Genomic DNA, 111,473 nt, shown 5'->3' with positions numbered 1-111,473 from the left:
GACTGTAAACGCCGACGTAAACCACAAAGCCCATGACCGCCAGCCACATGGCCAGCGGATTGGCACCAAAGTAGAGCAACGCAAAGCCAGCAATACCTAGCGCGGTAGCATAAATCAGGCTTACTTTCGCGGAGATGAGGCCTTTAACCAGCACTCGATTCCGGGTTCTCTCCATCTTTACGTCGATATCGCGGTCGATCACGTTGTTGAAAACACAACCTGAGGCGACAACCAGCGACACGCCGATCAGCGAGGCGAGAAACAGGGCGTAATCAATGCTGCCTTTTGAAGCCAGCAAAAATCCGCCGATCACAGAAATTAAATTCCCGAAAATAATTCCTGGTTTTGTTACTTGCAGGTATTGCTTAATCATTACGCGACTCTTTAGTGAACCATCATGTTGTAGTTGAGGTTCCACATAATCCACAGCGAGCCAACTACGACGATCAGAATAATGATCGCCGAGAAGACGATGGCTACCATGTTCCAGCCGCCTTCGGACTTGGTGTCCAGATGCAGGAAGTAGATCAGGTGAACAACGACCTGGATGACTGCGCAGGCAACTACGACGCCCAGGGTCATACCTTGAGATGACCCACCGCTCATCACCATCCAGAACGGAATACCGGTCAGGATGACGGAGAGGATGAGGCCGATCATGTAGGACTTCACGCTGCTGTGCGGAACGACGTTTCCGTTAGCTGAATGACTCATTACATGACTCCCATCAGATAGACAATGGTAAATACGCAGATCCAGACCACATCCAGGAAGTGCCAGAACAGGCTCAGGCACAGGATACGGGTATGGTTAGTCGACGTCAGCCCACGTTTGGCAATCTGGAACATCAGCACCAGCATCCAGATCAGGCCGCAGGTAACGTGCAGACCGTGGGTGCCTACCAGGGTAAAGAAGCCTGACAGGAAGCCGCTGCGATTCGGGCCGAAGCCTTCTTCGATCAGATGATGGAACTCATAGATCTCCATGCAGATAAAGCCAAGACCAAACAGGAAAGTCAGCGCCAGCCAGCTAAGGACTGAGCTCTTCTTGTCGTGGTTCATGGCGATAACCGCCATGCCGTAGGTGATGGAGCTCAGCAGCAGCAGCGCTGTTTCGCCCAGAACGAACGGCAGTTCGAAGATGTCTTTGCCTGCCGGGCCACCGGCAGTGCTGTTGACCATAACTGCATAGGTCGCAAACAGGGTTGCGAAGATAATGCAGTCACTCATCAGGTAGATCCAGAAGCCAAAGACTTTATTGGCTCCCGCATCGTGATGCCCATGCTCCGCATGGGCGTCGTGGTGGTGTTTTGTCAGAGTTTCAGTCGACATTATTTCAGACCCGCTTTGCTGATATCGTCAAAGTGCTGCTTTTCGATCTTCTCAATCTCGGCAACCGGAACGTAGTAGTCCACGTCTTCGTCGAAGCTCTTCACAATCCAGGTCACGATCATGCCCAGGAAGGAGAGGCCAGCCAGCCACCAGATATGCCAGATTGCGGCAAAACCGAATACCGTGGCGAAGGCAGCGATGACGATAGCCGCGCCGCTGTTCTTCGGCATATGAATCTCTTCATATTTCGCCGGCTGCTTGTACGCTTCGCCTTTCTCTTTCATTTCCCAGAACGCGTCGCGCTCGTGGATATGCGGGATAGTGGCAAAGTTGTAGAACGGCGGCGGTGAAGAGGTTGCCCACTCCAGCGTACGACCGCCCCACGGGTCACCGGTCAGATCGCGGTTCTGATGACGGTCACGCACAGAGACGTAGAACATGGTCAGCTGGCAGATGATACCGCAAGCGATCAGGCCTGCACCGACGGCCGCAATAACCAGCAGAGAGTGGAACTGCGGGTCGATATCCTGGCTCAGACGACGCGTCATACCCATGAAGCCCAGAACGTAGAGCGGCATAAAGGCAACGAAGAAGCCGATGATCCAGAACCAGAAGGCGCGTTTGCCCCAGGTTTCGTTCAGGGTAAAGCCGAAGGCTTTCGGGAACCAGTAGGTCACGCCAGCCATACAGCCGAATACCACGCCGCCGATGATGACGTTATGGAAGTGCGCAATCAGGAACAGGCTGTTGTGCAGCACGAAGTCCGCACCCGGCACCGCCAGCAGAACGCCGGTCATACCACCTACAGAGAAGGTGACCAGGAAGCCTACGGTCCACAGCATGGCAGAGTGCATCACGATGCGGCCCTGGTACATGGTGAACAGCCAGTTGAAGATTTTCACGCCGGTCGGAATCGCGATGATCATCGTCATGATGCCGAAGAAGGCGTTAACGTTCGCGCCCGCACCCATAGTGAAGAAGTGGTGCAGCCAGACGATGAACGACAGCACGGTAATGGCGATGGTCGCCCACACCAGCGAGGTGTAGCCAAACAGACGCTTTTTCGAGAAGGTCGCAGTGACTTCAGAGAAGACGCCAAACACCGGCAGAACCAGGATGTACACTTCCGGATGGCCCCAAACCCAGATCAGGTTGACGTACATCATCATGTTACCGCCCATATCATTGGTAAAGAAATGGAAGCCAAGGTAACGATCAAGCGTCAACAGCGCCAGGGTCACGGTCAGAACCGGGAACGCGGCGATAATCAGGACGTTGGTGCAAAGAGAAGCCCAGGTAAATACCGGCATTTTGAACAGGTCCATGCCCGGCGCACGCATCTTCAGAATGGTCACGAAGAAGTTGATGCCGGTCAGCGTGGTCCCGATACCGGAAAGCTGGAGACTCCAGATCCAGTAATCGACCCCGACGCCAGGACTGTACTCCGCGCCTGACAGCGGCGGATAGGCCAGCCAGCCGGTCTGTGCAAACTCGCCCACGCCCAGCGACAGGTTAACCAGGATCACACCGACCGCGGTAAACCAGAAGCTCAGGTTGTTCAGGAACGGGAAGGCAACGTCACGCGCGCCGATTTGCAGCGGCACCGCGATGTTCATCAGACCCACGACGAAAGGCATCGCCACGAAGAAGATCATAATCACGCCGTGCGCGGTAAAGATCTGGTCGTAGTGATGCGGCGGGAGTATGCCGGCTTCCCCGGCGGAAGCCATTACCTGCTGGGTACGCATCATGATGGCATCGGCAAAGCCGCGCAGCAGCATGACGAACGCCATGATGATGTACATGATACCCAGTTTTTTATGGTCGACGGAGGTGAGCCATTCCGACCACAGGTACTGCCATTTACCAAAGTAGGTTAGGGCAGCGATGATTGCCAGACCACCAATGATGATCCCGGCAACCGTAACCATGATAATCGGCTCATGGTACGGCACTGCATCCAGTGTTAATTTTCCGAACATCGTATTATTCCTCGGCTCCCGCGGAAGCGGTGTGACTCATGTCCATGCCTTCGTGCTGAGACATGTCCATCTTCCCGTGGCTGGTCATGAACTTAGCGATGACTTGCTTGAACAGTTCAGGATTCGCTGAAGAGAAATATTCCACCGGATGATTTTCGCTTGGCACTGCGACTTTCTCGAAATCTTCCATAGTGGTCAGCGTGTTAGGCGCCGCTTTAACTTTGGCGACCCACTGCTGGAACTCCGCATCGTCCTTGGTTGCAATGGCTTTGAACTTCATACCAGAGAAACCTCGACCACTGAAGTTCGAGGAAATACCGTCGAACGTTCCTGGCTCATTGGCGATCAGGTGCAGTTTGGTCTGCATGCCCGCCATGGCGTAGATCTGGCTGCCGAGCGTCGGAATAAAGAAGGAGTTCATAACGGAGTTAGAGGTAATTTTGAAGCTCACCGGCGTGTTAGCCGGGAAAGCGATCTGGTTAACGGTGGCAATACCCTGTTCCGGGTAGATGAACAACCATTTCCAGTCCAGCGCCACCACTTGGATCTCAACCGGCTTCACGTCAGAGGCCAGCGGTTTGCTCGGCTCCAGCGCGTGGGTTGATTTCCAGGTCAGCACGCCGAGGAAGAGAATGATCAGGATCGGAATGGTCCAGACCACGGCTTCGACTTTGTTAGAGTGCGACCAGTTGGGGCTGTACTTCGCTTCAGTGTTGGATGCACGATATTTCCATGCAAACACCACCGCCATCAAGATTGCCGGAATAACGACGATCATCATTAAGCCGAAGGCTGTCAGAATCAACGAACGTTGCTCAAGTGCAATCTGTCCCTTGGGATTTAACAACGCATTATCGCAGCCACTCATTAACAAAGTGCTTGCGATTAATGACAAAATCCCCAAACTTTTATTGTATTTCCTGAGTCTCATTTAACGACCTCAATGACAAAGGGCTTATTGTCGTTTAAGTGTGCGCGCATTTTACGGGAAGGTTTATGCAGTGTAAACCAGCATAAGGATGTGTCAGCAGCGTGTTGACACCTTTTGCTAAGGGTGTCACAGATGTTGCCTGGGGTGATAAATTATTAACTGCGACAAGCAGTTGGCACTAATATAACAAAAACCGATGAAAGTATCCTTAAAGAAATCAGGGAAAGAATAAACCTTACTTTTGATACTCAATTCTTTAACAAATCTGCATCATTTGAGTGATGAAATTTATACAATATAATTGCGCACCGGTTTTTAATATATTCGCTGAAGGCAGAAGCAGGATCTTAATATTTCCAGGAAAATAACACTGGATGACAAAGTTTAACTTTTACCGCCCGTCAGGGCGGCCTGATCCATTTTCGGAGTGAAATAATACCTGTTGTTAATTAATGCAGCTGCGCCGCGCTTTTCCGCTGCGCGATGTAGTCAAGCGTTACGCCGCCGCATACCGCCAGCGCCAGCAGCGCCATACCGGCTTCGAACAGCGCGCCCGGCACGTTTTCCAGCCGCCACAGCCCCAGCGCCTGACACGCCAGCGTCGTCAGCCAGAGCGCGATAACAGCGCAGCCGATGCAGAACAGACGCGTGGTCCAGCGGTAGCCGGCGGCAAAACGCGTGCGCATTAAGAAGCGCTCGCTGTTTTGCGCGTCGTTCAGGGTGTCGCGACAGAGCAGCAGCAGCAGCAGACCGGGCAGCGCCGCCAGCACAGTGAAAGCGTAAAAGGTAGGCCAGCCCCAGAGCTCTACCAGCCAGCCGGCCGCCGGGCCGACATAGACGCGGCCAACCGCCGAGAGCGCCGAGAGCAGAGCGAACTGCGTGGCGGAGAATGACTTGTTGCACAGGGTCATCAGCAGCGCGACAAATGCCGCCGTGCCCATGCCGCCGCACAGATTCTCCACGAAGACGGCGCTGGCCATGCTCCATAAATGCGGCGGCGTCACCGCCAGCAGCCAGTAGGCGAAATTCGAAACCGCCTGCAGCACGCCGAAAATCATCAGGGCGCGGAACAGGCTCAGGCGCTGCATCAGTACGCCGCCGTAGAGGGCACCGATAATGGTCGCTAGCAGGCCGAGCGTTTTGTTCACCAGCCCGACGTCGCCGGCGTTAAAACCGACGCCGCGGATCAGAAAAGTGGTGGTCAGCGAGGCGGCGAAGGCGTCGCCCAGCTTATAAAGAACGATAAGGGTGATCAGCAGCCAGGCGTTGTTGCGCTGAAAAAAGTCCTTCAGCGGCAGCGACACCGCCTCGCGCAGCGAATGCGGCGTGATGGCGCGCGTATCGGGCTCTTTCGCCATCAGGGTGGCGATAAGCGCTGGCACCATCAGCAGCGCCATCAGCCAGTAGGTCGCCTGCCAGCCGAGATAGCGATCCGCCAGCCAGAGCGCGAGCCCGCCGGAGACCAGCATCGCCAGTCGGTAGCCGAGCACGGTGATGGCGGCGCCGCTGCCGCGCTCTTCCGGCGGCAGCACGTCAGTTTTCCACGCGTCGAAGACGATATCCTGCGAAGCGGAGCAGAAGGCGACCAGCACCGCCAGCGCGGCGAGCAGCGTCAGGTCGCGCCCGGGCTGCATAAAGCCCATGGCGATAATCCCGGCGATCAGCGCCAGCTGCGTCAGCAGCAGCCAGCCGCGGCGACGGCCGAGAAACGGCGGCGTAAAGCGGTCCATCACCGGCGACCAGAGAAATTTAAAAACGTACGCCTGGCCGACCAGCGAAAAAAAACCGATGGTCTTGAGATCGACATTTTCCACCGTCATCCACGCCTGCAGCGTGCCGGCGGTCAGCGCCAGCGGCAGGCCTGAAGCAAAGCCAAGCAACAGTAAAACGGCGGCGTTTCGTTGAGTGAAGATGCGAAGATAGTGATTCATGCTGACCCTGAAGCGATGCCCGGCGGCGCGCCGGGCATGCATATAGTGCGGCGGATTAGTGCGCGTTCTGCTTGATGAAGTTGTTGATGCCGGTGTCCTGCGCCATATCGGCGATCACGTCGCCCAGCGTCGAGTTCACTGCTTTGGTGATTTTGTCATTGGTCGCGCTGAAGGCGCCTTCTACGCTATAGGTCTGGCGATAGTTCTTCACCTGCTTGTTGCCGTTCTTCGCGGTGGCGATAATCGAGATATCCGCTTTGGTGGTGATGCTGTAGCGTACGTTGCCCTGGGTCACGTCCGCATAGAGGTTGTTTACCACGATCTGCAGATCGACGGCGCCTTCCGGCCCGATCATATAGCCGCGCGCGGTCATCTGTTTCTCCAGCACTTCCTGCAGCAGGAAGCGCAGATCGCGGGATGGCGTCAGGGTAACCAGCTGGCCGTCGCGGTTGACTTTCGCCAGTGCCTGATCGCTGCGCTGATCGGCGCCGTTGATGCTGACGGTCACGCCCATCAGACTCGGATCCTGCTGCGGCAGCTCGATTTTCGGCTGAATGGTCAACGTATTGCTGTTGGTGGCGCAGCCGGCCAAAATGAAGGCGGCCAGCAGGGGAAATAACAGTTTTTTCAACATACTTATTCTCGTTAATGTTGTGGGTTGGTTTGCAAAAACTGCGGCCATCATAGCATTGCGCGGCAGTGAAAAAAGCCCTTGCGAAGGGGAAATTCGCGCTAACCGCCTTTTTTATACGCTAAGAAAAATCCAGGCATTGACCCGCAGTCGCGCTGCGCTATCATGCCGGTCGGCTTAGACGGCGGCGGAAATATTTTCACACATTTGTGCGGATGCGTCTGAAAACCTACTAATATTTAACCAGATGGGGCACAGCGCTCGCCATTGAGGAAAGAGACAATGATTCGCGAACAGATCGAAGAGAAGCTGCGCCTGGCTTTTGAGCCGGCTCATCTGGAAGTGCATGACGAAAGCTATCGTCATAATGTCCCGGCGGGTTCCGAAAGCCACTTCAAGGTGGTTATCGTCAGCGACGTATTCGCAGGTCAGCGCTTTCTGGCGCGCCACCGGGCGATTTACGGCGAGCTCGCCGCCGAGCTGGCAGGCAGCGTTCACGCGCTGGCGCTGCATACCTATACCCTGAAAGAGTGGGAGGGATTGCAGGATACCGTGCTCGCCTCGCCAAACTGCCGCGGCGCCGGCACCCTCGCCTGATCTCCTCCCGCTTTTGAAAAACGGCCTGCGGGCCGTTTTTTTTCATTATTTAGCGATAAACGCGATCTCCGGCGCAAAAAAGCAGCAAAGCCGCTAAAAAGTGGTGAGTTTCCAGCCTCGACTCACCAGGGCGATGCCGCTATAATGCTGCGTCTATTTTTCCGGAATGTCTTCGGGACGCTTCTGGTGACAGGGATCAGGTTCTCTTAATGGAAGCCGTCCCGGTTGTTGGATACGGCGCATTGCATAATGTGTGGTGTCTGAAGTTGACCGAGCACGCGATTTTTTGAGGTAACAAGATGACAGTTTCAGTAGAAACCACGCAGGGTCTGGGCCGTCGCATTACGATTACTGTCCCCGCTGACAGCATCGAAAGCGCAGTGAAGAAAGAACTGGTGGAAGTGGCGAAAAAAGTCCGTATCGATGGTTTCCGTAAAGGCAAAGTGCCGGCCAATATCATCGCACAGCGCTATGGCGCTTCTGTTCGCCAGGACGTGCTGGGCGAGCTGATGACGCGCAACTTCGTTGACGCCATCATCAAAGAAAAAATCAATCCGGCTGGCGCGCCGAACTACGTGCCGGGCGAGTATAAAGAAGGCGAAGATTTCACCTACGCGGTCGAGTTCGAAGTCTATCCGGAAGTTGAACTGCAGGGTCTGGACAGCATCGAAGTTGAAAAACCGCTGGTGGAAGTGACCGACGCAGACGTCGACGCCATGCTGGACACCCTGCGCAAGCAGCAGGCTAACTGGAAAGAGAGCGATGCGGCGGCAACGGCTGAAGATCGCGCGACCATCGACTTCAGCGGTTCAGTTGACGGCGAAGAGTTCGAAGGCGGCAAAGCCTCTGACTTCGTGCTGGCGATGGGCCAGGGCCGTATGATCCCGGGCTTCGAAGAGGGCATCGTGGGTCATAAAGCGGGCGAAACCTTCACTATCGACGTGAAATTCCCGGAAGACTACCACGCGGAAAACCTGAAAGGGAAAGACGCGAAGTTCGACATCGTGCTGAAGAAAGTTGAAACGCGCGAACTGCCGGAGCTGACTGAAGAGTTCATCAAGCGTTTCGGCGTGGAAGATGGTTCTATCGACGGCCTGCGCGCTGAAGTACGTAAAAACATGGACCGCGAGCTGAAAGGCGCTATCCGCAACCGCGTGAAAACGCAGGCGATCGACGGCCTGGTGAAAGCCAACGACATCGACGTGCCGGCTGCGCTGATCGACAGCGAAATCGACGTACTGCGTCGCCAGGCTGCGCAGCGCTTCGGCGGCAACGAGAAGCAAGCGCTGGAACTGCCGCGCGAGCTGTTTGAAGAGCAGGCGAAACGTCGCGTTGTTGTGGGTCTGCTGCTGGGCGAAGTAATTCGCACCCATGAGCTGAAGGCTGACGAAGCACGCGTTAACGCTCTGATCGAAGAGATGGCGTCCGCTTACGAAGATCCGCAGGAAGTAATCGAGTTCTACAGCAAAAACAACGAGCTGATGAACAACATGCGTAACGTCGCGCTCGAAGAGCAGGCGGTTGAAGCTGTTCTGGAAAAAGCGAAAGTGACTGAGAAAGCGACCAGCTTCCAGGAACTGATGAATCAGACCACCGCTGCCTGATCGCTGATTTAACCAGAAGTGCTAAGCCCGCGGCTGCAAAGTCGCGGGCTTTTTTGTTTTTCCGGCGCCATCGGCGCTCTTCCGCTGCTATTCGCTTAATAAACCGGCAAATTATTCACGTTGCGCTTTTTCCAGGTTAGCGAATAGAGAAAAGGTTGTTATGCTTGAAACAGCAGGGCAGTATCCCCAGATTGAGGGAGTATGCAGAAGAGAGTTAGACTGGCTGATTAACCGTCCTTGAAGGTGTCGGAAACGAAGCGGAGCTGCGCAGAACGCGCTCGCTTCAGAGAAAATCGGTACAGAATGTAGCCAATGAACTATATCCAGGAGACGGTAATGTCATACAGTGGCGATCGTGAATTTACTGCGCCGCGCAATGCGCTGGTGCCCATGGTGGTTGAACAGACTTCGCGCGGCGAGCGTTCCTACGACATCTATTCCCGCCTGCTGAAAGAGCGCGTCATCTTCCTGACCGGCCAGGTTGAAGATCACATGGCCAATCTGATCGTGGCGCAGATGCTGTTTCTGGAAGCGGAAAACCCTGAGAAAGATATCTATCTTTATATCAACTCCCCAGGCGGCGTGATCACCGCAGGCATGTCGATCTACGACACCATGAAGTTTATCAAGCCCGACGTCAGCACCATCTGTATGGGCCAGGCCTGTTCAATGGGCGCTTTCCTGCTGACTGCCGGCACTAAAGGCAAGCGCTTCTGCCTGCCGAACTCGCGCGTGATGATTCACCAGCCGCTGGGCGGCTATCAGGGCCAGGCGACCGACATTGAGATTCATGCGAAAGAGATTCTGAAAGTGAAACAGCGCATGAATGAGCTGATGGCGGAGCATACCGGCAAGTCGCTGGAAGAAATTGAGCGCGATACCGAGCGCGATCGTTTCCTCTCGGCGAGTGAAGCGGTAGAGTATGGTTTAGTCGACTCCGTCCTGACACATCGCGAATAAGACTCATCTGCCCGTCTCCTTACGCTATAGTTACTGGGAAACGGGTTTGAGTTGAATGAATATTGGCCGTGTTCGCACGGCCTGCGCCGTACGCCAGTATGGCCTGAGAACAAGAAGAGGTTAACTGATGACAGATAAGCGCAAAGACGGTTCAGGGAAGTTGCTGTACTGCTCTTTTTGCGGCAAAAGCCAGCATGAAGTGCGTAAGCTGATTGCCGGGCCGTCAGTGTATATCTGCGACGAATGTGTCGATCTGTGCAATGACATCATTCGCGAAGAGATTAAAGAAGTTGCCCCGCATCGCGAACGTAGCGCGCTGCCTACGCCGCACGAAATCCGCCATCACCTCGATGATTATGTTATCGGCCAGGAAAAGGCGAAAAAAGTGCTGGCGGTTGCGGTGTACAACCACTACAAACGCCTGCGCAACGGCGATACCAGCAATGGCATCGAGCTGGGCAAAAGCAACATTCTGCTGATTGGTCCGACCGGTAGCGGTAAAACCCTGCTGGCGGAGACGCTGGCGCGCCTGCTGGATGTGCCGTTCACCATGGCCGACGCCACCACGCTGACCGAAGCGGGCTACGTGGGCGAGGATGTGGAGAATATCATCCAGAAGCTGCTGCAGAAGTGCGACTACGACGTGCAGAAAGCGCAGCGCGGCATCGTCTATATCGATGAGATCGATAAAATCTCGCGTAAGTCGGATAACCCGTCTATTACGCGCGACGTCTCCGGCGAAGGCGTGCAGCAGGCGCTGCTGAAGCTGATTGAAGGCACCGTGGCGGCCGTTCCGCCGCAGGGCGGTCGCAAGCATCCGCAGCAGGAGTTTTTGCAGGTTGATACCTCTAAGATTCTGTTTATCTGCGGCGGCGCGTTCGCGGGCCTGGATAAAGTGATCTCCCAGCGCGTGGAAACCGGCTCCGGTATCGGTTTTGGCGCAACGGTAAAAGGCAAGTCGGAAAAAGCGAGCGAAGGCGAGCTGCTCTCTCAGGTTGAACCTGAAGATCTGATCAAATTCGGCCTGATTCCAGAGTTCATTGGTCGTCTGCCGGTGGTCGCGACGCTCAACGAGCTGAGCGAAGAAGCGCTGATCCAGATCCTGCGCGAGCCGAAAAACGCCCTGACCAAACAGTACCAGGCGTTGTTCAACCTGGAAGGGGTCGAGCTGGAGTTCCGCGACGAAGCCCTGACCGCCATCGCCAAAAAAGCGATGTCGCGTAAGACCGGCGCCCGCGGCCTGCGTTCTATCGTTGAAGGCGCGCTGCTGGAAACCATGTATGACCTGCCTTCTATGGAAGACGTAGAAAAAGTGGTGATCGACGAGTCGGTTATCGAAGGCCAGTCAGAGCCGATGCTTATCTACGGCAAGCATGAAGCCCAGGCGTCTGGCGAATAATTCGCCAGCGTAAGGGCGTTGATATTATTAAAAAAGGGGAAAATTCTTTCCCCTTTTGTTTTTCTCGCTCTCATGACGTTGAATGTCGAACGATCATCCCCATATACTCATAATCCTGTGGGTTTAACTGCACATTCCCTGCATTATGCGGTGCCCATCACCTGGCGGACACTAACTAAGAGAGAGCTCTATGAATCCTGAGCGTTCTGAACGCATTGAAATCCCCGTGTTGCCTCTGCGCGACGTGGTGGTTTATCCGCACATGGTAATTCCGTTGTTTGTTGGTCGGGAAAAATCGATTCGTTGCCTCGAAGCGGCGATGGATCATGACAAGAAGATCATGCTGGTTGCCCAGAAAGAGGCTTCAACGGATGAACCTGGCATTAACGATCTCTTCTCTGTAGGGACCGTAGCCTCAGTGCTGCAGATGCTGAAACTGCCTGACGGCACCGTCAAAGTTTTAGTCGAAGGGCTGCAGCGCGCGCATATCACTACCCTGGCGGATAATGGCGACCATTTTACCGCGCAGGCGGAATACCTGATCTCGCCGGAAATCGAAGAGCGCGAACAGGAAGTGCTGGTACGGACGGCGATCAATCAGTTTGAAGGCTATATCAAGCTGAACAAAAAGATCCCGCCGGAAGTGCTGACCTCGCTGAACAATATCGACGATGCGGCGCGCCTCGCCGACACCGTTGCGGCCCATATGCCGCTGAAATTAGCCGATAAACAGTCGGTGCTGGAGATGTCGGACGTGAACGAGCGTCTGGAATATCTCATGGCGATGATGGAGTCGGAAATCGATCTGCTGCAGGTTGAGAAGCGCATTCGCAACCGCGTGAAAAAGCAGATGGAGAAGAGCCAGCGCGAGTACTATCTGAATGAGCAGATGAAGGCGATTCAGAAAGAGCTGGGCGAAATGGACGACGTACCGGATGAGTACGAAGCCCTGAAGCGCAAAATCGACGCGGCGAAAATGCCGACCGAAGCGCGTGAAAAAGCCGAAGCCGAGCTGCAGAAATTAAAAATGATGTCGCCGATGTCCGCCGAAGCGACGGTGGTACGCGGCTATATCGACTGGATGGTCCAGGTGCCGTGGAACGCGCGTAGCAAGGTGAAAAAAGACCTGCGCAAGGCCCAGGAGACGCTGGACACCGACCACTACGGCCTGGAGCGCGTCAAAGACCGCATTCTGGAATACCTCGCCGTGCAGAGCCGCGTCAGCAAAATTAAAGGCCCGATCCTCTGCCTGGTTGGACCGCCGGGCGTGGGTAAAACCTCGCTGGGTCAGTCGATCGCCAAGGCGACCGGCCGTAAGTATGTGCGTATGGCGCTGGGCGGCGTGCGTGACGAAGCGGAAATTCGCGGTCACCGCCGCACCTACATCGGCTCTATGCCAGGCAAGCTGATCCAGAAAATGGCGAAGGTCGGGGTGAAAAACCCGCTGTTCCTGCTGGACGAGATCGACAAAATGTCATCCGACATGCGCGGCGATCCTGCTTCCGCGCTGCTGGAAGTGCTCGATCCCGAGCAGAACATCGCCTTTAACGATCACTACCTCGAAGTCGATTACGATCTCTCCGACGTGATGTTCGTTGCCACCTCCAACTCCATGAACATTCCGGCGCCGCTGCTGGACCGTATGGAAGTCATTCGCCTCTCTGGTTACACCGAGGATGAGAAGCTCAATATCGCCAAACAGCATCTGCTGCCGAAGCAGATTGAGCGTAACGCCCTGAAAGAGAGCGAAATCACGGTGGAAGACAGCGCCATCGTCGGCATCATCCGCTACTACACGCGCGAAGCGGGCGTGCGTAGCCTGGAGCGCGAACTGTCGAAGCTGTGCCGTAAAGCGGTGAAAACGCTGCTGCTGAATAAAGAGCAGAAGCACATCACCATCAACGGTGACAACCTTAAGGATTACCTGGGCGTACAGCGCTTCGACTATGGCCGCGCCGAAAGCGAAAACCGCGTTGGCCAGGTGACCGGCCTCGCATGGACCGAAGTGGGCGGCGATCTGCTGACCATCGAAACCGCCTGCGTGCCGGGCAAAGGCAAGCTGACCTACACCGGTTCGCTCGGCGAGGTGATGCAGGAGTCGATCCAGGCGGCGCTGACCGTGGTGCGTGCGCGCGCCGAGAAGCTGGGCATCAACGGCGATTTCTACGAGAAGCGCGACATCCACGTTCACGTGCCGGAAGGCGCGACGCCGAAGGATGGCCCGAGCGCCGGTATCGCGATGTGCACCGCGCTGGTCTCCTGTCTGACCGGCAACCCGGTGCGTTCCGACGTGGCGATGACCGGCGAGATCACTTTGCGCGGCCAGGTGCTGCCGATCGGCGGCCTGAAAGAGAAGCTGCTGGCGGCCCATCGCGGCGGCATTAAAGTGGTGCTGATCCCGGACGATAATAAACGCGACCTGGAAGAGATTCCGGCCAACGTTATCGCCGATCTGGAGATCCATCCGGTGAAACGCATCGAAGAAGTTTTAGGCCTTGCGCTGGAAAACGCCCCTTACGGCATGCAGGTTGCTACCGCAAAATAGTGATTAGCGACATAAAGCATTAAAAAGCGAAGCTGGCAGGCCAATGAGCGCTTGCCAGCTTTTTTTAGTGCCGTTAATTTAGGGGGCTGCGGATTCAGCGATTAAGATGAATTCCGTTGTTTCGCCTCAACAGGCTTGATATAACGTGCTGCGCATTCGTATCCGCCAGGACGCGCGGATGTGAAGTGAAATAATAAAAGAGGGGATGAAGAGAGTGAATAAGTCACAGTTGATCGACAAAATTGCTGCAGACGCTGACATTTCTAAAGCAGCAGCGGGACGTGTTTTGGACGCATTCACCAGTTCTGTTTCCGACGCGCTGAAAGGCGGCGACGAAGTGGCTCTGGTGGGCTTTGGCACTTTCTCCGTACGCGAACGTGCCGCACGTACCGGCCGCAACCCGCAGACCGGCAAAGAGATCACCATTGCCGCTGGCAAAGTGCCGGGCTTCCGCGCCGGTAAAGCGCTGAAAGACGCTGTCAACGCATGACATCGCACCCGTCCGCAGAAGCATTTTCTTCCGTGGACTAGAGGACGGTTCATGCGTTCTCATGTAACATACGGGCACATCAAATTTGATGTGCCTTTTTTATTCGGATCCGGGGATAAATCGCGCTAAGACTTGTCTCAACAGGAGTGAAGCTGCCAGGCTAAACGGCAGTTGCGTAACGACCTTTATCCGACAGGCGTTGCGCCCGAGGTTTATATCCACACTACAGCGGAGCGTTGTCATACCATGATGGACAATTTACGCGCGGCGTCGAATCATGTCGTGCTCAAGGTTATTTTGGGGTTGATTATTCTCTCCTTCGTGCTGACCGGCGTTGGCAACTACCTTATCGGCGGCGGCAGCGATTACGCCGCTAAAGTCAACGGACAGGAAATCAGCCGCGCGCAGCTCGACCAGGCGTTCAACAACGAGCGCAGCCGCCAGCAGCAGATGCTGGGCGATCAGTTCTCGCAGCTTGCCGGCAACGACGGCTTCATGCAGCAGATGCGTCAGCAGGCGCTGTCGCAGCTGGTGGATCAGGCGCTGCTCGATCAGTACATCAACGACCTCCACATTACTATCAGCGACGATCAGGTCAAGCAGGCGATCTTCGCCCAGCAGGCGTTCCAGACCAACGGCAAGTTCGACAACGCGAAATATAACGCTCTGCTGAGCAGCATGGGCTTTACCGCCGATCGCTATGCGGAAGCGCTGCGCAAGCAGCTGGCGACCCAGCAGCTGATCAACGCCGTCGCTAATACCGACTTTATGCTGAAAGGCGAAACCAGCAAGCTGGTGGATCTGGTGTCGCAGAAGCGCGACATTCGTCAGGCGACTATCGACGTCAACGCGCTGGCGGCGAAACAAACCGCGACGGCCGACGAGATCGCGCAATACTATCAGCAGCATAAAAACAACTTTATGGCGCCGGAGCAGTTCCGCGTCAGCTACATCAAAATGGATGCCGCCAGCATGCAGGCCAGCGTTAGCGACGCCGACATTCAGAGCTGGTACGACCAACATAAAGCGGACTACACCCAGCCGCAGCGTAACCGCTACAGCGTCATCCAGACCAAAACCGAGGCGGATGCCAGCGCCGTGCTGGCGCAGCTGAAGGGCGGGGCGGACTTCGCCGCGCTGGCGAAAAGCAAATCGATCGATCCCATCTCTGCGCGCAAGGGCGGCGATATGGGCTGGCTTGAGCCGGCCACCACGCCGGACGAGCTGAAAAACGCCGGACTGACGCAGAAGGGCCAGCTTTCGGGCGTGATTAAATCGTCGGTCGGCTTCCTTGTGGTGCGTCTGGACGATATCCAGCCGGAACAGATCAAACCGCTGGCCGAAGTGCGCGACGCGGTGGCCGACAAAGCGAAGCAGGAGAAAGCGGTCGACGCTTTCTACCAGCAGCAGCAGAAAGTGAGCGAAGCGGCGAGCAACGACAATGAGTCGCTGGCTGGCGCTGCGCAGGCTTCCGGCCTGAAAGTGGTTGAAACCGGCTGGTTCAGCCGTGACAGCGTGCCGCAGGAGCTCAACTTCGACGCGGTGAAAAACGCCATTTTTAACGGCGGCCTGACCGGCCAGAACGGTGCGCCAGGCAACAACTCCGACGTGATTACCGTGGATGGCGACCGCGCGTTCGTGCTGCGCATCAGCGAGCACAAACCTGAAGCGATTAAACCGCTGGATGAGGTGAAAGCGCAGATTGCCGACACGCTGAAGCACGATAAAGCGGAACAGCAGGCGAAGGCGCAGGCGGACAAACTGCTGGCCGATCTCAAAGCGGGCAAACAGGATGCGCTGAACGCAGCCGGTCTGACGCTGAGCGCCAGCAAAACCGTCGACCGCAACAGCCAGGATCCGGTCGCGCAAACCGCCTTCAATCTGCCGCAGCCCGTTGACGGTAAAGCGTCGTGGGGCATGAGCGAAGATATGCAGGGCAATGTGGTGCTGGTGGCGCTGGACAAGGTCAGCAGCGGTACGCTGCCGCAGGAGCAGGTAGACGAAATGATTAAGGGCGTGACGCAGAACAACGCGCAGCTGGCGTTCGAAGCGCTGCTCGCAAATCTGCGCAAAGAAGCCAAAATTAAATACGGCGCGGCAGCGCAAATGCAGTAACGCTCGCAAAAAAGTGTTTTGCAGTGAAAACCGAAAAGGCCGCTTGCGCGGCCTTTTCCATTTCTGGATGTTGCCTTTTGAGGCCTTCTCTCTTCTCTGTCACGCTCTCCTTGCTGTTAAACATAAGGAGAAACAGAGCATGTCTAAATCACTATTGTCCGTTCTTTGCTTTACCCTCGCGCTTGGCGGCGCACTCGGCTATTCCAGCGTGACGGCGGCGGAAACCGCAGGCGAAACGCCGACTGCCCAGGCCGCGCAGGCGGCAGGCGAAAAAATCAGCATTAACGAGGCGACCGCCGAGCAGCTGTCGGCGGCGATGAACGGCGTCGGGCTGAAAAAGGCGCAGGCGATTGTCAGCTACCGCGAGCAGTACGGGCCGTTTACCGCCGTCGAACAGCTAAAGGAGGTGCCGGGCATCGGCAATTCGCTTATCGAACGTAACGCAGGGCGGCTGAAACTGTGAGCTAAGGCGCAACCCTGACGCTTTTGCCGCGCGGCAAAAAGGCTTTTGCTACGCTAAAGAGGTCATACCAGTTAGGTCCTCTTTAACGACAGGAGATGTCAGGCATGCAGACCACGATTAAAGTTCGCGGCTATCACCTCGACGTGTATCAGCACGTCAACAATGCGCGCTATCTGGAGTTTCTGGAAGAGGCGCGCTGGCAGTGGCTCGAAGAGGCGGACGCGTTCAACTGGCTGCAGCAGCAGCAGCTGGCGTTCGTGGTGGTGAATATCAATATCAACTATCGTCGCCCGGCTGTGCTGGGCGACGTTCTGGCAATACACAGTGAAATGACGCAGCTGAACGGAAAAAGCGGCGTGATTACCCAGCGCGTAACGCTGGCGGGGAGCGAAACTTTGGTGGCGGATGCGGCGCTGACCTTTGTCTGCATCGATCTGCGCACGCAGAAAGCGGTCGCGCTGGAGAGCGAGCTGCGCGCGCGGCTTGAGGCTTTCTCCGTCTGAGTCAACAGCGCGGCGCATCTGTGCGGCGCCGCGCCGATATCAGATCAGGCCGCTTTTGCTTTTCATCGCCGCCATCACGGCGTCGCGATCGGCGAGATAGTCGTTCAGGCCGCGTGCGCGCAGATGACAGGCGGCGCATTCGCCGCAGCCGTCGCCCTTGACGCCGTTATAGCAGGTCAGCGTTTCTTCGCGTACCAGCGTCAGGCTTTGCCAGTAGTCGGCCAGCGCCCAGGTCTCTGCTTTATTGAGCCACATCAGCGGGGTTTCAAAACGCACCTCGCGCGCCATGCCGAGGCTGACCGCGTGGTTCAGCGCTTTAACGAACTCGTCGCGGCAGTCGGGATAGCCGGAAAAATCGGTTTCGCAGACGCCGGTGATGACAGCCTCCGCCTCGACCTGATACGCGTAAACCGAGGCGAGGGTCAGAAACAGAATATTGCGTCCCGGCACAAAGGTGCTCGGCAGGCCGCTGGCGGCGGGATCATAAGAGGGAACCGGAATGTTGTCGCGGGTCAGGCTGCTTACCGCCAGCTCGTTCAGCAGAGTGACGTCGAGCACCTTATGGGCGCGAGCGCCCAGCTTCAGCGCCAGCGCGCGGGCGACCTCGATCTCTTCGCGATGGCGCTGGCCGTAGTCGAAGGTGACGCAGTGCACTTCGTCATACTGCTGCAACGCCTGGATCAGGCAGGTGGTGGAATCTTGTCCACCGCTAAAGACTACAACGGCTCGTTTCATCATTTTGTCCTGGTCGAAAATTTTGCGTCTATGGTAATCACTCTCCCGCCCGCTGAACAGCGGGAAGCGCGCCTTCACGCCGTCAGCGGCGGCGGAACCCAGGCGCGGCTGAAGTCGAACCAGCCAAGGGTATTAAGCTGGATGCCCTCTACGCCTGGGGGCGCGAAGATTTGATAGCGATAGTTGAACAGCGGCAGCAGCAGCCCGTCGCGCATCAGATTGTGGTAGAGCTGGTGCAGTGCGGCACGGCGCGCCCCGCCGTCGGCCAGCCGCTGTATCCTCGACAGCTGCTGACGAAGATGCTGGCTGGTTTCCGCAGGCCACAACCGATCGATCTCCAGCCAGCTTGCCAGCGTAAAAAGCGGCGCGTCGCCGATCAGCCGGTCGCCCATCACCAGATCGGCCTGCGCCAGATCCTCGCTGTTCTGCCAGCTTTTTACGTCGTGAAAGATCAGGGTGAGCTCACAGCCCTCCGCCCGCAATAGCTCGCGCAGCGCCTGCGCCATCTCATGCAGTTCGACCGGCAGCTGGTAGTGCAGCGTCAGGCGCGGCGGCAGATGCGGCGCCTCATCCTCCACCTGCGGCACCGGCCAGCCCGGCAGCAGCTCTTTGCTCGGCGTAATCAGCCCTTCTTCCAGCGGCAGCTGCGCAACGATGCCGCTTTGCTGTAGCAGGCGGAGCAGACGACGCGCCTGCGCCGGGCTAAAACCGGCGCGCGGACGACAGGCGAGGTAGCAAAAGCCGAGGCTGATGCTGCGACTGACCGGACGCAGCGACGCCAGATCCGCCGCATCGCCAATGGCGATCTGCACCGGATGACGGCAGCTGGTGCCGAGTGCACGATCGAACAGCGTCGGCGTAATCCAGTACTCAACGGCCTGCATCAGCGGCAGCTGCAGGTGACAGCGCGTATGGCTCTCGATACGCACCAGTTCGGGCGTAAAGTGCGCCAGCTTCCAGGGGCCGCTGCCGAGGCGCGGCTGCTGCGGATGGGGCAGCAAACAGAGCTGATGCGCCAGTCGCCAGGGCAGCCAGTAGTCGCTGCGGCTCAGCCGAAAGCGCAGCGCCAGCGGATGCGGCGCGTCTACGCTTGCGACGTCCGCCAGCAGGCGCTGCGCGCGCGCGTCCTGCAAAATGCGCTGAAACTGCTCGACCAGCTGCGCGGCCTGAAGCGGCTCGTCGTTATGCCAGAACAGCTGCGGACGCAGCCAGAACAGCCAGACGCGCCCCTCGTCGGCGTGCTGCCAGTGATGCGCCAGATCGCCGACCGGCTCATCCGCTTCGAATCGCGTCAGGCCGGAAAAGAGCTGACGCGCCAGGTGCTGTTCGGCGCGCCCGACAATCTGCAGCGGCGCGACGGAATCGAGCGGACGATAGTAGGGAATGCGCAGCACAGGGGCGTCGTTTTGCCACTGGCCGCCCATCAGCGGACGCAGCAGATCCACCAGCCGCTCCGGCGCCATATCCAGCACCTGCAGCGCTTCGGCGGCATTTCCCGCCTGCAGCTGCGTCTGCAGCAGCTGTTGCCGCAGCTGTTCGGGCGATCGAAGAAAGGTCAACGTGCCCAGCCTGCCGCGCCCCGATTCGCCCTGCCAGCGCAGCCAGCCTGCATGCTGCCACTGCGACAGCAGGGTGCGCAGGTGACGATCGCTGCAAAAGCAGCGGCTGGCCATCTCGGCCACGCAGGTCTGTTGGGGGGCGCCCTGGCTCAGCTGCCACAGACGCTGAAACTGATTAAGGCGATTAAGCTGGCGCATAGAAAACCCGGAACAGTTTTCGAAAAGTATTCACTATTAGTTCCGGGATTGCCAGGCGATAGTGAATGCTGATTTATCAACGGGAGAGAGCAATGGCGCGACTTGCCGCATTTGATATGGACGGCACGCTGCTGCTGCCCAGCCATCAGCTGGGCCAGCAGACGTTAAACAGTTTGCTGGCGCTGCATCAGCGCGACGTACAGCTGGCCTTCGCCACCGGTCGTCACCTGCTGGAGATGCAGATCCTGCGGCAGCGCATCACGCTGCCCGCGTGGCTGATCACCGGCAACGGCACGCGCGTGCACGATCTGGACGGCAATCTGCTATTCGCCAGCGATCTCTCGCCATCGGTGGCGGAAGAGGTGCTGCACAGCCGCTGGGATAGCGCCGCCACGGTGCACGTTTTCAACGACGACGGCTGGTTTACCGACGTGCCGGTGCCGCAGATGCTGCAGGCGCACGCGCTGAGCGGCTTTCGCTATCAGCTGCGCGACCTGAAAAGCATTCCCGCGCACCAGGTCACCAAAATCTGCTTCGTCGAGAGTCACGACCGGCTTTGCCAGCTGAAGACGCAGCTGGAGGCGGCGCTCGGCGACCGCGCCCATATCTGTTTCTCGGCGCTCGACTGTCTGGAGGTGTTGCCGCTCAACTGCAACAAAGGCAGCGCGCTCGCCATGCTGTGTCAGCATCTTTCGCTGCCGCTGGCGGAGTGCATGGCCTTCGGCGACGCCATGAACGACCGCGAAATGCTGGGACTGGTGGGGAAAGGGTTTGTGATGGGCAACGCCATGAGCCAGCTCAAGTCCGCGCTGCCCCATTTGCCGGTTATCGGCCATTGCGAGACACAGGCGGTGTCTCACTATTTAGATCACTGGATGGCGACGCCGCACCTCGCGTATTCCCCCGAATGCTGAGGATTACAGTGAAGCGGACAGGGAGTCCGCGATTTTATTCCAGCTCGCGCTGCCAGCGGCTGATATCGCCAAACTGCCGCGTGACCCAGCCTTCATCGTAATAGCTGTCGGGATAGCGCTCGCCGCTGTCGCACATCAGCGTCACCAGCGCGCCCCGTTCGCCGTTCGCCCGCATCCGCTTCGCCACCTGCATCATGCCCCAGAAATTGGTGCCGGTTGAGGCGCCTGGCTTACGGCCGATAATGTGCGCCAGCTTCAGCATCGCCGCCAGCGTGGCGCCGTCCGGCACTTTCATCATTTCGTCAATCACGTCGGGCATAAAAGAGGGCTCGACGCGCGGACGACCGATGCCTTCGATCTGGCTGCCGCGCGGGCTGCGCAGCGTCGCGTCGCGGCTGTGCCAGTAATCGTAAAACACCGAGTGCTCGGGATCGACCACCAGCAGCCGCGTGGCAAAGCCCTGATAGCGAATATAGCGGCCCAGCGTCGCCGAGGTGCCGCCGGTGCCGGCGCCCATAATAAGCGTATGCGGCACGGGACAAGGCTCGAGCGCCATCTGGCGGAAAATACTCTCGGCGATGTTATTATTGCCGCGCCAGTCGGTGGCGCGCTCGGCGTAGGTAAACTGATCCATAAAATGGCCGTCCAGCTCCCGCGCCAGCTCCATTGAGGCGCTGTAAAGCTCGCACGGGTCGGCGACGAAGTGGCACTGGCCGCCATAGAACTCAATCTGCTCGATTTTGCGCTTCGCGGTGCTCGCCGGCATGACGGCGATAAAGGGCAGGCCGAGCAGCTGAGCGAAATAGGCCTCCGAGACCGCGGTGCTGCCGGAAGAGGCCTCGATCACCGGCCTGTTCTCGTTGATCCAGCCGTTCGCCAGCCCGTAAAGAAACAGCGAGCGCGCCAGCCGATGCTTCAGGCTGCCGCTGGGATGGGTGCTCTCATCTTTCAGATAGAAATCGATGCCGGGATAATCCGCCAGGCGAAAGCGAATCAGGTGGGTTTCGGCGGAGCGCTGAAAGTCCGCGTTGATTTCATTAATGGCGTGGCGAGTCCAGTTACTCATGATGCGATTCCGGCTGAAAAGATGGGCTGATTGTAAGGCACGCGTAGGAAAAAGAGTTGGCTTTATTCTCGCTATAATGGCGTATCTGGAGAAAAATATTCTCCCGAGGAGAGAAATGTTAGATAAAACTGACCGTCATTTACTTGATTTGCTGCAGCGGGACTGCACGCTATCGCTGCAGGCGCTGGCGGACGCCGTTAACCTCACTACCACGCCGTGCTGGAAGCGACTGAAAAAGCTGGAGGATGACGGTATCATCCGTGCACGCGTCGCGCTGCTGGATGCGGAAAAGCTCGGCCTCGCGCTGACCGCCTTTATGTTCGTTAAAACGCAGCAGCACAGCCGCGAATGGTATCAGCGCTTCGTCACGGCGGTGCAGGAGATGCCTGAGGTGCTAGCGTTCTACCGCACGGCGGGCGAGTTCGACTATCTGCTGCGCATTCAGGTTGCGGATATGAAACGCTACGATGACTTTTACAAGCGTCTGGTCAACAGCGTGCCGGGCCTGATCGACGTCACCTCCAGCTTCGCCATGGAGGAGATCAAATACACCACGGCGTTACCCGTTGCCCCCTGAGGCAAAAGAAAGAGAAGAGCGTAGTGCGACTATTTAGCCAGTTAAGTTGGTATTTTATCCGCGAGTGGCGACGCTATCTGGGCGCGATCACTCTCCTGATCGTTATCGCTATCCTGCAGCTGCTGCCGCCGCATCTGGTGGGTGTAATCGTTGATGGCGTCACGCATCACACCATGAGCGGGCGCACTATTATGATGTGGATCGGCGTGATGCTGGTCACCGCCGTGGCGACCTATCTGCTGCGCTACGTCTGGCGCGTGCTGCTGTTCGGCGCCTCCTATCAGCTTGCTGTCGAACTGCGCGAAGATTTCTATCGCCAGCTCAGCCGTCAGCATCCCGCTTTTTACCTGCGTCATCGCACCGGCGATCTTATCGCACGCGCCACTAACGACGTGGATCGCGTGGTGTTCGCCGCCGGCGAAGGGGTGCTGACGCTGGTGGATTCGCTGGTGATGGGCTGCGTGGTGCTGCTGGTGATGAGCCTGCAGATCAGCTGGCAGCTGACGCTGCTGTCGCTGGTGCCGATGCCGATCATGGCGCTGTTTATCCACCGCTACGGCAACCAGCTGCATGACCGTTTTAAGCTGGCGCAGGCGGCTTTCTCCAGCCTGAACGACCAGACGCAGGAGAGCCTGACCAGCATCCGCATGATTAAGGCGTTTGGCCTGGAGTCGCACCAGTCGGATCAGTTCTCCGCTTTTGCGCGCGATACCGGCGCGAAAAACCTGCGCGTGGCGCGCGTCGACGCCCGTTTCGACCCGACCATCTATATCGCTATCGGCTTCTCGAACCTGCTGGCGATCGGCGGCGGCAGCTGGATGGTGTGGCACGACCAGCTGACGCTCGGTCAGCTCACCAGCTTTGTGATGTATCTCGGCCTGATGATCTGGCCGATGCTGGCGCTGGCATGGATGTTCAACATCGTCGAGCGCGGCAGCGCCGCCTGGAGCCGCATCGGCGCGCTGCTGGCGGAAGCGCCTGCGGTCAAGGATGGCGAAAGGGAGCCACCGGCGGAAGCGGGCGTGCTGCAGGCTTCGATCCGCGAGTTTCGCTATCCGGCCAGCGCCGCGCCGGTGCTGCGCAACCTCAACTTTGCGCTGAAGCCCGGACAGATGCTGGGCTTGTGCGGCCCAACCGGCAGCGGAAAAAGCACGCTGCTCAGCCTGCTGCAGCGCCATTTCGATATCGACCAGGGGGATATTCGCTACCACGACATTCCCCTGACGCAGCTGCGCATCGACAGCTGGCGCAGCCGGCTGGCGGTCGTCAGTCAGACGCCATTCCTCTTCTCCGACAGCGTGGCGAGCAATATCGCGCTGGGCAAGCCCGACGTCACTCAGGAGGAGATTGAGCGCGCGGCGAAGCTGGCCTGCGTGCATGAGGATATCCTGCGGCTGCCGCAGGGTTACGCCACCGAAGTGGGCGAACGCGGCGTGATGCTTTCCGGCGGCCAGAAGCAGCGGCTATCAATTGCGCGCGCGCTGCTGCTCGACGCGGAGATCCTGATCCTCGACGACGCCCTGTCGGCGGTCGACGGCCGCACCGAGCACGATATTCTGCATAACCTGCGCCTCTGGGGCCGGGGCCGCACCCTGATTATCAGCGCACATCGCCTGTCGGCGCTGGCGGAAGCGAACGAAATTCTGGTGCTGCAGCAGGGCGAGATCGCCCAGCGCGGCAATCATGACGCGCTGGCGGCGCAGCCGGGCTGGTATCGCGATATGTATCGCTATCAACAGCTTGAGGCGGCGCTGGACGAAGACGAATCGGCAAAAGGAGCGCTCGATGGCGACCTCTAAACGCTTATGGCCAACGCTGAAGCGGCTGCTCGCCTACGGCAGGCCGTGGCGCAAATCGCTGGGCCTGGCGGTCGGTCTGCTCTGGATCGCCGCCGCGGCCGAGGTGACCGGACCGGTACTGGTCAGCTACTTTATCGATAACCTGGTGGCGAAGCACCAGATGCCCTGGGGCATCGTCGCCGGGCTGGTGACGGGCTTTATTCTGCTGCAGCTGCTGGCGGCAGGGCTGCACTATTTTCAGGCGCTACTGTTTAACCGCGCGGCGATCGGCGTAGTGCAGCAGCTGCGCAGCGACGTTATGGACGCGGCGCTGCGTCAGCCGCTCAGCGCCTTCGACACCCAGCCGGTTGGACAGATTATCTCGCGCGTCACCAACGATACCGAAGTGATCAGGGATCTTTACGTGACGGTGGTGGCCACGGTGCTGCGCAGCGCGGCGCTGATCGGCGCGATGATGGTGGCGATGTTCAGCCTCGACTGGCGCATGGCGCTGGTGGCGATGGCGATCTTTCCGCTGGTACTGACGGTGATGCTGATTTATCAGCGCTACAGCACGCCCATCGCGCGCCGCGTGCGCAGCTATCTGGCGGATATCAACAACGGCTTTAACGAAGTGATCAACGGTATGAGCGTGATCCAGCAGTTTCGCCAGCAGGCGCGCTTCGGCGAGCGCATGAGCCAGGCCAGCCGCTCGCACTATCAGGCGCGCATGCAGACGCTGCGGCTCGACGGTTTTCTGCTGCGTCCGCTGCTCAGCCTGTTTTCGGCGATGATCCTCTGCGGGCTGCTGATGCTGTTCAGCTTCTCCTCGCCGGGCATTTTCGAAGTCGGCGTGCTCTATGCCTTTATCACCTATCTTGGCCGTCTCAACGAACCGCTGATCGAACTCACGACACAGCAGTCGATGCTGCAGCAGGCGGTGGTGTCGGGCGAACGCATTTTCGAGCTGATGGATGCCACGCAGCAGCGCTACGGCAGCGACGATCGTCCACTGACTTCGGGACGCATCTCGCTGCGTCAGCTGAGTTTCGCCTATCGCGCCGATCGCGAGGTGCTGAGCGATATCAACCTTGAGGTGCCGGCGCGCAGTTTCGTGGCGCTGGTCGGCCATACCGGCAGCGGTAAAAGCACCCTCGCGAATTTGCTGATGGGCTACTATCCGGCGACGCGCGGCGAAATCTGGCTGGACGATCGTCCCATTGGTCAGCTCAGCCATCAGACGCTGCGTCGCGGCATCGCCATGGTGCAGCAGGATCCGGTGGTGCTGGCGGACAGCCTGCTGGCTAACGTGCGCCTCGGTCGCGATATCAGCGAAGAGGCAGTCTGGCAGGCGCTGGAGCAGGTGCAGCTCGCATCGCTGGCGCATGCGTTGCCAGACGGCATTCATACACGACTCGGCGAACAGGGCAATAACCTGTCGGTCGGGCAGAAGCAGCTGCTGGCGCTGGCGCGCGTGCTGGTGGAGATGCCGCAGATTCTTATCCTCGACGAGGCGACCGCCAATATCGACTCCGGCACCGAGCAGGCGATTCAGCAGACGCTGAGCAGACTGCGCCAGCACACGACGCTGGTGGTGATCGCCCATCGTCTGTCGACCATTACCGAGGCCGACACTATTCTGGTGCTGCATCGTGGTCAGGTGGTAGAGCAGGGCGATCACGCCGCGCTGCTGGCGCGACAGGGGCGCTACTGGCAGATGTATCAGCTGCAGCAGGCGGGCGATGAACTCGCGTCGGGCAAGGCGGTCGCTACCGTAGAGTAAATTGCACCTTTTTTGCGCGCATTTATCAGAATGTTCTCACTCTTTGCACTTCTTTGAGGCCACAAGCACCAAAGAAGTGCAGTTTATTTAGCTTCTGGTTTCGCTTTTCTTTTTCCACTCTCTTCTTTTGCCAATTCAGGCCGGGCCGGACTGCATTTATGCCGCGCCGCCTGCGCGTTTTCATTCCTGGCACAGCCTTTGCTTCTGTCTCTGCGTGTCTGAGGCGACTCACTTGTCTATTACCCGGAGGGGATGCAATGAAGCTGGTTACCGTGGTCATCAAACCGTTCAAACTGGAGGATGTGCGCGAAGCTCTCTCCTCTATCGGCATTCAGGGGCTGACCGTCTCTGAAGTTAAAGGGTTCGGTCGCCAGAAAGGCCATGCAGAGCTCTATCGCGGCGCCGAGTACAGCGTGAACTTTCTGCCCAAGGTCAAGATCGACGTCGCGATCGCCGACGACCAGCTCGACGAAGTGGTGGATGTGATCAGCAAAGCGGCCTATACCGGCAAGATCGGTGACGGCAAAATTTTTGTCGCCGAGCTGCAGCGCGTTATTCGTATTCGTACCGGTGAAACCGACGAAGCAGCGCTCTAATTTCGGCTACGTTATCTGATGGGATGGAAAAAAATGAATAAAGCACTCACCTTGTTGGGCCTCATCAGCCTGTCGCTGTTACCGTCGCTGGCGATGGCTGCGCCTGCCGTAGCGGATAAGGCCGACAACGCATTTATGATGATTTGCACCGCGCTGGTGCTGTTTATGACGATTCCAGGGATCGCGCTGTTTTACGGCGGTCTGATTCGCGGCAAAAACGTGCTCTCTATGCTGACGCAGGTGGCGGTGACTTTTGCACTGGTCTGCGTGCTGTGGATCGTGTACGGCTATTCGCTGGCCTTTAGCGAAGGCAACGCCTTCTTCGGCAGCTTCCAGTGGGCGATGCTGAAAAACATCGAGCTGAAAGCGGTAATGGGCAGTTTCTATCAGTATATCCACGTGGCGTTCCAGGCGTCGTTCGCCTGTATCACCGTGGGTCTGATCGTCGGCGCCATCGCCGAGCGTATTCGCTTCTCCGCCGTGCTGATTTTTGTCGGCGTGTGGGTAACGCTGGCCTATCTGCCGATTGCGCACATGGTCTGGGCGGGCGGTTTTCTTGCGCAGGATGGCGCGCTGGACTTCGCCGGCGGCACCGTGGTGCATATTAACGCCGCTATCGCGGGTCTGGTCGGCGCCTATCTGGTGGGCAAACGCGCCGGCTTCGGCAAAGAGGCGTTCAAACCGCATAATCTGCCGATGGTCTTCACCGGCACGGCGATCCTCTATGTGGGCTGGTTCGGCTTCAACGCCGGCTCCGCCTCCGCCGCTAACGAAATTGCCGCGCTGGCCTTCCTGAACACTGTGGTAGCGACCGCAGGCGCGGTGCTGTCATGGACCTTCGGCGAATGGGCGGTGCGCGGTAAACCGTCACTGTTGGGCGCCTGTTCGGGCTTTATCGCCGGCCTGGTGGCCATTACTCCGGCCTGCGGCTATGTGGGCGTCGGCGGCGCGCTGATTATCGGCCTGGTGGGCGGTCTGGCCGGGCTGTGGGGCGTGACCTCGCTGAAGAAAATGCTGCGCGTGGACGACCCGTGCGACGTCTTCGGCGTGCACGGCGTGTGCGGCATCGTCGGCTGTATCCTGACCGGCGTATTCGCCTCTTCTTCGCTGGGCGGCGTCGGCTATGCGGAAGGCGTCACCATGGGCCATCAGGTATGGGTGCAGCTGTTCAGCGTCGGCGTAACGATCGTCTGGTCTGCGGTGGTCGCCTTTATCGGCTTTAAGCTGGCGGATATGATTGTCGGCCTGCGCGTGCCGGAAGAGCAGGAGCGCGAAGGTCTGGACGTCAACAGCCACGGCGAGAACGCTTACAACCAGTAAGCTGCTGGGCAAGAAAAGCAGTGCGCTAAAAACAGAAAAACAAAAAGGGGCGACGATTCGCCCCTTATTTTTTGCTTTTGCGCGGCCTGATAGCTTATACGCTGCGCTGACGCATCACACCTTCCTGCACGGTCGAGGCGACCAGCACGCCCTGCTGGTTATAGAACTCGCCGCGCACAAAACCGCGCGCTCCGGAGGCCGAGGTGCTCACCACGCTGTAGAGCAGCCAGTCGCTGAAGTTGAACGGGCGGTGAAACCACATCGAATGGTCGATGGTAGCGACCTGCATATCCGCCTCAAGAAATCCTTTGCCGTGCGGCTGCAGCGCCACCGGCAGAAAGTTGAGATCGGAGGCGTAGCCCAGCAGGTACTGGTGAATGCGCAAATCGGCAGGCAGCCCGCCGTTGGCGCGGATCCAGACCTGACGTACCGGCTCGTCGACGCGGCCTTTCAGCGGATTGTGGATCTGAACCGGGCGTATCTCCAGCGGCCGCTCGGCGATAAACTTCTCCCGCACCTTTTCCGGCAGCAGATGCGCCATCTTTTGCGCCAGATCCTGCTCCGACGCCAGCGTCTCCGGGCCGGGCACTTCAGGCATCGCGTTTTGATGCTCGAAGCCGCTCTCGGGCGCCTGGAAAGAGGCGGTCATATAGAAAATAGGCTGCCCGTTCTGTACCGCGCTGACGCGGCGCGCGCTAAAGCTTTTGCCGTCGCGCAGGGTTTCCACATCGTAAATAATGCCTTTCTTGCTGTAGCCCGGCCGTAAAAAGTAGCTGTGGAAAGAGTGGATAATACGCTCTTCCGGCACGGTTTGTTTCGCCGCGTAGAGCGCCTGGCCGACCACCTGACCGCCAAACACCTGACGCAGTCCTAAATCCTCGCTCTGGCCGCGAAAGAGACCCTCTTCCAGCTTTTCCAGATTTAATAAATTCAGCAGATTTTGCAGCGCCTGGCTCATAGTGCAATCCTCACAAAGTTAACCCGCTCAGTGTGAAAGATCCGACCAGTTGCCGTCAATCAAAGAGTGCAGCGGACGCCATGCGGGGAGAGAGAGGAAATATCTGGATTTTATGCCAGGATTAACCACATAAGGCGAATGAAACCCCAGGCGATAAATTCGCAGCCGATAATCATAGTGATCAGATGGAGACGACATCAATGAAACTCTGGCAAGTGGTAAGTGGTATTACCTTGATTGCAGCTGCTGCAGGCTGTGCCGATCACAGCAAGCCGGTACCGGTACCGACGCTGGGCGCCAGCGCGGCAGGGCAACAGGCGGCGATTGCGCAGCCTAACGTGAGCGGTTCGGTCTATATTCGTCAGCGGATCGCATTGCCGCCTGACGCGGTGCTGACGGTCACGCTCTCCGACGCGACAGTATCCAACGCGCCGTCGAAAGTGCTGTCGCAGCGCGCTGTACACACGCAGGGCAAGCAGGCGCCGTTCCAGTTCGTGCTGCCGTTTAACCCGGCGGATATCCAGCCCAATGCGCGTATTCTGCTGAGCGCGGCTATTACCATCGACGGCAAGCTGGCCTTTATCACCGATTCGGTGAAACCGGTCATCAACCAGGGCGGCACCAAAGCGGAACTGCTGCTGGTGCCAGTACCGCAAACCGCGCTGCCTACGCAGCCCGGCGCGGTCAGCACTGTGCCCTCGACCTCGCCGACTCACGTCACGCCATCTTCCGCCGTGCCTGCACCAACCAGTCTGTAATCATCTCAGAGCGGGGCGGTTTCGCCCCGCTGTCAGGGCTGCCAGCGATAAACATCCAGCGCGACGCGCCCGTCGTCACTTATTTCAATGCCTTCCGCCGCCAGCGCGTCGCGTTGTCTTAACAAATCGTCGCCCTGTAGCGAAATGGTGCCGTGACGGTTAATGACGCGATGCCACGGCAGCCGACTGCCGACGGGCAAACGACGCAGTACGCCGCCCACCTGACGCGCCGCACGCGGCGAACCCGCCAGCCGGGCGATATCGCCATAGGTAGCGACTTTGCCTGGCGGAATAGCGGCCACGATGTGCCATATGCGCTGCTGAAAACTCTCTTGCGGATCCATAACGACCTTGCGCAGAAGCAAAAACGCTACTGTAGCACAGCCCTGCGGCCCTCTGGCGAGACGCATTGTTCAAGAAAACAACGGTCATCCGGTCGGCGCTTGCAATTGCCGGGGGCTTCCCTGATAATGCCCCCGCCTTCGAAAGAGGGCTTGTCAATGGAGGCTCTGTTGGTCCTCCCGCAATGCTAACTTGTGAACTCGGTCAGGTCCGGAAGGAAGCAGCCGCAGCAGGCGACGCGTGTGCCGGGATGTGGCTGGCAGGGCCTCCACCACTTTCTCCTCTCGGAAAATCCCCAGACGTCTCTCATAACCGCCACTCCATGGCCAGTTAAAGATTTATTCAGAATAAAGCGGGTGTGTTGTAGCTAAGAGGAAGGAAAAACAGTGTGTTAACGCACAAACTTCCATACCGAGCCAGGAACTTTATCGTAAAGCTTATTCATCGTCAGTTCAGCCAGACGATGATCGGCAGCGGAGTAAAATACCGCCAGTTCGTCATCGGATAATTCGTACTTATTCTTTTCAATCACGCGTTCGAGCGTATCGATCGAGCGGCAGCGTCTCAGCCGCATCAAATAATCAGTTTTAGTCAGATTTTTATCGTTCATAAATAAACCGGTCTCGTGTTTACCTAAATGGAGTGACTGGGTTGCTGAAGGAAAGCGCACTCTTCGCTAAAAAGATTAAATAAGCGTCGGGCGGAACGCTGCCACCGATTCAGATCCTGGGCATTGATACCGTAATTAGTGAATAGCATAAAGGTATCGTCAAGATAGTCGTCGATTTGCGTTATCAGATCTTCATCTTCAGCATGCTTAATTTTGTAATTCATCGTGAAAGAAGCAATGTGCTCAATCAAATCATTAAGCTGTAAATTGTTCTCAGAAGTCGGGTCGTTAACCCAGCCGTGATGGCTGTCGGTCAGCGTCGCCATGCTTTCGTCAAACAGGCTCTCACACAGGAATTTAAGCTGGGCAATATCATGCCGTTTCGGTGAGTACTCGTCCATCTTTTTCCCCTCCATAGCTTGCACGGATACCGCAACGCGGCGAGTTAAGGTTAAGCGGCCAGGAAGTGATTACGAATAGCGGTCAGAGCTTGGGATACATTAAATATAAAACACAATCATTAGATTTGCTCACCTCAATTACCAAATATTACAATTCGTCAGCGGGTGAAGGTTGCTGGCTCTCTATGAGCTCAAACTCAAGTCTGCCGGGAAGAACCTGAAACAGAACCTGTTCTTCGCGAGTAAAAACTTCATTTAAATCCAGGCAAGGACTAAATATATGTCCATCGAATTGATAAAGCATTTTAAAACGATTGCTGGCTAACTTTTCTACAGACTTTATTTTAAAACTCTCTGGAACTAACTGCGCGTGCGGTGAATACCATTGCAAGTCACCTGCCAGAGGTTGCGCTATTTTGGGAATATTCCGTTGGATAAACGCCGTTAATTCTGGGACGGACGGGTTATCCGGGTTGATATTGCTTTCAAGCTGCAGAGACATTTCATTTACCGCTCAATAGATTGTTAAACCGATCATTAGACTTGTGCAACCACTTTGCAACTCCTCTCTTAACGACAAAACCTATTGTTATTATTCGTAAAGCTTTTTTTCTCGCTGAATCAGATAAATGGCTTCTGCTTTTAAGAAGACGTACAGATCTGCTGATACCTTTTGAAACATATTGCCTGCACACCTCGCGCTAAAACCAGGATAGATTATTGTTATGTTATAACATAATGAGTGAGTTATGAATCAGAGCGGAATGCTGCTTTCACTGGGCGGACGAGTCGCTGTCGCCTTGTTCATCATCGTCCTGCTGGCGCTGGCGATAAAGTGGGGAGTCGCATCATGATGCGCTTCGCCCAGCTGCAGGCTGGCTATCAGAACAGGGCAGTAACGCCGGTCATTAATGCCGAATTAACCTTTGGCAGCATGACGGCGCTGGTCGGCGCCAACGGCAGCGGCAAATCGACGCTGCTAAAAACCATCGCCGGACTGATAAAACCGGTTGCCGGAAAGTGCGAGCTGCAACTTCCCCGCAAGGCTATCGGCTGGATGCCGCAGCGCAGCGAGCTGGAGACGCGCTTTCCGCTAACCGTTTTTGAACTGGTGTCGATCGGCTGCTGGCCGCGCTGCGGCTGGTTTGGCGGCATCAGCCGCAGCATGCGCCGGGAGATCGAGCAAGCGCTGGATGCGGTGCAGATGCGCGATTTCGCCAGCGCGCAGCCCGCCACGCTGTCGGGCGGTCAGCTGCAGCGCGTGCTGTTCGCCCGGCTGCTGCTGCAGCGCAGCGCGCTGTGGCTGCTGGATGAGCCTTTTAACGGCATCGACAGCAAAACCGTGACGCTGCTGATGTCGATCCTGCAACAGCAGCGTCAGGCGGGCACTACGCTGCTGGTGGTGCTGCACGACCGCCCGCTGGTAGAGCGCTATTTCAGCGAGGTGCTGTCGCTGGACGATGCTGGCGAACACTCTGCCAGAGAGGCATCGGTCGCATTGCGGAGCCCGGCTTTATGACGCTGATTCAGCCTTTTATCGAATTCGGCTTTATGCGGCGCGCGCTGATTGCCTGCGTGGCGCTGGCGGTCAGCGCCACGCCGCTCGGCGTCTTTTTGTCGCTGCGTCGCATGAGCCTGATTGGCGACGCGCTGTCGCACGCGGTTTTGCCGGGCGCGGCCATCGGCTATCTGATATCGGGCCTGTCGCTGGTGGCGATGGGCGTCGGCGGGCTTATCGCCGGGCTGGCGGTGGCGCTGCTCTCCGGCGCGGTAAGCCGCTACACGCCGCTGAAAGAGGACGCCAGCTTCGCCGGTTTCTACCTGGGCTCGCTGGCGCTCGGCGTGACGCTGGTATCGCTGCGCGGCTCGAGCGTCGATCTGCTGCATGTGCTGTTCGGCTCGCTGCTGGCGGTGGATAAGCCGGCGCTGTTGCTGGTCGGCGCTATTGCCGCCTTTACCCTGCTGATGCTGGCGGCGATCTACCGGCCGCTGGTGATTGACGCTTTCGATCCCGATTTTCTGCGCGCGCAGGGCAAATGGAGCGCACCGCTAGTGCACGGCCTGTTTCTGCTATTGGTGGTGCTGAATCTGGTGGCGGGCTTTCAGGTACTCGGCACGCTGATGTCGGTCGGGCTGATGATGCTGCCCGCCGCCAGCGCCCGATTCTGGAGCCGGCATCTGGCATGGATGCTCGCCGCTGCGATGGGGTTGGCGATCGCCGCGGCCGTTATCGGACTGATGCTCTCCTGGCGCTTCTCGCTGCCGGCGGGCCCGGCGGTGGTGCTAAGCGCCGCGCTGCTCTTTTTTCTTTCTATTCTGGCAGGTCCATGCGGCGGCCTTCTGCGCCGCCATTAAACAGGGGTATTTATGAAGAAGTTACCGTTAAGCCTGGCGATCGGCGCGCTGCTGATCAGCCCGCTATCCATGGCGAAAACCGTGAATGTCGTCGCCAGTTTTACCGTACTGGCGGATATCGTAAAGCAGGTAGGGGGCGAACACGTGAACGTAAAATCGCTGGTCGGACCGAATGGCGATCCCCATACCTTCGAGCCGACGCCGCAGGATAGTCAGGCGCTGGCCAGCGCGGATCTGGTCATCGTCAGCGGTCTGGGGCTGGAGGGATGGATGGATCGTCTGGTGAGCGCTTCGGGCTATAAAGGCGACGCCGTGGTGGCCTCGCGCGGGATAGCGACGCGCACGATGGAAGAGGAGGGGAAAACCGTGACCGATCCCCACGCGTGGAATAGCATGCACAACGGCGTCATCTACGCCGCCAACGTGATGAACGCGCTAATTAAGGCGGATCCGCAAGACGCCGATGCGATTCGCCGCAGCGGCGAAAAGTATATTCAGCAGCTGCAGACGCTGGACGGCTGGGCAAAAACCGCCTTTGCGGCGATACCGGCAGCGAAGCGCAAGGTGCTGACCAGCCACGACGCGTTTGGCTATTTCGGGCAGCGCTACGGCGTGACCTTTCTGGCGCCGGTCGGCTTCTCTACCGAAGCGGAAGCGAGCGCCAGCCAGGTCGGTGGGCTGATCCAGCAGCTCAAGGCTGAGCATATCCATAGCTATTTTATTGAAAATCAAACCGACCCACGCCTGGTGAAGCAGATCGCCAGCGCAACCGGCGCGCAGCCGGGCGGCGAGCTCTATCCAGAAGCGCTGTCGCAGCCTTCCGGTCCTGCGCCCACCTATGTCGCGGCGTTCCGTCACAATGTCGAAGCGATGATCCGCAGCATGAAATAAAAAAGGCCGGGGATTTCCCCGGCCAGCTGTCACGACACTCACTAACGTTTCTTCTTTCTTCCCTGCACCGCTTTAAAGCGCGGATTCGATTTGCAAATCACAAAAACGCGTCCGTGACGGCGCACGATCTTGCAATCCTTGTGGCGCTTTTTGGCCGACGCCAGTGAACTCAATACCTGCATCTGTAGCGTCCTTATTTATTAAGAAAACGGCCGAAGCGCTGGTTGAAGCGCGCGGCGCTGCCCTCTTTGGCGAACTCTTTCTGCTTGCCGGTGTAGTAGGGGTGGGAAGCAGACGAGACGTCCAGCGTCATATAGGGCAGGGTTTCGCCTTCAAAATCGATGGTACGCTCGGTTTTAATGGTGGAGCCGATTTTGAAATATTTATCGACGGTTGTGTCGTGGAACACCACAGGACGATAGTCAGGATGAATAGTCGGTTTCATAACGCCTCGCAAATGTTATGTTATAAAGTAACAGTATTATGGCGCGCGTTGGCAATAAATGCAACCTGTGTCGGCTACGATGGCGAAAAGATCCCTGAGCGATCTTTTGAGGGATTACCCGCGGGTAAGCGAGTGAAGAGGGGCGAACAGGCGCGCCAGCAATAAAAAAGGCCGCTTGCGCGGCCTTTTGTCATTCAGCAAAGATTAATGCTGATGGCTCTGTTCGGTTGGGTGACCTTTTTCCAGCTCCGCTTTGTTCTTGCCGAAGCGGCGGCGCACCACCACGAAGAAGACCGGAACGAAGAAGATCGCTAGCGCGGTCGCCGTCACCATCCCGCCCATTACGCCGGTACCGACGGCGTTCTGCGCGCCGGAACCTGCGCCGGTGCTGATCGCCAGCGGCAACACGCCGAGAATAAAGGCGAGCGAGGTCATCAGAATCGGACGCAGACGCATACGACAGGCTTCCAGCGTCGCCTCTACCAGACCTTTGCCCTCTTTCTCCATCAAATCCTTGGCGAATTCGACGATCAGAATGGCGTTCTTCGCCGATAGCCCGACGGTGGTCAACAGACCCACCACGAAGTAAACGTCGTTGCTTAGTCCGCGCAGCGTGGTAAAGATCAGCGCGCCGATAACCCCGAGCGGCACCACCAGCATGACCGAGAACGGAATCGACCAGCTCTCATAGAGCGCCGCCAGACAGAGGAAGACCACAATCAGCGAGATCGCATAGAGCGCAGGCGCCTGGTTGCCGGAGAGGCGTTCCTGATAGGACATGCCGGTCCAGTCATAGCCGATGCCCGCAGGCAGTTTCGAGGCCAGCTCTTCCATCAGGTTCATGGCGTCGCCAGAACTCTTGCCTGGCGCAGCCTGGCCCAGAATCTCCATTGACGGCAGACCGTTATAGCGCTCCAGACGCGGCGAACCGTACTGCCACTTCGCCGACGAGAAGGCGGAGAAGGGCACCATGTTGCCGCTGCTGTTGCGCACGTACCATTTGCTGATATCGTCAGGCAGCATACGATCTTTGGCTTCGCCCATCACGTAGACCTTCTTCACGCGGCCGCGATCGATAAAGTCATTGACGTAAGAGCCGCCCCAGGCGGAACCGAGCGTGGTGTTGATATCGGAAAGCGATACTCCCAGCGCCTGCGCTTTTTCCTGATCGATAGTCAGCTTGTACTGCGGCGTATCTTCCAGGCCGTTGGGACGCACGCCCACCAGCGTATCGGAGTGTTGCGCCACCATACCCAGCAGCTGGTTACGCGCTTCGGTCAGTTTTTCATGACCAAGGTTGTTCTGGTCGATCAGCTCAAAGTCGAAGCCGGTGGCGTTACCCAGTTCGATAATCGCCGGCAGGTTGAACGGGAACACCATCGCATCTTTGATCTGGCCCAGCGCGCCCATAGCGCGACCGGCGATAGCCGGCACCTTCAGATCGCTGCTGCTGCGTTCATCCCAGGGTTTCAGACTGACGAAGGCGATACCGGTGTTCTGACCGCGGCCGGAGAAGCCGAAGCCGTTAACGGTAAACACCGACTTCACGCTGTCCTTCTCTTTATTCAGGAAGTAGTCCGTGATCTGATCCATAACCTTCTGCGTACGCTCCTGCGTCGCGCCCGCAGGCAGCTGCGCCTGAGCGAGCAGCAGGCCCTGATCCTCTTCCGGCAGGAAGGAGGAGGGGAGACGCAGGAACAGATACGCCATGCCCACCACGATCACCAGATAGATCAACAGATAGCGACCGGTGCTGCGCACGATATGGCCGACGCTGTCGACGTAATGGTTGGTGCTCTTGTCGAACAGGCGGTTAAACCAGCCGAAGAAACCGGTGGTTTTGCCATGATCGCCTTTCTTGATCGGCTTCAGCATTGTGGCGCAGAGCGCCGGCGTCAGGATCAACGCCACCAGCACCGACAGCGCCATCGCAGAAACGATGGTAATAGAGAACTGACGGTAGATAACGCCGGTTGAGCCGCCGAAGAAGGCCATCGGGATAAACACCGCCGCGAGCACCAGCGCGATACCGACCAGCGCGCCCTGAATCTGCTCCATTGAGACCTTGGTCGCCTCTTTCGGCGGCAGGCCATCTTCGGCCATCACGCGCTCAACGTTCTCCACGACCACGATGGCGTCATCCACCAGCAGGCCGATGGCGAGCACCATACCGAACATCGTCAGCGTGTTTATCGAGTAGCCGAAGGCGCTGATGATAGCGAAGGTGCCGAGCAGCACCACCGGCACCGCGATAGTCGGGATCAGCGTGGCGCGGAAGTTCTGCAGGAAGAGATACATCACCAGGAACACCAGCACGATCGCTTCAAACAGGGTTTTCACCACTTCGAAGATCGAGATCTTAACGAACGGCGTGGTGTCATAGGGATAAACTACCTTCAGGCCGGCCGGGAAGGTCGACTGCAGTTTGCCCAGCTCCGCCTTCACCGCATTGGCGGTATCCAGCGCGTTTGCGCCGGTTGCCAGTTTGATACCGATACCGGAAGCCGGTTTGCCGTTATAGCGCGCGATAACCTCGTAGTTCTCGCCGCCCAGCTCGATTTTCGCTACGTCGCGCAGGCGAACCTGCGAGCCGTCGGTATTCACCTTCAGCAGGATCTTGCCGAATTCGTCGGTCGAGGTGAGACGCGTCTGGGCGATAATCGAGGCGTTGAGCTGCTGGTTCGGTGCGGCAGGCGCGCCGCCAAGCTGACCCGCCGCGACCTGGGCGTTCTGGGTGTTGATGGCGCTAATGACGTCGACCGGCGTCAGCTGGTAGTTATTCAGCTTGGCCGGGTCCATCCAGATACGCATCGCATACTGCGCACCGAAGATCTGGGTATCGCCCACGCCTGGCGTACGGCTGATAGGGTCCTTGATATTCGATGCGACAAAGTCGGAGATATCGTTCTGGGTCATTGAGCCGTCATCGCTGACGAAACCCGCCACCATCAGGAAGCTGCTGGAGGATTTCTGCACCTGAATACCCTGCTGCTGCACTTCCTGCGGCAGCAGCGGCATCGCCAGCTGCAGTTTGTTCTGCACCTGGACCTGCGCGATATCGGGATCGGTGCCGGATTCAAAGCTCAGGGTCAGCTGCAGGTTACCGGAAGAATCACTGTTTGATGAGAAGTACATCAGCCCATCAATACCGTTCATATTCTGTTCGATAACCTGCGTCACGGAGTCCTGCAGCGTTTTCGCATCGGCGCCCGGATAGGCGGCACGAATCTGCACGGCCGGCGGAGCAACGTTGGGATATTGCTCGATCGGCAGCTTAAGAATCGATAGCGCACCCGCCAGCATCACGATGATGGCGATTACCCACGCAAAGATGGGGCGATCGATAAAGAACTTAGCCATGTATCAACGGCTCCTGTTAAGACGAAGTTTTTTCAGACTGGGTCTGAGATTGCGCATTCGCGTCAGATTTCTGCTCGGCAGAGACTTCCTGCGGCGTCACCTGAGCGCCTGGCTTCGCGCGCTGCGTGCCGACGCTGATCACGCGTTCACCCTCTTTCAGACCAGAGGTTACCAGCCATTTGTCGCCGATCGCCTGCGCGGCGTTGACGCTGCGCACTTCAACCTTGTTGTCCGCGCCCACCACCATGACGGTCGCCTGACCGGTAGGCGTACGGGCGACGGCCTGCTGCGGAACCAGCAGCGCATTCGGGTTGGTGCCTTCCTCCAGACGCGCGCGGACGAACATGCCCGGCAGCAGTTTGTGATCTGGATTCGGCACGATAGCGCGCAGGGTGATAGAGCCGGTGGTCTCGTCAACCGTCACGTCCGAGAACTCCAGCGTGCCCTTCTGCGGCGATTCGCTGCCGTCCTGCATCAGCAGGGTAACGGTCGCTTTGCCGTCGACCTGTTTCAGCTGACCAGATTCCAGCTCCGCGCGCAGGCGCATAAACTCGTCGCTGGACTGGGTGACGTCGACATACATCGGATCGAGCTGCTGCACAGTGGCCAGCGCGGTGGTCTGCGCACTCTGCACCAGCGCCCCTTCGGTCACGGACGATTTGCCGATACGACCGCTGATAGGCGAGGTCACTTTGGTGTAGGCCAGATTAATACGGGCGGTTTCGACGTTCGCTTTCGCAACCTGCACCGCGGCGGCGTTCTGCGCGGCGGTAGCGACGGCGTTATCGTAATCCTGCTGGCTGATATATTTGGTGCCGAGCAGCGGCTTGTAGCGGTTAACCGTCAGCTGCGCGATGCGGGCGTTGGCTTCCGCCTGCGCCAGATCGCCTTTGGCGCTGTCGTAGCTTGCCTGGTAGGTGGCAGGATCGATCTGATAAAGCGATTCGCCCGCTTTAATATCGCTGCCTTCCACAAAATTACGCTTCAGAATGATACCGGAAACCTGAGGGCGCACTTCAGCCACGCGATAGGCGGAGGTACGGCCCGGCAGCTCCGTGGTGATCTTCAGGGGTTCGCTTTTAAGGGTGACAACGCCCACTTCCGGCGGGTGCTGCTGGGCGGCTTGCTGGGATTTATTATCATCACATCCTGTTAACACAAAGCTGCCTGAAAGCATCAGGACGGCCGCCAGAGGCGCTAATCCTCTGTTTTTATTCATAAATAAACCTCTAGTGTCCGATATCAATTGATCAATGGATCACAAACCGATAAACCCATTGCTGCGCTAAAACCCGGGTCGTGCTATGGTACATACATTCACAAATGTATGTAAACTTGCCAGTTTGTAAAAAAAGCTCCCTATGGCACGAAAAACCAAAGCCCAAGCACTTGAAACGCGTCATCAAATTCTTGATGCCGCCCTTGCGTTATTTTCCTGCCAGGGCGTTTCCGCCACCTCGCTTGCGGATATTGCCGCAGCGGCTGGCGTAACGCGGGGCGCAATTTACTGGCACTTTAAAAATAAAGCCGATGTGTTACACGAAATCTGGCTGCGCACCGACGCTGGGCTTGATGATGTGGAACTTGAGTATCAGACAAAATACCCTGGCGATCCACTTTCTGTATTGCGCGCGATGCTGATCTATATCTTTGAAGCAACAGCAAAGGATCCGCAGCGCCGCGCGCTAATGGAGATCATCTTCCATAAGTGCGAGTTCGTCGGCGAAATGGCCGCGCTGCAAATCATGCAGCAGAGCCTGCTGTCAGAATGTTATGACAAAATAGAAGATGTTTTGAAAGAGTGCATTGAGGCTGGGCAATTACCCGTCACGCTCAATACCCGCCAGGCGGCGCTGCTGATGCGGGGCTACGTCAACGGCATGATGGAGAGCTGGCTGTTTACGCCGGAGAGCTTCGACCTGGCCGCGAGCGCGCCGCAAATCGTCGAAGCCTTTATTGATATGCTGCGTCTGAGCCCGACGTTAACTGCGTCGCATCAGGCCTGACGCTTCGCGTCGCGCTTTTTCTCGAAGTCGCGCTGCACGATCGCCAGCGCCGCCAGCACGGTGTCGGCTGGCAAGCGGTTCTCTTCCAGCAGCTGAATCAAATCTACCGCCAGTTTTATCTCGTCAGGCGCGTTTTCCAGTGACATTCTCGTTCCTTATATACGCAGTTTCGCTGCGACCAGCAGCATAAGTAGCGCGCCGGCCAGCGCGATGCCGAGCGCGGCGGGGTGGAGCGTCGCCAGCGAGCCAAGATCGAAATAGCTGGCGATATAGCCGCCAACCAGCGCGCCGATTACCGCCAGCACCAGCGTGGCGACAAGGCCCCCGGGGCGTCCGGGGAAAAAGCGTCGCTTCAGCCAGCCCGCGACCGCTCCCGTGATAATCCAGGCGATGATTCCCATTTCAGGCTCCTGAACAGATGGCGCTAAGTATAGGCGTCAGAGAGCGTCGCCGCGCAGCGAAAGCGCCCAGTTCACCGCATGAATCGCCTGACGACAGCGCGCCATGCGGCCCTCCAGCACCTCGAGATCCTGCTTCAACTGCTGCTGCGCCGCCAGGCTCTCCGCCAGCGCCAGCCGCTGTTCGCGCTGGTCGATCATCGCCTGCAGCCGCCGCTCATACTCGCGATATTCCGCCAGCTTCTGCTGGCGCGGCGTCGCCGCGGGCCGTTCGCGGCGCGGGCGCAGCTGCTGCGTGTTCGCTTCGCGCTGCAGGGCGGCAATCTGATTCACCAGCTTCTCCGCCAGCCAGACGCGCTCTTGCGCATTCGACGAGGCGCAGAGCAGCTGCAGATTGCGTTCAATCTCCTGCAGATAGTCCGCCAGCCGCGTGCCGCTGGCGGTAAACAGCTGGCGGTCGAAGCGCGGCGTGCGGCAGTGGCCGTCGGGATGGCGCGCGATCTGCGCTTTAAGCGCCGCCAGGCAGGCGGCCAGGCGCTGTTGTGTGGTGGCGTCCGCCATTATCTTTTCCTTATCTGTGCTAACGTAGCGCGCATGCAAAGGATTCAGGCAAGGCTATGCAACGTATTTTACTGCTGACTCTCGGCTGGCTGGCTATCATACTCGGCGCGCTGGGCATTGTATTACCATTATTACCGACCACGCCATTCGTGCTGCTGGCGGCCTGGTGCTTCGCCCGATCGTCGCCGCGCTTTCACCACTGGCTGCTATGGCGCTCGCCGTTTGGCCGCTATCTGCGCCACTGGCAGCGCCACCGCGCGATGCCGCCGGGCGCGAAAGGGCGCGCCATGGCGCTGACGCTGGTGACCTTTTGCGTTTCGATCTGGCTGGTGAAAATTCTGTGGGTGCGCCTTTTTCTTGGCGTAATGCTCTGCTTTTTGCTGTTGATGATGTGGCGTATTCCTGTGGTGGCCGAATCGCCCGACGATCGCGCGCCGCCGCGATAAGGTTGCATTTAGCCGGCCATTTGCTTAGATTTGGGCATCTTCGTGCGTGGCTTCCCTTTTTTTACTCTCTGCGTCTGATTCATTTTGGAATCTGACGCTATGGAAGCTGCGCGATATAAAGTTTTTACCAGGCGTAACATTATGACCGCAACTGCGCAGCAGCTTGAATTCATTAAAGAGAGCATTAAAGGCATTCCGGATTACCCGAAACCCGGGATCCTCTTCCGCGACGTCACCAGCCTGCTGGAAGATCCGCAAGCCTACGCCGCGACCATCGCGCTGCTCGTTGAGCGCTACCGCGATCGTGGCATTACCAAAGTCGTCGGCACCGAAGCGCGCGGTTTCCTGTTCGGCGCGCCGGTCGCGCTGGGATTAGGCGTCGGCTTCGTGCCGGTGCGCAAACCTGGCAAACTGCCACGCGAGACCTTCAGCGAATCCTACGAGCTGGAATATGGCACCGATGCGCTCGAGCTGCACAAAGACGCCATTAAGCCTGGCGACGTGGTGCTGGTGGTAGACGATCTGCTGGCGACCGGCGGCACCATCGAAGCCACGGTCAAGCTGATCCGCCGCGCAGGCGGCGAGGTCAAAGACGCCGCGTTCGTGATTAACCTCTTCGATCTGACCGGCGAATCTCGCCTGAAAGCGCTGGGCGTCAACTGCTACAGCCTGGTCAACTTCCCGGGTCACTAAGTGACGATGGCCTCGCCGCGCGCGAGGCCAGCAAGTGATAGGCAATGCCCGCCGTCGCTGTTAAACTACTGCAACGATATACAGGGGTTGCAGCGCGTCTGCGCTCATCTTTCCAACCACATCCAGTGATCGAATCCACATGAGCTATCAGGTACTTGCGCGAAAATGGCGTCCTCAGGCATTTGCTGACGTTGTCGGTCAGGAACATGTCCTGACCGCGCTGGCGAATGGACTGTCACTGGGACGTCTCCATCATGCTTATCTCTTCTCCGGCACGCGCGGCGTGGGCAAAACCACCATCGCGCGCCTGCTGGCGAAGGGACTCAACTGCGAAACCGGCATCACCGCCACGCCGTGCGGCCAGTGCGACAACTGTCGCGAGATCGAACAGGGCCGCTTCGTCGATCTGATCGAGATCGACGCCGCCTCGCGCACCAAGGTGGAAGACACGCGCGATCTGCTGGACAACGTGCAGTATGCCCCCGCGCGCGGCCGCTTTAAGGTCTATCTGATCGACGAAGTGCATATGCTGTCGCGCCACAGCTTCAACGCGCTGCTGAAAACGCTCGAAGAGCCGCCGTCGCACGTTAAATTCCTGCTGGCTACCACCGATCCGCAAAAGCTGCCGGTGACGATCCTCTCCCGCTGCCTGCAGTTTCATCTCAAGGCGCTGGACGTTGAACTGATCCGCAAGCAGCTTGACTATGTGCTGCAGCAGGAGCAGATCGAAAACGAACCGCGCGCGCTGCAGCTGCTGGCGCGCGCCGCCGACGGCAGCATGCGCGACGCGCTTAGCCTGGCCGATCAGGCGATCGCGATGGGGCAGGGCGTAGTCAGCAGCCTCGTGGTCAGCCAGATGCTCGGCACGCTGGACGATGAGCAGCCGCTGGGCCTGATCGAGGCGCTGGTAGACGGCAGCGGCGAACAGGTGATGACGCTGCTCAACCAGGCCGCGTCGCGCGGCGTGGAGTGGGAAGCGCTGCTGGTGGAGATGCTGCGTCTGCTGCACCGCATCGCCATGGTGCAGCTGCTGCCCGGCTCGATCAGCGATGAAGAAGAGAGCCACGCGCCGCGCCTGCGCGAACTGGCGCGCGTGGTGCCGCCCGCCGACGTTCAGCTCTACTATCAGACGCTGCTGATGGGGCGCAAAGATCTGCCGCTGGCACCCGACCGCCGCATGGGCGTCGAAATGACCCTGCTGCGCGCGCTGGCGTTCCATCCGCAAACGGCGATTGCCGAACCGGCAGCGCGCCCAACCATGACGCCGCAGGCGGAGCCGTCCGCCGCAGTCGCGCCGCCGCAGACGCACGCCGTCGCGCCGCAGCAGCATGTCGCCGCCGCGCAGCCGCAGATGGCGCCGCCCGCGCCGCCGCAGGAACGGGTCGCGCCGCCGGTCGCCGCACCGCCGGCCGCCGCGCCTGACGGCTCGTTTTCCGATACCACCAGCCAGCTCCTGCAGGCGCGCACCCAGCTGCTGCGCCAGGGGGCCAGCAAACCAAAAAAGAGTGAGCCGGCAGCGTCCCTGACGCGGCCGGCTACCTCCGCGCTGGAGCGCCTGGCCTCCGTCACCGAACGCGCGCAGGCGGCGCGTCCGCGCGAGACGGCGCCGGCGAAAAAAGAGGCGTATCGCTGGAAAGCGCAGTCGCCGGTCGAGGCGGCGCCCGAACCGGTGGCGACGCCAAAAGCCTTGCGTTCGGCGCTTGAGCATGAGAAAACCCCTGAGCTGGCGGCGCGCCTGATGGAAGAAGCGCAGCAGCGCGATCCCTGGGCGGCGGAAATCGCCGCGCTGCCGCTGCCGAAGCTGGTGCAGCAGCTGGCGCTGAACGCCTGGAAAGAGCGCACGGAGCAGGGCGTCTGCCTGCATTTGCGCTCCACGCAGCGTCACCTGAACTCCGCGTCGGCGCAGCAGGTGCTGGCGGCCGCGCTGAGCGACGCCGCCGGTCAGTCCGTTGAATTGACTATCATTGAAGATGATAATCCTGCGGTATTGACGCCACTCGAGTGGCGACAGGCCATTTATGAAGAGAAGCTGGCGCAGGCGCGCCAGTCTATCATTAGTGATACCCACATCCAGACGCTGCGCCGGTTCTTCGACGCCGATCTGGATGAAGAGAGTATCCGACCCGTTTGACCACGCTGCCGCTGTCTTATGGATAGCGATGCGGCCTTAGCTGAGAGAGAAAACTATGTTTGGTAAAGGCGGACTGGGCAACCTGATGAAGCAGGCCCAGCAGATGCAAGACAAAATGGCCAAAGTGCAGGAAGAGATCGCCGCGCTGGAAGTGACTGGCGAATCGGGCGCGGGCCTGGTGAAAGTCACCATCAACGGCGCGCACAACTGCCGCCGCGTGGAGATCGATCCCAGCCTGCTGGAAGATGACAAAGATATGCTGGAAGATCTGGTCGCCGCCGCATTCAACGATGCCGCTCGCCGTATCGACGAAACGCAGAAAGAGAAAATGGCCTCTGTTTCCTCGGGCATGCAGCTGCCGCCCGGCTTCAAGATGCCGTTCTGATGCAAACCAGTCCACTGCTTGAATCTCTGATGGAGGCGCTGCGCTGCCTGCCCGGCGTTGGGCCGAAGTCGGCGCAGCGCATGGCGTTTCAGCTGCTGCAGCGCGATCGCAGCGGTGGCATGCGGCTGGCGCAGGCGTTAACGCGCGCCATGTCCGAAATCGGCCACTGCGCCGACTGCCGCACCTTCACCGAGCAGGAAATTTGCACCATTTGCGCCAATCCCCGGCGTCAGCAGAATGGGCTAATCTGCGTGGTGGAAAGCCCGGCGGATATTCACGCCATCGAGCAGACCGGCCAGTTCGCCGGTCGCTACTTTGTGCTGATGGGCCATCTTTCCCCGCTGGACGGCATCGGCCCGCAGGATATCGGGCTGGATCGACTTGAGCAGCGGCTGGAGAAAGAGCCCCTGAAAGAGGTGATCCTCGCCACCAACCCTACGGTTGAGGGCGAAGCGACCGCCAACTATATCGCCGAGCTCTGCGGCCAGTACGGCGTCGAAGCCAGCCGCATCGCTCACGGCGTGCCGGTTGGCGGCGAGCTGGAGATGGTAGACGGCACCACGCTCTCCCACTCGCTGGCGGGACGCCACAAGATTACTTTCTGAACGCTTGCCGACGTCGTTAACGACGTCGGCTTGAAATTTTCCGCACCATCCCCACATCAACTTCAACGTTCGTTCAACCTGATTCCGTTGAGGTAACAATGACCATGAAAGGACAAGAGACGCGTGGCTTTCAGTCAGAGGTAAAACAGCTTCTGCACCTGATGATCCATTCCCTCTATTCAAACAAAGAGATTTTCCTGCGCGAGCTGATTTCCAACGCCTCGGACGCCGCCGACAAGCTGCGCTTCCGCGCGCTGTCGGACGCCAGCCTCTATGAAGGCGACGGCGAGCTGCGCGTGCGTCTCTCTGTGGATAAGGACAAACGCACCCTGACGCTGTCGGACAACGGTATCGGCATGCGTCGCGACGAGGTGATTGAGAACCTGGGCACCATCGCCAAATCCGGCACCAAATCTTTCCTTGAATCGCTGGGCTCAGACCAGGCGAAAGACAGCCAGCTGATCGGCCAGTTCGGCGTCGGTTTCTACTCGGCGTTCATCGTGGCGGACAAAGTGTCGGTGCGCACCCGTGCGGCCGGCGCGGCGGCTGATGAAGGCGTATTCTGGGAGTCGGCGGGCGAAGGCGAATATACCATCGCCGATATCACCAAAGCCGATCGCGGCACCGAGATTACGCTGCATCTGCGCGAAGGCGAAGATGAGTTCCTCGACGCCTGGCGCGTGCGCAGCATTATCGGCAAATATTCCGATCACATCGCGCTGCCGGTAGAGATTGAAAGCAAAGACGAAGAGAACGACACCACCACCTGGGAGAAGATTAACAAAGCCCAGGCGCTGTGGACGCGCAACAAGTCTGACATCAGCGACGAAGAGTACAACGAGTTCTATAAGCATATCGCGCACGACTTTAGCGATCCCGCCATCTGGAGCCACAACCGCGTCGAGGGCAAGCAGGAGTACACCAGCCTGCTCTATATCCCGTCGCGCGCGCCGTTCGATATGTGGAATCGCGATCACAAGCACGGCCTGAAGCTCTATGTGCAGCGCGTCTTTATTATGGATGACGCCGAGCAGTTTATGCCGAACTACCTGCGCTTCGTGCGCGGCCTGATCGATTCCAGCGATCTGCCGCTGAACGTGTCGCGCGAGATCCTGCAGGACAGCCGCGTCACCCAGACCCTGCGCGGCGCGCTGACGAAGCGCACGCTGCAGATGCTGGAGAAGTTGGCCAAAGACGACGCCGAGAAATACCAGACCTTCTGGAAAGAGTTTGGTCTGGTGCTGAAAGAGGGCCCGGCGGAAGACAGCGCCAATCAGGAAGCGATCGCGAAGCTGCTGCGCTTTGCCTCGACGCACAACGACAGCGCCGAGCAGAATGTGTCGCTGGAGGCGTACGTGAGCCGCATGGTGGAAGGTCAGGAGAAGATCTACTACATCACCGCCGACAGCTACGCCGCCGCGAAGAGCAGCCCGCATCTGGAGCTGTTCCGCAAGAAAGGCATCGAGGTGCTGCTGCTCTCCGATCGCATCGACGAGTGGATGATGAGCTATCTTACCGAGTTCGACGGCAAGGCGTTCCAGTCGGTCAGCAAGGCAGACGAGTCGCTGAGCAAGCTGGCGGATGAAGAGAGCGAAGAGCAGAAAGAGGCGGAGAAGGCGCTGGAGCCGTTCGTGGATCGTGTGAAAACGCTGCTGGGTGACCGCGTGAAAGAGGTGCGTCTGACGCATCGTCTGACCGATACGCCCGCTATCGTTACCACCGACGCCAACGAGATGAGTACCCAGATGGCGAAACTGTTCGCCGCGGCGGGCCAGGCGGTGCCGGAAGTGAAGTATATCTTCGAGATCAACCCGGACCACCAGCTGGTGAAACGCGTGGCGGATACCCAGGACGACGCGCGCTTCGGCGAATGGGTCGAGCTGCTGCTGGATCAGGCGCTGCTGGCTGAACGCGGCACGCTGGACGATCCTAACCAGTTTATCCGTCGAATGAATCAGCTGCTGACGGCTTAAGTAACGCTCAATGTCTGATTATTCCAGACGACGCGTCTGCTAAAACGCAGGTAGCGCTGACCGAAGAGCAAAGCGTCCCGCGACAAGGATGTCGCGGGCCGAGCGGCAGGGATGCGAATAGCGACTTTGCGATCGGTCAGCGCTATCTGCGTAAGCTCGCAGCTACAGACATGAAGGCCGGTGCGTATGCATCGGCCTTTTTTTACAGCGATGCGGTCGCGGGTGGCCTGTATGATCTTACTGCTGCGCCGCCTCGCGCAGCCAGTCGCGAAACAGCGTAATCTCCCCGTCGTTGCGCCGCGACTCCTTGGTCATCATCCAGGTCGCGCGATCGGCGCGCACAAAGCCGAGCGGGGCGATCAGCGTTCCCTCTTCAAGCTCTTTGCGCACCAGAAGCCGCGGCGCCACAATCACGCCCAGTCCGTTTTTCGCCGCCTGAATGCCGAGCGTCAAATTGTCGAAATGCTTACCTGACCAGAAATTGCCGCGCACCTCGGCGTTTTTCGCCCACTCCGCCCAGGCGTGCAGGCGCGTATCGACGTGCAGCAGGGGAAGCGCGGCGAGATCCTGCGCGCCGCGAAAGCGCGAGGCGAACAGCGGCGCGCAGAGCGGCCCAAGATAGTCGTCGCCGATCAGCGTCGCATCGATATCCCCTTCGGGCGGCTGCTCATAGCTGAGGATCAGCACGTCGATATGCTCGCTGCGCAGCTGGCTTAGCTCCATCTGCCCCTGAAAGTGGATCTCGATATCGGGATAGCGCTGATAAAAGGTGCTGATGCGCGGGATCAGCCACTGCGACAAAAAGCTCGGCGCGCAGGAGAGGCTGAGATGATGGCGCATGCCGGTGCGAATGCTGGCGCAGGTGGTGGATAGTTCGCTAAAGGCTTTTTGACAGCTGAGCAGCAGACGCTCGCCGTGCGAGGTTAACTTCACGCGTCCGTTGGTGCGCACGAAAAGCGGCTTGCCCATCCAGCTCTCCAGCTGACGAATCTGATGGCTTACGGCGCTGTGCGTAACGTGCAGGTGCTCGGCCGCCACGCTAAAGCTGCTATGCAGCGCCGCCTGGTGAAAATGGTGCAGCGCCCTTAGCGGAGGTAGCCGGGTCATACTCATCCCCTGTGTAAAAACCTAACAGGGATTGTCAGTTTATATCATTTTAAAGTCCAGCCGCATTCCGCTAACCTGGCCCGCTGATTATAGCGGGTTGACTGCCAGGCAAAGCTATGCCTGGTCTGCTGTTGCCGCCATCACCTGACCGATAAAAGAGAACCACGACGCGATGGCATTTCATCCCTGGGCCGATCGACCTTCCGAGGCGCGAGACCGGTTACGCACCCTGTTGTCACGGCATTACCGGCTGGAGCAGTATGATCTGTTCTTCGCCCCTTCGCTGCACGTGGCGCGCATCCTGCTTTCCCAGCTGTTTCTGCGTCAGGAGCAGGCGCGCAACCAGACGCGCTACGCTACCCACTATCCTGTGACGGAGCTGAACGTCTTGCCTGCCGTGCCGCTGATGGCCGGGAATATCAATTTCGTCGCCCACGTCGCGCTGCCGCAAGGTCGCGTGCGGCCGCTGCAAGCGGCCATGCAGCAGGGCGTGGTCGACGCCAGCGAAAGCTTCGCCAGCGTGCTGCATGAAGTGGTGATCGCTCACGCCGGCCTCTTCGTGGCGCGTCTCGACCGCCATGCCGATCTGCCGGGCGGCCTGGTGCTGGTGGCGCTGCGCACCGCCGACTTCAGCACCCTGGTACGCAGCGAGCTGCGCCTGTTCGAACAGGGCCTGCCGCTGGCGGCGCCGGTGCTGGCCGCGCTGGGCCGTCTGCGCGAGCAGGGCTGGCGTCCTTACAATCACGCCAGCGTCGAGGCGATCAGTCTTAATGCGCCGCAGCCGCTCATCTCCAGCCATACGCCGGGCATGCCGTTCGCCAGCTTTTCGCTGCCGCCGAGGCTGCTGGCCGCGCTAAGTCCCGCCAGCGATCTGGAGCTGTGGCCGCAGCAGGGCTATCTGCTGGTGCGCGCCACCCAGCGCGGCGGCGCGCGCAAGCAAACCAACCTGACGCCGCACATCCTCAGGCGCGTTCAGGCGCTGTTCAATCCTGGCGGCGAATCTGAAAAAAGCGAGTAGCCGTGCCTGCCCGTCGCCGTTTATGGAGAAACGGGCTGCCGTTGCCGGCAAGGAAGCCGCGCCTTTCTTGTGGTGAGCGGGTCATAATGGTATGGTCTTCGCCTTCTAGATTGATCAATGCGATTCGCAAGGGGATTTACGCAATGCGTATTATTCTGCTCGGTGCTCCGGGCGCAGGTAAGGGCACTCAGGCTCAGTTCATCATGGAGAAATACGGCATTCCGCAAATCTCCACGGGCGATATGTTGCGTGCGGCGGTTAAAGCCGGCACCGAGCTCGGCAACCAGGCGAAAGCCATCATGGACGCCGGTAAACTGGTCACTGACGAGCTGGTTATCGCGCTGGTAAAAGAGCGTATCGCGCAGGAAGACTGCAAAAACGGTTTTCTGCTGGACGGTTTCCCACGCACCATCCCGCAGGCGGACGCGATGAAAGAAGCGGGCATCAAAATTGACAGCGTGCTGGAGTTCGCGGTGCCTGACGAGCTGATCGTCGATCGCATCGTCGGCCGCCGCGTGCATGCGCCGTCGGGCCGCGTTTATCACGTAAAATACAATCCGCCGAAGGTGGAAGGTCAGGACGACGTCACCGGCGAAGAGCTGACCACGCGTAAAGACGATCAGGAAGAGACCGTGCGCAAGCGTCTGGTGGAATACCATCAGCTGACCGCGCCGCTGATCGCCTACTACAGCAAAGAAGCGGAAGCGGGCAACACCGCTTACCACAAAATCGACGGCACCCAGCCGGTCGCCGAGGTCAGCAAGCAGCTGGCGCGCATTCTCGGCTAACGCCGTTGGGGCTGGCAGTGCCAGCCCCTTTTGCAGTAATTGCTTTTCCCTCTCCCGCTTTCCGCTACAATTCCTCCTGTTTTCACGCATCTCCGCTATCAAGGAATAACAATGAGGCAAGACAAGCCCGGCGTGTTACTGGTTAATCTCGGTACGCCAGACGCCCCCACAACTCCCGCTGTAAAGCGCTATCTGAAACAGTTTCTCAGCGATCCTCGCGTCGTCGATACGCCGCGCTGGCTCTGGTGGCCGATCCTCAATGGCGTCATTCTGCCGTTTCGCTCGCCGCGCGTGTCGAAGCTCTACGCCTCTGTCTGGATGGAGGGCGGCTCGCCGCTGATGGTCTATAGCAAGCAGCAGCGCGAGGCGCTGGCGGCGCGCGTCGATATGCCGGTGGCGCTGGGCATGAGCTACGGCAACCCCAGCCTGCAGAGCGCGGTGGACAGCCTGATGGCGCAGGGCGTCACGCGCCTGATCGTGCTGCCGCTCTACCCGCAGTTCTCCTGCTCCACGGTAGCGGCGGTCTGGGATGGTCTCTACAGCGCCTTCAAAACCGCGCGTACCCTGCCGGATATCAACTTTATTCGCGACTACGCCGAACATCCGGCCTATATCGCCGCGCTGAAAGAGTCTGTCGAGCGCTCTTTCGCGGCCCACGGCCAGCCGGACCTGCTGGTGCTCTCCTATCACGGCATTCCGCAGCGCTTCGCCAGAGAGGGCGACGACTACCCGCTGCGCTGCGGCGATACCACGGCGCTGCTGCAGCAGGCGCTGGGCCTGCGCGACGACCAAATTATGATGACCTTCCAGTCGCGCTTTGGCCGCGAACCCTGGCTGCAGCCCTACACTGACGAAACCATGCAGGGTCTGGCGAAAAAGGGCATTAAGCATGTGCAGGTGATGAGTCCGGGCTTCGCCTCTGACTGCCTGGAAACGCTGGAGGAGATCAACGAGCAGAACCGCGAGTTCTTCCTGCACGGCGGCGGCGAAAAGTTCGAATATATCCCGGCGCTCAACGCCGACGCGGCCCACATCGAGATGATGGTGCAGTTGGTCAACGCGCGTCGTTAAAGCCGCGGCGGAGAATGTGCTATCATCCTCCGCCTGTTTTTCTGACGGCGCCCATCATGAAATTTCCCGGCAAACGCAAATCCAAACACTATTTTCCCGTTAGCGCTCGCGATCCCTTGCTGCACGCCGCCTCGCAGGAGGTGGAAGAGGGCAGCTGGGTCGTGGGAATCGATCAGACGCTGGTGGATATTGAAGCCAAAGTCGATGACGCCTTTCTGGTTCGCTACGGCCTGAGCGCCGGGCACTCCTTAGTGATCGCCGACGACGTTGCCGAAGCGCTCTACCACGAGCTGCTGCGCGATAACCTGATTAGCCATCAGTTCGCCGGCGGCACCATCGGCAATACGCTGCACAACTACTCGGTGCTGGCCGATGACCGGTCGGTGCTGCTCGGCGTGATGTGCAGCAATATTCAGATCGGCGGTTACGCCTATCGCTACCTCTGCAACACCTCCAGCCGGGTCGATCTCAACTATCTGCAGGGCGTCGACGGCGCCATTGGCCGCTGCTTTACGCTGATCGGCGAGCAGGGCGAACGTACCTTCGCTATCAGTCCCGGGCAGATGAACCAGCTGCGCGCCGAAAGCATTCCCGAAGCGGTCATCGCCGGCGCGTCGGCGCTGGTGCTCACCTCTTACCTGGTGCGCTGCGGCGAAGGCGAGCCGATGCCGCAGGCCACCCTGCAGGCGATTGAGTACGCGAAACGCCACAACGTGCCGGTGGTGCTGACGCTGGGCACGAAGTATGTCATCGGCGACAACCCGCAGTTCTGGCGCGACTTTCTGCGCGACCACGTCACCATTGTGGCGATGAACGAAGAGGAGGCGCTGGCGCTGACCGGGGAATCGGATCCGCTGCGCGCGGCCGATATGGCGCTGGAGTGGGTCGATCTGGTGCTCTGCACCGCCGGTCCGACCGGCCTCTATATGGCGGGCTACACCGAGGAAGCGTTCAAGCGCAAAACCAATCATCCGCTGCTGCCTGGCGCGATCGCGGAGTTCAACCAGTATGAGTTCAGCCGCGCCATGCGTCAGCAGGAGTGCGAGCAGCCGCTGCGCATCTTCTCCCATATTGCGCCCTATATGGGCGGACCGGAGAAAATCATGAACACCAACGGCGCGGGCGACGGCGCGCTGGCGGCGCTGCTGCACGACATCACGGCGAATAACTACCATCGGCAAAAAGTGCCGAATTCCAGCAAGCATGCGCGCGAATACCTGACCTATTCGTCGCTGGCGCAGGTGTGCAAGTACGCCAACCGCGTCAGCTATCAGGTGCTTAACCAGCATTCGCCGCGTCTGACGCGCGGCCTGCCGGAGCGCGAAGACAGCCTGGAAGAGTCCTACTGGGATCGTTAAGCCTTGCAGGAAGAGGGCAGGCACCTGCCGGGGCCTGCTTTCTTTCCGCGCGGGCGCCGTGGTAAAACGGCGCTCTGCCTCTGCAGCTTAAATCGGGCACTCGCGTACGATAGGGCGCTCGGCGATCTCCGCCTCCAGCATATGCAGCATGCTGCTGGCGATCTCACGCTCGCCCATCACGACGCGCGTGGCGCCGCGCGCCATAATGTATTCCACTTCATCGTCGTAGTGCGCGCGCGCGATAATCTCGATGTCGTTAAACTTCTCGCGCGCGGTGGTGACGATCTCGCCCGACTCGAAGCCGTTGGGAATGGTCAGCAGCAGCCAGCGCGCGCAGTCGAGCCGCGCCAGCTCCATGGTCTCGGCGCGCACCGCATTGCCGAGCACCGCCCGAATGCCCTGTTCGCGCAGCGCCTCGACGCGCGCGCGCGAGTTCTCCACGACGACGAAAGGCACGTCCGCCTCCAGCAGCTTCTGGCCCAGCAGGCTGCCGACCCGGCCATAGCCGACGATGACCGCGTGATGGCAGATATCCACCGGAATCTGCTTCTCCTCCTCAACCGCCTCTTCCTGCGCCTGCGCCTGACGACTTTCGCTCATCGCCAGGAATCGCTCCAGCAGGCTGAACAAGATAGGGTTGAGCATAATCGAGAGGATCGCCGCCGCCAGCACCAGGTTACGCCCCTCGCTGCTGAGCAGGTTGAGGGAGATGCCGAGTCCGGCCAGAATAAAGGCGAATTCGCCGATCTGCGCCAGGCTGACGGAGATAGTCAGCGCGGTGCGGCGCGAATGGCCCAGCAGCGTCACCAGCAGCCAGGCGGCGACAGATTTGCCCAGCACCACAATCACCAGCGCGCCCAGCACCGCCAGCGGCTGCTCCACCAGGATCATCGGATCAAACAGCATGCCTACCGAGACGAAAAAGAGCACCGCGAAGGCGTCGCGCAGCGGCAGCGTATCGTGGGCGGCACGATGGCTCAGCTCTGACTCATTCAGCACCATGCCGGCGAAGAAAGCGCCGAGGGCAAAAGAGACGTCGAAAAACTCCACTGCGCCGAAGGCGATGCCGAGCGCCAGCGCCAGCACTGCCAGGGTGAAGAGCTCGCGCGAGCCGGTGGCGGCGCTTTTCGCCAGGATCCATGGCACTACGCGGCGGCCCACCACCATCATCAGCACCATAAAGGCGGCGACCTTGCCGATGGTGAGCAGCAGATCCCACGCCAGCAGCTGCGGGCTGGCGTTGCCCTGTTCCAGCATGCCGGCAATGGCGGGCAGCAGCACCAGCGTCAGCACCATCACCAGATCCTCGACAATCAGCCAGCCGATAGCGATCTGGCCGCGCTGGCTGTCAATCAGCTGCCGCTCTTCCAGCGCGCGCAGCAGCACCACGGTGCTGGCGGTGGAGAGACAGAGACCGAACACCAGCCCGGTCATCAGCGACCAGCCCAGCCAGGCGGAGAGGCCCATTCCCAGCAGCGTGGCGACGGCGATCTGCGCCACCGCGCCGGGAATGGCGATACTCTTTACCGCCATTAAGTCCTTCAGCGAAAAGTGCAGCCCGACGCCGAACATCAGTAGAATAACGCCCAGCTCCGCCAGCTCCGGCGCAAGATTGGTATCGGCGACAAAGCCCGGCGTAAAAGGTCCAGCCAGCACGCCCGCCAGCAAATAGCCGACCAGCGGCGAAATGCGTAGCCGCTGTGCGAGCATGCCAAGGAGAAACGCCAGGACCAGCCCCCCGACGATGGTGGTGATCAGCGGTGTGGTGTGATGCATGCCTGTCTCCTTGTGTGCAAATGTATCTGCCTGTAACAATTAAGTTTAAGGCAATGTGCTAATTTTCGCTGTGCTATTTGCGGGATAATAAGAAAAAAGTTTGAAAATAAGAGGAAAGCGGAGTCGAATCGCTGTTTTTCTCTGTTTTCGTCAATCTGAGCCGTAAAGAAGCAAGATTGCGCGGCGCGTAATAACAATATCCTCCTGAAAAATGGCGTTCTGATGACCACTATCGCGCTGGAATGCGTGCCGAAGGGCGCCAGCCGACCTCAGGCAGAGCTTTGCGCCAGCTTTAGCGCTTCGGTTCTTCTTTGGCGATGAGTGTTAAAAGTAATTCAGTGCCAGCGATAGCGGTGTTTCATCTTGAGTTAAACAGTGGAATATGCGACACAGTGGGTCAGCATGCTGACACCACCCGGAACGGGACTGCTTAAAATAAGGAGACAGGCTTTGCTGTTATCACGATGGGCTACCACCGGCCTTGCGCTGCTGGCGCTGACCCCCTTGCTTTCTCAGGCTGCCGAGCCGGATCGCACTTACCGCTTTAGCGTTCTCCACACCAACGACCAGCACGGTCATTTCTGGTACAGCGCGCAGGGCGAATATGGTCTGGCGGCGCAAAAGACCTTAATGGATACGCTGCGCTACGACGTGCAGGCCAAAGGCGGCGGCGCGCTGATCCTCTCGGCGGGCGACGTCAACACCGGCGTGCCAGAGTCGGACGCGCTGGAGGCGGAGCCCGATATTCGCGGCATGAACCTGATCGGCTATGACGCTATGGCGCTCGGCAATCACGAGTTCGACCATCCGCTCGAGGTGCTGCGCAAGCAGGAGAGCTGGGCGCGTTTTCCTTTTCTCGCCGCTAACCTCTACCAGAAAAGCACCGGCCAGCGGCTCTTCAAACCCTGGGCGATTTTCAATCGTATGGGGCTGAAGATCGCCGTGCTGGGCCTGGCGACGCCCGATACCGCTAAGCTGGCGAATCCGGCGCATCTGCGCGATATCGAGTTCCGCGATCCGGTGAGCGAAACGGAAAAAGCGGTGGCGGAGCTACGCGCAGGCGAGAAGCCTGACGTTATTGTGGTGCTGAGCCATCTCGGCTATGACGACAACGGCGAGCATGGCAGCAACGCCCCTGGCGACGTGACGCTGGCGCGCAGCCTGCCGCCCGGCACCGTCGCGATGATCGTTGGCGGCCATTCGCACGATACGCTTTGCATGGCGAAAGAGAACGAACGGGTAAAGGCCTGGCAGCCAGGCGCAGCCTGCCAGCCAGACAAGCAGAACGGCGTCTGGATCATGCAGGCGGGGCAGTGGGGCGAATATGTAGGACGCGGCGATTTTACCTGGCGCAACGGCGAGGTGGCGCTGGAGTCCTACGCGCTGGTGCCGGTCAACCTCAAGCATCAGATCAAAAACGCCGACGGCAGCGAGACCTGGCTGACGTATCAGCAGGAGATCCCGAAAAATACCGCCATGATGAAGCTGCTGATGCCTTATCAGAAACGGGCCGAAGCGCGTCTGAACGTCGCCGTCGGCAGCGCGGCGGGGCCGTTTGACGGCGAGCGCGAGCAGGTGCGTTTTACCCAGACCAATCTCGGGCAGCTGATTCTGCGCGCGCAGATGGCGAAAACCCAGGCGGACTTCGCGGTGATGAGCGGCGGCGGCATTCGCGCCTCGCTGCCGGCAGGCAAGCTGAGCTGGCGCGATCTGCTGCAGGTGCAGCCGTTCGGCAATCAGGTGGTGTCGGTGACGCTAACCGGCGCCGAGGTGAAGAAATATCTCGACGTGGTGGCGAACATCAAGCCTGATACGGGCGGCTTTGCGCAGTTTGCGCACGTCAGCCTGGTGGCGGACGGCAGTACGGTAAGCGATGTGCGGATAAACGGCCAGCCGCTACAGGAGAATAAAACCTACCGCATGGCGACCAACAGCTTTAACGCCGCAGGCGGCGACGGCTATCCGCGCCTCGATACCCATTCGGGCTATCAGAATCCGGGAGATATCGACGCCGAGGTGCTGCGCGACTATGTCAAAGCCCATTCGCCGCTAAAAGCCCCCGACTATGCGCCAACGGATGCGATCCACAGGCTCACGGAAGCGGAGAAAAAGGCGCGTGAAAAGTCGCATAAGCGCAGCTATCCGCAGATGATTCTGGCGTGGCTCTGGCCATGGGGACGGGAAACGGCGCATAACGCGCCGTAACCCCTGGCGATATCCCTGTCGCGGGACGCTTTGCTCCTCGGTCCATACTACCCGCTGTTTGATATCGTAGCCGTCTGAGAGGTCATGCCTCGCAGGCGCTACGCCCAAACCAGCGCGGACGCAGCCTGTCCCACACCCAGTTGTACGCCATGGTGTAGGGCAGGAAAAACAGGAAAAAGGCCACCTCCAGCAGAAACGCCTGCCACAGCGAAATGCCGAGCATCCACGCGGCAATCGGCAAACCGATCAAAATAAAGCCGCCTTCAAAAAGCAGCGCGTGCAGGACGCGGATCAGCACGCCGCGATGAACCCTGCCTGGCGGACAGATACGGTCGAAAATGGCGTTGTAAATCATATTCCACAGCATCGCGACGGTTGAGAGCATCAGCGCCAGCGCGCCCATCTCAAACAGCGGCTTATCCATCGCCCAGGCAGCCAGCGGCGAAACGGTGAGGATCGCCAGAGTTTCAAACCCCAGCGCATGTAAAAAGCGTTCTTTCAGCGAACGGGTACGCATTATCAACCTCCAACAGTAAGGCGCGCATTCTGGCATCTCCGGGTGATAAGATAAAATGATGACCTATCGATAAAAGCGATGGATGAAATGCGTTACTCACCGGAATCCTTAGAGGCTTTTGTGCAGACCGTCAGCAGCGGCTCCTTTTCCGCCGCGGCGCGCGCGCTGGGCAAAAGCCAGTCAACGATCAGCACGGCGGTTGCCGGACTGGAGGACGATCTCGGCTTTAAGCTGTTCGATCGCAGCGGACGTCAGCCGATCCTGACCGATCAGGGCAAGGGCGCGCTGGCGCAGGTGCAGCAGATCCTGGCTGCCAGCGAGCGGCTCGACGCGCTGGCTATCCGTCTGGCGCAGGGGATCGAGCCGCGCCTCAGCTTCGCCGTATCGGACTTCTGGCAGACCCAACACCATGAGCAGCTATTGAAACAGTTCGACGCGCGTTTCCCGGAGATCGAACTGGAGTGCATGATCGCCGAAGATGCAGACGTGCTGGATCTGCTACAGGCGGGGCGGGTACATCTGGGCGTGGTGCGCGCCCAGCCCGCGCTGCCGCCCGATATCGCCGTGGCACGGCTGCAGGTCAATGCGGAAATGGCCATCTATATTCATCGCGATCATCCGCTGGCGCAGCACGCCGGCCTGACGGAAAGCGCGCTGGAGCAGGTGCGCCAGCTGCGGCTCAACACCTGGGTCGAGCCGCACGCGATTGCGCCGCCGGGACGCGTCTGGTCGGCGCCGACCTATTTGCTGCTGCTGGAAATGGCGGAGCAGGGATTTGGCTGGAGCGTTCTGCCGCGCTGGCTGGTCACGCAGTTTGGTCATGGGCTACTGCAGGAACTGGCGCTGCCGGGCTGGCCGCAGCAAATCGCGGTAGAGGCGATCTGGTCGCGCCGCAATCCGCCGGGACCGGCGGGACGCTGGATGATCGACCAGCTCTGCGCCCAGCCGCGCAGCTAGTCGCGTCGCGCGATATCCGCCAGCGGCGCGTCGAGCAGGCGCGCCAGATCCTGCGCTGCCAGCTCCAGATCCAGGCCGCGCTTGCCGCCGGAAACGAAAATCGTAGCGAAGTCGGCGGCGGAGCGGTCGATCACCGTCGGCAGCCGCTTTTTCTGGCCCAGCGGGCTGATGCCGCCGACCAGATAGCCGGTCACGCGCTGCGCCAGCTGTGGATCGGCCATATCCGCTTTTTTCGCGCCTAACGCTTTCGCCACCTTTTTCAAATCGAGCTGGCTGGCGACCGGCGTAACCGCCACCGCCAGATGTTTCGCGTCGCCGTTAAGCGCCACCAGCAGCGTTTTATAGACCTGCCGCGCGTCCAGATTAAGTTTGCGCACTGCTTCGTCGCCAAAACTGGTTTCCTGGCTATCATGCTCATAAGGATGAAGGGTAAAGGGGACCTTTTGTTTTTCCAGCAGTTTTACGGCAGGCGTCATAAACTTCTCCTTATAGGAAAAATCCCATTCCTAAATTAAATAAATTAATGGTGGCGAAAGTTTGTGCTTTGCGTGAGAATGGTCCCCGCGCCAGCCGAAAGGCTGTGCGATAACCAAAATCATAAACAAATTCCTCTTTGACGGGCCGATAGCAATACCGGCCTGCTTTTTTTTCTAGCGCCGTAAAAGCTCAGGCAGATTCTCGTCGCCATAGAGATGCAGCGCGCCCACCGCCACCACGTAATGCCCCGCCGGCAAGGCTCGCAGCCGATCGCACCACTGCGCGTTGCGCTGCGCGATCAGCGTATCGTTGAGCGCCGTGCTGAAGGTCGAGGGCAAAACGATGCGCGGCTCACGCGGCGGCGTATCCAGCCACCAGCTCACCATCATCTGTAGCAGCCGCGCGTTGGTATGCCAGTGCGTCAGCGTATCTTTCAGCAGCGCCATGCCGTCATCCGGCAGGGACTTCAGCAGCGCGATTTGCGTCTCCGCGCCTTCCAGCTCAATGACCGGCTTATTCAACGTTTTCGCCGCCTGCAGCAGCTGGAAGTCGATGCCGTAATCGGGACGCAGACCCAGCCGCTGCGCCTGCTGCGCCTGCAGCATCAGCGCGATTTGCCAGGCGGGGAGGGCGTCGAACATCGTCAGCGACAGGTGCAGTTCGCCGCACAGCGCCGCCAGTCGCGCCTGCTCGTCCGGCGCCAGGCGCGTCTCCAGCGGATCGCGCGGGTCGATATCGTCGAACGGCGAGCCGCCCTGCGTAATATCCGCCTCGACAATCAAGGCATCCGCTTTATCCAGCTGCCGCAGCAGACGCGCGGGCAGCGGCTGCATATCGCGCGTGCCCATATGAATGCTGCCGACCAGATGCAGCAGGCGATCGTCCAGCCGAATATCCTGGGCTGGCCAGCGATAGCTGGCGGGAAAAAGTCTGCCTGCCAGCCCCTGCACACTGCGCCATATGCTGCCTGTCATGCCCCGTCCTTACTGAGTCAAAACGCCATGCTAGCGATTCCCGCCGCTGAAAAACAGGGCATTAGCGGCTATTGTCGCGTCGTCGGGCGAAAGCGCAGCAGTCGGTTGGCGTTGCCGACCACGGTAATCGACGACAGCGCCATCGCCGCGCCCGCCACTACCGGACTGAGCAGCGCGCCGGTCAGCGGATAGAGCACGCCTGCCGCCAGCGGAATGCCCAGGCTGTTGTAGATAAAGGCGCCCAGCAAATTCTGACGAATATTACGCAGCGTCGCGCTGGAGAGCGCCAGCGCGTCGGCGACGCTGTTAAGATCGGCGCGCATCAGGGTAATGGGCGCGGTTTCCACCGCCACGTCGCTGCCGCCGCCCATGGCGATGCCGACATCCGCCTGCGCCAGCGCCGGGGCGTCATTGATACCGTCGCCGACCATGGCGACGCGGCGTCCCTGCTGCTGCAGCGCGGCGATAGTTTGCGCCTTCGCTTCCGGCAGCACGCCGGCGATCACCTCGTCGATGCCCGCCTCCTGCGCAATGGCGCGCGCGGTTTCTTCGCGATCGCCGGTCAGCATCATCAGGCGGTAGCCCGTCTGACGCAGCCGCGCCAGCGCCGCTTTGCTCTCGGGACGCAGCTGGTCGCGCAGCGCAATCAGGCCGACAAGCTCGCCGTCCTGCGCCAGCAGCACCGGCGTCGCGCCCTGACGCGACAGCCGCTCGATATCCGGCTGCGCCTGTTGCAGCGCGACAGCGTTATCCTGCATCAGCGCTGCATTGCCCAGCAGCAGCGGCTTGCCGTCGAGTATGCCGCTGACGCCTTTGCCGCGTATTGTACGAAATTGCGCTATTTCGCCCGTGGCCGCCGCGCCCGCTGCCGCGGTAATCGCCTGCGCCAGCGGGTGGCTGGCGTTCTGCTCCAGCGCGGCGGCGGTCTGCACCACCGCCTCGCGCGACCAGCCGTGCCACGTCAGCACCTCGTCGAGCTGCGGCGTGCCGGCCGTCAGCGTGCCGGTTTTATCAAATACCAGCGTATCGATGCGGCTGGCGCGCTGCAGCGCGTCGGCGTCGCGCACCAGCACGCCCAGCTCGGCGGCGCGCCCGACCCCCGCGATAATCGACATCGGCGTCGCCAGACCCAGCGCGCAGGGACAGGCGATAATCAGCACCGTAGTGGCGATGACCAGCGTATAGGCGATTTGCGGCTGCGGACCAAGCAGATACCAGATGGCGGCGCTAATCAGGGCGATGGCGACCACCACCGGCACGAAGACCGCCGAGATACGGTCGGCAAGGCGACCCACGTCCGGCTTGCTGCTCTGCGCCTGACGCACCAGATGAATAATGCGCGACAGCGCGGTGTGCTGGCCGGTGGCGCGCGCCACGAAGCGTACCGCGCCGTCCTGCACCAGCGTCCCGGCGTAGACTTTGTCGCCAGCGCGTTTGCCCTGCGGCACCGCTTCGCCGGTCAGCATCGCCTCGTCAAGCCAGGCTTCGCCTTCGGTAATCTCGCCGTCTACCGGCACGCGATCGCCCGTAGTCAGGCGCAGCGTCATGCCCGGCTGCACCGCGCTGAGCGGCACCAGCATTTCGCCCTGCTCGCTAACGAGGCGCGCCTGCGCGGGCGTCAAATCGAGCAGCCGTTCAAGCGCTTTAGAGGAGCGCTGGCGCGCGCGCTGCTCCAGCGCGTGGCCGAGATTAATCAGGCCGATAATCATCACGCTGGCTTCGAAATAGAGATGTCGCGCCTGGGCGGGGGAAAAGGCGGGCCAGAGGGCGACGCTGATGGAGTAGATCCAGGCGGCGGCGGTGCCGAGCGCCACCAGCGTATCCATTGTGGCGCTGCCGTTGCGCAGGCTGCGCCACGCGCTGCGGTAGAAGTGGCCGCCAGCGACCGCCATAATCAGCAGCGTGACGGCGCCGATAGCGAGCCAGAGCGTGCGGTTGGCGTCGCTGAGCATCATATTGTCGCCGAGCATGCCCCAGAACATCAGGGGCACGCCGAACGCCAGCGCCAGCGCCGCCTGCCAGCTAAAGCGGCGCATCGCCTTGCGCGCGCTGCTCTGCTGCCTGTCGCGCCGCTCCTGTTCATCCTGCACCGGCTGAGCGTGGTAGCCCGCCGCGTCGACCGCCTCGACCAGCTGCTGCGCAGAGGCGTCGCCCATCACCAGCGCGCTGCGTTCGCCAAGGTTGACGCGCGCCTGGGTCACGCCAGGCACTTTTTCCAGCGCCTTCTCAACCCGGCTGACGCAGCTGGCGCAGCTCATGCCTTCGATAAGCAGAAACTGCGCGCTTTCATGCTGCTGTGCCGGTTCGGTTTCCACCACCGTTGTCAGCGCCTCCGGCGGCGGCTCTGAAGCTGTCAACGGCTCAGGCTTTGGGTGGCTGTCGCCACTGAGCGTGGCGTGATAGCCCGCTTCTTCCACCGTTGCAATCAGCGCGGCGGCGTCGGCGCTGCCGACGACCTGCGCTTCCTGCTGCGTGACGCTGGCCTGTTCGACATCGTCGCGCTGTTCGAGCGCTTCTTTAACGCGTTTGACGCAGTGGCCGCAGGAAAGGCCTTCCAGCGCCAGCGAGATAGTGTGAGACATAGCGTTCTCCTGTTGTGTCGACGTTAACAATGCGAGCTTTTTATCACTCGTGATACAGGCTAAACCTTCCATCAAGGGGAAGGTCAAACTATTTTTACAGAGACTGGCCGCGATCGATTTTTAAGGAGGAGCAGGGTGAACATCAGCGATGTGGCGAAAAAAACCGGGTTGACCAGCAAGGCGATCCGTTTCTATGAAGAGAAGGGCGTGGTGACGCCGCCGTTGCGCAGCGACAATGGCTATCGTCGCTACAGCGCGCATCATCTCGATGAGCTTAATCTGCTGCGCCAGGCGCGTCAGGTGGGCTTTACGCTCGACGAGTGCCGCGAGCTGGTGGCGCTGTTCAACGATCCAGCGCGCCACAGCGCCGATGTGAAAGCGCGCACCCTGCAGAAAGCGGCGGAGATCGCCGTCCATATCGAAGAGCTACAGGCGATGCGCATGCGGCTGCTGGCGCTGGCCGACGCCTGTCCGGGGGACGAAGGGGCGGAGTGCCCGATTATTAATAATCTGGCGGGATGCTGCGGCCATAGCCAGCCCGATTAACGCGGCCTGATGTGCAGCGTAATGCCCTCGACGCCCGTCACGATGACCTGAGCGCCCGCGGGCAGATCCCGATCGGCCTGCACGCGCCAGCTGCTGTCGCCCAGCCGCACGTGACCGATGCCGTTGACCAGCGGCGCATCCAGCGTCAGAAGCGTGCCGATCAGCTGAATGCCGCGCTGGTTAAGGGAGTTGGGCTGCTGATGGCGCTCGCGATGGCGCATCCAGCGATACCAGAGATAAACGCAGACCAGCGTCAGCAGAGCGAACAGCGAGCCCTGCGCCGTCCAGCTGAAGGGCGCCAGCCACTCTACAATGCCTACCAGCACCGCCGCGATGCCGCTCCACAGCAGATAGCCGCTGGTGCCGAGCATCTCCGCCGCCAGCAGCAGCCCGCCGAGGGTCAGCCAGAACCAGTGCGGATGGGCGACGATCTCCATTAACATCAGCGTTTCGACTCTGAAGCGGCGCCTTTAAGCAGCTCGCTGATGCCCGCCACCGAGCCGAGCAGGCTGCTGGCGTCCAGCGGCATCATGACCACCTTGCTGTTGCTGGCTTCGCCAATTTTTTGCAGCGCGTCGGTATATTTCTGCGCCACGAAGTAGTTCACCGCCTGAATATCGCCCGCCGCGATCGCTTCGGAGACCATTTTCGTGGCGCGCGCTTCAGCTTCCGCCTGACGTTCGCGCGCCTCTGCCTGCAGGAACGCCGAGGTGCGTTCGCCTTCGGCCTTCAGAATGCGCGACTGCTTGTCGCCCTCGGCGCGCAGAATTGCCGCCTGGCGCACGCCTTCCGCCGCAAGGATATCGGCGCGCTTGGTGCGCTCCGCCTTCATCTGCGCGTTCATGGCGGCGATCAGCTCTTGCGGCGGACGCACGTCGCGGATTTCGATGCGGGTGATTTTCACGCCCCAGGGATTGGTCGCCTCGTCGACGATGTGCAGCAATCGGGTATTGATGTTATCGCGCTGCGACAGCATCTCATCCAGCTCCATGCCGCCGAGCACGGTACGGATGTTGGTCATGGTGAGATTGATGATCGCCAGTTCGAGGTTGCTGACTTCATAGGCGGCGCGCGCCGGATCCACCGCCTGAATAAAACAGACGGCGTCGATGGTGACGTTGGCGTTGTCTTTGGAGATGACTTCCTGCGAGGGGATATCCAGCACCCGCTCCATCATATTGATCTTGCGGCCAATACGATCCATAAAGGGCACCACCAGGCTCAGCCCAGGCTGCAGCGTGCGGGTGTAGCGGCCGAAGCGCTCCACGGTCCACTGATAGCCCTGCGGCACGATCTTGACGCCCGCCCACACCGTGACCAGCGCCAGCACGATCAGCGCGGGAATGACTGTTAACATATAACCTCCCGATTGTTAATTTACGGGCCGAGTCGCTTCGGCCCGGATGTCGCCCCGCCGGCTTAGTAGAGCAGCGAGTAGAGCTGGCGACGGTAGCGGGCCGCGAGCGCGTCGCCGGTGCCGAGCGCCGCAAGGATCTCCTGCAGCATTTTGCGCACCTGGCCGTCCGCCGCGTTCATATCGCGCTTCAGGAAGCCGAGCAGCAGCTCCAGCGCCTCTTCGTTACGGCCTACCTGATGCAGCTGTAACGAGAGCTTAGCAGCCAGCTCGGCATTCGCGGGGTCGCTCTCCAGCTGCGCCTGCAGCTGCTGGATTTCCGGCGTATCGGCCGCCTGCTTCAGCAGATCGATCTGCGCCATCAGGCTCTGATAGCGGGTATCCTGATCCTGCAGCGGCACCTTCGCCAGCACCTCTTCCGCTTCGTCGCTGCGGTTCAGGCCGATCAACACTTCCGCCAGCAAAAAGCCGATTTCGCTCGCCTGACGGCTGAGCTGCCAGGCCTCTTTCAACAGCGGCAGCGCCTCCAGCGGTTTGCCTTCTTCCATCAGCGCCAGCGCCTGCTGCGCCTTCAGTTCCTCTTCGCGCGGCAGCACTTTTTCCAGCAGCGCGCGAACCGCCTCTTCCGGCTGCGGCCCCTGGAAGCCGTCGACTGGCTGGCCGTTCTGGAACAGATAGACCGTCGGGATCGAGCGCAGGCCGAACTGCGACGCCACCATTTGCTCTTTGTCGCAGTCGAGCTTCGCCAGAATAAACTGGCCGGCGTACTCCTGCGCCAGACGTTCCAGCAGCGGCGTCAGCTGCTGGCAATGTTGGCTGCGATCCGACCAGAAATAGAACAGCACCGGGATCTGCATGGACTGTTCCAGCGTCTGATGCAGGTTGGATTCGTTAACGTCGATAATCGAAGCTTGTGGTGACATGACTAAGTCTCTTGGCAGAAAGTGTTTAAAGAATATGGGGCCGGACAGCCCCGCTTCAAGATGAATTCTCAGCGGCTGCTTAAAATGCGATCCAGCATCCAGCCTGGCAGCACTCTTTTCAGGATGCTCATCGCATGTGCGACCAGCGTCACCGGATAGCGCAGGCGCGGGCGCGGGCTCTCCAGCGCATGCCGTAGCTTCGGCAGGATCGCCTCCGGCGGCAGGGTAAAGCGCGCGGCGATGCCGGGGTTGCGCACCGGCTGATCCGGCTCGCCCTGGGTCACGTTGTCGGTAAAACGGGTGTGAATCGGCCCCGGCTCGATCAGGCTGACGCGCACGCCGCTGCGGCGCAGCTCGAGGCGCAGCGCGTCGCTCCAGGCCTCCAGCGCATATTTGCTGGCGGCGTAGGCGCCCCGGCCCGGCGTGGAGATCAGGCCGAGCACGGAGCTGGTGTTGACGATGCGCGCGTCGCCGTGCGCTTCCAGCGCGGGCAGCAGCCGCATCGTCAGCTGATGGGCGCCGAAGAAGTTGGTAGAGAACTGCTGCTCCAGCTGCTGGCGCGACAGCGTGCGCAGCGGGCCGTAGAGGCCGAAGCCGCCGTTGTTAAACAGCGCGAACAGACGATGCGCCGTCAGCGCCAGAATTTCATCGGCGGCGCGATCGATGCTCGCCGCGTCGTCGAGATCGAGCGTGACGGCGACAAAGCCCTGCGCGCGCATCCGCTCGACATCCTCAGGCTTGCGGCAGGCGGCAATCACGCGATAGCCGCGCGCCAGCAGATACTGCGCCGCTACCAAACCGATACCGCTGGAACAGCCGGTAATTACAACGGTTTTTTGCATATCTTTACCCATAAAAAGCGCGTCGCCCCAGGTTACTCATGCTTAACTAAAGGGGCCAGTTCTTTCGCCATCAGCTCGGCGATAAAGGGCTGCGCATCGGGATTCGGATGGATGCCGTCCTGCTGCATCCATTCAGGTTTCAGGTAGACCTGCTCCATAAAAAAGGGCACCAGAGGAATGTTGTACTGCTGTGCCAGTCTGGGATAGATCCCGCTGAACGCTTCCGTATAACGCCGCCCGTAATTAGCGGGCAGACGCACCTGCATCAGCAGCGGCTTGGCGTTCGCCGCCTTTACGTCGTCGATGATTTTACGCAGATCCTGCTCGATAGCCTGCGGCGGAAAGCCGCGCAGGCCGTCATTACCGCCCAGTTCGATTAACACCCACTGCGGCTGATGCTGTTTTAATAACGCCGGCAAGCGCGCCAGACCCTGCGCGGCGGTGTCGCCGCTGATGCTGGCGTTGACCACTTTTGGCCGCTGCTGCCAGCTGCCGTTCAGCAGGCTCGGCCAGGCGGCGCTGGCCGACATACGATAGCCAGCGCTCAGGCTGTCGCCTAACACTAACAGGGTGTTCGCAGTGGCCAGATGCGATGCCAGCAGAAGAACGAAAAACAGGAAAGAGTAATGCCAGCGGAAAACATTCTTGAAGTTCATCATCTTACAAAGTCCGTCGGTCAGGGGGAACACCAGTTGTCCATCCTTACCGGAGTTGACTTCATTGTCAAACGGGCTGAAACCATCGCGCTAATCGGCGAGTCCGGCTCCGGCAAGTCGACGCTGCTGGGCATTCTGGCGGGCCTCGACGACGGCAGCAGCGGCGAGGTCAGGCTGCTGGGACAGCCTCTGCACCAGCTCGACGAGGAGCAGCGCGCCGCGCTGCGGGCGACGCAGGTCGGCTTCGTTTTTCAGTCTTTTATGCTGGTGCCCACGCTGAACGCGCTGGAAAACGTGCAGCTGCCCGCGCTGCTGCGCGGCGAGAGCGACCGCCGAAGCCGCGAGCAGGCGCGCGAGCTATTAACCCAACTGGGGCTGGGGGAGCGCCTGACGCATCTGCCCGCGCAGCTCTCCGGCGGCGAGCAGCAGCGCGTAGCGCTGGCGCGCGCCTTTAACGGGCAGCCCGGCCTGCTGTTCGCCGATGAGCCTACCGGCAATCTGGACCGGAAAACCGGCGACCGTATCGCCGATCTGCTTTTCTCGCTCAACCGCGACTACGCCACCACGCTGATTCTGGTGACGCATGACGAACAGCTGGCGGCGCGCTGCGACCGCCGCCTGCGGCTGCGCGACGGCAAAGTGTGGGAGGAGCGATGATCTGGCGCTGGTTCTGGCGCGAGTGGCGCTCGCCCTCGCTGCTGATCGTCTGGGTGGCGCTGACGCTGTCGGTGGCCTGCGTGCTGGCGCTGGGCGCCATCGGCGACCGCATGGATAAAGGGCTCAGCCAGCAGAGCCGCGACTTTATGGCGGGCGACCGCACGCTGCGCAGCAGCGCGGCGGTGCCGGACGCCTGGCTGGCGAAAGCGCGGGAAGAGGGGTTAAGCGTCAGCGGGCAGCTCAGCTTTATGACCATGACCTTCGCCGGCGAGACGCCGCAGCTGGCGGCGGTCAAGGCGGTCGATAACCGCTATCCGATGTTCGGCGATCTGCAGACCGATCCGCCGGGCCTGAAACCCGCGCCCGGCACGGCACTGGCTGCGCCGCGGCTGATGGCGCTGCTTAACCTCAAGGTGGGCGACAGGCTGGATGTCGGCGACGCCAGCCTGCGCATCGCGGGCGAGGTGATTCAGGAGCCGGACGGCGGCTTTAATCCCTTTCAGATGGCGCCGCGCCTGCTGATCAACCTCGACGACGCGCAGAAGACCGGCGCGATCCAGCCGGGCAGCCGCCTGACCTGGCGTTATAAGTTCGCCGGCGAGCCGCAGCAGCTGGCGCGCTACGATCGCTGGATCCAGCCGCAGCTGAAGGCGGATCAGCGCTGGATCAGCGTAGAGAATTCCGAAGACGCGCTGGGACGCTCGATGCAGCGCGCCCAGCAGTTTCTGCTGCTCTCCGCCTTGCTGACCCTGATGCTGGCCATCGCCGCCGTCGCGGTGGCGATGAGCCACTACTGCCGCAGCCGTTACGATCTGGTGGCGGTGCTGAAAACGCTGGGGGCGACGCGGGGCGCGCTGCGACGGCTTATCGTCGGCCAGTGGCTGGCGGTGCTGCTGCTGGCGGCGCTGTGCGGCGGGGCGCTCGGCCTGGGCGTCGAGGGGCTGCTGATGCAGATGCTGAAGCCGGTGCTGCCCGCGACCCTGCCGCCCGCCAGCGGCTGGCCGTGGCTCTGGGCGATCGGCTCGCTGTTCGTGATTTCGCTGCTGGTGGGGCTGCGTCCCTACCGACTGCTGCTGGCGACCCAGCCGCTGCGCGTGCTGCGTCGCGACGCAGTGGCCGATATCTGGCCGCTGAAGCGCTATATCCCGGCGATGGGCGTGGTGGTGATTGCGCTGCTGGCGCTGCTGGTGGGCGGCAGCAAGATGCTGTGGGCGCTGCTGGCGGGCGTGGCGGCGCTGGCGGGCGTGCTGGCGCTGCTGGGCTGGGGCACGCTGTTGCTGCTGCGGCGGCTGGTGGTGCGCAGCCTGGCGCTGCGGCTGGCGATCAACCGTCTGCTGCGTCAGCCGGGCATGACGCTAAGCCAGCTGGCGGCGTTTTCGCTCTCTTTTATGCTGCTGGCGCTGCTGCTGGTGATGCGCGGCGATCTGCTGGACCGCTGGCAGCAGCAGCTGCCGCCGGACAGCCCAAACTATTTCCTGCTCAATATCACCCAGGATCAGGTGCCGCAGGTGCGCGCTTTCCTCGCCTCGCATCAGGTGAAGCCGGAAACTTTCTATCCTGTGGCGCGGGCGCGTCTGACCGATCTGAACGGCAAAGAGGCCGATCCGAAGCTGGATAACGCCCTGAACCGCGAGCTGAACCTGACGTGGACGGGCGAGCGGCCCGATCACAATCCGCTGACGGCGGGCAGCTGGCCGCCGCAGCCGGGCGAAGTGTCGATGGAGGCGGAACTCGCCGGCCGTCTCGGGGTGAAGCTGGGCGATACGCTGACCTTTACCGGCGATACCCAGACCTTTAGCGCAAAAATTACCAGCCTGCGCAAGGTCGACTGGGAGAGCCTGCGGCCTAACTTCTTTTTTATCTTTCCGCCCGGCGCGCTGGATGCGCAGCCGCAAACCTGGCTGACCAGCTTCAGGCTGAATAACGATCCGGCGCTGCTGGCGCAGCTCAACCGCGCCTTTCCGACGCTAAGCCTGCTCGATATCGGCAGCATTATGCGGCAGATCGGCCTGGTGCTGACGCAGGTGAGTCAGGCGCTGGAGATTATGGTGGTGCTGGTGACCTTCTGCGGCGTGCTGCTGCTGCTGGCGCAGATTCAGGTCGGGATGCATCAGCGGCGCCAGGAGCTGGTGGTCTGCCGCACGCTGGGCGCCAGCAAGAGGTTGCTGCGTGGGATGCTGTGGTGCGAGTTCGCGCTGCTCGGCGTAGTTTCCGGCGTGGCGGCGGCGCTGGGGGCGGAAGCGGCGCTCTGGGCGCTGCAGCGCAAAATCTTCGACTTCCCGTGGCAGCCCGACTGGACGCTGTGGCTGGCGCTGCCGCTGGGCGGCGCGCTGCTGCTCTCGCTGTGCGGCGGCTGGCTGGGGGCGCGGCTGCTGCGCGGCAAGGCGCTGTTCCGGCGCGCGGAGGGATTCTGATCATCGGCTCTTGCTTACTTCAGGCCGCAATTAAAGCCCGCAAGCGGGTAACATGGACCGAAGAGCAAAGCGTCCCACGCCAGGGATGGCGTGGGCCGAGCGGGCAAGGATGCCGCTTTTTGCGTCTTTGCGATCGGGTCATGTTACCCGCGCTGGCACTTTATTAATAAAACTCGCGGGTTATACTGACTAATCAGAACTTTGCTACGGCCCAGGCGATGCCGCTGGCGTACTCCGGCGGCAGCATCGGCACCAGCGCCGCTAGCGCCGCGGTCAGCCGTGCGCTGTCGCTGTCGGTCAGGTTGAGGTGTCCAACCTTGCGGCCCGGGCGCACCTCTTTGTCATACCAGTGCAGATGCACCAGCGGCTGCTGCAGCCAGTCGCTGTTCAGCGCGGTGCCGATCAGATTGACCATCACCGATGGCGCGAACACCACCGGCTGCGGCAGCGCCAGGCCCAGCACGGCGCGCAGATGCAGCTCGAACTGACTGATGGAGGCGCCGTTCTGCGTCCAGTGTCCGCTGTTGTGCACGCGCGGCGCCAGTTCGTTAATCAGCAGCCCTTCCGGCGTAACGAAACACTCCATCGCCATCACGCCGACATAGTTCAGCTCCTGCATTATGGCGCCGAGCATCGCTTCCGCCTGCGTTTGCTGCGCGGCGTCCGCCTGCGGGAAGGCGACGCTGGTGCGCAGAATGCCCTCCTGATGCAGGTTGTGAGTCAGCGGGTAGAACACGGTACGGCCATCCTGACCGCGCGCGCCCACCAGCGACACCTCGCCGGAAAAGTTAATGCCCTGTTCGACGATGCACTCGCCGTAGCACTCATCCGGCAGCGTATCGGTTTCATCTGCACGCAGCCGCCACTGGCCGCGGCCGTCGTAGCCGCCGGTGCGGCGCTTAACAATCGCCAGCTCGCCCAGCGAGGCGAATACCTGCGGCCATTCGCTTTTATCGGCCAGCAGCTGCCAGGGCGCGGTGGCGAGATGTAGCTGATCGAGCAGCTGCTTCTGCGTCAGACGATCCGCCAGACGCGGAAAAATATCGCGGTTCACAAAGGCGGGATGCACCGCCAGCTCGCGCGTCAGCGCGGTCTCCGGCCAGCGCTCGATTTCAGCAGTGATCACGCTCTGCGCAATCGGCAGGGCGTCCGGTTCGGCGTCGAGGCCGACCGGGTAGACGGCGATGCCCAGCGGCTCGCCCGCCTGGCGCAGCATACGGCCCAGCTGACCGTTGCCCAGTACGCAAACCGGCTTCATGCATCCTCCCGCGGATCCGGGTTATTCAGCACCTCGTCGGTCTGCGCCTGGCGCCAGTCGCCGAGGCGCGCGGCCAGCGCCGCGTCGTGGATCGCCAGAATCTGCGCCGCCAGCAGCGCGGCGTTGGCCGCGCCCGCTTTGCCGATCGCCAGAGTGCCGACCGGAATGCCGCGCGGCATCTGCACGATAGAGTAGAGGCTGTCGACGCCGCTCAGCGCCGCGCTCTGCACGGGCACGCCCAGTACCGGCACCAGGGTTTTCGCCGCCAGCATGCCCGGCAGATGCGCCGCGCCGCCCGCGCCCGCGATAATCACCTGATAGCCGTTATCGGCGGCCGTTTCGGCGAAGCTGAACAGCTTGTCCGGGGTGCGATGCGCGGAAACCACTTCAACGTGGAAGGGCACGTCCAGGCTGGTGAGGATTTCCGCAGCGAACTGCATGGTGGACCAGTCACTTCTGGAGCCCATTACAATAGCAATGCGGGCCGGGGCGGCGTTGGATGACATGCGGTCAACTCCTGTGAATAAACAAACGAACCTGGCCGGTCGGGCAGGTAAAGAAGGGCACAGAGAATAGCATGAGAAAGGCGGAAGGAAAACGGTTGCGTCGCCGCCTTTCCGGCACGTTGAGCGCCGTTTTAAAACTCGAATTCGATAAGGCTGATGCCGCTGGCATCCAGTTGGATCATCGAGCCGCGCTCGTGCCACGCGCCTAACACTGCGCGCTCGGCAGGTTCACCCTGTAACCCGAAGCGATGGATCGCCGGACGATGGGTGTGGCCGTGGATCATCAGGCGCGTCTGCTGGCGCACCATCGCCGCCTCAACCGCGTCGGCGTTGACGTCCATAATGGTGAGCGACTTATGCTGGTTCGCCTGTTTGCTGCCGTCGCGCATGCGCGCGGCGATGCGCTGGCGAATAAACAGCGGCAGGGCGAGAAAAAGGCGTTGCAGCCAGCGCTGATGCACTTTGGCGCGAAAACGCTGATAGCCCGCGTCGTCGGTGCAGAGCGTATCGCCGTGCAGGATCAGCACGCGGTGACCGTAGCAGGTCAGCACCTGCTCTTCCGGCAGCAGCGTCATGCCGCTGGCGCGGCCGTAAGCCTTGCCGAGCAGGAAATCGCGGTTGCCATGAATAAAGTAGACCGGTACTGGCAGCGCGCGCAGCGCGTCGGCGACCTGCTGGTGCAGCGGGTTGGGATCGTCATCGCCAATCCAGGCTTCAAACAGATCGCCAAGGATATAGAGCGCGTCGCAGCGCGGCGCTTCACGCGCCAGAAAACGCAGAAAACCGGCGGTGATCGCCGGTTCTTCCTGACACAGATGCAAATCTGCGATAAACAGGGTGCGCGACATTACTCGCTGACGGTAACTTTCTGGATGACGACGTCATCTTTCGGTACGTCCTGGTGCATGCCGCTGCGGCCGGTAGAAACCGCTTTGATTTTGTCGACCACGTCCATGCCTTCCACTACTTCTGCGAACACGCAATAACCCCAGCCCTGCAGGCTTTCGTCGCGGAAGTTCAGGAAGTCGTTGTCGGCGACGTTGATAAAGAACTGCGCGGTAGCGGAATGCGGAGCGGAGGTACGCGCCATCGCCAGAGTGCCGCGGGTGTTTTTCAGGCCGTTGTTCGCTTCGTTGCGAATTTCAGCTTTGGTCTCTTTCTGCTTCATGCCCGGCTCAAAACCGCCGCCCTGGATCATAAAGCCGTTGATAACACGGTGGAAAATGGTGTTGTCGTAAAAACCTTCACGGCAGTATTCGAGGAAGTTTTGCACGGTAGCGGGGGCTTTATCGTCGAAGGTTTTAATTACGATGTCGCCGTGGTTGGTCTGGAAAGTAACCATCATTCTCGTCCTGTAAAGGTTGTCGTCAGCTGTCTGGCCGCCGCAAAACGCGCTGGCCATTTTTGTCGACGCCTCTTATATCATAAATTCCAATGACGCGTCAGCACGCCCGCGGCGCTCTCGGCACGCTGCCGTCGCGCAAGCGCGAAAAATACGGCACAATAACTGAATAACCTGATAAAAGTGTTTACCGCACTCGTCTAAACGGAACTGTTCAATGCTAAAGATTTATAACACCCTGAGTCGACAGAAAGAGGAATTCAAACCTATCCATGCTGGTGAAATCGGCATGTACGTGTGCGGTATCACGGTGTACGACCTCTGTCATATCGGCCATGGGCGCACCTTCGTGGCGTTCGACGTGGTTGCTCGCTACCTGCGCTACAGCGGCTATCGTCTGAACTACGTACGCAACATTACTGATATCGACGATAAGATCATTCGACGCGCCAATGAAAACGGCGAAAGCATCGAAACCCTCACCAACCGCATGATTGGCGAGATGCATAAGGATTTCGCCGCGCTGGGCATTCTGCCGCCGGATCAGGAGCCGCGCGCCACGCGCCATATCGCCGAGATTATCGAGCTTGTGGAACGTCTAATCGAACGAGGCCACGCCTACATCGCCGACAACGGCGACGTGATGTTCGACGTGCTGAGCGATGCCGATTACGGCGCGCTGTCGCGTCAGGACCTGGAGCAGCTGCAGGCGGGCGCGCGCGTGGAAGTGGCCGAAGTGAAGCGCAACCCGATGGATTTCGTGCTGTGGAAAATGTCGAAAGCGGACGAGCCCGCCTGGCCTTCGCCCTGGGGCAACGGCCGTCCCGGCTGGCATATCGAGTGCTCGGCGATGAACTGCAAACAGCTCGGCGCGCACTTCGACATTCACGGCGGCGGCTCGGATCTGATGTTCCCGCACCATGAAAACGAGATCGCCCAGTCGACCTGCGCCCATGACGGCCCATACGTTAATTACTGGATGCACTCCGGCATGGTGATGGTGGATCGCGAGAAGATGTCGAAATCGCTCGGCAACTTCTTCACCGTGCGCGACGTGCTGCAGCACTACGACGCCGAAACGGTGCGCTACTTTCTGATGTCGGGCCACTACCGCAGCCAGCTTAACTACGGCGAAGAGAATCTTAACCAGGCGCGCGCGGCGCTGGAGCGCCTCTACACCGCGCTGCGCCACACCGATCGCAACGTCGCGCCGGCTGGCGGCGAAGAGTTTGACGCGCGCTTCCGCGCGGCGATGGACGACGACTTCAACACGCCGGAAGCCTACTCGGTGCTGTTCGATATGGCGCGCGAGGTCAATCGTCTGAAAGGCGAAAACGGCGATGCAGCCAGTGCGCTGGCGGCGAAGCTGCGCGAGATTGCCAACGTGCTGGGCATTCTGCAACAGGATCCCGAGCAGTTCCTGCAGAGCGGGGCGCAGGCCAACGCCGACGACGTCGCCGAGATCGAGCGCTGGGTGCAGGCCCGCGCCGACGCGCGCAGAGAGAAAAACTGGGCGCAGGCCGATATCGCGCGCGACAAGCTGAACGAGCTGGGCGTGATTGTAGAAGACGGGCCGCAGGGCTCGACCTGGCGTCGTAAGTAACACCGGAAAGGGCGCTCAGGCGCCTTTTTTATGCCTTAGCGGATAGCCTGCGCCTGCTGCAAAGGCTATCTGCTAAGGCATCGCGGATTGATGAGGGCAGTGTTCAGAAAGTGGCAGGGCGGGACGCCTGGCCTTTACGCCAGACGCCCGCTTGTCGCCGCCGTCAGGCGGTAACGGTAATGCGGTGTCCGGCGAACGCGACGGTCTGTCCGGCCACGATTTTGCAGCGCTTGCGGGTTTCCACCGCGCCGTCAACCGTCACTTCGCCGTCGGCGATAACGATTTTGGCCTGCGCGCCGCTCTCTACCCAGCCTTCCAGCTTCAGCAGATCGCACAGATCGACGTGTGGATGTTTACCCAGGCTAAAAGTCGCCATTATGCTTCCTCTCTATCGTGATAGGTTTCGCACGCGTGCAGCGTGTTTTCGATCAGCGTAGCGACGGTCATCGGACCTACGCCGCCCGGCACCGGCGTGATGTACGACGCGCGCGCCGAGGCCGCCTCGAAATCGACGTCGCCGACCACTTTGCCGCTCTCCAGTCGGTTAATGCCGACATCGATCACCACCGCGCCCGGCTTAATCCAGTCGCCGGGAATAAAGCCCGGCTTGCCGACGGCGACCACCAGCAGATCGGCATGCTCGACGTGGTGACGCAGATCTTTGGTGAAGCGGTGGGTAACGGTGGTGGTGCAGCCCGCCAGCAGCAGCTCCATGCTCATCGGACGGCCCACGATATTGGAGGCGCCAACCACCACGGCGTTCAGGCCGTAGGTATCGATATTGTAGCGCTCCAGCAGCGTCACGATGCCGCGCGGCGTGCAGGGACGCAGCGTCGGCGCGCGCTGGCAGAGACGACCGACGTTGTAGGGATGGAAGCCGTCGACGTCTTTATCCGGCGTAATGCGTTCCAGCACCTTGACGTTGTCGATGCCGGCCGGCAGCGGCAGCTGCACCAGAATGCCGTCAATCTCCCGATCGTCATTGAGATCGTCAATCAGCTGCAGCAAATCGGCTTCGCTGGTGGTCGCCGGCAGATCGTAAGAGCGCGACACGAAGCCGACCTCTTCGCAGGCGCGGCGTTTGCTGCCGACATAGATTTGCGAAGCGGGGTTTTCGCCCACCAGCACGACCGCGAGACCCGGCGCGCGTTTACCGGCCGCCAGGCGCTGCTTTACTTTTTCCGCAACCTCAAGGCGCACCTGCTGCGCAATCGTTTTACCGTCAATAATTTTTGCTGCCATCAGAGAGGAAATCCACTGTGTTGTGTTGAATCGGGGAAAGGCGCCTATTCTGTCAGAAGCGCGGCGCGCTGTCAGGTTCTGAATCGCCGCCCGTTGTCTGATTCTTCGGCATACGCATTGTGGCAGCGGCCAAAATCGTTGACTCGTCGAGGTCTCGCCGTATAATCCTCGCCATCCCCGTGCGCCCTTAGCTCAGCTGGATAGAGCACCGGCCTTCTAAGCCGTAGGTCACAGGTTCGAATCCTGTAGGGCGTGCCATTTTCACTTTTCCTGTCGTCTACTAAAGCCCACAAAACCCCAGTCAGTAAGCACATTCCCGCGAATTTCGTTATCTCAACGTCTACTATCATCTATTGAAATCAACATTCAGGTGGGGGTACATTTGGGGGTATAGTTCTGTTCAATGAAATGAGATACCCCCAAATTGAAACTTAATGCCCGCACAGTGGACACTTCAAAGGCCAAAGATAAAGCCTACAAGCTCTCTGACGGCGGTGGTCTTTACCTTCTCGTTAACACCAATGGCTCACGATACTGGCGTTTAAAGTACCGCGTTGCGGGAAAAGAAAAGCTGCTGGCGCTGGGGGTATATCCTGATGTCTCTCTGGCCGATGCCAGGGCGAAGCGTGATGAAGCAAAACGCACTTTAGCTGCTGGTGGTGATCCGGGTGAGGTTAAACAGACGGAAAAGCAGGCTAAGATTCTGGCGGTCAGTAACAGCTTCGAAGCATTGGCGATTGAATGGTATGAGCATAAGCGCCCTAGCTGGTCACAGGGCTATGCCAGTGACATCCTAGAGTACCTGCAAAAAGATGTGTTCCCGTTTATCGGTAAACGTGCCATTGCGGAAATCAAAGCGGCAGAGATGCTGCTGGTGCTCAGAAAGATGGAGCAGCGCGGCGTTCTGGATAAACTGAAGAAAACACGTCAGGCTTGCCGTCAGATTTTTACCTACGCCGTCATCACCGGCAGGGCAGAGCATAACCCTGTTACCGATCTCGCCGGCGCACTAAAAGCGCCAAAGCAAAAGCATTTCCCTCATCTTCTCACCGAACAGATTGGCGGCTTCCTTCGCGCACTTAGTGAATACACTGGCAGCAAGGTTACACAAAATGCCACCCGGCTGTTGATGCTTACTGGCACACGCACGATTGAATTACGCGCTGCTGAATGGGCTGAATTCGATTTAGAGAAAGGCATCTGGCAGATACCTGCAGAACGGATGAAGATGCGCCGCCCTCATGTAGTGCCGCTTTCCATCCAAGCTAAATCTCTCCTTGAAGAAGTCCACCAGCTGACGGGAAGAGGGCGCTATGTGTTCCCCGGGCGCAACGATGCAGGGAAGACGATGAGCGAGGCCAGTATCAATCAGGTTATCAAACGAATTGGTTATGACAGTAAAGCTACCGGTCACGGCTTCAGACACACTATGAGCACCATTTTGCATGAGCAGGGCTATAACACTGCATGGATTGAAACGCAGCTGGCTCACGCAGATAAGAACAGTATTCGTGGCACCTACAACCACGCCCAGTATCTGGATGGACGCCGTGAAATGCTTCAGTGGTATGCCGACTATATGGATGCGTTAGAGAAAGGCGAAAACATGGTTCACGGCTCGTTTGGCAGAAGAGCATAACTGGATGAATAGACAGTATTAAGCGATGGTAGTAGACTTCAGTAGACGAACAAAGAATAGGCTATGTCTAGGCTGATCCCCGAAAACCCGTACACCTCTACGGGCTGGCATAGCCGCCAAATTAAGAGGGCGTGAGGTGGCGAACGTGGCATATGACAATAAAAGCTGTAGTTCCTTAGAAAAAGCATATTACACACCAGTAGAGGCCGCACTCCGGTGGTGTAATTTAATTGCGCATGAAGTACTGATATTGGAAAAAGTAGGTTTTGATGTATTGCCTGGTGTAGGCATGTTTCCTCAATGGCCATGCTTGAGGGTCAATGCCGAAAAGATTCTTGATGCCATCCATAATGGAGAGATTCCATATGGTAGGGATGGTAAAACAGTTATTGCTGGTGAACAGGTTGCTAAGCATAGGCTAACAATTAGGCATTCTGATCTACGTGCGTGGATGGCAACACATTACCCTAATCAAAAGCCAGCCTTTCTATTTGATGAAGTTGAAAAACAGATGCACGCCAGCATAACAGTAGATGCTTATCAAACTCTTCAGGCGGAAAATAGAAGGATTAATATTCGTTTGGAAAATGCCATTACAACTTTCCAGCAACAAAAACAGCAAATAACCGATTTGCAGGGCGAAAACAGCTCACTTAAGCAAATGGTTGATAATGGCGTTGGTGCGAGTGTTGATGCTAGAAGCGAGCGATCTTATCTCAATGTAATAGGTGGTTTGCTTCAGCTTATGCTAAGCCACTCGCCTTCGGGGCATAAGCATTCAGTATTCGATAATCAGGCTGCTATTGTTAGTGCTTTGCTGGCATATCATGAAGGGAAATATGGCATCAGCTCGACCAACCTTGAGAAAAAATTCGCTGAGGCAAATCGGAGCATAAAAGAGTAGCACCCTAATAAGGGTAACCCTTCCCCCTATAGCCATGACCTATCAAACGCTATGTTCTTTAATGGCTCCTGTAGACGACAAACGACTATAGGAGCCTTACAGATGTCTCATTCATTAATTAGACTTCCAGAAGTTCAGCGCCGCACTGGCTATAGCAAGGCGTGGATTTATCGCCTGCTCAAAGAAAGCCGCTTTCCTCAATCAGTCAAAATTGGTTCACGCGCTATCGCTTTCGTTGAAAGTGAAGTTGATGACTGGATTAATCAGCGTATTGCTGAATCTCGCGGAGAGGTGGCCTAATGGAGAACCGCCCATTACAGGCGGCTAATCAGAGAGCTGACGCCTCTGATATTACGCCTGCCGCAGTGATTAAGCCAACCCCAAAGAAACACCGCGCTCGCGTCTATATGATGCGTACCGGCGTTAATGGCTTCACTGAGAACGAAATCCTTCGATATTGCCGCTTGTCCAGCGCCCGCAATTACGCGACAGAGCTGGAAAGAAGGCTTGATATTCGCCTGGAGCGCATCGACGAGCCTAACGGCGACGGGATTGGTAGCCATTTCCGTTACCGGATCACCTGCCGCGCTGACGTGATGCGAGTGATTCAACTAGTTAACAGTAATGCCGCTGCTGGTGGATATACCGGCCTGTCTCAGCGTGAGATTAACGACATTCTTTCCCTTTACCCGGATGCGTTCAACGCCGCTTAACGGAGACTGAAAATGGAAACTGAAAAAAGCAGATTAATTTCTGAGGCCACCCCTCAGCCCGCCACCAGCATGAGCACTATTTTTACAGTTGAGGACGGTGATATTTCCGTTATCAAATTTGAAGGCGTCTCCGTGCGCATTGTGAATATCAATGGCGAGCCGTGGTTTATTGCTAAGGATATTTGCGATGCGCTGGAACTCTCAAATCACATTACGGCAATCGCTGCGCTTGATGATGATGAAAAGGGGGTAAGTTTAACTTACACCCTTGGTGGTAAGCAGAACATGCACACGGTCGCTGAGTCTGGCTTCTACAAACTGATCGCCCGCAGCCGCAAGGCCACTACGCCCGGCACATTCGCCCACCGTTTCAGCAACTGGGTATTCCGCGAAGTTATCCCATCAATCCGCAAAACTGGCTCATACGGCGTGCCGTTCGCCTTCCTGAACGATCACAGCAAGCGCCAGGCTGCCTATGACAAGAAGGCCAGCAAGCGCGGTAAAGACCTACAGGCGTGTAAGGGTGAGAAAGCCAGCCTTGCTGCTGAGGAAGCCGCTCTCTGGTTGAAGTATCAGCCCCAGCTGCCGGAGGTTCACTAATGACTAAGCCCACCAACCAGCCAGAACCACAGCAGCGCTATCAAGATGCCAGTGGCGTAATGGTCACGGTACATAACGTGCAATTTAATCGCGTGACGTTCTACCGAGACGGTTACTCATCGCCCTGCAGACAACCACTGGAGCGCTTTATGCGTGAGTTTACGGAGATGAAGCCATGATGGCCGTTCAGAGCAATGCTTACCCGCTGGCTAGCCTGTCACTATGCCCAGAAAACTTAGCCAAACTTAGCCAGTTGATGACAAATGATGACGTCAGCAACCTCACAAAACCTGACGCCTACTCAGCCAGTAATTTGGCTTTGTGCCTGACGATACGTAAAGCCATGATGCGTAAGTCAGTGTCTTACGCTGTCGGCAGCGCCTGTCACAAACACTTAAAAAACCGCTTGCCCTCTTTGCAATCTTCGGACTATCCTCAACCTGCACCGGCAAAATCCGGTGTCAGGATTGGCGTCCTGGTAATGTTGTCGGCGACACTTGACGCGCCTAGCGTCTTTATTTGTGTCGTAAATCTGACTCACCCTTTTTTCGGCGATATGGTTATAATCCGTGTCGCTCACGAAGTAATGGTGGGCTGGATGGGGGCGGAGAAATCCGCGCCGGTTTCCGATAACGCCGGTTACGCCAACCCTGTTCAGTCCACCACCAGTGAAATTGGCGTTTCCGGTGGTGGTATCAAATACCAGTTATCGGAGGCTGCCACCATGGCTACTACCCTCACCCAAACCACGCCCAAATTTGAGTTTCGTTTTCTGGCTCTGTCACGTGCTGACATGATGGCCAAGCCCTGTCGTGTATCCGTTGAAGCCACCAGCGAGAAAGAAGCCCGCCGCGTTCTGGCGCCTCACTTCATCCTGTCATTAGCCGCACGCCTGCCAGTTCAGGAGGTGGCTCATGCATAACGACAACATCAAATCCTACTCTGCAGATTTCAAACGTACACAGGCCATCATCGGCAATGAGAGCGCCCCGACGCCAAACACGCCTGAGAATATCTCTCGTGATCGCCTGCTGCGCGCTCAGGCTGGCTTGCTCCACCTGCTGACTGTGGTAATCCCTCAGATTACGGACGAAGAGCAGCGCCGTGAGATGTACCTGCTCGTAGATGGCATCCACAATCTGGCTCGCTTTGAGGAATGTGATGCTGCGAGAGAACGTCAGGCGCAGGAGGGAAAAGCATGAAACATCTCAACGTCGCTGTATCTAACAAGCACCCGCAGCCGGTTGCCGTTCTTACTGAGCAGCAATCGCCCCTCAGATCTGTGTCTATCGACATTCAGAACGCTGACAAATACGCGAATTTGCTCGCTGAAATCTACAAGGGCAACGTGCACGCAGCCCTTATGGAGCACGATCCAAAAGCCGCAGTCCGTATAGCCACACTGTTTGCTGAGCTGTGCTCAACCACTGATCGGGCTGGTATGCGTATCGCCAGACTCTCCAGCCAGCTTGCTCATGGAGGTGCTATCTGATGGCTATTTCATTTGCTGATATTGACGGGCAAGCAGCCAATCTGAAGAAGGCTCGTGCCGTTCTGTCAATCCTTCTCGATACGATGCCTGGGACCGACATTAACGAAGATTACACCTGGCTCATCAATGTGGCGCACGACACCGTTCACGACACCATTAAGGCGCTTGAGGCGGCAGTAGATACCGAGCTGAAATCACGCGAAAAGGGGGCAAAGACTAAATCATGAGTAACGCCCTCAAATTCCCGAAAATGCCGGAGAAATCCGGCTCTTTCTCAGCAGAAGCGACTCCTGATGGTGTGCGCTGTGGCAACAGAGTTATTGGTTACTCATCAGCTATTCGCCAGCTGAATGACGGGCGCTTTGATAACCCGCTCTCAGAGGGTTTTGGCGTGATTGCTGAGTTATCCCTGGCTGAAATTAACGGCTGGTTCAAACCTAGCCTAAAGCAGCAAGTAAGCGTCTGGCGCTGGATGGTGGCGGGCGTGTTTATCGTCGAGCAGATGAAGGCAAATGGCACAGTTGCGGTCAGCCAGAATGACGGCACAACGACTTATGCGGTGCGTTACATGGGTGAGCACGGTGGCATTGTGGTTTACCCGGCAACAGAGCGATTTTCACTGGCGCTCAACGTTGAAGAGCTGATGCTGAAAGACTACACGCATGATGACCCATACCAGAAAGCGCTCATGCTTTATCAGTCAATGCTGGAACCATCTGCAGATGGTGGCATGACTCTCTCCGCGTGGGGGCGAGACAGCATGGCCATGCTTCACGATGGCTTTATCGAGCTTCTCAATACTGAAGGCATTCCTGCCGCACCGACAGCGCACTAAGGGGGAGACCATGACGCTAATTACCAAAAACTTCCGACTTAATGCGCTGGCTAACCAGTATTCGGCAGCAATTTATAACCATGTGAGACAGCAGAACGGGGGCGACTGGTTCCCGATGGAAATCAGCGGGCAGAGGATTGAGGTTGCCATTGTGGATGGATCAGCAGGCATCAGGTTGCTGGTGGACAGTTATCTGCTGGAGGCATTGAAACAGGAATATCCACACTGGGAAGCACTGGCTGTCAATCTGTTGACCCTCTGCATAGAGGGCTGCGGACTGAACGAGCGAGGGGAAAGCATCTGGCAGAGCATGATTAACGACATGAGCGCCTCTCTTTCAAAAGGCGAGGTGAGCTTCCATGCGTAATTATGACCTGATCCGGGAGGCCACCAGTGCTGCGGCTAACCGCTGGCCGATGGTACTTAGTCAGCTGGGGATCAATGTGCCACGCTCACCCCGCCAGCACGCGCCATGCCCCGCCTGTGGCGGTAAAGATCGCTTTCGCTTCGATGACAAAGGGCGCGGCAGCTTCTTCTGCAACCAGTGCGGCGCGGGTGATGGTTTAGACCTCATCCAGAAGGTTAATCAGTGCGGTACTACCGAGGCCGCCCGCATGGCGGCTGATGTGCTGGGTATTGATTACCGGGTGACGGAAATTGACCAGAAAGCCGCCAGCCAGAGAAGGCATCAGCTTGATGAACAGCGCCACCAGCATGAGCAGGAGCGCCAGAAGAAAGAGGCAGCAGAAGCAGAACAGCGCCGTGAAAACTTTGTGGGCCACTACCAGAGGCTCGCAGGACAAACCATGCCAGGCGAAAGCGAATACCTGATTGCCAAAGGACTTGATGGCTTCGATCTGCCATGCCTGCCCGATGGATCAATTCTTCTTCCGCTGGTAGATGAGTCCGGCGATGTGGCCGCAGCACAGACCATCACGCCACAAGGTGAAAAGAAGGTGCTCTTTGGCTCAGCCAAGCGCGGAGCGTGGCACCTTGTTAATCAGCCGCAGGAAGTGAAGGAAATTATCATCGCTGAAGGGCTTGCCACAACGCTCACAGCTCACCTGATACGCCCTGCAGCGCTCGCTGTCGTAGCTCTTGATGCCGGCAATCTGCCACCTGTTGCGAAAGCTATGCGTCAGCAGTACCCGAACGCCGCAATCGTCATTGCCGGCGATAACGACTGGCATGAGCCTGGCGAGCTTGATGACCGCGGCAAACCAAAAGTGAACAGCGGGAAGATATTTGCTGATAAAGCTGCCGAGGCAATAAATGGTTCGGTTTCCTTACCGCCCACCAGCCATAAGGCCGACTGGGATGATTACCGCCAGCAGAATGGCCTTGAGAGCACTACAGCAGCATTTAACGAATCACTGTACCAACCGCAGGGGGAAAGCATGGTCACTCAACTGGAAGTGATCGAGGGCGGCAAAGCAACAGCGCCAGATCGCGACGCATTAAAGCCCCGGATCGAAAGCCGTGAGGATGGTGTGTACTGGGTTGAGCCAAACACCGATAAGCAGACAGGGGAAATCATTAACCGTGAAAGCTGGCTGTGCTCCCCTCTGCAGGTAGTCGGCACCGGTCGTGATGACAAAGACCAGTTTCTAATCCTTCGCTGGCAGGCATGGGGTTCAGAGAGTGAAACCACTCAGGCTATCCCGCTGGCTGACATTGGCGAGCGAGAAGGATGGCGAACGCTCAAGGCTGGTGGCGTGAACGTGACCACCAAAAGCGGCCTGAGAGCAATTCTGGCGGACTGGCTACAGCGGAACGGGTCAAAGGAGGTCTGGCGAGTGGCGCACGCTACAGGGTGGCAGTGCGGCGCTTATATCATGCCTGACGGGGAGATCATCGGTGCGCCTGACAAGCCGGTACTGTTCAACGGCCGCAGTTCTGCCGCAGCCGGTTACACCTGCAGGGGAAGCGCTGAAAGCTGGCGCCAAAGCGTTGGAGCGCTGGCCGCCGGTAACTATTCAATGATGACTGGCGTTGCTGCGGCGCTGGCTGCCCCGCTGATTGGCCTGACTGGTGCTGATGGCTTCGGCATTCACTTCTACGAGCAATCAAGCGCCGGTAAAACCACCACCGCCAATGTGGCCAGCAGCCTCTACGGTAATCCTGACCAGCTGCGCCTGACGTGGTACGGCACCGCGTTAGGCCTGGCTAACGAAGCTGCCGCCCATAATGATGCCCTGATGCCACTGGATGAGGTAGGACAAGGAGCAGACCCGGTAAGCGTTTCACAGTCTGCCTATGCCCTGTTTAATGGCGTTGGGAAACTGCAGGGAGCCAAAGAAGGCGGTAACCGTGACCTGAAGCGCTGGCGCACAGTGGCGATCAGTACCGGCGAAATGGATTTAGAAACCTTCATCGCTATGGCGGGTCGCAAAGCGAAGGCCGGGCAACTGGTCAGGCTGCTGAATATTCCATTGAGTAAGGCTGTGCGATTCCACCAGCACGAGAACGGCAAGCAGCACGCCGACGCGCTGAAGGATGCCTGGCAGAATCACCACGGCGCAGCAGGCCGGGAGTGGATTAAATGGCTAGCCGGCAATCAACAGCAGGCTACTCAGGCAGTCAGAGAGGCAGAGGCGCGCTGGCGCGGTCTGATACCTGCAGAATATGGGGAGCAGGTTCATCGCGTAGGCGCACGCTTCGCCATTCTTGAGGCTGCGCTACTGCTGGGCCGCGTTATCACTGGATGGGACGAGCAGACGTGCCGCGACGCTGTTCAGCACAGCTATAACGCCTGGGTGAGAGAGTTTGGTACCGGCAACAAAGAACATCAGCAGATCATCGCCCAGTGTGAAGCGTTTCTGAACGCCAATGGCTACAGCCGGTTTGCCCCTTTCCCGTATGACCCTCAGTCGATGCCAATCCGTGAGATGGCTGGCTATCGCGCCAGCGGAAACCATGACGATGATCCGATCGTCTTTTACACCTTCCCGGCAACATTCGAGCAAGAGATAGCCAGTGGATTCAATCCCAAACAGTTCGCCCGGGTGCTGGCAGAGAGCGGCATGCTGACACCACCGACCAGCGGCAGGGGCTACCAGAGGAAGTCACCAAGGATTAACAAGCGTCAGTACAACGTCTATGTGATTCAGTACCGGCCAGACGATGAGGCAGAGGAAAAGTAAGCCTCACATGTGAGGATTTTAGTGTTGGTTCAGTTAGTTCAGTTGGTTCAATTCCTCATTACCTTTGATTTATAAGAAATTTAAATTTAAAAGTGAACCAACACTGAACCAACAAAGGGCTGTTTTGAACCAACACCCTCAGCGTAAAAACATGCTTTTCAGGACGGTACAGATGGTGAATGACAAGAAAGCTGAAGAACTTGAGGCGAAAGGCCTTTACAGAAGAGCAGCCTCTCGCTGGCTGGAGGTGTTCGACAATTGCGACTCAGAAGCCGGCCGAGAGTGGATCAGATACCGCCGCAATCAGTGTCTGGCGAAGCGTGTTCGCCCCACTGTGCTTATCGACACCTTTGGAGATGTAACCAAGGCCGCAGCCGATACACAGCGCAGAATGGGGTTAGCCAAACCAGACGGTGAGGCCTTCAGGTTGAAAGATTAAGTGAGTTATCAATCAAGGAAGGTCGGAAAACAAAGAAAGTAACAACAATTGCAATGTTAATAATTATTGATAGGATGTTTCCGATTGCAATCAATGGAAATATATAAAATGAAAAAGGTTTTGGCAGTGGCGCTTGGGGCGTTGTTACTTTCAGGATGTACTGTGCGTGTCGCTGATATGACTGTCGCAAGCACCAAAAACTACAACTTGAACGCAGCTAAGTTTGAGAAAGGTGCTCGCGTGACCGGCGAAGATAAAGCGCCAATCGTAATTTTCCCTTTAGGTATTCCGAACGTTAAAACGGCTATGGATCACGCTATTGAGAAAGATAAGTGTGCGGTTGGCTTGAGCGATGTGGTTATCTACCAGTTAAACCACGCCTTCCTCTTCGGCACATACGGTTTCCGTGTTGAGGGCACGCAAATTATCGACAAATCACAGATGGGATGTGAAAACCACATCTGATAGCAAGCCACCCTTCGGGTGGTTTTTTTCTAAGGGGCAAGGAAATGAAAAAGTCTATTCTGGCATGTTTTATATCTGTGTTCATTTTGACAGGATGTGGTCCAAAAGAGCTTTCTCCGGAAGAGAAACAAAAAGTAGAACAACTCAAGGTGGAATTATCACAAACAGAAAGTGAGATTTCGTCTGCGAATGCCACTAATCAGAACTACTCTGGCGGGCTGATCAAGACTTTAATCAGCGCCAGAGTTGAGATTCTCAAAACAAACCAGGCGCTGATTAAGCAGCGAATTGATGGTATTGAGTCAGGCGCAAAAATAACAATGGATGTACCCGGAACAAAGCCGGATGAGGTGGCGGCTGAGTCAGTTAAGAGCGAAATAGATGCGTTAAATGCTCAGATTTCTCAGGCTAAAGCAGAAGCCAACCAATATAGCGGTGGTCTGGTTCTTGCAATGAAACTGGCAGCAATCGCAACTCAGGAGCAAACCATGGCGATGCTTCAACAGCGATATTTGTCAGCCAAGTATGGACTTGCTAACGCTATGCCATCTGATTTGAAGCAGAGCAACGTTGCTGAAGCAAAGCAAATTGAGAAGCCAGCCCAGGCTAGCAATAGCCAGCCATTGCTTCCGCCGGGAGATGGGCCATTTGGCCTAGAGTCAGGTTTAAGCAAAAAGAATATCGAAGATATGACCGGTGAAGAGCTTAAGCCTTATGAGGGCGTGCCGAATCTCTACACGATAAAATCGCCACCGAAAAAGAACGCTGAATTTGAGGGTTTTGGTCTACTCATTTCTCCAAAATCTGGCCTATGCCAAATTAGAGCGTTAGGTAAAAACATTGATACAGACAGCTATGGACTTGCGCTCAAATCAAAATTCAAAGAGCTCTTAGATTCTCTATCTTCAATCTATGGCAAACCTAAAAGTACCGATTTTTTACTTTCAGGCTCAATCTGGAAAGAACCTCAAGACTGGATGATGGCGCTGAACAAAAAGGAACGTTTCCTCTCAGCCCAATGGGAAGGGTCTCTCGCAACACCTCTTAAAAACAAGCTTGCATCAGTATCTATGGAAGCAAGAGCCAATGGCTCTGGCGAGGGATATGTTTTCCTTCAGTATGACTTTGACAACGTAGATGCTTGCAACGCAGAAATTGAAGAAGCTAAGAAAAGCTCGTTATAAACCTTTTCTCTATATTGCTATATAAACGCTTATAAAATCTTGTAACCACACCTCGCTCCGGCGAGGTTTTTTTATGAGCAAAATATTCGATCAAAACGATCAAATCATCATTTCATAAATCGGCATACAAATAGGGATCATTTCATTTTTCGCAATTATAATCACTGTATATTTATCAGGAGGTGATTATGCAAAAGTGCACGGTAAGAACGGTCCTTATCAAAGTCGAACAGTATGAAGAACTCCGTAAATTACAGGAAAGAGAGCGAGCAAAATCCCCTTTAGGTGTTGCCCCAACCATTCACGTTATCGCTCGCGGCCTGATGGACAAGGCATTAGCTCAACTTGCTCAGGAGGCATAATGGAACAATTACAACGCCTGGCCGAAGCTGTTGCGGATGCTTACCTCCGTAATCGGCTCCGAGAGCATGGGAACACTCAGTTTTCGCATGACGGAAAAACAGGTGAAGTTCGCCGTGATTTACTGGCGTCCGGGCTGGTGGATAACTGCGTTTATGCTGTCCGCCGCCTCGGTAAGGCCGATTATGAACGTGAAGCCTACCGGATGTTAATGGAAATGATCTCTCTGGATGGCAGAGAACATCAGGTAACCAATCATGGCCTAAGTCTCATCGACAATATGCACCGTATCGCGCTCAAAAAAGCCGCGACTCGCATTAATCATTGAGGGGCGTGAGATGGCCGAGTCATATAACGCTGGTGGAATTTATTACGAAGTCGATATTGAGCTGAAGAAGGCACTTGAAGACAGCGAACAGCTCAAACGAGAGCTGAAAGCATTAGGTGATAGTGCTAAAAATTCTACTGGCGGCATCAAAGCGCTTGAGACACAGGCAAAAACCACCGCCACAGCGGTAAATCAGGCCACAAAAGCAGGGGGCGCTTTCCGCAGCCAGTTTCAGCAGGCTGGTTACCAGATCCAAGACTTCATCGTGCAGGTTCAGGGCGGACAATCTGCTTTAGTCGCTTTCAGTCAGCAAGGTTCTCAGTTGGCGGGAGCATTTGGCCCAGGTGGTGCCATTGTGGGCGCGGTGATTGCTTTGGGTACAGTAATCGCCGGTACGTTAATTACCGCTCTAAGCGGCGGTAAAAACGCAATGGATGCTCTCCGAGAAGCCGCTGACGCCATGGATAAGGTGATCACCATTTCACAAAATGGTGTGGCCGCGCTGTCAGATAAGTATGCAAACCTTGCAAGGGTTAACGCAGAAGTTGCCTCGCTGATGAGAAATCAGGTGCTGCTGGAATACAACCTGGCAATGACGAAGGTTTCAAAGACCATATCTGATACCACCAACGAATTTTTCTCTTTCGGCGATACAGCCAAAGCCGCGCTGTCTGGCGGCACAGTCAGTGTTAAGGTACTTAGCACTATTTTGGACGCCGCTGAAGTCAAAACAAACAGCTTCACCGATGCTTTCAATCAGGTAAGCAAAAGTAGCATTGCGAACGAAGCGACTATCTCAACATTTACAAACACCGTTGGGGCATTATCTTCCCGGCTGGGTATTACTGATCAAGCTGCTTTTGAACTAGCAAAACAGCTGAATGACCTAAGTAAAAACCCTTCTCCACAGGCATTAACTACCTTAGCTATTCGCCTGCAAAATATGACCTCATCTAGCAAGGAGGGACAGGAACAAATCACCAGTCTGTCAAAGACGTTAGTAGAATTAGCTGTAGAAGCTACCAACGCTAAATTAAATATGGATAGCCTCAAACGCACCACTGACAACCTAACTGACGGGCAGAAAAACCTGTTAAAGCAGGCAGAACGAAACCTCTCGCTGTCAAAACTTCAGGGAGAAGCTCGCGCCCGACTCGCAGCCCAATATGCTGCTGAAGATGCAGGCTTTGCTAAAGACGACCCTCACGCCAAAAAAATGGAAGATGATGCGGCCGCCACTTATAAAAATTTAGAAGCGACGAAGCAGTTCAACTCTGAGCAGAAGAAATCAGCCGGTCAGGCATCCCGTAATGCTCAGGTGCTGGAACAGTATCGGCAAAAGGCCGAGCTTTCTGCTGATTCGGTTGATGGACTATCCCGTGCTCAGGCAGTTCTTCAGGCACATCAGAAACTAATAAACCCTACACCAGCTCAAATAGCGCAGGTAGAGAAGGATGCTGGCGCAGCCTGGGATAAAGCCGCCGCAATCCGCGCTCAGGCAGCTGCTATGAAGTTAATTCCCGAGCAGGCAGAGAACACCCGCTATAAACAGGATGTTGCTGACCTCCGGACGGCAATTGAACAAAAGACCATCACGCAGAAGCAGCACGACACCGCCGCCGAGCAGATGGAGCAACAGCATCAGGTGAACTTAGCCAAAATTAGGGCGACGCAGAACGCTGGGGTTAGCCCACTGCAGGAAGCACAAGGCGCTATAGATCCTGTTCAGGCACTGGCTAATGAGAACGCCAAAAAGCTCGCGTTAATACAGGAGTTTGAAACCGCTAAAGGGCAAATCACCCTCAATGGTCTGGCATTAATGAATGCCGCCAACACTCAGTACGAACAGCAGCGTATAGCGGCTCAGTGGGAGATATACCGCAACCAGAGCGCCGCTAACAGCCTTCTGGCTGACGCGGTTGACTCTCTTCAGGGTGGCGCGACTAATGCCATTACCGGCCTCCTGAACGGCACTCAAAGCCTCAGCGAGGCATTTGCAAACATCGGAAGCACGATCCTCAACAGTGTGGTGAGCGGGCTGGTGGAGATGGGCCTGCAGTATGTGAAAAACATGCTTATGGGACAGGTTGCGGCATCAGCAGCTCTTGGGGCAACAGCAACGCAGGCAACAGCCGCAGCAGGGATGTGGGGGCCGGCAGCAGTGAGCGCATCGATCGCCACCATGGGAACCGCTTCAACCGTAGGCACAACAGCCTATTCAACAGCGTTAATGGCTTCTAAAGGATTGGCAGTGGCCGGGGCGCGTGAGCATGGCGGGCCTGTTCTGGCTAACTCAATGTACCGGGTGGGCGAAGGCGGAAAGCCTGAAATCTTCAAGGCCAGCAACGGCAGCCAGTATATGATTCCGGGTGATAACGGCTCTGTTATCAGCAACCGTGACATCGGCAATGGGGGCGGTGCTGGCGGTGTTAGTTTAGAGGTCAACTTCAACATAACCACCACTAACGGTATTGATGCGGCTACACAAAAACAAATGGTTCAGCAGATGGAGATAGTTGCCCTGAAGGTAGCGCGTGAGCAAAGCACCCGTGATGGAGGCTTTCTTCAAAAGCGGATTAAGAAGTAATTGAACGCATCGCAGGGACGCGATCATGTTGAGTTTGGTCAAGGTGAAACGGGTATGAGAAATAGCGAAAGGTGGCAGACAGATGCCTGACAGCACGAAAGAACAGGCCAGCCGTGATAAAGGCGGCAAATGGAAGAAAGGCGCATCGGGTAATCCCGGTGGGCGCAGCAGCAAAGCAGCTGAACTGAGGCGTGTGCTGGAAGGTGGCGCTGATGATGCTGTGAAAACCATCATGGACGCGGCTAAAGAAGGCGATATGGCTGCTTGTCGCCTCATCTTGGACAGAGTTGTCCCGCCGAGTAAGCCAGTTTATCAGCCTGTTTCGTTTGAGCTGGATGACAGCGATTTACCTGCAGCAGCCCGTTCGGTAATTAAGGCGATAGCCGCGGGAGAGCTGCCGGCCGACCAAGGGAAAATGATTCTGGACGGCCTGGCGAACATGGCGAAGATTATCGAAATTACAGAACTGGCTGAGCGTGTAGCTGAGCTGGAGAAGACACAGGAGAGCAGACAATGAGCCTGTTAAGACGAATTGAAGCACTGGAGGCCACCAGCGGCGCTCAGACCACCAGCAGTGGTCCTGATGAAATCTGGCTAATCGGTGTCAGCCCTGACGGATCTCGCGAGTGTGGCGGCGGCTGGGTGAAGCATAAAGGGCTTTTCCGCAACGCCACAGCTGAAGAAGCGCAGCGCCATAATCAGCTTGTCCTGCAGGGGGATCATCATGGGTAGCCTGCTGGCGCGACTGAACCGGCTGGAAAAGACCATGACGCCGAAAGATGGCGATGTGTGTGTGATTTCAGCCCTGATGGATGAGTTAGCGGGCAATGCCCCTGCAGGAGCGTATGACAGGGCCATAGAGCGCCTGTCACTGCGCGGGCATAACTTCCCGCAGTCACCCGAACTGAGAGTGTTGCTGGTGGGTGGTAACGATGAGCATTAAAGCCCGCCTGGCTGCGCTGGAGAAGATTGCGAGAGAAAAAGGCAGCAAATCCATTGATGGCCCGCAACCACCCGTCAGAGCGGACTACGTGCGCGAGGATGGCACTTTTGACCATGTGGGCTACAGGACAACTGCTGATCGCTGGATCATTCAAGTTTTTGGCAAGCCACTGGAGCAGGTGGCTATAGAGATTGCTGAAGCTGAAGGTTTCTAACTCATAACCATGACTGATTTTCCCATGTTGTTGGCGGCCAAGTACCCTGACCAGAAAGGATTTACGCGGGAAGAGTATGAGCAGGTAGCTGATGATTACTTCGAAAGGAAAGCTAAAAGGCTTAAAAAGGCGGCGTAACCATCACAGGGCGCAGTTACGAGTGCGCTGATGATGATTCCAGTAAGGGGATTGTAATGATAAATTGAGACCTCAATCAAGGGAGGATCTCTATGCGCACAGATTTAGAATACCTAAAGGGAATGCTGGATGTATTTATCGAAGCCGAAATGCCTTTCGTAGATACCAAAACACTCGAAAATAAAGGTTACGACATATCTTCAGAAAAAGGGTACTTCCACTACACCATGTTGATTGAGAAGGGATACGTAAGCACGATTGATCTTCTTCTTCACGACCCTAAAAAATTAGGGTTGATGTTCTCCATGAATAGGATAGACAGCTGGAATACTAATGTCAGATTAACCTCTGACGGATATGACTTCGCCTCAGCGCTGCATGAGAAAAACGTATTTGATAAATTGAAGGGAATAAGCGATCAGCCAATATCCGTTTTAAAAGATGTTGGAGTTGAATTGCTCAAATCATATGCTAAGAAGAAGTTTGGTTTAGATAACTAGCCGCCTACGGGCGGTTTTTTTATTGGAGCCAATATGCCAGACACCTGCCGCATCACAGTAATCACCAAATCCGGTGAAACGCATGAAGGCCTGATGAACCGGTCACAGCCTGAAGTGGTTAACGGCTTCATTGGCATTGCCCGTGAAGATGGTGGCTGGGTATATCTGGCATCTGATGACGCGCTCAAGATGGAATATGTGCCGGAAAGTTAGCCACAACGTTTCCAACTTGCAATAGATGACAAAGCTAGATTGACAAGTACTTCATAAAAAGGCTCATGCGAAGGCATGTATTTACGAAAGTCCTCACCTGACCAATAAAGCTCAAGATGGTGAGAGAATACAAGCGTAGAGCATCCAGCTTTCAATAGTTCCATATCTCCGATGTGAACATCCTTTTCCTCGATTTCAAAAGAATAGATTGGATTTGTAATTGAACCATGCTTGTGACGAAAAGCTATGCACTCTTCAAGTGTCTGACATGCAAAAATAGATGTGAAACGGGATGGCTTATGCGGATGGAAAGTCCTTCTGTGCATTTCCAAATGAAGTTCCGTCGAGCAGTCAGTTATCATGACTGAAGAATTACTGTTGAAAAAGTACTGATTACCATGTGGTGACATCCCATTAGGGAAAAGCTTCTGAATATATTGATCAAGCTCTGTCAGCCCGGTCGCACTATGCGCGATGAGATGTGGAGTATTCCCCCCCTCAAAGTATCCCTTTCTATCAACGGTATATAACGTAATCATAATTTCCTTGGATATAAAATTGCACTCACCGACAAACAAGAAATGTGCTGTCGCGAGTACCTCATCGATTTGAACGCCACGCAAGCGGCCATTCGGGCGGGGTACAGCGAAAAGACCGCCCGCGACATTGGTTGCGAAAACCTAGCAAAACCCAACATTCAGGACCGCATCTCTCAGCTTACCAAGGAACGTAACGAGCGCAATAGTCGTGTGCAGGTTGACGCCAGCAGCCGCATTTAGCATAAAAAATACCTGAACGTTCACTGTAAACAGGAAAGTGCGTAATGATAGATCGGCATACCATTGAGATGACGCTGCTACAGATTGCCCGCCAGAACGGAGAACCTCTGGACGGACATGCGCTTTACACAATCCGCACAGAGGTAGCGCAGGCATTGCAGGCAAAAGAACGCCATAAGCAGCGTATGAGTGCTCCCGCATATCGTTGGAAAAGACCATCACTAAAGCGTTAAGCGAAGCTATTGATAGATAAAAACGATGAAAGCTACCTTTTGTGTTTAGTTTTTGTGTTTTCAACTACATATTGTGTTTTATTCTTTTTTAGGGGCTTTTTGACGTATGACAGTGTGGCATGTCATATTGACTTGTTCTGAGAATAAGGTAGATTTAGCGGCAACTGAGCCCGGCCCCCTGGTGTGAGTCTTTATAAGGCAATCATTATGGTCGGGCCTTCTATTATCTACTATCTGACAAAACTATGCCCGCTCCGGTAAAAATTCATAAGGAATATGCGGATTTAATCGAGTTACTTGAATCTCGGGGTATGCATATTTCTGATAGAGACCATGCGATAAAAAAAATTACCCAAGTTGGTTATTACCGGCTTTCAGGTTTTTGGTATCCATGTCGTCTTCCGGAAGTTTCAGATGGAAAAATAATTGGTAGGATTGATAATGTAAGAAAAGGAACATCCTTCCGGGATGTTTACGATCTTTACTTATTTGATAAAAAACTTCGCCTCCTTGTGATGAATGCCTTAGAGCGAATAGAAATTTTTGTTCGTTCCGTGATCGCTCACGAAATGGGCAAGTACCATCCTCTCGCTTATCTAGATGATGACTTCATCAATCCTAAGCATCTAAATCCGCACCCGAGCAAGCCTGATCAGCCCAGCCCGCGGCAGGCATGGTTAACCAAACACTCCTGCGAAATCTCTAAAAGTCGTGAGGATTCTATTAAATGGCACACTTCACGATATGAAGGCATCCCTTTTTGGGTAGCTATTGAGGTGTGGGATTTTGGCTTGATGTCAAAATACTACGGGATGCTTAAAGACCAATACCGAAACGAAATTTTGGCTCGATTAGGTATAGCTTCTGGCAATGGAGCTATATTCCAGAATTGGCTAAGTTCCATGAACGTTTTGAGAAATAGATGTGCGCATCACTCTCGCATCTGGAACAAACTTAACGAACCAAAATTGAGGCCGCTCTCGAATGATCCTTACTTTATGTCGCTAGGGCTTGGACATGACCAGTACGAACGCATGTTTGGGATGATTGCTGTATTGTGGTTCTTAGTGAAAAAAATTGGCCCAGGCTCAAATTGGCTAAATAATGTGGCAGATTTAGTCGACAGTAAGCCACAGGTTCCTGGATGTCATCTTACAGCTATGGGCTTCCCAAACAACGATGGGTTTCCGCGGAAGGCATTTGGGATTTAATAAAACATCATTGCTCAACTCTTAATGCGTGGTTTCCTTGTCTTTTCCATGCGCTGTAGATGTCCTTATCCCAAGCCTTGCCAGCTTTAGTCTGATAACCGGCCTCGTTAAGCCGCTCTGCAATGATACGGCCATTATCAAAGCCTTGCCTGATGGTTTCTGAAATGATGCGGATGACGGCTTCTTCATCATATGGCAAAGGTGGAATACCCTGCTTTCCGCCAATTAAAGCCGCCGCCGCAGTTTCCATTCTTTCCACCAGCGCCATCATGCGTGCGTCAGGATTGTTCTCTGGCCGGTTCAGTTTCTGCCGGATGGCATCGACAAGCCATGCAGTTTTATCTCCACCAGCAGCACTCACAGCATCGGTAAAAGACTCGCTTAACTCAGCAGGCACACGGAAGGTAACGGACAGGGATTTGCTCATAAGCCACCAGATTCAGGGAACAGATGGCTATTTTATTATCGCAAGACAATGTAAGACACAAAGATTTGTTGGTTCAGATAGCCCCGCTGTTGGTTCAATTTGGGGTTGTGTTGGTTCACTTTTTTGAAATTAATCCTTTAAAAACAGCGGTCTTTACAAATCGAACCAACTGAACCAACTGAACGACATGTTTTTGCTTAATTATATAGAGAGAAAAACTTCGCATCCCTCCTACAATAAGAAAACGTCATTAGCAAAACTAATAATCGCCTTCTCTTTGAGTTTGTCTGTCCTGATTGGGCTGTAGTGCGCAAACTTCCCAGGCGTTCATTCTTCAGATTTCAGGCTATAGCGACATACCACACACGTCATGCCATTCCTGACCTCTCGGTGAGAGGACTTTGTCAGTAGCCCAAAAGATACCATCAGCTCCAGAGATCGGCGCACCGATTCACGCCTTATGGGGTTTTTGTATTCATCTGGCCCATGAAGCAAATATGAAATGCCATAAACATCATACGGTGGCGGTCCGATTATGTTGGCTATAGAGGTAAGTCTGGCGGGTTCAAAGTAGCTGAGTATGGTTTTCTTGTGTTTTGTCATATGCATTAGAAAAATCTCATGTAGCTCCGTGGTTAATCGCTCCTATACAGCTGCTTATGTTCTAATGTCATGAGCGAGCAGTATTGATTCCTGTAAATCTTCCTCAATTTACCCTGTCGAATTCACCTTCAATATAATTATCACTGTCATCACGATCACGCATTACCAGACACTGACCGATGAGCCCGTATCGGGAACCGTTACAGCAGACACCTTTACCTGCCCCAGACTGCGTGCTGTCCTGCCGCTGCTCATAGCTGGTGATCTTCTCCAGCAGCCCATCGTTAACCATCGCCTCCAGCGTTCTCCTGGCTGATTCCATGTGATGCCGTGATTTGAATGAGTTCATGCCACTGAGAAGATATGCGACCCCGGATACATCAAACGGCGGCGCACCAATCGTACCAGTTACCCATTCGCGGTGTTCAGGATCAAAGAAGCTCAGTATCTCTTTTTTACGGCTGGTCATTCTCATGGCTGATCGGTTCCTTAATGTAGGAGAGATCTATCATAAAATAAGGATTTCAGCTTATCGCGTTATGCAGTGAGTTGAATGCGCCTGTGGTGGATGAAAAACAGTCAAAATGAGGTGTCACAAAAACATTTGGGGGTATCTTTGGGGGTATGTGTGATTTTGAAACCTATAAATAATGTTATTAAACAATAGATTGATTGTTATTATTCAATCCTGTAGGGTGCCATTTTCTCTTCTTTCACTCCTTCGTGAATGCTTCAAAATATATAAAAAAGAAATCGGCCTCTGATGCGGGTTTGTCGATATGCCGTCCCTCTATGGCGACACCTCGTTGAAAAGAGTGCGGCTCGACGTACGGTTATTCCCTGGCGGGTCGCTGTATTACGCTACAGCGACCCTCAGTGTGCAGAGGTTATTTTTTCCAGAAGCTGCGCTGTGTTTAAACTTTCGGCCATAGCAACGAGTAAAGCCCTCACGTAAGAGGGCAAAGTACTTTTTAATTTTAAACTTACCCTGGTGAGGCTATTACAGTTAACGTCACTTTTATTATTTACTTTAGGACGGAAGAGGGCTTTCTACGTTTTAATCTCTTGAAGCCGATATTTCAGAGCATACTTTTTTTCAAATGAAACAGGACGCCTGTTCTGCTATTCGAAGAGTAAAAAAAGGATTCCGGTGCCGAAACGGCCTGTCATTATCGCTTTAAGCGAAGCGCATAAATGCCATGGGCAGATTCAAATTCACTCTATTCATTTCCTGTTTCTGACGTCTGGGGAAGCGAAGAGTAGGCGCACATTATTTCTTTTTATGGTTATCTTTGCACAGGAAATAGTTAGATCCCTTAATGTTCTGCCTCTTATTTTTAGCGAGAAAAAAGTGATCGTTGTCAATTTTAATGCAGATGGATGAGCTATGTCGCAAAATTAATATAAATTTTATGGCTGCTTTTCCGATAAAGCAGATATCCAGCAGGGCTTTTCGCCACTGGGAAAACTGCCAAACAGGGGCTGCATCAATGAAACTCATGAAAATTTTCCCAAATTTAAAAATAGGCGGCAAACTAACGCTGGGTTTTGCATTAGTTATCTTCGCCTCTGTCATCATTGCGCTGCTTGCGTTCCGCTGTTTTTTTAGCATTCAGGAAAACTCGGCTAAACGTGACATTATCGTGAATATGGCCAATACGCTTAGTGACGCCAGGCTCAATCGGACGCTGTTTCAATATACTAGGGATAAAAGGTATTTTGAGCTTAACGGGATGGCGATGAATAAGCTGACCGTATTGAAAGATAATCTGGAAGAGCACGTATGGTCTGCCGAAGGCGAGGCAAAAGTCATTCGGCTCGAACAAAATCTGAAACAGTATCAGGATAAACGAGCGAACTTTCTTGCCGCGACGAACAACACCGACAGCGCGTTAACAGAACTCACCGCGATGGCCTTTCCTTCATTCGCAGAGCAGCTCAGCTCACGTGTCTCTTTTGTACCATCTGAAACAGCGGCGGCGCTTTTTGCCCTGAAATCGAAAATTGATTCTCTCTCTTTGACATTACGAGATTATCTGACAAAGCCAGATGAAGCGTTGTTGAATACCCTTATCAGACAACTTGATGAGATTCAGTCGCTCATGGCAACAGCTGGCACCTCTGATGATGCTTTACTCAGCGAGTTATTGACAGCCATACAACAGAAAAGCGCAGCCATGCCCGGTCTGTTGCAAAAATATCTACAGCAGGCACATTTAGAAAAACTGGCTTCAGACGAGATGACCGGGGCCGCAGTTACGCTGAATAAAACGATGACAGATTTGGCGCTTTATCAGTCAGAAATGGCAGGCAGGTATATTCAGACGGCGCTCTGGCAGATTGGTTTTACCACTATCGCCTGCATTGTGCTTAGCCTTCTGGTTGCATGGCAGATGACCCGCAGTATTACCCGGCCCCTTAAAGAAACCCTCTCTTCCGCGCAACGTATTGCGGAAGGCGATTTGACGTCGGAAATTGCCAGCACACGCTCTGACGAACTGGGCCAGCTGATGACCGCCGTCAACACCATGAACCTGAGCCTTCGCACCATCATTTCGCGCGTGCGTGACGGCGTAAACGGCGTGGCGCGTGCATCCTCGGAGATTGCCGCAGGCAATATCGATTTGTCATCGCGAACAGAGCAGCAATCCGCAGCCGTCGTTGAGACCGCAGCCAGTATGGAAGAGCTGACTTCGACGGTAAAACAGAATGCCGAAAACGCGCATCATGCCAGTCGGCTGGCCACTGAGGCTTCGCATAATGCGGGGCGGGGTGGGGAAATCATCAGGGATGTCATTACCACGATGGGCGGCATCAGCCAGAGTTCTGGAAAAATCGGCGAGATCATTGCCGTAATAAACGGTATCGCCTTTCAGACCAATATTCTCGCACTGAACGCGGCTGTTGAGGCGGCGCGGGCGGGTGAACAGGGACGTGGATTTGCAGTCGTTGCCGGCGAGGTAAGAAATCTGGCGCAGCGGAGTTCGCTGGCTGCAAAAGAGATTGAAACGTTAATCCGGGAATCGCTGGATCGGGTCAACGGCGGGACTGAACTGGTTAATCGCGCCGGGGATACGATGCAAGATATCGTCCGATCCGTTTCGCAGGTCAGGGATATCATGGGCGAGATCGCCGCGGCATCGGATGAGCAGAACCGGGGCATTACCCAGATTGCTCAGGCGATGACGGAAATGGATACCACGACACAGCAGAATGCGGCGCTGGTGGAGGAGTCTTCAGCTGCGGCCAGCAGTCTTGAAGAGCAGGCGCTTGGGCTGGAAAAAACCGTCTCCGTCTTTCGGCTGCCGTCATCCACGCCGGCGATGCATCAGAAAGCGCCAGACAACAGAACCAGTCATAAGGTGCCGGCATCCGCTACCTCTGCTGAGAATGACTGGGTAACCTTCTGATTAATCATAGCCCCTCGGGAAGAGGGGCGCAGAACGGCAACACTGCCCAGCGAATGCCCATTATTCACTCAGCAACGCTTAAAAGCTGCTTAACCAAATAGCGTAAATCCTCTTTCGCTTGCTGAAAGCCCGCTGCTGTGGGGTTTACGCTAAGAATATCGGCATAGCCATTCACCGCGCCGCCTATCATGCGGGCGGTGCGCGCCACATCGACCTGCCGGTAAAGTCCCTGGCCAATGCCCGTCTCAATCAGTCTTTCTAAAAGGCTAAACCATCTGTTCATGTTGCTCATGGCCAAATCGGCATAGGCCGGATCGTGCTGGGCCTGCGTCCAGACCGCATTGTACAGCTGCCAGTCCGCATCCTGGGTGGCAGGCAAACTGGTAATAAAAGCATCAAGCGCGGCATCAGGCGCGAAACCGGCGATAGTCTCTTTAAAAGCATCAAGATCGGCCTGCATGAAACGCTCAACCGCCTCCAGCCTGAGCGAACGCCAGTCGCGGAAATAGTGATAGATATGGCTACGTGAGATGCCGACATGCTCGGTAAGCTCCCGGGTCGTCACGTTATCGATGCCTTTATCGATAAAAAGCGCTATCGCTCCGTCGAGGATTTTAGTCCGAAGGTTTTCTGCTGGCATACGTTCGATATTTCCCTGCATTGACTTTGAGCAAACGCTCAAATAGACTCGCTTCAGTCTTGAGCAACCGCTCAAGCACATCATAATCAGAAGTTAAACATGCAAATATTCAAAACGCCAGTGCCAACTGCGCCTGCTCGCAGCGCCCTCAAGACCCTGAAAATGTTGGGGCGTCGGCATCGTAAAAAGCTGCTGCTCACATTTTTGCTGGTCGTTGCCGAGAACGTTATGTATCTGCTCTACCCGCTACTGGCGGGATTTGCCATCAACGCCATGCTTTCGGGACGGGCGCTGCACGCTATGTTATATGCGGGCATGGTATTTATCATGTGGGCGATTGGCGCCGCGCGCCGCAGCGTAGATACCCGCACTTTTGCCCGTATTTACGCCGAGCTGGCGGTACCGGTGATCCTGACGCAGCGCAGCGAAAATCAGGGCGCATCGACTATTGCGGCACGCGTCACGCTGTCGCGCGAATTCGTCGATTTTTTCGAGAAGCATCTGCCGGTGCTTATCACTTCCGTCGCGTCGATTACGGGAGCCGCTGTGATGCTGCTGACTATTGAGTTCTGGACCGGCATCGCCTGCATCGCCATCCTGGTTTTCTTTGGCGGCTTTCTGCCCGGCTTTACGCGTAAAAACGAAGCGCTGTTTGTGCGTCTGAATAACCGGCTGGAAAAAGAGGTGGGCTTTGTCAGCACTGCCACAGCGCCTGCGCTAACGAAGCATTACGGCGTGCTGGCCGGCTTGCGTATCCGCCTTTCCGATCGTGAAGCCATGGGATATCTGGCCATTGGGTGCGTGGCTGCGCTGCTGTTCGCCATGACCATTCTCTACATGACGCTAAACGGCGTTCGCGACGCCGGCCATATCTATTCGGTGATGACCTATATGTGGATGTTCGCCATGAGCCTGGATGACGGCCCGCAGCTGCTGGAAAAGTACTCCCAGCTCAAAGATATCGGCCGCCGCGTCAACACCGGGCAAATCTGAGCCAGACGCAAGAATGATCCCCTCCCGCTTAACCACCGGATATACCGATGCCGCAATTCTTTATTGAAAGGCCTGTTTTTGCCTGGGTTATCGCCCTGTTTATCGTCCTGGCAGGCCTCATTGCCATTCCGCAGCTGCCTGTGGCGCAGTATCCGTCGGTGGCGCCGCCGAGCGTCAGCATTACGGTAACCTATCCGGGCGCCACGCCGGAAACCATGAATGAGTCGGTTATCTCGCTGATTGAAAGAGAGATCTCCAGCGTCGACGACATGCTCTACTTCGAGTCTTCAAGCGATACCTCTGGCACGGCCAGCATCACGGTGACCTTTAAACCCGGCACGGACATCAGGCTCGCTCAGGTTGATGTGCAGAACAAAATCAAGGTGGTTGAACCGCGTCTGCCGCAAACCGTCCGCCAGAACGGGCTGAACGTAGAGGCGGCCAACTCAGGCTTTCTGATGATTGTCGGGCTGCGTTCGCCCACGGGGCAGTTCAGCGAGCAGGACCTGAGCGACTATTTTGCGCGTAACGTTTCTGAGGAGCTGCGGCGCGTGCCGGGCGTCGGCAAAGTTCAGCTGTTCGGCGCGGAGAAAGCGATGCGCATATGGCTGGATCCAATCAAACTGTTCAACTATAAGCTGGCGGTCAGCGACGTCACTACCGCCCTGAGCCAGCAAAACGCACAGGTCTCGCCCGGCAGAATCGGCGATGAACCGGCGCAGCCCGGACAATCCGTTACTTACCCGCTCACGGTGCGCGGACAGCTCAGTTCGGTGGAGGATTTCCGCAACATTACGCTTAAGGCGCTGAATAACGGCTCGCGCGTCCGGCTGGCTGACGTGGCGCGCGTGGAGCAGGGGCTGCAAAGCTACGCGTTCGCTATTCGCGAAAATGGACACGCCGCCACGGCCGCAGCGATTCAGCTGATGCCCGGCGCCAATGCCGCCAGCACCGCAGAAGGCGTGCGTTCACGACTGAATGAACTCTCAACGGTGCTGCCGCAGGGCATGGCGTTCTCGGTGCCGTTTGATACCGCGCCTTTTGTGAAGCTGTCGATTGAGAAAGTCATACACACCTTTATTGAAGCCATGGTGCTGGTTTTTCTGGTGATGCTGCTGTTTCTGCAAAATCTGCGCTACACCTTTATTCCGGCGATTGTTGCGCCGGTGGCGCTGCTCGGCACCTTTACCGTGATGCTGGTGAGCGGTTTTTCCATTAATGTGCTGACCATGTTCGGCATGGTGCTGGCCATCGGCATCATCGTGGACGATGCGATTGTGGTGGTGGAGAGCGTTGAGCGCCTGATGGCGGAAAAAGGTCTGTCGCCGAAAGAGGCGACGCATGAGGCGATGCGCGAGATCACGCCGGCGATTATCGGCATTACGCTGGTGCTGACCGCCGTGTTTATCCCGATGGGGTTCGCGACTGGCTCGGTCGGCGTTATCTATCGCCAGTTCACGCTCTCCATGGCCGTTTCTATTCTGTTCTCGGCTTTCCTTGCGCTGACCATGACTCCCGCGCTGTGCGCTTCGCTGCTGAAGCCGATTGCGCAGCACGGCGAGGAGAAGAGGGGCTTTGCAGGCTGGTTTAACCGCCGCTTCAATGCCCTGACCGTCCGCTATGAGCGAGGATTGCACGCCACGCTGCGCCGCAGCGGCCGCGTCATGCTGATTTACGCGGTGCTGTGCGCGGTAATTTATGTCGCCTGGTCGGCGCTGCCTTCATCGTTTATTCCCGATGAGGATCAGGGCTACTTTATGACGTCGATCCAGCTGCCGTCAGACGCCACGCAGGAAAGAACCCGCTATGTGGTCGATCGGCTTGAAAAAGCGATTATGGAAAGGCCCGGCATTGCCAGCAATATCTCTATTTTCGGCTTTGGTTTTTCCGGCTCCGGCCCGAACACCGCGATGGCCTTTACTACGCTGAAGGACTGGGGCGAGCGGCAGGGCGCAACCGCGGATGGCGAAGCGGAATTTGTTCAGACCACCATGAGCAACGACGCTGCCGCCACGGTAATGAGCCTGATGCCGCCCGCCATCTCCGATATGGGGACGTCATCAGGTTTTAATCTTTACCTCGAGGATCGCGCCGGTCGCGGCTACGCCGCCTTGTTGCAGGCGGCCACAGCGCTGACGGAAAAGGCCAACCAGAGCGGCGTGGTGAGAGATGTCTACATTGAGGGGTTGCCCGAGGGCGTCAGCGCCGCGCTTGAGGTGGACAGGGAAAAAGCGCAGGCGATGGGCGTCAGCTTTGACGACATTAATCAGATGCTGTCAGCCGCCATCGGCTCAAATTACGTGAATGACTACGTGGATAACGGGCGCGTGCAGCAGGTTATTGTGCAGGCGGATTCCGCCTACCGCATGCAGCTGGCGGATTTACTCAAGCTCTACGTCAGGAATGCTTCGGGCGAGATGGTACCGCTGTCGGCCTTTGTCACGGCAAACTGGTCGCAGTCGCCGCAGCAGCTCAATCGTTATCAGGGCTATCCCGCCATTAAAATCGCTGGCAGCCCCGGCGACGGTTACGCCAGCGGCGCGGCGATGGCTGAGATGAATAAACTCGCGGCATCATTGCCGACAGGCTATTTCGCCGAGTGGACCGGCGCCTCGCTGCAGGAGCGCAGCACGGCGGCGCAGATGCCCTTGCTGATAGCCTTATCCGTGCTTGTTGTTTTCCTGGTGCTTGCCGCGCTGTATGAGAGCTGGTCCGTGCCGCTTTCAGTCATTCTTGTCGTTCCGCTGGGTATGGCTGGCGCGCTGCTGGCGGTGTTTATCGCGGGGGTGTCTAATGACGTTTTTTTCAAGGTCGGCATGATTACGCTCATCGGACTTTCCACTAAAAACGCCATCCTGATCGTAGAGTTTGCCCGGCAGCTTTATGCGCAGGGTAAACCGCTAGCTGAGGCCGCCAGAGAGGCCGCCCGGTTACGCCTGCGCCCCATTATCATGACGTCGCTGGCTTTTACCCTTGGCGTGGTGCCGCTGATGCTGGCGAGCGGCGCCAGTAAAAGCACCCAGAATGCCATTGGTACAGGCGTTTTTGGCGGGATGATAAGCGGCACGCTGCTGGCCATCTTCTTCGTGCCGGCGTTCTTTGTCATTGTTACTTCTGGGGTGCAAAGGCTGAGTGGCGCGCTAAAAAGAGTTAATAAAGCCTGATCGATCGGCTCAGGGCAGTCATTGCTGCCCTGAGGTGACTCTTTACTGAAACGTCCGCTTGATTGCCGTCGCCAATCTTCAGGAAGTGAGTTTCAGGCACGTTAAAAGTGACGCCAGCGAGTCGACAGGTCCGGCATGGCATTGAGGTGAGCGCGTCTTATCCCAGGGCATGGCATCATCAGTACAGAAGTCTCCTGCGCATTGCATTTCAAGCCGCTCATCCAGCAAGCCAACGGGGATCCAGACATAAGGCTCGCCGCGCAAGGGGTTAGGCACCGTTGAGCCGCACAGGCTGCAAAAATCTGTCCGGTAGCCAGTCGGTTTTGACCATGAAACAATGCCGTTTTCGCCGTTAATCCACCTGAATCCGGCGCTTTTCACCAGCGTGGCAAGATTGTAGCCGACGCCACTCTGCTTTCTGCAAAGCGAGCAATGGCAACGATAAAACAGGGCAGGCTTTTCAGCTAGTTCAAATACGACTGCTCCACACAAACACGATCCGTTCATTTCAAAACCATCCTGGCACAGCCATATAAACTGCAACAGACAATAGCGGCTGCAGCCGTATTGCATTGATAATTGCCTGACAGAGGAAGAGTCGCACGATGACAGGATACGCAAGGGTATCCTGTCGACATCCACATTTCAGATGTTATTTTCTACTGGCCAACGTCAGTTAAGGTTTAAGGATAACCTTTGTCCATCCTTCGTCGCGATCGTCAAAATGTTTATATCCCGTAGGCGCCTCTTCAAGCGAAAGGCGGTGTGAGATGATGTCGCCCGGGCTGGCTTTACCCTGATGGATTAGACGGGCCAGTTGACGATTATAGGCTTTGACGTTGGCCTGCCCGGTACGTATTGCCTGTCCTTTAAACCAAAAGCTTCCGAAATCAAAAGGCATTTTACCTTGTTTGGCGAGGTCTGAGGCCGCTCCCGGATCCTGAGGTATAAATACGCCAACCACACCAATTCCCCCGGTTGCTTTGGTTGACGCCACAAGACTGTTCATCGTGATCGAATTGTCTTCATGGCCATGTTTGTTACAGCACTGGTAGCCCACACACTCACAGCCGCAATCGGTGCCACGTCCGTCCGTCAGGTCGAGAATTCTTTGCACGGCTTCATCGCCGGTCGCATTGATGGCCGTCGCTCCCAGTTTCTCTGCCAGGGCCAAACGGTCTTTGTGTGTATCCACCACGAACACCTGTGAAGCACCTTTTATGATGGCTGAATGAGCAGCCATCAGGCCCACCGGCCCCGCGCCGTAAATCGCTACGCTTTCGCCTGGCTTTAATCCTGCGAGTTCTGTTGCGTGCCAACCGGTAGGAAAGATGTCAGAGAGCATCACATAATCATCTTCTTTTTCTACTGCGTCAGGCGGGAGCACGAGACAGTTAAAGTCCGCGAAGGGGACCCGAAGCAGCTCCGCCTGACCGCCTTCCCAGGCACCCATTTCAGCAAACCCATAAGCAGCGCCTGCGGTTCCCGGATTGGCTGTAAGACAGAAGCCCGTCAAACCTTTCTCACAATTCTCGCAAAAACCGCATCCGATGTTGAACGGCAGACAGACGTAGTCTCCGACCTTGACGCGCTCAACCCCTGAGCCAATTTCAACCACTTCACCCAGGTTTTCGTGCCCTAAAATACGGCCCTGCTCAAAGCTGGTCCGGCCCTCATACATGTGCAAATCAGAGCCACAGATGTTGGTGGTGGTAATGCGGACAAGGACATCTGTGGGGCGGACGATTTTCGCATCCGGCACCTCTTTTACTTTTACATCATAGGGACCGTTGTAAATAACTGCTTTCATGATCTTCTCCTGCTTGCGTCCGGAAAGGAACGGCTGCCCGGCCGAGTGAGTGTCGACTAAGCTTAGCTGCCATGACCGATAACGCGATTGATAACGCGGCGATCGGGATAGTTCTTATCTGCATAAGCTGGATCTCCCGGCCAACCCTCAAGACCTCTGGCGCTAAGAAGGAATAAGCCATGAAAAATTTACGCACCGTTCTGATTTCTCTGCTGGTTGTACTGCCGGCTGCGGCTATGGCGCAGAAGCCCGGTATGAACATGACGCAGTCCATGCCTCTCTCTCCGGCGTCAAAAGAGTACATGTCGGGCATGCAAAATATGCATCATGGCATGATGGAGGCAATGAAGGAGCAGGATGCTGACCGGGCATTCGCAAAAGGTATGGCTGAGCATCATAAAGGGGCGATAGCCATGGCGGAAACAGAGCTGAAATATGGAAAAGATCCTGAGATGAGAAAAATGGCCGAAGCTGTCATCAAAGCGCAGAAAGCTGAAATTGAGCAGCTGGAAAAATGGCTGAAGGAATAGCCCACTGCTATCCGGGTTTGTTTCATTAAGATATGAGTCCGCTATGCGCGCATAGCGGACGGTAAAATGGGGTTAAGTTCACCCCTGCAACTTCCTCAGACAGCGATCCATCGCGCTGACCACCCAGTCGATATCGTGCGTCTGGAAACAGAGCGGCGGGCGGATTTTCAGCACGTTGCCGTAGGGCCCGGCGACGGAGGTCAGCACAAACTCTTCGCGTAGCGCCTCCACCAGGTCGAGCGCCAGACGCTTGTCAGGCAGCTTGCTTTCCCTGTCCTTCACCAGTTCAAACCCGATAAACAGCCCTGCGCCACGCACTTCGCCGATGCAGGGGTAAGCCGCCTGCAGCGATTGCAGGGCCGCCAGCAGCGCAGCGCCGGTTGTCAGGCTGTGCGCCTGAAGCGCTTCCTGCTCAATGACATCCATCACCGCATGGGCCGCCGCCATGGAGACCGGATTGCCGCCAAAGGTATTAAAGTAGGGCAGCGCATCGCTAAACGCCGCCAGCACCGGCGCTTTCGCCATTAGCCCCGACACCGGAATGCCGTTCCCCATAGGTTTGCCGGTGGTGACCACATCGGGCACCACGCCGTGTCGGGCAAAGCCCCAAAAGGCCTCGCCGGTGCGGGCAAAACCTGGCTGCACTTCGTCAGCGATAAAAATTCCGCCGTTCTGATGCACGACATCAATCGCCTGCTTTAAAAAGCCTGGCTGGCCGGGTAATACGCCGTCTGACGAGAAGATCGAATCGGCCAGAAAACCGGCAAACTTGATGCCGTGCGCGGCCATATCGTCGATCTGCTGCTGAATTTCCCGCGCGAACCATGCACCCTGGTCCGTCGTCTGAACGCGATAAAAGTCGGGCGGCGCCACCAGGCGGGTATGCGCTGAAAGCGGCTGGCCGCTGCCCAGCGCGGGCGAGACGCCGGAGGTAATCGCGCTGGTGCCGTGATAGGCTTCTCTGGATACGATGATCCCGGTGCCGCCGCTCCAGCACTGGGCAATGCGGATAGCGAGATCGTTCGCTTCGGAGCCGGTACACATATACATGGCGCGATCGATTTCCGCGGGCAGGGTGGCCAGAATACGATCGCTGTATGCCAGGATCGACTCGTGCAGATAACGCGTATGCGTATTCAGCTGCATCATCTGTTGATGCACCGCCTCTACGACCGCCGGATGACAGTGACCAATACTGGCCACGTTGTTGTACATATCCAGATACTGATTGCCCGCCTTATCCCAAAGATACTGGCCCTTTCCGCGCACCAGATGCACCGGGTTGCGATAAAACAGCCGATAGGACTCCCCCAGCACCCGGCTGCGCTTGTCGGTCAGCTGTCGAATGTCCGGCGCCAGCGTTTTCGCGTGTTCAGCACGAAAGCTGTTGGTATCCATTATGGTTGAACGTACCGTCATCGTGACTCCTTGGTCTTGGTGCTGCCCTGCCGCAGGCTACGCGCAGCAGGGCTTATAGATGCGTTAGTCGGTTTCTGCGGCAACAGAGGTCTGCGCGATAGCGCCGCGGCGGGAATGGGTGGTCAGGAAATAGAGATAGCCTGTCACCATAAAGCCGACAAACAGCGCGCCGATCTGCGGGTTAAACCACAGCATCGCGATCAGACAAATCACCGATCCACACAGGGCAATGCCAGGGATCACCGGGTAACCCGGCGCGCGATAGCTGCGCGGCAGGGTCGGATCGGTACGACGCAGTTTAAACAGGCTCAGCATGCTCATGATGTACATGACGATGGCGCCAAATACCGACATGGTAATCATCGCTGCGGTCAGGCTCATTCCCTGAAAGCTGATGCCGTCAGAGAAAATCGCGAGGATGCCGACCGCGCCGCCCGCCAGAATCGCGCGGTGCGGCGTGTTAAAGCGCGACAGCTTCGCCAGCGACGGCGGCAAATAGCCTTCCCGCGCCAGCGCAAAGAACTGGCGAGAGTAGCCCATGATAATGCCGTGAAAACTGGCGATCAGACCGAACAGCCCAATCCATACCAGCATATGCATCCAGCGCGAATCGTTGCCTACCAGCATTTTCATCGCCTGCGGCAGCGGATCGTTGATGCCGGAGAGGGGGCGCCAGTCGCCTGCGCCACCTGCAAACACCATAACGCCAACCGCCAGCACCACCAGCGTTAAAATGCCGCTGATATAGGCACGGGGAATGGTGCGACGCGGATCTTTTGCCTCTTCGGCCGCCATCGCGACGCCTTCGATGGCCAGGAAAAACCAGATGGCAAAAGGAATAGCGGCAAATATGCCGGATACCGAGGCCAGCGAGAATGTCTCCTGTCCCGCCCAGCCGTGAGCCACAAAGTTCGTCAGGCTGAAGCCTGGCGCCACCACGCCCATAAACACCAGCAGTTCAATCACCGCCAGCAAAGTGACCAGCAGCTCAAAGGTTGCCGCAATGCTGACTCCGATGATGTTGAGGCCCATAAAGATCAGATAGGCGCAGACCGCGATAAGTTTGGGGTTCACTTCCGGAAACTGCACATTGAGGTAGGCGCCTATCGCCATGGCGATGGCCGGGGGCGCGAAAACAAACTCGATTAAGGTGGCAATGCCCGCAATCAACCCACCGGTATCGCCGAAGGCGCGACGGCTGTAAGCAAACGGCCCGCCTGCCTGCGGAATGGCGGTCGTCAGCTCGGTAAAGCTGAAGATAAAACAGGTGTACATGGCGGCGACAAACAGCGTCGTGACCAGAAAGCCCAGGGTACCCGCGGCGCCCCAGCCATAACTCCAGCCAAAATACTCGCCCGATATAACCAGTCCCACGGCGATACCCCAGAGTTGCAGGGTGCCCAGGGTGGGTTTCAGTTTCTCTTTCATCACTGCGTTCCCCGTCTGCGTAAAGTGAAAAGCGATGCCTTAAAAGCTGACGGGTAGATGATGGACACAGCGCTAACAGAAAAACTTGACCGCAGAAAACAGAAATTCGTCGGCTGGGGTCAAGTCGCCCCAGCTCAGGCCGTCGTTACTCTGCTGAAGTCAATTTTTGCCTGCTCTCCTGTCAAGCGTGCAGGGAAGGTTCAGCGCCATGCTGAAGCCACACGCAGAGAGAGGGAGCCAGATATGAGCATTAAGCAATATGACACCTTGAGTAACGACGCCATTCTTCAGCTTGCCCATCAGGCATTGCAGGCCTATCCCGGCTGTCTGCACGCTGAGGTCAGACTGCTGTGCCGTTCTGAGAACGCGACCCTGTCTGTCAGCACGCCGCAGAGCCGCTATGCGTTGCGTATTCATCGGGGCGACTATCACGCTAAGCAGGATATTGAAAGCGAGCTTCACTGGCTGGACGCCCTTCAGGCTGCTGAAATCTGTGTACCGGTTGCCGTCAGCGACGGGCAGGGTAACCGGATTCAGACGCTTCCTCTGCCTGACAGCGGCGAACGTTATGCCGTGCTGTTTCACTGGATAGAGGGCGATATGCTCACCGATGCGGTCGAGCCGGCGGCATTTCGCCAGTTAGGCCGCATCACCGCGCAGCTGCACCACCACAGCCGGCGCTGGCAAAAACCGCAGGGCTTTCGCCGTATCGTCTGGGATCATCACACCATGGTTTCTCCTGCTGGCCACTGGGGCGACTGGCGGGATGTCGCTGGCCTGGCGCGGTCGCAACACGCGGTCGTTGAAGAGACGCTGGCTCATGTGAGACGCGAGATGGCGGCATTTGGCCAGTCGCCCGATCGCTATGGTTTGATTCATGCCGACCTGCGGCTGACGAATCTGTTGGTTCACAAAGGCGAAACGCGGGTCATTGATTTTGATGACTGCGGAATGGGCTGGTATCTGCACGATCTTGCCGCTGCCATCAGCTTTGTCGAGCACCATCCGAGCGCGCCGCAGTGGGTGGAAAACTGGTTAAACGGCTATGAGCAGGTGGCGCACGTCAGCGATAAAGAGCTGGCTATGATCCCCTCGCTGCTGATTCAACGCCGCATCCAGCTGACGGCCTGGGTGGCCTCCCACAGCGAAACGGAGATGGCCCGCAGCCTGGGCAGCGGTTGGGCCAACGACACGGTGCGCCTGTGCCATCGCTACCTCGAAGGCGCCCGTTTGCCGATTGGCGTTTAGCGCACTCCGGCGGTGCCTGAATGGATGATTGCAGTGCAATCTATTCTGAGGCGGCGCTAAGTCGCTGTTATCACGCGTCTGACGGCTGGTATGTTTTTTGCAGAAATAACAGATGTTCAGTTTCAGGCGGAAAACATCATGACCAGCAGATTTCCAGAGGTGGCGCTCACAGCCTTATCCAGCGCAGGAAGCCAGCACCGTGGCGTCCTGTCGGCCGCCGCGACAGGACTGGGCGATTTCATTAACGCTCAGGGCGGCGATGTGGACCGCATTTTTGGCGTCAGCGGCATCGATCCTGATACGCTCGCCTGCCCGACGCTGAGTCTGGATCTGGTGAATTACTGCCGGGTGCTGGAGGAAGCCGCCAGCCAGGCGGGCGTGGACAATTTCGGTTTGCAGTATGGCCATCAGTTCCGCCCGCAGTCTCTGGGACTGATCGGCTATATCGGCTTATGTTCGGCCACGCTGGAACAGGCGCTGCGCAACGTAGTCAATGCGTTTCCCTGGCATCAGCACAATACCTGTATCCGTCTGACGGAGCACGGCGACTGCTGGCAACTCGATTATCAGGTGCGTCACGGCGCGATTCTGCTGCGCCGACAGGATGCTGAGTTGACGTTAGGTATGTTTCTTAACCTGATTCGCCACGCGGCAGGACGGCACTGGGCGCCGCGAGAAGTCCACTTTGAGCATCCGCGCCCTGAACACTGGCATGAACACTGTAAAGTCTTCGATGCGCCGGTTTATTTTGATCAGCCCTTTAACTCGATGATCGTGGCTAAAACGGATCTAAGCCGCAAAATGCCGGATCACGATCCCATGCTGCTGCTGGTTATGCAGGATGCGATCCGTCGGCTCAGCCCGCCAGCGGTAAATCAGGACACCGTTAATCAAACCCGCACAGATATTCATCTTCAATTATTAAGCGGCGAACCCTCGCTGGAAATGATCGCCGAGAAACAGGGGTTATCCGCCTGGTCATTACAGCGGCGGCTGCGCGATGAGCAGACCTGTTTTTCCGCCCTGGTCGACAGCGTGCGCAAGGAAATGGCGACCCACTATCTGAAGCAACACCATCTGTCGGTGTCAGAAATGGCGCTGTTACTGGGCTATTCTGAAGTCAGCGCCTTCTCCCGCGCGTTCCGGCGCTGGTTTGGCTGCAGTCCGCGCGACTGTCGTAAATCGCAAAGTAACGTTTTTCTTTGACTTCGCCCGCTTATTAGCCAGCCGGTAAAGCTATGTGGGGATAAAAATAGCGGTAATGACTCCAACTTATTGATAGTGTTTTATGTTCAGATAATGCCCGATGACTTTGTCATGCAGCTCCACCGATTTTGAGAACGACAGCGACTTCCGTCCCAGCCGTGCCAGGTGCTGCCTCA

General features: G+C 57.4%; 116 protein-coding genes, 1 tRNA gene, 1 other RNA gene, 2 pseudogenes and 1 other annotated feature (1 of these 121 running past the window's edge). Of the genes and pseudogenes, 72 read left to right on the top strand and 48 right to left on the bottom strand.

From position 1 onward, the window contains the following. The 7 genes from cyoE to JS46_RS15020 all read right to left on the bottom strand — a co-directional run. Window positions 1-373, bottom strand: partial view of a heme o synthase gene (gene cyoE / locus JS46_RS15050; RefSeq protein ID WP_033752721.1) — the 5' end (the start) only. Its footprint begins 515 nt before the window's first position; 373 of the gene's 888 nt are visible here — the first part of the coding sequence; its start codon is at window positions 371-373; the stop codon falls past the left edge of the window. 11 nt (window positions 374-384) lie between these two features. Next, the gene (locus JS46_RS15045; RefSeq protein ID WP_033752719.1) at window positions 385-714 is read right to left on the bottom strand and encodes a cytochrome o ubiquinol oxidase subunit IV; all 330 of its coding nucleotides are present in this window, start codon (window positions 712-714) and stop codon (window positions 385-387) included. Beyond that, complete coding sequence (locus JS46_RS15040; RefSeq protein ID WP_033752718.1) at window positions 714-1,331, bottom strand: cytochrome o ubiquinol oxidase subunit III; 618 nt, start codon at window positions 1,329-1,331, stop codon at window positions 714-716. The genes JS46_RS15045 and JS46_RS15040 overlap by 1 nt, the downstream gene beginning before the upstream one ends. After that, window positions 1,331-3,313, bottom strand: coding sequence for a cytochrome o ubiquinol oxidase subunit I (gene cyoB / locus JS46_RS15035; protein ID WP_033752717.1), 1,983 nt, complete (start codon window positions 3,311-3,313; stop codon window positions 1,331-1,333). The genes JS46_RS15040 and cyoB overlap by 1 nt, the downstream gene beginning before the upstream one ends. Before the next feature lie 4 nt (window positions 3,314-3,317). Further along, entirely contained in the window at window positions 3,318-4,244 is a 927-nt protein-coding gene (gene cyoA / locus JS46_RS15030) for a cytochrome o ubiquinol oxidase subunit II (RefSeq protein WP_033752715.1), read from the bottom strand. Window positions 4,245-4,693: 449 nt separating this feature from the next. Continuing rightward, complete coding sequence (gene ampG, locus JS46_RS15025; RefSeq protein WP_033752714.1) at window positions 4,694-6,175, bottom strand: muropeptide MFS transporter AmpG; 1,482 nt, start codon at window positions 6,173-6,175, stop codon at window positions 4,694-4,696. Window positions 6,176-6,230: 55 nt separating this feature from the next. Beyond that, entirely contained in the window at window positions 6,231-6,809 is a 579-nt protein-coding gene (locus JS46_RS15020; RefSeq protein WP_033752713.1) for a lipoprotein, read from the bottom strand. 279 nt (window positions 6,810-7,088) lie between these two features. Between JS46_RS15020 and bolA the strand changes: the two genes are divergently transcribed. The 9 genes from bolA to JS46_RS14975 all read left to right on the top strand — a co-directional run bounded on the left by bolA (window position 7,089) and on the right by JS46_RS14975 (window position 17,482). After that, complete coding sequence (gene bolA, locus JS46_RS15015; protein WP_033752711.1) at window positions 7,089-7,403, top strand: transcriptional regulator BolA; 315 nt, start codon at window positions 7,089-7,091, stop codon at window positions 7,401-7,403. A gap of 299 nt (window positions 7,404-7,702) precedes the next feature. Then, window positions 7,703-9,007, top strand: a complete 1,305-nt coding sequence (gene tig, locus JS46_RS15010; protein WP_033752710.1) for a trigger factor — start codon at window positions 7,703-7,705, stop codon at window positions 9,005-9,007. Between the two features lie 336 nt (window positions 9,008-9,343). Next, a complete protein-coding gene (clpP, locus tag JS46_RS15005; protein ID WP_033752709.1) occupies window positions 9,344-9,967 on the top strand; it encodes an ATP-dependent Clp endopeptidase proteolytic subunit ClpP in 624 nt (207 codons plus the stop codon). Window positions 9,968-10,094: 127 nt separating this feature from the next. Continuing rightward, complete coding sequence (clpX, locus tag JS46_RS15000; RefSeq protein WP_033752707.1) at window positions 10,095-11,366, top strand: ATP-dependent protease ATP-binding subunit ClpX; 1,272 nt, start codon at window positions 10,095-10,097, stop codon at window positions 11,364-11,366. 190 nt (window positions 11,367-11,556) lie between these two features. Next, complete coding sequence (gene lon, locus JS46_RS14995; protein WP_033752706.1) at window positions 11,557-13,911, top strand: endopeptidase La; 2,355 nt, start codon at window positions 11,557-11,559, stop codon at window positions 13,909-13,911. A 214-nt stretch (window positions 13,912-14,125) separates the two neighbouring features. Beyond that, entirely contained in the window at window positions 14,126-14,401 is a 276-nt protein-coding gene (gene hupB / locus JS46_RS14990) for a nucleoid-associated protein HU-beta (RefSeq protein ID WP_033752705.1), read from the top strand. 246 nt (window positions 14,402-14,647) lie between these two features. Then, window positions 14,648-16,516: a peptidylprolyl isomerase gene (ppiD, locus tag JS46_RS14985; protein ID WP_033752703.1), complete on the top strand. Its 1,869-nt coding sequence runs from the start codon at window positions 14,648-14,650 to the stop codon at window positions 16,514-16,516. A 139-nt stretch (window positions 16,517-16,655) separates the two neighbouring features. Then, window positions 16,656-16,979 (top strand): helix-hairpin-helix domain-containing protein, encoded by a 324-nt coding sequence (locus JS46_RS14980; RefSeq protein ID WP_033752702.1) that lies wholly within the window; start codon window positions 16,656-16,658, stop codon window positions 16,977-16,979. 104 nt (window positions 16,980-17,083) lie between these two features. Then, the gene (locus JS46_RS14975) at window positions 17,084-17,482 is read left to right on the top strand and encodes a YbgC/FadM family acyl-CoA thioesterase (RefSeq protein ID WP_033752700.1); all 399 of its coding nucleotides are present in this window, start codon (window positions 17,084-17,086) and stop codon (window positions 17,480-17,482) included. Between the two features lie 39 nt (window positions 17,483-17,521). Here the strand turns inward: JS46_RS14975 and queC are convergent, their stop codons facing one another. Next, window positions 17,522-18,217: a 7-cyano-7-deazaguanine synthase QueC gene (gene queC / locus JS46_RS14970; protein ID WP_033752894.1), complete on the bottom strand. Its 696-nt coding sequence runs from the start codon at window positions 18,215-18,217 to the stop codon at window positions 17,522-17,524. Window positions 18,218-18,291: 74 nt separating this feature from the next. Beyond that, complete coding sequence (locus JS46_RS14965; RefSeq protein ID WP_033752699.1) at window positions 18,292-19,974, bottom strand: SgrR family transcriptional regulator; 1,683 nt, start codon at window positions 19,972-19,974, stop codon at window positions 18,292-18,294. A gap of 92 nt (window positions 19,975-20,066) precedes the next feature. Between JS46_RS14965 and cof the strand changes: the two genes are divergently transcribed. Next, window positions 20,067-20,888: an HMP-PP phosphatase gene (gene cof / locus JS46_RS14960; RefSeq protein ID WP_033752698.1), complete on the top strand. Its 822-nt coding sequence runs from the start codon at window positions 20,067-20,069 to the stop codon at window positions 20,886-20,888. A 34-nt stretch (window positions 20,889-20,922) separates the two neighbouring features. On the opposite strand, the gene JS46_RS14955 is transcribed toward cof, so the two are convergent. Continuing rightward, the gene (locus JS46_RS14955; RefSeq protein WP_235213009.1) at window positions 20,923-21,954 is read right to left on the bottom strand and encodes a PLP-dependent cysteine synthase family protein; all 1,032 of its coding nucleotides are present in this window, start codon (window positions 21,952-21,954) and stop codon (window positions 20,923-20,925) included. A gap of 115 nt (window positions 21,955-22,069) precedes the next feature. Between JS46_RS14955 and JS46_RS14950 the strand changes: the two genes are divergently transcribed. From JS46_RS14950 to amtB, 5 genes are all read left to right on the top strand, one after another. After that, entirely contained in the window at window positions 22,070-22,531 is a 462-nt protein-coding gene (locus JS46_RS14950; protein ID WP_033752695.1) for an Lrp/AsnC family transcriptional regulator, read from the top strand. Between the two features lie 23 nt (window positions 22,532-22,554). Continuing rightward, complete coding sequence (locus JS46_RS14945) at window positions 22,555-24,330, top strand: SmdA family multidrug ABC transporter permease/ATP-binding protein (protein ID WP_033752694.1); 1,776 nt, start codon at window positions 22,555-22,557, stop codon at window positions 24,328-24,330. Further along, window positions 24,317-26,092 (top strand): SmdB family multidrug efflux ABC transporter permease/ATP-binding protein, encoded by a 1,776-nt coding sequence (locus JS46_RS14940; protein WP_033752692.1) that lies wholly within the window; start codon window positions 24,317-24,319, stop codon window positions 26,090-26,092. The genes JS46_RS14945 and JS46_RS14940 overlap by 14 nt, the downstream gene beginning before the upstream one ends. A gap of 257 nt (window positions 26,093-26,349) precedes the next feature. Beyond that, complete coding sequence (gene glnK, locus JS46_RS14935; protein ID WP_033752690.1) at window positions 26,350-26,688, top strand: P-II family nitrogen regulator; 339 nt, start codon at window positions 26,350-26,352, stop codon at window positions 26,686-26,688. 33 nt (window positions 26,689-26,721) lie between these two features. Continuing rightward, entirely contained in the window at window positions 26,722-28,008 is a 1,287-nt protein-coding gene (amtB, locus tag JS46_RS14930) for an ammonium transporter AmtB (RefSeq protein WP_033752689.1), read from the top strand. Between the two features lie 94 nt (window positions 28,009-28,102). Here the strand turns inward: amtB and tesB are convergent, their stop codons facing one another. Continuing rightward, window positions 28,103-28,966, bottom strand: coding sequence for an acyl-CoA thioesterase II (gene tesB / locus JS46_RS14925; protein ID WP_033752688.1), 864 nt, complete (start codon window positions 28,964-28,966; stop codon window positions 28,103-28,105). A 200-nt stretch (window positions 28,967-29,166) separates the two neighbouring features. Here tesB and JS46_RS14920 point away from each other — a divergent pair, with 200 nt between their 5' ends. After that, the gene (locus JS46_RS14920) at window positions 29,167-29,724 is read left to right on the top strand and encodes a YbaY family lipoprotein (protein ID WP_033752686.1); all 558 of its coding nucleotides are present in this window, start codon (window positions 29,167-29,169) and stop codon (window positions 29,722-29,724) included. Between the two features lie 32 nt (window positions 29,725-29,756). Here JS46_RS14920 and JS46_RS14915 read toward each other — a convergent pair whose 3' ends face one another. Beyond that, window positions 29,757-30,068, bottom strand: coding sequence for an MGMT family protein (locus tag JS46_RS14915; protein ID WP_033752684.1), 312 nt, complete (start codon window positions 30,066-30,068; stop codon window positions 29,757-29,759). 166 nt (window positions 30,069-30,234) lie between these two features. Between JS46_RS14915 and ffs the strand changes: the two genes are divergently transcribed. Continuing rightward, an RNA gene (gene ffs / locus JS46_RS23510) (signal recognition particle sRNA small type) lies at window positions 30,235-30,331 on the top strand. Window positions 30,332-30,457: 126 nt separating this feature from the next. On the opposite strand, the gene JS46_RS14910 is transcribed toward ffs, so the two are convergent. The 3 genes from JS46_RS14910 to JS46_RS14900 all read right to left on the bottom strand — a co-directional run bounded on the left by JS46_RS14910 (window position 30,458) and on the right by JS46_RS14900 (window position 31,579). After that, on the bottom strand, window positions 30,458-30,676 hold the full coding sequence (locus JS46_RS14910; RefSeq protein WP_033752683.1) for an HHA domain-containing protein: 219 nt from the start codon (window positions 30,674-30,676) through the stop codon (window positions 30,458-30,460). A 23-nt stretch (window positions 30,677-30,699) separates the two neighbouring features. Continuing rightward, a complete protein-coding gene (gene tomB, locus JS46_RS14905) occupies window positions 30,700-31,077 on the bottom strand; it encodes an Hha toxicity modulator TomB (protein WP_033752682.1) in 378 nt (125 codons plus the stop codon). A gap of 148 nt (window positions 31,078-31,225) precedes the next feature. Continuing rightward, window positions 31,226-31,579: a hypothetical protein gene (locus JS46_RS14900; RefSeq protein WP_051905629.1), complete on the bottom strand. Its 354-nt coding sequence runs from the start codon at window positions 31,577-31,579 to the stop codon at window positions 31,226-31,228. Between the two features lie 348 nt (window positions 31,580-31,927). Here JS46_RS14900 and JS46_RS14895 point away from each other — a divergent pair, with 348 nt between their 5' ends. Genes JS46_RS14895 through JS46_RS14885 form a run of 3 tightly spaced genes read left to right on the top strand, consistent with a single transcriptional unit; the run spans window position 31,928 to window position 34,323 of the window. Beyond that, the gene (locus JS46_RS14895) at window positions 31,928-32,596 is read left to right on the top strand and encodes a metal ABC transporter ATP-binding protein (RefSeq protein ID WP_033752680.1); all 669 of its coding nucleotides are present in this window, start codon (window positions 31,928-31,930) and stop codon (window positions 32,594-32,596) included. Continuing rightward, entirely contained in the window at window positions 32,593-33,432 is an 840-nt protein-coding gene (locus JS46_RS14890; protein WP_033752679.1) for a metal ABC transporter permease, read from the top strand. Before JS46_RS14895 ends, JS46_RS14890 begins: the two co-directional genes overlap by 4 nt. Window positions 33,433-33,444: 12 nt before the next feature. Continuing rightward, window positions 33,445-34,323 (top strand): metal ABC transporter substrate-binding protein, encoded by an 879-nt coding sequence (locus tag JS46_RS14885; RefSeq protein WP_033752677.1) that lies wholly within the window; start codon window positions 33,445-33,447, stop codon window positions 34,321-34,323. Window positions 34,324-34,364: 41 nt separating this feature from the next. Here JS46_RS14885 and ykgO read toward each other — a convergent pair whose 3' ends face one another. The 4 genes from ykgO to JS46_RS14870 all read right to left on the bottom strand — a co-directional run bounded on the left by ykgO (window position 34,365) and on the right by JS46_RS14870 (window position 39,347). Next, entirely contained in the window at window positions 34,365-34,505 is a 141-nt protein-coding gene (gene ykgO / locus JS46_RS23505) for a type B 50S ribosomal protein L36 (protein ID WP_071997379.1), read from the bottom strand. 11 nt (window positions 34,506-34,516) lie between these two features. After that, on the bottom strand, window positions 34,517-34,768 hold the full coding sequence (locus tag JS46_RS14880; protein WP_033752676.1) for a type B 50S ribosomal protein L31: 252 nt from the start codon (window positions 34,766-34,768) through the stop codon (window positions 34,517-34,519). A gap of 204 nt (window positions 34,769-34,972) precedes the next feature. Further along, window positions 34,973-38,128 (bottom strand): multidrug efflux RND transporter permease subunit AcrB, encoded by a 3,156-nt coding sequence (locus JS46_RS14875; protein WP_033752675.1) that lies wholly within the window; start codon window positions 38,126-38,128, stop codon window positions 34,973-34,975. A 16-nt stretch (window positions 38,129-38,144) separates the two neighbouring features. Continuing rightward, window positions 38,145-39,347, bottom strand: a complete 1,203-nt coding sequence (locus JS46_RS14870) for an efflux RND transporter periplasmic adaptor subunit (protein ID WP_033752673.1) — start codon at window positions 39,345-39,347, stop codon at window positions 38,145-38,147. Window positions 39,348-39,489: 142 nt separating this feature from the next. On the opposite strand from JS46_RS14870, the gene acrR reads away from it, so the two are divergent. Next, window positions 39,490-40,134 (top strand): multidrug efflux transporter transcriptional repressor AcrR, encoded by a 645-nt coding sequence (gene acrR, locus JS46_RS14865; protein WP_033752672.1) that lies wholly within the window; start codon window positions 39,490-39,492, stop codon window positions 40,132-40,134. Here the strand turns inward: acrR and rsmS are convergent. Genes rsmS through priC form a run of 3 tightly spaced genes read right to left on the bottom strand, consistent with a single transcriptional unit; the run spans window position 40,125 to window position 41,093 of the window. After that, window positions 40,125-40,280: a pleiotropic regulatory protein RsmS gene (gene rsmS, locus JS46_RS23500; RefSeq protein ID WP_072010446.1), complete on the bottom strand. Its 156-nt coding sequence runs from the start codon at window positions 40,278-40,280 to the stop codon at window positions 40,125-40,127. The genes acrR and rsmS overlap by 10 nt on opposite strands. A gap of 9 nt (window positions 40,281-40,289) precedes the next feature. Then, window positions 40,290-40,535: a GlsB/YeaQ/YmgE family stress response membrane protein gene (locus tag JS46_RS14860; protein WP_033752671.1), complete on the bottom strand. Its 246-nt coding sequence runs from the start codon at window positions 40,533-40,535 to the stop codon at window positions 40,290-40,292. Between the two features lie 36 nt (window positions 40,536-40,571). Beyond that, entirely contained in the window at window positions 40,572-41,093 is a 522-nt protein-coding gene (gene priC / locus JS46_RS14855) for a primosomal replication protein PriC (protein WP_033752669.1), read from the bottom strand. 56 nt (window positions 41,094-41,149) lie between these two features. Between priC and JS46_RS14850 the strand changes: the two genes are divergently transcribed. The 6 genes from JS46_RS14850 to htpG all read left to right on the top strand — a co-directional run bounded on the left by JS46_RS14850 (window position 41,150) and on the right by htpG (window position 47,326). Continuing rightward, window positions 41,150-41,539 (top strand): DUF454 family protein, encoded by a 390-nt coding sequence (locus tag JS46_RS14850; RefSeq protein WP_033752668.1) that lies wholly within the window; start codon window positions 41,150-41,152, stop codon window positions 41,537-41,539. Window positions 41,540-41,680: 141 nt separating this feature from the next. Continuing rightward, the gene (gene apt, locus JS46_RS14845) at window positions 41,681-42,232 is read left to right on the top strand and encodes an adenine phosphoribosyltransferase (protein WP_033752667.1); all 552 of its coding nucleotides are present in this window, start codon (window positions 41,681-41,683) and stop codon (window positions 42,230-42,232) included. A 139-nt stretch (window positions 42,233-42,371) separates the two neighbouring features. After that, window positions 42,372-44,363, top strand: a complete 1,992-nt coding sequence (gene dnaX, locus JS46_RS14840; protein WP_033752665.1) for a DNA polymerase III subunit gamma/tau — start codon at window positions 42,372-42,374, stop codon at window positions 44,361-44,363. Beyond that, window positions 43,711-43,772, top strand: a sequence feature (DnaX frameshifting element). (Overlaps the previous gene by 62 nt.) Before the next feature lie 55 nt (window positions 44,364-44,418). Next, on the top strand, window positions 44,419-44,748 hold the full coding sequence (locus JS46_RS14835) for a YbaB/EbfC family nucleoid-associated protein (RefSeq protein WP_033752664.1): 330 nt from the start codon (window positions 44,419-44,421) through the stop codon (window positions 44,746-44,748). Continuing rightward, a complete protein-coding gene (gene recR, locus JS46_RS14830; protein ID WP_033752663.1) occupies window positions 44,748-45,353 on the top strand; it encodes a recombination mediator RecR in 606 nt (201 codons plus the stop codon). The genes JS46_RS14835 and recR overlap by 1 nt, the downstream gene beginning before the upstream one ends. A 98-nt stretch (window positions 45,354-45,451) precedes the next feature. Beyond that, window positions 45,452-47,326 (top strand): molecular chaperone HtpG, encoded by a 1,875-nt coding sequence (gene htpG, locus JS46_RS14825; protein ID WP_033752661.1) that lies wholly within the window; start codon window positions 45,452-45,454, stop codon window positions 47,324-47,326. A 237-nt stretch (window positions 47,327-47,563) separates the two neighbouring features. Here htpG and JS46_RS14820 read toward each other — a convergent pair whose 3' ends face one another. Continuing rightward, window positions 47,564-48,433 carry a LysR substrate-binding domain-containing protein gene (locus JS46_RS14820; protein ID WP_033752660.1) on the bottom strand — a complete coding sequence of 290 codons (870 nt, stop codon included), beginning with the start codon at window positions 48,431-48,433 and terminating at the stop codon, window positions 47,564-47,566. 172 nt (window positions 48,434-48,605) lie between these two features. Here JS46_RS14820 and JS46_RS14815 point away from each other — a divergent pair, with 172 nt between their 5' ends. The 4 genes from JS46_RS14815 (at window position 48,606) to JS46_RS14800 (ending at window position 52,668) form a co-directional block, all read left to right on the top strand. Beyond that, window positions 48,606-49,451: a DUF6024 family protein gene (locus JS46_RS14815; protein ID WP_033752658.1), complete on the top strand. Its 846-nt coding sequence runs from the start codon at window positions 48,606-48,608 to the stop codon at window positions 49,449-49,451. 143 nt (window positions 49,452-49,594) lie between these two features. Then, a complete protein-coding gene (adk, locus tag JS46_RS14810; RefSeq protein ID WP_033752657.1) occupies window positions 49,595-50,239 on the top strand; it encodes an adenylate kinase in 645 nt (214 codons plus the stop codon). Window positions 50,240-50,350: 111 nt separating this feature from the next. Next, window positions 50,351-51,310 carry a ferrochelatase gene (hemH, locus tag JS46_RS14805; protein WP_033752655.1) on the top strand — a complete coding sequence of 320 codons (960 nt, stop codon included), beginning with the start codon at window positions 50,351-50,353 and terminating at the stop codon, window positions 51,308-51,310. Window positions 51,311-51,366: 56 nt separating this feature from the next. Further along, a complete protein-coding gene (locus JS46_RS14800; RefSeq protein WP_033752654.1) occupies window positions 51,367-52,668 on the top strand; it encodes an inosine/guanosine kinase in 1,302 nt (433 codons plus the stop codon). 87 nt (window positions 52,669-52,755) lie between these two features. On the opposite strand, the gene ybaL is transcribed toward JS46_RS14800, so the two are convergent. Beyond that, complete coding sequence (gene ybaL, locus JS46_RS14795; protein WP_033752653.1) at window positions 52,756-54,444, bottom strand: YbaL family putative K(+) efflux transporter; 1,689 nt, start codon at window positions 54,442-54,444, stop codon at window positions 52,756-52,758. Window positions 54,445-54,894: 450 nt separating this feature from the next. Between ybaL and ushA the strand changes: the two genes are divergently transcribed. Continuing rightward, window positions 54,895-56,649, top strand: coding sequence for a bifunctional UDP-sugar hydrolase/5'-nucleotidase UshA (ushA, locus tag JS46_RS14790; protein ID WP_033752651.1), 1,755 nt, complete (start codon window positions 54,895-54,897; stop codon window positions 56,647-56,649). 82 nt (window positions 56,650-56,731) lie between these two features. Here the strand turns inward: ushA and JS46_RS14785 are convergent, their stop codons facing one another. After that, window positions 56,732-57,166 carry a multidrug/biocide efflux PACE transporter gene (locus JS46_RS14785; RefSeq protein WP_033752650.1) on the bottom strand — a complete coding sequence of 145 codons (435 nt, stop codon included), beginning with the start codon at window positions 57,164-57,166 and terminating at the stop codon, window positions 56,732-56,734. An 87-nt stretch (window positions 57,167-57,253) separates the two neighbouring features. On the opposite strand from JS46_RS14785, the gene JS46_RS14780 reads away from it, so the two are divergent. After that, window positions 57,254-58,123, top strand: coding sequence for a LysR family transcriptional regulator (locus JS46_RS14780; protein WP_033752892.1), 870 nt, complete (start codon window positions 57,254-57,256; stop codon window positions 58,121-58,123). On the opposite strand, the gene ybaK is transcribed toward JS46_RS14780, so the two are convergent. The 3 genes from ybaK to copA form a co-directional block, all read right to left on the bottom strand. Then, window positions 58,120-58,599, bottom strand: a complete 480-nt coding sequence (gene ybaK, locus JS46_RS14775) for a Cys-tRNA(Pro)/Cys-tRNA(Cys) deacylase YbaK (RefSeq protein ID WP_033752649.1) — start codon at window positions 58,597-58,599, stop codon at window positions 58,120-58,122. The genes JS46_RS14780 and ybaK overlap by 4 nt on opposite strands. 174 nt (window positions 58,600-58,773) lie before the next feature. Next, window positions 58,774-59,574: a TraB/GumN family protein gene (locus JS46_RS14770; protein ID WP_033752647.1), complete on the bottom strand. Its 801-nt coding sequence runs from the start codon at window positions 59,572-59,574 to the stop codon at window positions 58,774-58,776. Window positions 59,575-59,642: 68 nt separating this feature from the next. Next, window positions 59,643-62,156: a copper-exporting P-type ATPase CopA gene (gene copA, locus JS46_RS14765; RefSeq protein ID WP_033752646.1), complete on the bottom strand. Its 2,514-nt coding sequence runs from the start codon at window positions 62,154-62,156 to the stop codon at window positions 59,643-59,645. A 135-nt stretch (window positions 62,157-62,291) separates the two neighbouring features. Here copA and cueR point away from each other — a divergent pair, with 135 nt between their 5' ends. Continuing rightward, on the top strand, window positions 62,292-62,702 hold the full coding sequence (gene cueR, locus JS46_RS14760) for a Cu(I)-responsive transcriptional regulator (RefSeq protein ID WP_033752644.1): 411 nt from the start codon (window positions 62,292-62,294) through the stop codon (window positions 62,700-62,702). On the opposite strand, the gene JS46_RS14755 is transcribed toward cueR, so the two are convergent. From JS46_RS14755 to tesA, 5 genes are all read right to left on the bottom strand, one after another. Then, window positions 62,699-63,145 carry an NfeD family protein gene (locus JS46_RS14755; RefSeq protein WP_033752643.1) on the bottom strand — a complete coding sequence of 149 codons (447 nt, stop codon included), beginning with the start codon at window positions 63,143-63,145 and terminating at the stop codon, window positions 62,699-62,701. The two genes, cueR and JS46_RS14755, sit on opposite strands and share 4 nt — an antisense overlap. Then, window positions 63,145-64,059 (bottom strand): SPFH domain-containing protein, encoded by a 915-nt coding sequence (locus tag JS46_RS14750; protein ID WP_033752642.1) that lies wholly within the window; start codon window positions 64,057-64,059, stop codon window positions 63,145-63,147. Before JS46_RS14750 ends, JS46_RS14755 begins: the two co-directional genes overlap by 1 nt. Window positions 64,060-64,121: 62 nt before the next feature. After that, window positions 64,122-64,979, bottom strand: a complete 858-nt coding sequence (locus tag JS46_RS14745) for a co-chaperone YbbN (protein WP_033752640.1) — start codon at window positions 64,977-64,979, stop codon at window positions 64,122-64,124. A 68-nt stretch (window positions 64,980-65,047) separates the two neighbouring features. Beyond that, window positions 65,048-65,821 carry an SDR family oxidoreductase gene (locus JS46_RS14740; RefSeq protein ID WP_033752891.1) on the bottom strand — a complete coding sequence of 258 codons (774 nt, stop codon included), beginning with the start codon at window positions 65,819-65,821 and terminating at the stop codon, window positions 65,048-65,050. A gap of 32 nt (window positions 65,822-65,853) precedes the next feature. After that, the gene (gene tesA, locus JS46_RS14735) at window positions 65,854-66,480 is read right to left on the bottom strand and encodes a multifunctional acyl-CoA thioesterase I/protease I/lysophospholipase L1 (RefSeq protein ID WP_033752890.1); all 627 of its coding nucleotides are present in this window, start codon (window positions 66,478-66,480) and stop codon (window positions 65,854-65,856) included. Here tesA and ybbA point away from each other — a divergent pair. Both ybbA and ybbP read left to right on the top strand, forming a co-directional pair. Next, window positions 66,448-67,134: a putative ABC transporter ATP-binding protein YbbA gene (gene ybbA, locus JS46_RS14730; protein ID WP_033752639.1), complete on the top strand. Its 687-nt coding sequence runs from the start codon at window positions 66,448-66,450 to the stop codon at window positions 67,132-67,134. The two genes, tesA and ybbA, sit on opposite strands and share 33 nt — an antisense overlap. After that, window positions 67,131-69,548 carry a putative ABC transporter permease subunit YbbP gene (gene ybbP / locus JS46_RS14725; protein ID WP_033752638.1) on the top strand — a complete coding sequence of 806 codons (2,418 nt, stop codon included), beginning with the start codon at window positions 67,131-67,133 and terminating at the stop codon, window positions 69,546-69,548. Before ybbA ends, ybbP begins: the two co-directional genes overlap by 4 nt. Before the next feature lie 193 nt (window positions 69,549-69,741). Here ybbP and purK read toward each other — a convergent pair whose 3' ends face one another. The 4 genes from purK to ppiB all read right to left on the bottom strand — a co-directional run bounded on the left by purK (window position 69,742) and on the right by ppiB (window position 72,654). Continuing rightward, window positions 69,742-70,806, bottom strand: coding sequence for a 5-(carboxyamino)imidazole ribonucleotide synthase (gene purK / locus JS46_RS14720; RefSeq protein WP_033752636.1), 1,065 nt, complete (start codon window positions 70,804-70,806; stop codon window positions 69,742-69,744). Then, window positions 70,803-71,312 (bottom strand): 5-(carboxyamino)imidazole ribonucleotide mutase, encoded by a 510-nt coding sequence (gene purE / locus JS46_RS14715; RefSeq protein WP_033752634.1) that lies wholly within the window; start codon window positions 71,310-71,312, stop codon window positions 70,803-70,805. The genes purK and purE overlap by 4 nt, the downstream gene beginning before the upstream one ends. Before the next feature lie 131 nt (window positions 71,313-71,443). Continuing rightward, on the bottom strand, window positions 71,444-72,160 hold the full coding sequence (gene lpxH / locus JS46_RS14710) for a UDP-2,3-diacylglucosamine diphosphatase (RefSeq protein ID WP_033752633.1): 717 nt from the start codon (window positions 72,158-72,160) through the stop codon (window positions 71,444-71,446). After that, the gene (gene ppiB / locus JS46_RS14705; RefSeq protein WP_033752889.1) at window positions 72,160-72,654 is read right to left on the bottom strand and encodes a peptidylprolyl isomerase B; all 495 of its coding nucleotides are present in this window, start codon (window positions 72,652-72,654) and stop codon (window positions 72,160-72,162) included. Before ppiB ends, lpxH begins: the two co-directional genes overlap by 1 nt. A gap of 217 nt (window positions 72,655-72,871) precedes the next feature. Between ppiB and cysS the strand changes: the two genes are divergently transcribed. Next, window positions 72,872-74,257: a cysteine--tRNA ligase gene (cysS, locus tag JS46_RS14700; RefSeq protein ID WP_033752632.1), complete on the top strand. Its 1,386-nt coding sequence runs from the start codon at window positions 72,872-72,874 to the stop codon at window positions 74,255-74,257. 163 nt (window positions 74,258-74,420) lie between these two features. On the opposite strand, the gene ybcJ is transcribed toward cysS, so the two are convergent. Both ybcJ and folD read right to left on the bottom strand, forming a co-directional pair. Further along, on the bottom strand, window positions 74,421-74,633 hold the full coding sequence (ybcJ, locus tag JS46_RS14695; protein WP_033752631.1) for a ribosome-associated protein YbcJ: 213 nt from the start codon (window positions 74,631-74,633) through the stop codon (window positions 74,421-74,423). Further along, window positions 74,633-75,499 (bottom strand): bifunctional methylenetetrahydrofolate dehydrogenase/methenyltetrahydrofolate cyclohydrolase FolD, encoded by an 867-nt coding sequence (folD, locus tag JS46_RS14690; RefSeq protein WP_033752629.1) that lies wholly within the window; start codon window positions 75,497-75,499, stop codon window positions 74,633-74,635. The genes ybcJ and folD overlap by 1 nt, the downstream gene beginning before the upstream one ends. Before the next feature lie 181 nt (window positions 75,500-75,680). On the opposite strand from folD, the gene JS46_RS14685 reads away from it, so the two are divergent. The 27 genes and pseudogenes from JS46_RS14685 (at window position 75,681) to JS46_RS14565 (ending at window position 92,196) form a co-directional block, all read left to right on the top strand. Further along, window positions 75,681-75,757: transfer RNA gene (locus JS46_RS14685), tRNA-Arg, on the top strand. 166 nt (window positions 75,758-75,923) lie between these two features. After that, window positions 75,924-77,138: a tyrosine-type recombinase/integrase gene (locus JS46_RS14680; RefSeq protein ID WP_033752628.1), complete on the top strand. Its 1,215-nt coding sequence runs from the start codon at window positions 75,924-75,926 to the stop codon at window positions 77,136-77,138. A 145-nt stretch (window positions 77,139-77,283) separates the two neighbouring features. Continuing rightward, window positions 77,284-78,042, top strand: a complete 759-nt coding sequence (locus JS46_RS14675) for a hypothetical protein (protein ID WP_033752888.1) — start codon at window positions 77,284-77,286, stop codon at window positions 78,040-78,042. A gap of 102 nt (window positions 78,043-78,144) precedes the next feature. Continuing rightward, window positions 78,145-78,342 carry an AlpA family transcriptional regulator gene (locus JS46_RS23495; protein WP_033752627.1) on the top strand — a complete coding sequence of 66 codons (198 nt, stop codon included), beginning with the start codon at window positions 78,145-78,147 and terminating at the stop codon, window positions 78,340-78,342. Further along, the gene (locus JS46_RS14665) at window positions 78,342-78,755 is read left to right on the top strand and encodes a hypothetical protein (protein WP_033752625.1); all 414 of its coding nucleotides are present in this window, start codon (window positions 78,342-78,344) and stop codon (window positions 78,753-78,755) included. Before JS46_RS23495 ends, JS46_RS14665 begins: the two co-directional genes overlap by 1 nt. Window positions 78,756-78,767: 12 nt before the next feature. Further along, window positions 78,768-79,355 (top strand): BRO family protein, encoded by a 588-nt coding sequence (locus tag JS46_RS14660; RefSeq protein ID WP_033752624.1) that lies wholly within the window; start codon window positions 78,768-78,770, stop codon window positions 79,353-79,355. Continuing rightward, on the top strand, window positions 79,355-79,534 hold the full coding sequence (locus JS46_RS14655; RefSeq protein ID WP_033752622.1) for a DUF4222 domain-containing protein: 180 nt from the start codon (window positions 79,355-79,357) through the stop codon (window positions 79,532-79,534). The genes JS46_RS14660 and JS46_RS14655 overlap by 1 nt, the downstream gene beginning before the upstream one ends. Continuing rightward, window positions 79,531-80,277 (top strand): host cell division inhibitor Icd-like protein, encoded by a 747-nt coding sequence (locus JS46_RS14650; RefSeq protein WP_235213008.1) that lies wholly within the window; start codon window positions 79,531-79,533, stop codon window positions 80,275-80,277. Before JS46_RS14655 ends, JS46_RS14650 begins: the two co-directional genes overlap by 4 nt. Then, window positions 80,270-80,557, top strand: coding sequence for a hypothetical protein (locus JS46_RS14645; protein WP_033752621.1), 288 nt, complete (start codon window positions 80,270-80,272; stop codon window positions 80,555-80,557). Before JS46_RS14650 ends, JS46_RS14645 begins: the two co-directional genes overlap by 8 nt. Then, the gene (locus JS46_RS14640) at window positions 80,554-80,847 is read left to right on the top strand and encodes a hypothetical protein (RefSeq protein ID WP_033752620.1); all 294 of its coding nucleotides are present in this window, start codon (window positions 80,554-80,556) and stop codon (window positions 80,845-80,847) included. Before JS46_RS14645 ends, JS46_RS14640 begins: the two co-directional genes overlap by 4 nt. Next, window positions 80,847-81,074, top strand: coding sequence for a hypothetical protein (locus JS46_RS14635; RefSeq protein WP_033752618.1), 228 nt, complete (start codon window positions 80,847-80,849; stop codon window positions 81,072-81,074). The genes JS46_RS14640 and JS46_RS14635 overlap by 1 nt, the downstream gene beginning before the upstream one ends. Beyond that, complete coding sequence (locus tag JS46_RS14630) at window positions 81,071-81,682, top strand: hypothetical protein (RefSeq protein WP_051905628.1); 612 nt, start codon at window positions 81,071-81,073, stop codon at window positions 81,680-81,682. Before JS46_RS14635 ends, JS46_RS14630 begins: the two co-directional genes overlap by 4 nt. A gap of 10 nt (window positions 81,683-81,692) precedes the next feature. After that, window positions 81,693-82,049 (top strand): hypothetical protein, encoded by a 357-nt coding sequence (locus JS46_RS14625; protein WP_033752617.1) that lies wholly within the window; start codon window positions 81,693-81,695, stop codon window positions 82,047-82,049. Further along, window positions 82,042-84,825 (top strand): TOPRIM and DUF927 domain-containing protein, encoded by a 2,784-nt coding sequence (locus JS46_RS14620; RefSeq protein ID WP_033752616.1) that lies wholly within the window; start codon window positions 82,042-82,044, stop codon window positions 84,823-84,825. The genes JS46_RS14625 and JS46_RS14620 overlap by 8 nt, the downstream gene beginning before the upstream one ends. Window positions 84,826-84,997: 172 nt before the next feature. Beyond that, on the top strand, window positions 84,998-85,264 hold the full coding sequence (locus JS46_RS14615; RefSeq protein WP_033752615.1) for a PerC family transcriptional regulator: 267 nt from the start codon (window positions 84,998-85,000) through the stop codon (window positions 85,262-85,264). Window positions 85,265-85,372: 108 nt separating this feature from the next. Next, window positions 85,373-85,729 (top strand): hypothetical protein, encoded by a 357-nt coding sequence (locus JS46_RS14610; RefSeq protein ID WP_033752613.1) that lies wholly within the window; start codon window positions 85,373-85,375, stop codon window positions 85,727-85,729. Between the two features lie 44 nt (window positions 85,730-85,773). Then, window positions 85,774-86,913, top strand: coding sequence for a hypothetical protein (locus JS46_RS14605; protein ID WP_033752612.1), 1,140 nt, complete (start codon window positions 85,774-85,776; stop codon window positions 86,911-86,913). Between the two features lie 188 nt (window positions 86,914-87,101). After that, window positions 87,102-87,275, top strand: a complete 174-nt coding sequence (locus JS46_RS24465; RefSeq protein ID WP_033752610.1) for a hypothetical protein — start codon at window positions 87,102-87,104, stop codon at window positions 87,273-87,275. Then, complete coding sequence (locus JS46_RS14595; RefSeq protein WP_033752608.1) at window positions 87,275-87,601, top strand: hypothetical protein; 327 nt, start codon at window positions 87,275-87,277, stop codon at window positions 87,599-87,601. Before JS46_RS24465 ends, JS46_RS14595 begins: the two co-directional genes overlap by 1 nt. A gap of 10 nt (window positions 87,602-87,611) precedes the next feature. Further along, a complete protein-coding gene (locus JS46_RS14590) occupies window positions 87,612-90,188 on the top strand; it encodes a tail protein (tape measure) (protein ID WP_051905627.1) in 2,577 nt (858 codons plus the stop codon). Between the two features lie 82 nt (window positions 90,189-90,270). Next, window positions 90,271-90,705, top strand: a complete 435-nt coding sequence (locus tag JS46_RS14585; RefSeq protein ID WP_033752606.1) for a hypothetical protein — start codon at window positions 90,271-90,273, stop codon at window positions 90,703-90,705. Continuing rightward, on the top strand, window positions 90,702-90,920 hold the full coding sequence (locus JS46_RS24210; RefSeq protein ID WP_152560710.1) for a hypothetical protein: 219 nt from the start codon (window positions 90,702-90,704) through the stop codon (window positions 90,918-90,920). Before JS46_RS14585 ends, JS46_RS24210 begins: the two co-directional genes overlap by 4 nt. Next, window positions 90,913-91,131 carry a hypothetical protein gene (locus tag JS46_RS14580; RefSeq protein ID WP_033752603.1) on the top strand — a complete coding sequence of 73 codons (219 nt, stop codon included), beginning with the start codon at window positions 90,913-90,915 and terminating at the stop codon, window positions 91,129-91,131. The genes JS46_RS24210 and JS46_RS14580 overlap by 8 nt, the downstream gene beginning before the upstream one ends. Continuing rightward, the gene (locus JS46_RS14575) at window positions 91,121-91,345 is read left to right on the top strand and encodes a hypothetical protein (RefSeq protein WP_033752602.1); all 225 of its coding nucleotides are present in this window, start codon (window positions 91,121-91,123) and stop codon (window positions 91,343-91,345) included. The genes JS46_RS14580 and JS46_RS14575 overlap by 11 nt, the downstream gene beginning before the upstream one ends. 3 nt (window positions 91,346-91,348) lie before the next feature. Beyond that, window positions 91,349-91,483, top strand: a pseudogene (locus tag JS46_RS24630) (DUF6246 family protein); the annotation flags it as partial. Between the two features lie 92 nt (window positions 91,484-91,575). Further along, on the top strand, window positions 91,576-91,983 hold the full coding sequence (locus JS46_RS14570; RefSeq protein WP_033752601.1) for a hypothetical protein: 408 nt from the start codon (window positions 91,576-91,578) through the stop codon (window positions 91,981-91,983). A 33-nt stretch (window positions 91,984-92,016) separates the two neighbouring features. Continuing rightward, entirely contained in the window at window positions 92,017-92,196 is a 180-nt protein-coding gene (locus JS46_RS14565) for a hypothetical protein (protein ID WP_033752598.1), read from the top strand. Here JS46_RS14565 and JS46_RS24205 read toward each other — a convergent pair. Next, entirely contained in the window at window positions 92,193-92,735 is a 543-nt protein-coding gene (locus JS46_RS24205; RefSeq protein WP_152560709.1) for a hypothetical protein, read from the bottom strand. The two genes, JS46_RS14565 and JS46_RS24205, sit on opposite strands and share 4 nt — an antisense overlap. Window positions 92,736-92,753: 18 nt before the next feature. Here JS46_RS24205 and JS46_RS14560 point away from each other — a divergent pair. Together JS46_RS14560 and JS46_RS23490 are read left to right on the top strand one after the other, a co-directional pair. After that, window positions 92,754-92,963 (top strand): annotated as a pseudogene (locus JS46_RS14560) (terminase small subunit); the annotation flags it as partial. A gap of 490 nt (window positions 92,964-93,453) precedes the next feature. After that, window positions 93,454-94,419 carry an Abi family protein gene (locus JS46_RS23490; RefSeq protein ID WP_072010445.1) on the top strand — a complete coding sequence of 322 codons (966 nt, stop codon included), beginning with the start codon at window positions 93,454-93,456 and terminating at the stop codon, window positions 94,417-94,419. 7 nt (window positions 94,420-94,426) lie between these two features. Here the strand turns inward: JS46_RS23490 and JS46_RS14550 are convergent, their stop codons facing one another. Then, window positions 94,427-94,846: a hypothetical protein gene (locus JS46_RS14550; protein ID WP_033752595.1), complete on the bottom strand. Its 420-nt coding sequence runs from the start codon at window positions 94,844-94,846 to the stop codon at window positions 94,427-94,429. Between the two features lie 706 nt (window positions 94,847-95,552). Continuing rightward, window positions 95,553-95,924, bottom strand: coding sequence for a hypothetical protein (locus tag JS46_RS14545; protein ID WP_033752593.1), 372 nt, complete (start codon window positions 95,922-95,924; stop codon window positions 95,553-95,555). A gap of 1,015 nt (window positions 95,925-96,939) precedes the next feature. Between JS46_RS14545 and JS46_RS14540 the strand changes: the two genes are divergently transcribed. Then, window positions 96,940-98,859 carry a methyl-accepting chemotaxis protein gene (locus JS46_RS14540; protein ID WP_033752591.1) on the top strand — a complete coding sequence of 640 codons (1,920 nt, stop codon included), beginning with the start codon at window positions 96,940-96,942 and terminating at the stop codon, window positions 98,857-98,859. Between the two features lie 64 nt (window positions 98,860-98,923). On the opposite strand, the gene JS46_RS14535 is transcribed toward JS46_RS14540, so the two are convergent. Next, entirely contained in the window at window positions 98,924-99,499 is a 576-nt protein-coding gene (locus tag JS46_RS14535; protein ID WP_033752883.1) for a TetR/AcrR family transcriptional regulator, read from the bottom strand. Between the two features lie 99 nt (window positions 99,500-99,598). Here JS46_RS14535 and JS46_RS14530 point away from each other — a divergent pair, with 99 nt between their 5' ends. Together JS46_RS14530 and JS46_RS14525 are read left to right on the top strand one after the other, a co-directional pair. Then, window positions 99,599-100,492, top strand: coding sequence for an ABC transporter six-transmembrane domain-containing protein (locus tag JS46_RS14530; protein WP_033752590.1), 894 nt, complete (start codon window positions 99,599-99,601; stop codon window positions 100,490-100,492). Window positions 100,493-100,539: 47 nt separating this feature from the next. Next, entirely contained in the window at window positions 100,540-103,656 is a 3,117-nt protein-coding gene (locus tag JS46_RS14525; protein ID WP_033752589.1) for a multidrug efflux RND transporter permease subunit, read from the top strand. A 78-nt stretch (window positions 103,657-103,734) separates the two neighbouring features. Here JS46_RS14525 and JS46_RS23480 read toward each other — a convergent pair whose 3' ends face one another. Continuing rightward, window positions 103,735-104,163 (bottom strand): GFA family protein, encoded by a 429-nt coding sequence (locus JS46_RS23480; protein WP_072010452.1) that lies wholly within the window; start codon window positions 104,161-104,163, stop codon window positions 103,735-103,737. Between the two features lie 169 nt (window positions 104,164-104,332). Continuing rightward, window positions 104,333-105,466, bottom strand: a complete 1,134-nt coding sequence (locus tag JS46_RS14520; protein WP_033752588.1) for a glutathione-independent formaldehyde dehydrogenase — start codon at window positions 105,464-105,466, stop codon at window positions 104,333-104,335. 179 nt (window positions 105,467-105,645) lie between these two features. Here JS46_RS14520 and JS46_RS14515 point away from each other — a divergent pair, with 179 nt between their 5' ends. Beyond that, on the top strand, window positions 105,646-105,996 hold the full coding sequence (locus JS46_RS14515) for a DUF305 domain-containing protein (protein WP_033752586.1): 351 nt from the start codon (window positions 105,646-105,648) through the stop codon (window positions 105,994-105,996). Between the two features lie 78 nt (window positions 105,997-106,074). Here JS46_RS14515 and JS46_RS14510 read toward each other — a convergent pair whose 3' ends face one another. Further along, the gene (locus JS46_RS14510; RefSeq protein ID WP_033752584.1) at window positions 106,075-107,415 is read right to left on the bottom strand and encodes an aspartate aminotransferase family protein; all 1,341 of its coding nucleotides are present in this window, start codon (window positions 107,413-107,415) and stop codon (window positions 106,075-106,077) included. A 63-nt stretch (window positions 107,416-107,478) separates the two neighbouring features. Continuing rightward, window positions 107,479-108,843 (bottom strand): ethanolamine permease, encoded by a 1,365-nt coding sequence (gene eat, locus JS46_RS14505; protein WP_033752583.1) that lies wholly within the window; start codon window positions 108,841-108,843, stop codon window positions 107,479-107,481. A 243-nt stretch (window positions 108,844-109,086) separates the two neighbouring features. Between eat and JS46_RS14500 the strand changes: the two genes are divergently transcribed. Both JS46_RS14500 and JS46_RS14495 read left to right on the top strand, forming a co-directional pair. After that, entirely contained in the window at window positions 109,087-110,091 is a 1,005-nt protein-coding gene (locus JS46_RS14500) for a phosphotransferase enzyme family protein (RefSeq protein WP_033752581.1), read from the top strand. Window positions 110,092-110,229: 138 nt separating this feature from the next. Further along, window positions 110,230-111,297 carry an AraC family transcriptional regulator gene (locus tag JS46_RS14495; RefSeq protein ID WP_033752882.1) on the top strand — a complete coding sequence of 356 codons (1,068 nt, stop codon included), beginning with the start codon at window positions 110,230-110,232 and terminating at the stop codon, window positions 111,295-111,297. Between the two features lie 66 nt (window positions 111,298-111,363). Here JS46_RS14495 and JS46_RS14490 read toward each other — a convergent pair. Next, a partial coding sequence (locus JS46_RS14490; RefSeq protein WP_019725171.1) for an IS1 family transposase occupies window positions 111,364-111,473 on the bottom strand: 110 nt, incomplete at its 5' end.

The sequence above is a fragment of the Pantoea sp. NGS-ED-1003 genome, assembly GCF_000738765.1.
GTDB classification, from domain to species: Bacteria; Pseudomonadota; Gammaproteobacteria; order Enterobacterales; family Enterobacteriaceae; genus Pantoea; species Pantoea septica.
The sequence above is the reverse complement of the archived record's forward strand: the minus strand, read 5'-3'. Positions and strand labels throughout refer to the sequence as shown.

Coding starts and splice junctions, on each gene's coding strand:
- JS46_RS15045 (WP_033752719.1), bottom strand. CDS start 714: ATGAGTCATTCAGCTAACGGAAACGTCGTTCCGCACAGCAGCGTGAAG.
- JS46_RS15040 (WP_033752718.1), bottom strand. CDS start 1,331: ATGTCGACTGAAACTCTGACAAAACACCACCACGACGCCCATGCGGAG.
- cyoB (WP_033752717.1), bottom strand. CDS start 3,313: ATGTTCGGAAAATTAACACTGGATGCAGTGCCGTACCATGAGCCGATT.
- cyoA (WP_033752715.1), bottom strand. CDS start 4,244: ATGAGACTCAGGAAATACAATAAAAGTTTGGGGATTTTGTCATTAATC.
- ampG (WP_033752714.1), bottom strand. CDS start 6,175: ATGAATCACTATCTTCGCATCTTCACTCAACGAAACGCCGCCGTTTTA.
- JS46_RS15020 (WP_033752713.1), bottom strand. CDS start 6,809: ATGTTGAAAAAACTGTTATTTCCCCTGCTGGCCGCCTTCATTTTGGCC.
- bolA (WP_033752711.1), top strand. CDS start 7,089: ATGATTCGCGAACAGATCGAAGAGAAGCTGCGCCTGGCTTTTGAGCCG.
- tig (WP_033752710.1), top strand. CDS start 7,703: ATGACAGTTTCAGTAGAAACCACGCAGGGTCTGGGCCGTCGCATTACG.
- clpP (WP_033752709.1), top strand. CDS start 9,344: ATGTCATACAGTGGCGATCGTGAATTTACTGCGCCGCGCAATGCGCTG.
- clpX (WP_033752707.1), top strand. CDS start 10,095: ATGACAGATAAGCGCAAAGACGGTTCAGGGAAGTTGCTGTACTGCTCT.
- lon (WP_033752706.1), top strand. CDS start 11,557: ATGAATCCTGAGCGTTCTGAACGCATTGAAATCCCCGTGTTGCCTCTG.
- ppiD (WP_033752703.1), top strand. CDS start 14,648: ATGATGGACAATTTACGCGCGGCGTCGAATCATGTCGTGCTCAAGGTT.
- JS46_RS14980 (WP_033752702.1), top strand. CDS start 16,656: ATGTCTAAATCACTATTGTCCGTTCTTTGCTTTACCCTCGCGCTTGGC.
- JS46_RS14975 (WP_033752700.1), top strand. CDS start 17,084: ATGCAGACCACGATTAAAGTTCGCGGCTATCACCTCGACGTGTATCAG.
- queC (WP_033752894.1), bottom strand. CDS start 18,217: ATGAAACGAGCCGTTGTAGTCTTTAGCGGTGGACAAGATTCCACCACC.
- JS46_RS14965 (WP_033752699.1), bottom strand. CDS start 19,974: ATGCGCCAGCTTAATCGCCTTAATCAGTTTCAGCGTCTGTGGCAGCTG.
- cof (WP_033752698.1), top strand. CDS start 20,067: ATGGCGCGACTTGCCGCATTTGATATGGACGGCACGCTGCTGCTGCCC.
- JS46_RS14955 (WP_235213009.1), bottom strand. CDS start 21,954: ATGAGTAACTGGACTCGCCACGCCATTAATGAAATCAACGCGGACTTT.
- JS46_RS14950 (WP_033752695.1), top strand. CDS start 22,070: ATGTTAGATAAAACTGACCGTCATTTACTTGATTTGCTGCAGCGGGAC.
- JS46_RS14940 (WP_033752692.1), top strand. CDS start 24,317: ATGGCGACCTCTAAACGCTTATGGCCAACGCTGAAGCGGCTGCTCGCC.
- glnK (WP_033752690.1), top strand. CDS start 26,350: ATGAAGCTGGTTACCGTGGTCATCAAACCGTTCAAACTGGAGGATGTG.
- amtB (WP_033752689.1), top strand. CDS start 26,722: ATGAATAAAGCACTCACCTTGTTGGGCCTCATCAGCCTGTCGCTGTTA.
- tesB (WP_033752688.1), bottom strand. CDS start 28,966: ATGAGCCAGGCGCTGCAAAATCTGCTGAATTTATTAAATCTGGAAAAG.
- JS46_RS14920 (WP_033752686.1), top strand. CDS start 29,167: ATGAAACTCTGGCAAGTGGTAAGTGGTATTACCTTGATTGCAGCTGCT.
- JS46_RS14915 (WP_033752684.1), bottom strand. CDS start 30,068: ATGGATCCGCAAGAGAGTTTTCAGCAGCGCATATGGCACATCGTGGCC.
- JS46_RS14910 (WP_033752683.1), bottom strand. CDS start 30,676: ATGAACGATAAAAATCTGACTAAAACTGATTATTTGATGCGGCTGAGA.
- tomB (WP_033752682.1), bottom strand. CDS start 31,077: ATGGACGAGTACTCACCGAAACGGCATGATATTGCCCAGCTTAAATTC.
- JS46_RS14900 (WP_051905629.1), bottom strand. CDS start 31,579: ATGTCTCTGCAGCTTGAAAGCAATATCAACCCGGATAACCCGTCCGTC.
- JS46_RS14895 (WP_033752680.1), top strand. CDS start 31,928: ATGATGCGCTTCGCCCAGCTGCAGGCTGGCTATCAGAACAGGGCAGTA.
- JS46_RS14890 (WP_033752679.1), top strand. CDS start 32,593: ATGACGCTGATTCAGCCTTTTATCGAATTCGGCTTTATGCGGCGCGCG.
- JS46_RS14885 (WP_033752677.1), top strand. CDS start 33,445: ATGAAGAAGTTACCGTTAAGCCTGGCGATCGGCGCGCTGCTGATCAGC.
- ykgO (WP_071997379.1), bottom strand. CDS start 34,505: ATGCAGGTATTGAGTTCACTGGCGTCGGCCAAAAAGCGCCACAAGGAT.
- JS46_RS14880 (WP_033752676.1), bottom strand. CDS start 34,768: ATGAAACCGACTATTCATCCTGACTATCGTCCTGTGGTGTTCCACGAC.
- JS46_RS14875 (WP_033752675.1), bottom strand. CDS start 38,128: ATGGCTAAGTTCTTTATCGATCGCCCCATCTTTGCGTGGGTAATCGCC.
- JS46_RS14870 (WP_033752673.1), bottom strand. CDS start 39,347: ATGAATAAAAACAGAGGATTAGCGCCTCTGGCGGCCGTCCTGATGCTT.
- acrR (WP_033752672.1), top strand. CDS start 39,490: ATGGCACGAAAAACCAAAGCCCAAGCACTTGAAACGCGTCATCAAATT.
- rsmS (WP_072010446.1), bottom strand. CDS start 40,280: ATGTCACTGGAAAACGCGCCTGACGAGATAAAACTGGCGGTAGATTTG.
- JS46_RS14860 (WP_033752671.1), bottom strand. CDS start 40,535: ATGGGAATCATCGCCTGGATTATCACGGGAGCGGTCGCGGGCTGGCTG.
- priC (WP_033752669.1), bottom strand. CDS start 41,093: ATGGCGGACGCCACCACACAACAGCGCCTGGCCGCCTGCCTGGCGGCG.
- JS46_RS14850 (WP_033752668.1), top strand. CDS start 41,150: ATGCAACGTATTTTACTGCTGACTCTCGGCTGGCTGGCTATCATACTC.
- apt (WP_033752667.1), top strand. CDS start 41,681: ATGACCGCAACTGCGCAGCAGCTTGAATTCATTAAAGAGAGCATTAAA.
- dnaX (WP_033752665.1), top strand. CDS start 42,372: ATGAGCTATCAGGTACTTGCGCGAAAATGGCGTCCTCAGGCATTTGCT.
- JS46_RS14835 (WP_033752664.1), top strand. CDS start 44,419: ATGTTTGGTAAAGGCGGACTGGGCAACCTGATGAAGCAGGCCCAGCAG.
- recR (WP_033752663.1), top strand. CDS start 44,748: ATGCAAACCAGTCCACTGCTTGAATCTCTGATGGAGGCGCTGCGCTGC.
- htpG (WP_033752661.1), top strand. CDS start 45,452: ATGACCATGAAAGGACAAGAGACGCGTGGCTTTCAGTCAGAGGTAAAA.
- JS46_RS14820 (WP_033752660.1), bottom strand. CDS start 48,433: ATGACCCGGCTACCTCCGCTAAGGGCGCTGCACCATTTTCACCAGGCG.
- JS46_RS14815 (WP_033752658.1), top strand. CDS start 48,606: ATGGCATTTCATCCCTGGGCCGATCGACCTTCCGAGGCGCGAGACCGG.
- adk (WP_033752657.1), top strand. CDS start 49,595: ATGCGTATTATTCTGCTCGGTGCTCCGGGCGCAGGTAAGGGCACTCAG.
- hemH (WP_033752655.1), top strand. CDS start 50,351: ATGAGGCAAGACAAGCCCGGCGTGTTACTGGTTAATCTCGGTACGCCA.
- JS46_RS14800 (WP_033752654.1), top strand. CDS start 51,367: ATGAAATTTCCCGGCAAACGCAAATCCAAACACTATTTTCCCGTTAGC.
- ybaL (WP_033752653.1), bottom strand. CDS start 54,444: ATGCATCACACCACACCGCTGATCACCACCATCGTCGGGGGGCTGGTC.
- JS46_RS14785 (WP_033752650.1), bottom strand. CDS start 57,166: ATGCGTACCCGTTCGCTGAAAGAACGCTTTTTACATGCGCTGGGGTTT.
- JS46_RS14780 (WP_033752892.1), top strand. CDS start 57,254: ATGCGTTACTCACCGGAATCCTTAGAGGCTTTTGTGCAGACCGTCAGC.
- ybaK (WP_033752649.1), bottom strand. CDS start 58,599: ATGACGCCTGCCGTAAAACTGCTGGAAAAACAAAAGGTCCCCTTTACC.
- JS46_RS14770 (WP_033752647.1), bottom strand. CDS start 59,574: ATGACAGGCAGCATATGGCGCAGTGTGCAGGGGCTGGCAGGCAGACTT.
- copA (WP_033752646.1), bottom strand. CDS start 62,156: ATGTCTCACACTATCTCGCTGGCGCTGGAAGGCCTTTCCTGCGGCCAC.
- JS46_RS14755 (WP_033752643.1), bottom strand. CDS start 63,145: ATGTTAATGGAGATCGTCGCCCATCCGCACTGGTTCTGGCTGACCCTC.
- JS46_RS14750 (WP_033752642.1), bottom strand. CDS start 64,059: ATGTTAACAGTCATTCCCGCGCTGATCGTGCTGGCGCTGGTCACGGTG.
- JS46_RS14745 (WP_033752640.1), bottom strand. CDS start 64,979: ATGTCACCACAAGCTTCGATTATCGACGTTAACGAATCCAACCTGCAT.
- JS46_RS14740 (WP_033752891.1), bottom strand. CDS start 65,821: ATGCAAAAAACCGTTGTAATTACCGGCTGTTCCAGCGGTATCGGTTTG.
- ybbA (WP_033752639.1), top strand. CDS start 66,448: ATGCCAGCGGAAAACATTCTTGAAGTTCATCATCTTACAAAGTCCGTC.
- tesA (WP_033752890.1), bottom strand. CDS start 66,480: ATGATGAACTTCAAGAATGTTTTCCGCTGGCATTACTCTTTCCTGTTT.
- ybbP (WP_033752638.1), top strand. CDS start 67,131: ATGATCTGGCGCTGGTTCTGGCGCGAGTGGCGCTCGCCCTCGCTGCTG.
- purK (WP_033752636.1), bottom strand. CDS start 70,806: ATGAAGCCGGTTTGCGTACTGGGCAACGGTCAGCTGGGCCGTATGCTG.
- purE (WP_033752634.1), bottom strand. CDS start 71,312: ATGTCATCCAACGCCGCCCCGGCCCGCATTGCTATTGTAATGGGCTCC.
- lpxH (WP_033752633.1), bottom strand. CDS start 72,160: ATGTCGCGCACCCTGTTTATCGCAGATTTGCATCTGTGTCAGGAAGAA.
- ppiB (WP_033752889.1), bottom strand. CDS start 72,654: ATGGTTACTTTCCAGACCAACCACGGCGACATCGTAATTAAAACCTTC.
- cysS (WP_033752632.1), top strand. CDS start 72,872: ATGCTAAAGATTTATAACACCCTGAGTCGACAGAAAGAGGAATTCAAA.
- ybcJ (WP_033752631.1), bottom strand. CDS start 74,633: ATGGCGACTTTTAGCCTGGGTAAACATCCACACGTCGATCTGTGCGAT.
- folD (WP_033752629.1), bottom strand. CDS start 75,499: ATGGCAGCAAAAATTATTGACGGTAAAACGATTGCGCAGCAGGTGCGC.
- JS46_RS23495 (WP_033752627.1), top strand. CDS start 78,145: ATGTCTCATTCATTAATTAGACTTCCAGAAGTTCAGCGCCGCACTGGC.
- JS46_RS14665 (WP_033752625.1), top strand. CDS start 78,342: ATGGAGAACCGCCCATTACAGGCGGCTAATCAGAGAGCTGACGCCTCT.
- JS46_RS14660 (WP_033752624.1), top strand. CDS start 78,768: ATGGAAACTGAAAAAAGCAGATTAATTTCTGAGGCCACCCCTCAGCCC.
- JS46_RS14655 (WP_033752622.1), top strand. CDS start 79,355: ATGACTAAGCCCACCAACCAGCCAGAACCACAGCAGCGCTATCAAGAT.
- JS46_RS14650 (WP_235213008.1), top strand. CDS start 79,531: ATGATGGCCGTTCAGAGCAATGCTTACCCGCTGGCTAGCCTGTCACTA.
- JS46_RS14645 (WP_033752621.1), top strand. CDS start 80,270: ATGCATAACGACAACATCAAATCCTACTCTGCAGATTTCAAACGTACA.
- JS46_RS14640 (WP_033752620.1), top strand. CDS start 80,554: ATGAAACATCTCAACGTCGCTGTATCTAACAAGCACCCGCAGCCGGTT.
- JS46_RS14635 (WP_033752618.1), top strand. CDS start 80,847: ATGGCTATTTCATTTGCTGATATTGACGGGCAAGCAGCCAATCTGAAG.
- JS46_RS14630 (WP_051905628.1), top strand. CDS start 81,071: ATGAGTAACGCCCTCAAATTCCCGAAAATGCCGGAGAAATCCGGCTCT.
- JS46_RS14625 (WP_033752617.1), top strand. CDS start 81,693: ATGACGCTAATTACCAAAAACTTCCGACTTAATGCGCTGGCTAACCAG.
- JS46_RS14620 (WP_033752616.1), top strand. CDS start 82,042: ATGCGTAATTATGACCTGATCCGGGAGGCCACCAGTGCTGCGGCTAAC.
- JS46_RS14615 (WP_033752615.1), top strand. CDS start 84,998: ATGGTGAATGACAAGAAAGCTGAAGAACTTGAGGCGAAAGGCCTTTAC.
- JS46_RS14610 (WP_033752613.1), top strand. CDS start 85,373: ATGAAAAAGGTTTTGGCAGTGGCGCTTGGGGCGTTGTTACTTTCAGGA.
- JS46_RS14605 (WP_033752612.1), top strand. CDS start 85,774: ATGAAAAAGTCTATTCTGGCATGTTTTATATCTGTGTTCATTTTGACA.
- JS46_RS24465 (WP_033752610.1), top strand. CDS start 87,102: ATGCAAAAGTGCACGGTAAGAACGGTCCTTATCAAAGTCGAACAGTAT.
- JS46_RS14595 (WP_033752608.1), top strand. CDS start 87,275: ATGGAACAATTACAACGCCTGGCCGAAGCTGTTGCGGATGCTTACCTC.
- JS46_RS14590 (WP_051905627.1), top strand. CDS start 87,612: ATGGCCGAGTCATATAACGCTGGTGGAATTTATTACGAAGTCGATATT.
- JS46_RS14585 (WP_033752606.1), top strand. CDS start 90,271: ATGCCTGACAGCACGAAAGAACAGGCCAGCCGTGATAAAGGCGGCAAA.
- JS46_RS24210 (WP_152560710.1), top strand. CDS start 90,702: ATGAGCCTGTTAAGACGAATTGAAGCACTGGAGGCCACCAGCGGCGCT.
- JS46_RS14580 (WP_033752603.1), top strand. CDS start 90,913: ATGGGTAGCCTGCTGGCGCGACTGAACCGGCTGGAAAAGACCATGACG.
- JS46_RS14575 (WP_033752602.1), top strand. CDS start 91,121: ATGAGCATTAAAGCCCGCCTGGCTGCGCTGGAGAAGATTGCGAGAGAA.
- JS46_RS14570 (WP_033752601.1), top strand. CDS start 91,576: ATGCGCACAGATTTAGAATACCTAAAGGGAATGCTGGATGTATTTATC.
- JS46_RS14565 (WP_033752598.1), top strand. CDS start 92,017: ATGCCAGACACCTGCCGCATCACAGTAATCACCAAATCCGGTGAAACG.
- JS46_RS24205 (WP_152560709.1), bottom strand. CDS start 92,735: ATGATTACGTTATATACCGTTGATAGAAAGGGATACTTTGAGGGGGGG.
- JS46_RS23490 (WP_072010445.1), top strand. CDS start 93,454: ATGCCCGCTCCGGTAAAAATTCATAAGGAATATGCGGATTTAATCGAG.
- JS46_RS14550 (WP_033752595.1), bottom strand. CDS start 94,846: ATGAGCAAATCCCTGTCCGTTACCTTCCGTGTGCCTGCTGAGTTAAGC.
- JS46_RS14545 (WP_033752593.1), bottom strand. CDS start 95,924: ATGAGAATGACCAGCCGTAAAAAAGAGATACTGAGCTTCTTTGATCCT.
- JS46_RS14540 (WP_033752591.1), top strand. CDS start 96,940: ATGAAACTCATGAAAATTTTCCCAAATTTAAAAATAGGCGGCAAACTA.
- JS46_RS14535 (WP_033752883.1), bottom strand. CDS start 99,499: ATGCCAGCAGAAAACCTTCGGACTAAAATCCTCGACGGAGCGATAGCG.
- JS46_RS14530 (WP_033752590.1), top strand. CDS start 99,599: ATGCAAATATTCAAAACGCCAGTGCCAACTGCGCCTGCTCGCAGCGCC.
- JS46_RS14525 (WP_033752589.1), top strand. CDS start 100,540: ATGCCGCAATTCTTTATTGAAAGGCCTGTTTTTGCCTGGGTTATCGCC.
- JS46_RS23480 (WP_072010452.1), bottom strand. CDS start 104,163: ATGAACGGATCGTGTTTGTGTGGAGCAGTCGTATTTGAACTAGCTGAA.
- JS46_RS14520 (WP_033752588.1), bottom strand. CDS start 105,466: ATGAAAGCAGTTATTTACAACGGTCCCTATGATGTAAAAGTAAAAGAG.
- JS46_RS14515 (WP_033752586.1), top strand. CDS start 105,646: ATGAAAAATTTACGCACCGTTCTGATTTCTCTGCTGGTTGTACTGCCG.
- JS46_RS14510 (WP_033752584.1), bottom strand. CDS start 107,415: ATGACGGTACGTTCAACCATAATGGATACCAACAGCTTTCGTGCTGAA.
- eat (WP_033752583.1), bottom strand. CDS start 108,843: ATGAAAGAGAAACTGAAACCCACCCTGGGCACCCTGCAACTCTGGGGT.
- JS46_RS14500 (WP_033752581.1), top strand. CDS start 109,087: ATGAGCATTAAGCAATATGACACCTTGAGTAACGACGCCATTCTTCAG.
- JS46_RS14495 (WP_033752882.1), top strand. CDS start 110,230: ATGACCAGCAGATTTCCAGAGGTGGCGCTCACAGCCTTATCCAGCGCA.